Here is a 115,343-nt window from a genome sequence, read left to right on the forward strand (position 1 = left end):
CGGGCAATTTCGATGGCGAACGACGAGCCCGGCTTGCCCACTTCCAGCCGGTAGAGGGGCTGCAATTTCTCCGGGTCGTAGCGCATGGCCCCGTTGATGAGGTGCGGGGTGCGCTCGGCGAAGTTCTTCAGGTTGGTGTAGTGCGTGGTGATGACGCCGAACACGCGGGCGCGGTTCAGCTGGTCGAGCACGGCCTCGGCAATGGCGCCGCCCAGGCTGGGCTCGGTGCCGGTGCCGAATTCATCAATCAGCACCAGGCTTTTCTTGCCGGCCAGGGTCAGGAACTGCTTCATGGCCAGCAGGTGCGAGGAGTAGGTCGAGAGGTCGTTTTCGAGGCTCTGCTCGTCGCCGATGTCCAGGAAAATGTCCTCAAACACGCCGGCTTCGGAATTGTCGGCGCAGGGTATCAGCAGGCCCATTTGCAGCATAAACTGCACCAGGCCCACGGTTTTCAGGCTCACCGACTTGCCGCCCGCGTTCGGGCCGGAAATGACGAGGATGCGCTGCTCGTGGTTCAGCTCCAAATCCAGCGGCACCACTTCGCGGGCATCGCCGGAGTCTTTTTTGTGCTGGGCAAAGGCCAGCTGCAGCAGCGGGTGGCGCACCTTCACCCACTTCAGCAGGGGCTTGTTGTGCAGCAGGGGCAGCTGGCAATCGAGGGTGACGGCCAGCCGCGCCTTGGCCCGGATGAAGTCAATCAGCCCCAGGTACGAGTAGGCCTTGCGCAGGTCCGGAATGTGGGGCCGCAGCCGGGTGGTGAGGTCCGTGAGGATGCGAATCAGCTCGCGGTGGTAGGCATTGTCGAGGTCCTTGATGTCGTTGTTGAGCTCAAACACCTCGGCCGGCTCGATGAATACGGTCTGGCCCGAGGCCGATTCGTCGTGAATCAGGCCCTTCACCTTGCGCTTGAATTCGGCAATGACGGGCAGCACCAGCCGCCCGCCGCGTATCGTGGGCTCGGCATCGCCGGGAATCCAGCCCTCGGTTTTGGCGTGGCGCAGAATGCCGGCAATCTGCCGGCGCAGCTGGCCCTGCCGGGCAATGAGCTCCTGCCGAATCTGGCGCAGCAGCGGGCTGGCGTCGTCGCGCACGCCGCCCTCGTCGTCCACCACCTTGTCGAGGGCGGCCAGCAAATTGCGGTCGACCTGCACCCCGATGCCCAGCAGGCGCAGCGTGGGGTAGAGGCCGGCCTCGGCGTCGGAGAAGAAGCTCAGCGCCTGCCGGATGGTGCGCAGGCTCATCTTCACCTCAAAGAAGGCGGCCACGTCGAGGTAGGCCCCCGGCAGGGCGGCGCGCTTGAGGTGGGCCTGGGCATCGTGGTAGTGCGCGGCCGGAAAATCGGCCCCGGAGCGCAGCAGGTACGTGAATTCGCTGGTCTGCTGCAGCACCTTCAGCAGCGGCTCGTGCTTGGTCTGGAATTCCATGCGGGCCACGTAGTGCCGGCCCAGCGCGCTCAGGCAGTTGGCTTCGAGCTGCTCGCGCAGGGTGCTGAAGCCGATTTTTTGTTCGAAGTGTTGGGGTAAGAGCAAGTAGGTAGTGGTTCGGTATTTACAGTAATCGGATACGAAGGTAAACAGCCGGCGGGCCGGGAAGATTCGCCGGCCCTGCATCTTCTCTTTCGCCCGGCCCGCCGGCGCGCCCCCGGCCCATTTGCCCCAGTACAACGGCATGCCCCACCAGAACAACGGCCAAACACCTCAGACCAACGTTTACAAGCATCTGAACGCCGGCAAGCGCACTTAGCAGGCCGTTTCCACCGCTTAGAAGGCTGCTCCCGTCACCTAGTAGGCCGTTCTCATCCATCTGAACGATGTTCGCACCAATCAGTACACCCTTTGCGCTACCGGAAACCATTTATGAAGAGGCGGGAAAGCCCGTAGGAGTGCCGGGAAAGCTGTTCGAAAGCACGGGAAAGCCGTTCGAAAACACGGGAAAGCCGTTTGAAGAAGCAGGAAGGCTGTTCGAAAGCCCAAAAAGAGGCGTCGTAGTGCCGAAAACGCCTGACGATTTACCGGATAGGCCGGACGGTGCGGTATCTTGCGGCCGAACGCCGCCTTTGCCCTGCCCCGCGCCATGCTCCCGCCCGATTCCTTAGCCGCCCGCTTTGCCCAGCGCATTCACCTGCGCGACAACCCGCCGCCCCCGCCGCCCTTGCGCCACGACCCGCCCGCCGTGCAGGCCCGCGTGGCCCACTGGCTGCGCACCCAGCACCCCCAGCGCGACCGCCGCACCGCCGAAAGCCAGGCCCGCTTCCTCCTCGCCCTCATGGACCATCCCGAGCTGACCGTGCAGCAGCTCCTGCCCCTGCTGAAACTCACGGAGAGCCGCGTGGCCCGCCTCGGCCTGGTGCTGCAGGGCTATGGCCTGGTGTACTACACCAGCCGCATCGGCAAGCGCCACTGGCGCCTCACCAGCACCGGCGAGGATGCGCTGTTGCTGGTGGTGGCGGGGGAGCAGGCGGCGGACCCGGTGGCAGGTTAGCCCTTAGCTGCTGTGCCGCTGCCGCCTAGCGGCCCGCCAGGCGGCAACAAATGCAATGAATAACCCAAATGAGCCGAGCGCATTCGGCATGAATTTGTGCCTGATAACCATCAGGCAGATAGCCGTGACTACCACGACTGCATAAACAACTAACAAAACCGTCGCTATCGGCTTTTCGAAAAATGTTTTCTCTCTCAATACGGGGATGTATTTTCCCTGTAATTGCTGGTACTCACTTACGACTGATTCAAATGCCGCAGCCATCGCAGCAAAGGCAGCTGTATCAGCTGCTGATACTAACTCACCTCCGGTATTCAGCTTTTGCACGTCACCATTCAACAGCCTTATTCGCAATTCGTAGCCGCCATTAAATACCTGATACCGATACGAGCTAATGTCATTATAGCCAATAGAAACTGGCCATTCATTGCATCTTCTGATGGTTATTTTTTTATCAGTAATAAAGATTTGTGCCTCATAAACGCATATTTTTTTACCTAATTGAATTATCCCGTATAAACCACCGAAAAAAATCAATAAGAACAAGGCAATCAAGCCAGCGATGCCGCCCATTTGATACCCTATGGTATAAAGAATTGCTGCAAAAAAAACAGCAAGAATAATTACTAAAAGCCCGCTAAATATGAGCAGTATCGTCTTCCATTGAACGACTAGGCGAAGCTGAAAGGTAGAAGCAGTCATGGGTAGTGGTCAAATCATTCTGAAGATGTGCAATGCGCGGGCTTTCTATCGACAGAGCTCGTTTTCCATTACGCACGCCACCCTTGTTGGCGCGCGTCTGCGACGCGTGCCCACTGGGCTCGAGCCTGTGGCTCGCCGGCGCACGGCTCTGAGTGCGTCGTCCGCAGAGCGAGTCAGAGACTCGAACCCAGTCGGCACGCGTCGCAGACGCGCGCCATCTTCTGGCTACTACTTATCCACGCCCGCCCCGAACAGGGCGAAATCGTACTTCACCGGGTCCGAGGGGTCTAGTTTGCGGAGGTTGGCGGTGAGCTCTTCGGCGGCTTCCCAGTCCACGAGCTTGCGGGTGAGCAGGCCGAGGGGGCGGGCCTGGCGCTCGACGTGCAGGTCGATGGGCATGATGAGGTCGGCGGGCGAGAGGCGCTGCCAGAGGCCGAAGTCCACGCCGTGGTCGTCGCGGCGCACCAGCCAGCGCAGGTACATGTTCACGCGCTTGCAGGCCGATTTGCGGGCCGGCGTGGCCACGTGCTTGCGGGTGCGCTGGGGCGCATCGGGCAGGCTGAAAAAGTGCTGGTGGAAGTTGATGAGCCGCTCGCGCTGCGAGTGCCCCACCAGAAACGCCGTTTCCAGCGACTCGTGCTGGCTGTACCAATGGCGCAGAAAATGTACGAAGTACAGCAAATCAGTATCGCAGAAGGTGCGGTGGCAGAAGCCAAGCAGCTTTTTTAAGTCCTCGTCCTGGTGCTGGGTGATGAACTGGTAGGGCGCGTCGTCCATGCGGCGCAGCAGCTCGTTGCACTTGCTGATGATGGTGGGCCGCTGCCCCCAGGCCAGCAGCGCCGCAAACAAGGCGCTGATTTCAATGTCCTGCTTGCGCGTGAAGCGGTGCGGGATTTGGATGGGGTCGTTTTTAATAAAGTCCGGGCGGTTGTAGCGCTCGTATTGCGCGTCGAGCTGGCGGCGGAGCTGGGCGATGTTCAAGAGAAGGGAAGGAGAAACAACGCCTGTCATCCTGAGCGCAGCGAAGGACCTTATCACGTTCGCAGTGTCTGAATTACTGCAAACCGTTCGACGGTGATGAGGTCCTTCGCTGCGCTCAGGATGACAGGCGGATTGAATGGCTGAATATCTGCCCGCCTTACTGCGGAATGTAGTTCGTTTCGACGCGGAAGCGGGCATCGGCGGTGCCCAGCTTCTGCACCGCGCGGGGCGAAAGGCGCACCAGAATGTCGTTGTTCTCGCCCGTATCGGGCAGCTTGCCAATGACGCGCACGTACACCGAGAGGCCGTTGCCGCTGTTTTTCACCTGCATGATGGTGCCCACGGGGGCCGTTTTGTGCAGGGCCAGGTACTTATCGGTCACGCTTTTCTCGATGGGCGCGCCGAGGCCGCTTTCCACCACGCGGGCCAGCACCTCGCTGGCGCGGCTGGGGGTGCGGTCTTCTCGGGCCTCTTTTTCCTTTTCCTCCGGCTTCTCGGGGGTTACGGTGGCCACCTGGGCGGGCTTGTCGGGGGCCGGGGCCGGGGTTTTGGCCGAAGTCACGGCGGGCACCGACTCTACTTCCACGGGGCGCGCCGGCGGGGCCGCTTTGGGGGCGGCGGCCCCGGGGGCGCTGGCTTCGGCAGCCGTCGAGGTCAGGATAAGCTGCTGGCCCACGCGCACCGTGCCGCCCGCCGGCAGCTTGTTGAGGCGAATGAGCTCATCGGGGGTGAGCTGAAACTTGCGGGCAATGCCAAACAGGGTTTCGCCCTTGGCCACGGTGTAGCGGGCGGGCACCGGGGCCGGAGCCGCGCCGGTGGGCGCCTTGGCCGTGGCGGGCGCGGCAGCGCGGCCGGCCGCCGGCCGGGGCACAAACACAATCTGGCCCACGCCGAGGCCGTTTTTAATCTGGGGGTTGGCCTCCGTGAGCTGGGCCAGGGTGACGTGGTAGCGGCGGGTGAGGGCGGTGAGGGTTTCGCCGGCCGCCACGCGGTGCTTCACGAAGCGCTGGCCGCCACGAATTTCCTGGCCGATGGAATCGGCGGGGGCACTGGTGCGACGGGACGCGTGGCCGGGGCCGGGGCCGCCCAGGGCCAGCAGCGTGAGCAGGGAAAGCAGTACAGTCATAGAAATCAGTCGTATCAAAGTTGGGGCCGCCGCCGCACCAAAAACGCAGCCGGGCGGGCAACGGAGGCAAAATAACGCAAAAACCGCCGGGCAAGAGGTGCGCGCCGGTCACAAACGCCCGCCAACCCCGTTCTTTGGGAGAATATTGCGGGGTTTGCCCGCGTCCCACGTCCGTTCTCCCCCGCCTGTTTATGGTCCTCGGCCTCATTCCCGCCCGTTTTGCCTCCACCCGCCTGCCCGGCAAGCCCCTGCTCGACCTGGGCGAGCAAAGCATGATTCAGCGCGTGGTGCTGCAGGCCCGCCAGGCCAACCTGGCCCGCGTGGTGGTGGCCACCGACGACGACCGCATCATGCGCCACGTGGAGGATTTCGGGGGCGAGGCCGTGCTCACCAGCCCCGCCCACCCCAGCGGCACCGACCGCGTGTGGGAAGCCTTCCAGCAGCTCGGCAGCCCCGCCGACGTGCATTGCATCGTCAACATTCAGGGCGATGAGCCGTTCATCAACCCGCGCCAGATTAATGCCCTGGTCGATTTATTTGCCGATGCGGCCACCGCGCCGGCCATTGCCACGCTGGTGAAGCCCGTGCTCACAGAGGAAGAGTTATTCAGCCCGCACCTGCCCAAAGTGGTGCTCAATCAGCTGGGCTACGCCATGTACTTCAGCCGCCACCCCCTCCCCTACCAGCGCAGCCACGAGCGCGCCGAGTGGCTGGCCCACCACCGCTACCTGCGCCACCTGGGCCTCTACGCCTACCAGCCCGCGGTGCTGGAGCAGCTCACCCAGCTGCCCGTGTCGCCGCTCGAAGCGGCCGAGAGCCTGGAGCAGTTGCGCTGGCTGGAAGCCGGCTTCCAGATTCGCTGCGCCGAAACCGAGCTCGAAGCCTTCGGCATCGACACCCCAGAGGATGTGGTGAAGGCGCGGGCGTGGCTGGGACGCTAGCTGTCGGCCCGCCGCACGACCTCGCTTTCGGGGGTGGTTTCCCGGCGCTCTTCGCGCATTTCGCGCGACAGGAAATAGTTGAGCGCCGTCCGGATAACGGCAATGGCCCCGAGCTTGCCAATCTGCTCCCAGCTTGGGGCAATGGCCGTGCTCAGAATATCGGCCCCGAGCTGAAACTCCAGCGCTAATGCCAGGTAGCGCGCCAGCGCCAGCCGGATGGCGGTGAAATCGGCCGTCTGGCGCTTGGCCAGCGCCTTAAGCAGCAGCCAGCCCGCGCTCAGAATGCCCAGCACAATGATGGTAGCCCCCACGGCTTCGACCCCCAGCTTCAGCCACAGCACGGCATTGATGACGGCATCTTCGGCCTGCCCGTGCAGGGAGGTGACGTCGCGGGCGGTTTCGGGCAGGGTGGAAAGGTCAAGCATAGTTACAGGCCGTGTTGAGCACCGGCAGCATACGTGAGGTGAGCTATCCGCCGGCCTTCTTGGCCTTATAGCCTTCTTTGAGCAGGATTTCCAGCACCTTGTCGCGGAAGTCGCCCTGCACCACTATTTCGCCGTCTTTGGCGCTGCCGCCCACCCCGCACTTGGTTTTGAGCAGCTTGCCGAGGGCCTGCAAGTCGGCCTCAGTGCCCACAAAGCCGGTAATCAGCGTCACCTGCTTGCCGCCGCGCTGCTTCTTATCGAGCTGCACACGGAGCTGCTGCTGTTGCGGCGGCAGCGTGGTGGCCTCGGCTGGCTCGTCGGACTGATAGGAGAAGTCTGGATTGGTGGAATAAACCACCCCGGTGCGGTTTTTCATAGGTAATTCGTTGTAATCAAACGGCCACGGCCAGCGCCAGCGGCATCAGCTCTACCTCAAACGCGGTGGCGTGCCCCAAGTAGTCGCCATCGACATGAAAGCCAATGGGCGCTTCGGCCACCACCCGCCCGCGCGGCACCCGAAAATACTCGGCCGCCGAGGACTTCGGCAGCGTGCCGAGGGCCATGGCCAGGCTCACGCGGAAAGCCCGCACTGCGGGCAGGGCATCAATCAGGCACACGTCGAGCTGGCCGTCGCGCAGGTCGGCCAGGGGCGCAATGTAGGCGTTGTTGCCATACTGCGAGGCATTGGCGAAGGCAAGCACGTAGCAGTCGGTGGCTCTTTCCTGGCCATCGAGGTTCATGCGCACCGGCACCGACCGGTAGCGGCGGTACTCGCGCAGCGTCACCTGCAAATAAGTGCTCAGCCCCCGCGAGCCGGCCTGGGCAAAGTGCTGGCTGACGTGGGCATCGAACCCCAGCCCGGCGGTGCAGAAAAACGGGTGGCCGTTTATCACGCCCACATCCATGCGGCTGAAGGTGGGCGCGGCCAGTCGCTTCAGGGCGGCCGGCAGGCCCAGCGGCACTTTGAGGTGCCGGGCCAGGCCATTTCCCGAGCCTTGGGGGATGATGCCCATCGCCGCGGCGGTGCCCAGCAGGCCCCGGCCCACTTCGTTCACGGTGCCATCGCCGCCCACGGCGGCCACCACGGCAAAGCCCTCGGCGGCGGCAGCGCGGGCCAGCGCCACGGCGTGGCCGGCGTATTCGGTGAGCCGGATTTCGTAGTCGGCTTCCAGCGCGCCGAAGTGCTGCGCAATCAGCGCGGGCATGTTGTGGCGCTGGCTGGGGCCGGCTTTGGGATTAAGAATGAAGCAGGTTTTGGGCATGAGCAACGCCCAGCGCAGGCTTGGCGAATGGAGGAGGAAGGAACAGCCGGCCCGCAATCGGCCGGCCTACTTAAACAAAAACGCCGCCCGCCCCGCCACGAGTGGCAAAGCGGACGGCGTTTATTACGGGTTCGGCAATTAACCGTTCATCTGCTCGCCGAGCTTCTGAATCAGGTCGGCCGTGCGGGTCGAGTAGCCGGTTTCGTTGTCGTACCAGCCAATCACCTTGGCCAGCGTGCCGTTGGCCGACGTCAGCTCCGAGTCGAAGATGCAGCTGTGGGGGTTACCCACGATGTCGATGCTCACAATCGGGTCGGTCACGTACTCGATGATGCCTTTCAGGGGGCCTTCAGCCGCCGCTTTCAGGGCAGCGTTGATTTCCTCCTTGGTCACCTCTTTTTTCAGGATGACGGTCAGGTCGGTCATCGAGCCATCCGGCACGGGCACGCGCATGGCCAGGCCATCGAGCTTGCCCTTCAGCTTGGGCAGCACCAGGCCCACGGCCTTGGCAGCGCCGGTGCTGGTGGGAATGATGCTGTAGGCAGCGGCGCGGGCGCGGCGCAGGTCCTTGTGGGGCGCATCCTGCAGGTTTTGGTCCGAAGTATAAGCGTGCACCGTGGTGATGTAGCCTTTCTCGATGCCGAAGGCATCGTCCAGCACCTTGGCCATCGGAGCCAAGCAGTTGGTGGTGCAGCTGGCATTGCTCAGAATGGTTTCGGAGCCGGTGAGGATGTCCTCGTTCACGCCCAGTACCACGGTAGGAATGTTGCCGGTGGCGGGAGCCGAAATCACGACTTTCTTGGCACCTGCGGTGAGGTGCTGGCCGGCGCCGGCTTCGTCCACGAAGCGGCCGGTCGATTCGAGCACCACGTCAACGCCCATTTTGCCCCAGGGCAGCAGTTTGGGGTCGCGCTCGGCGAGGGCGGCAATCTTCACGCCGTTCACGGTCAGGCTCTCCTCGTCGTAGCTCACGGTGCCATCGAAACGACCGTGCACGGAGTCGTACTTCAGCAGGTGGGCAAGGGTTTTGTTATCGGTCAGGTCGTTGATTGCAACGATTTCCACGTTGTCGCGGCCCAGCAGCGATTTGAAAGTGAGACGGCCAATACGGCCGAAGCCGTTGATGGCGACTTTAATTTTTGCCATGGTGAAACAGGGAGATAGTAAGTGACAGCCGCCAGACGGACGACCGGTTTAAAAGCGGGGCGAAGATAGCAGAATGGCGCGGGTTGGCGCGCATACGGATACCATGGCTCGGCAGAGGTTTGATTTCCCCTACTGAATACAGCAACCTTAAAGCCCCGGCTGGGGTTTCGCTCATCGGGGAATGTGCGGCTCTTTGAATGGGCCACAAATTTTTCAGCCTGAAAAACAGGCCATTTCCATCTATGCCCCATTTTTTTTAGGCCTGATACTTGCAGCAAAGCTCGCGCGCCGTACCTTTGCATCATCAAAACGAACAACGGTCCGTTCGTCTAGGGGTTAGGACAGTAGATTTTCATTCTACCAACAGGGGTTCGATTCCCCTACGGACTACTTAAAGGCTCTCAGAAATGGGAGCCTTTTTCTTTGTCTATCAATCAGTTACGCGGTTTTTGCCCTCTGAATGTTGGATAGAATTGTTGGATAGGTTGGATTGCCCAAAGGTGGGCGGATGAGAAGAATCCTATTCGACTTCAACGGCTTACGACGGTGCCCCTCTCCTACTGGATAGCTTGCCGACGATACCGTGAATGCCTATGAGGCTACAATATGGAGTCACTACAGGCACTCAGAGCGGCACCCGTTGCCGTAGATTCTTCGCTTTGCCCCGTTTCTTGACCTCTGAGCGACGCAAGCGCCGTAGCTATACAATCACCTTGGCGGGTTGGCGTTCGTTCAACGTGGTAGCTGTTTGGAAAACCTCTGTAGTTCCCGCGCTTGTATTGGCGTATCTTCGGGCTTCACCAACCACATACCTTTTACCAATGGCATTTTTCACAATCAAAGGGAAAACCGCAACCTCTCCTTCACTGTCCGTTAACCCCGGTAGCGTCGTTTATGTCCGTTCAAGCGTCAACGGTCAATTCTTCATTCAACTTCGCATACAGGGAGTAGAAAGTGAAGTGACGATTGCCTATGCTGACCCCAAAGAGCGGGATGAAGCTTTTGATGCTCTGACCAAAGAACTCGCCAAAGAGCAAGCTTCATCTGACAAAGCACCGGCTTACGATAATCGTTTTGCTTACGACCAGCAACCCGGCTCTTAATATTCGGGCAATCGAATATTCAACCCCCGTTCAGCAATGGATGGGGGTTTTTTCATGCCCAACCCGCCCGTTTTGGGAATATGGTTCAGCACCCGCCCCGGTTGAATACTCTATCGGTACATCAAAAACGGCTGAATGTGCCTCAATTGGCTGGAAACGGGGTTTCACTCGTCGGCATCGTTGGCGGCTATCTATTCACCAACCTATAAAACCTTAACAGTAAACCCGTTGAAAATTATTTTCTTCAAAACGTAAAAATGTATGCGGTTTTTACGGTCGTCCACATAAAAACGTCTTATCTACTGTTGAAAGAAATATAATATTCAATTACATGAACGATACAATTACAAAACTGCTGGCATCGATGGGTAAGACCGTCAAGCTACACAACGTCAATACACGGCTTTCTGATACCGAATTCTTCGCCCTACGCTCCTACTGTATCAAGAACTACACATCGTACTCCGAAGTGATTCGGGAAGCTCTCACTCAATATTTACAAAATCAAAATAATTAAGATACTACTATGATTACTCAGAAAGAAAACGATTGGATTCAATCAATACACGCCAATTACATCGCCGATGTCGAAGCCTATAAGCAAGCTCTTACCGGTTACGGCTTGCCACTGGTCGCAACGGCTGAAGCTCTTACTACGGCTTACAAAGCCATGCTATTTACTCCCTTGATGGCTGCTGACAAAGGCTTGAAAGCGCGTTGGGATTTGACCAAAACACAAGCCGGTCAGATTGCGCTTATCAATGCGACGATTGACACAGACGGACACGATGAGCATGACCAACTTCAAGCTTCGCTGAATGGCTTACGCACCAAATACGGGTATGTCCTGAATAATACTTACAGTGTGCTGAACAAAGCAACTTTCGAACAATTCGCAGAGGTTTACCAATTGGATTTGCCCCGTGTTATTAATGAAAACACCATTGACCTTTCCGATAAACAAGACATCATTACGCTATTTACTGACCTTGCTGGCACGTTCGGCAAGTTGCGTAACATCTTCATTGCTTCCGGCAATTTGCATACCAATGCGGGGCTTCATGAGGTCGGTGACATTACCGCGCAAATGTTTGAGAATACCGATTGGAGCAACTACAACCCGACGGTAAAGGATATGGCAGTATGGCAGTTGTCGAATGCTTTGAATAAGGCTGGCAAGCGTGACTTGATTCCGAAGATTAAGAAATAATAATCAGCAACAATGAAACTACCTGTATATGAACTGAATGTAGATGAGTTTGACGATAGCACCGGAATGTTTTCGGTGTCTATGGTTGACCGTCCTGCTATGCAAGTTGCTGCTGTAAAACTTACCGATGTTGTCCCATTGGTACAATTGAAAGCGACGAACAAGGACAAGCAATATTTAACGAGTGCCGTTATCATTCCGAACAAACCCATCTACCGAAATGACGATGAGCATGGAGAACATTACATCGTCTTCACTGAGAACGACGTTGAAAGGATTCGGAATAAGTTCTTCCAATCAACTGGCAATCTACGGTTAAGCAACAAGAATCACGTTCAAGATGACGTGGTACAAGCTCAGTTAATTGAATCATGGATTATCGAAGATTCGAAGATTGATAAAGCCACGGCGCTCGGTTTCAACCTACCGAAAGGAACGATGATGGCGACCTATAAAATCTTGGATGAAAAGTTCTGGAATGATGAGGTCTTGACCGGTAATGTAACCGGGTTTTCATTGGAAGGTCGTTTCAAACATTCTCCCGTCAAACTATCGGTACCAATGACAGAATTCGAATTAATGAACGAATTACTTGACATCTTGGAAGGTATTCCGAAGCATCAGAAATAGAAAGTTGGTCAGGTTGTCGTGACCGGTAACGAGCGATAGGTTTTTTATTTCCTTGTTTCAACCCGACCAACTTCTATTCGAAAGACTGACCTACACGGTTGGTCTTTTTTTTTGACTTGGGTTGACTCGTCATCAATTCATCTCATGTAGTTGGGCTATTCGGTCGTCACCTCCCTCACCCGACGCCCTATTGGCTATATATCATGCTCTTATGATAGTCAATTATACTGATTATTAATCTTTTATTCTTTTGGTTGGGTGTGCTTGGGGCACCCCTTTCTATTCGGATTTCGTGCATTCAATCAATCGTTGATGAGCAGGTACAAAAAAGGACACATTATAAGAAATAGAATACCACCAACCATACGGGGGGATAAGGATAGGATAGATGGGTATGTGTCCTTTTTTGTACCTATCAGAGAAAGCCAAGGGATTAACCCATCGTATTGCGGTTAAGACGAGCAACATCAACGAAAATAATTCACTTGAATATCAATAATTTATGAAATAAATCAAAGAATACACCGAAAATATTTAAAACCAATATGAGCAGTGGATATATAACTATAAAGCAAAACATAACAACCCCAACACCTATGGCATACGACCGCAAAAAATATGAAAACAACTGGAAGCAAGTCACCATCCGACCGGATACCAAAGACTTGCTACAAACGCTCTGCAAGCAATTGACCAACGGCTTCGGAGAACTACCGCAAGCAACGGTCATCGACCTCTTAATCAAAGAGAAAATCGAACAACTGAACAACCAAAAATAATAGAGACTATGACGTGCCAAGAAAGCGAATCAACAACCCCGTTACCTTACTATATCCCAACCTTTTATCAGTGCGAGAATTGAAGTTGGAAGTATTGAATTATCATAAAAAAGAAGTGAAAGACCGTGACTTTTTCCTGTTCTTTCATATCCTATTGGAGCCGTACTTATGTCTCGATGAGCGACCGGACAAATACCTACAGATTCATTCCGATATTATTCAAGACATATTCGGCAGCGATTACACGAAGATTATCAAGGCATTGGTGAAATGTGACTACATCTTATGCAACGAGTATTCAAGCGAATACCTTGGCATATGCAAGTCCTACGCTATCCATCCCCGATTAATGGATGAAAGCAAACCCGTGTTGGTATTCAACTCCGAATATGATACCGTTCTACATAACAAGCTTGAACGGATTGGAACGCTGAACCTCACGAAACCAGCGGACAAAGACAACCCAACGCCGTTGGATGAAGGTCGTCAGCACATCATAGCTATGACACATCAACTGCTATTGAAACCGGATGCAGCAGCAACGGCATACGTGCAAGCGCAATACGATGCGACCGGCAACGTCAACTCTCCCGCTGCCTACTTCCATCACTGGAATACCAACCCGATGCGCGGTTGTTGCATGGATAAGTTCGGGCGTCGGATGCATTCGGACATTACCAATATGGTGAAGGTGTTGCGCCGTTGCCTACGATTCAAGTCAGCGCCAGACGTGCCAACTGTGGAACGGGATATTGTCAATGCTCAGCCGTTTTTCCTGTCTGTAATCGATGCAAACTTGATTAACCAGTTCGCCCCCGAATGCGCAAGCGCGGTACCCGTGTACGTCAAATACAGAGCGAAGCCGGACTACATTGAATTTGCCGAGTTGTGTACGGCTGGTCAGATTTACGAAAGCTTTATAGAACGCTACTACAAGCGGTATAACGAACGCTACGGCACGAATGATGAGGATGCACGAGACATCACGAAAGGACTCGTGTACTGGATGTTTTTCGGTGACTACAAGTTGATATTGAAAGGACTTGAAACAGATTCACGAACGGAATTAACGCACATTAAGAAGCAATTCTTTCGCATGTTTACGGTAGAATTTGAATCAGTCTACCGGTTGTTTACTGAATTGAAATCATTGTACTGGTCGATGACCGTCAATAAGCGCGGTATCTACAAGCAATACGCCAATAATTGCTTGCTTGCACAACGAATTGAAAGCGCAATCATGTACGAACGTGTAATACCTGACCTGCTGAGCTACGACATTACCGACGTACTGACCGTCCATGATTGCGTGATTGTAAAAGAAACGGATGCAGCAGCAGTAACGGCGGTCATGATGCAAAGCTTTGAAGAAATGAATCTTAAACCACGAATAGAATAATAATCAAACATGAGAAAGCAAAACGAAAAGATGTACGATAGCATTCAGATGGCTTTACAATTCGACATCGATGTGCAGCACCTACACTTGACGGTCGAAGACGTACTATCACAATACAACTACTTTGGCTATTACAAAGGCTTGCTATTCTTCACCAAAGAATATGCCCCGTCAATACGTGGACACAAATTCACCGATTATATACGACTTGATGACTGCGCTTGCTTTTTCTCCGATTGCATCGAAGACTTCAACCCCGGTTACAAAGACGAATTGCTTTACCCCATCGGCTTGCTCTATGATTACTTGCCGAATCGAAAGAACATCATCGATGAGATATTGAAAGACCTTGAATCATAAACCTTTTGTAGAATCCGACTATAATAAATGTTGATTCCCTACGGCGGTCGCACATCGTCATGAAACAAGAAAGGCAGCCCTATTGTAAGGCTGCCTTTTCTTTTGTCCGGTTGGGTAATCTTACCGTTTGCTTGCCCGTGTCTTTGCGTTGGCTTTGGCTTTGTCATCCAACGCTTTGTCATGGACTTGAATGTACTTCTGTAGCTCCTTCATGTCCGAACTTCCCAACATTGCGAGTACATCCGTATGATTGAACTCCGATGAGTTAATATGACGTGACACAAAGGAACGGCGGTTGCTATGGGTGCCCAATTCCTCGTTCTTGGGGGTTATCGTCTCATGTACGGCACCTTTGGCATCTTCCCGGTTAACGATGACGGTCGGCATTACAACCCCGTGAAACGCGTACAATTCGGCAACGATTTCTTTAATGCTGCGATTGTAATACGCCTCTGTAATCAGTGCCATATTGTTCTTGTTGGCGGTCAAGATTTCTTTAATTCGGCTGTCCAACGATAACGGCACCTTGTACAACCCGCCCGTTTTCTTGCAAGTGCCGGTCAGGTATTCAACGGTTTCTCCATCGTCGTTGGTCTGTTTGGTAACGTGGTGAACTTTCGCCGTGTCACTGATACGCAAGCCGGTGAGTGATTGGAATAGGCAGAGGTCAATTTGCTTCGCGTATTCGGGTTTCACTTGCTTGTACGCCCAAAGCATGTCCAATTCTTTGTCATCCAAGTAAACGACCGTCTTCGCTTCCTCTGTGATAGCAAAACCATCGTTCTTGTGTCCCTTGCCCACCGTGTAGCCGTTTTGCTCTGCCCACTTCATAAACGACTTCAACCGCTTCACATGAGCACCGAACGTGCTCAGCTTGTTGCCTCTGGTTACCATCAGATACGACTTGTACTTGGCGTAAAACTTCATGTCAATATTGAGCAACGTCAATACGATGTTGCTATGCTGAGCGCATTCTTCCAACCGTAGTTTCCAAGATTCCCACATCTGATAGTCTCGTTCCTTCACCGTGTCCTTGCGTTCTTCCATAAAGGCATCAATAGCTTTCACAAAGTCCTTGCGTTCGACAAGGCTGGCAACGGGAACGGGAGCCAAACCGGGGTCTTCCGCTTCCATCTTTTTCATGGCATTGTGAACCAACACCAATTCCTTTTCCAGCCATTCAGCGCGTCGGGTTAACTCACTATACTTGTGCCAATCGGCAAACGTCTCCATTGCTTCAACAACGTCTTCACCCTGTTGGGCTACTCGTTCCCGTTCCCAACTGGCTTTCAACTGTGCGGGGACAAGTGTTGAGCCAACGACTTTACCGGCTCTGCTGAGCAAGCTTTGAAGCATAAGGTTCAAGTCAGAGTCTGCAAGCTGTTTGGTCTTGGCGTTGAATTGGTGCGGCATTACATAGATGTCCGTAGCCAGATACGCCAACACTTGCCGGGCATGAGTTACACGTAGGGTGACGTGGTGCCCGTTTTGCTTTTTTGTGTAGGGACGAGCCAAGTCGGGGGTAACGGTTGCCCCGTTGATGTTCAGGGTTAACGGCGTTGATTCGTTTATCAGTACTTTCATCCTATTTTTCCTTTAAAAGTGCAATACGTTGGATAGGTTTTGCCGATGGGCGCGGCTCAAAGGTAGCCAATATCTATCCAACTCCATCCAACAATACCCGTACCATAGCAAGAAAGCCATTTTTATCCTGTTTGATAATTATCCAACAACGCTCAAAACCTATCCAACACCCCTATTTTACCCTACCAAAAACCGCTTTTAAATGGCATTAAAGGCACATTTTAAAAAGTCCTACTCCCCTACGGACTACACTAAATGCCTCTCACAGCTTGTGAGGGGCATTTTTGTTTTTCTAGTATCGCTCAGGTATCAAAAACGACAACGTTTACGCCGAATCGTTTTTGAGCCGCTTCAAAGCCGAATTGCTCGACGGCGGAAGCTTTCCCGGGGTGGCCGAAGCCCGGCTGGAAATCAGCCACCACATCGTCTATTACAACGCTGAACAGAGGCAATTCGCGCTCGACTACCTTGCCCCCAACCGCTTCGAATCTCAGCTCAAAACTACGTCCCAATTGTGTCCGGCTTAGCTAAATCACCTCACTGCAACAGCTACCGTACCTTATAGGGCCATGAAATAGCACTCGTGCCCTTATCCAACAAGAGACTATCTTGAGCAGGTAACTTAAAAGAAGAAACCCAAGCGGATAAGCGGCAAACGGCCCTCGTTCGAGAAGCCATACATGGCGGCCAGCACCACCTGCGGCGTGGGGGCCAGCCACAGACCAGGGCCATAGCCTTGATGCCACCGGTGCGAATCTTCACCGGGCAGCCACACTCGGCCCACGTCATGGAAAGCCAGCAGCCCTACAGTGGCGGGCAGCAGATAGCTGCGAAAACGGGCGACTTGCAGGCGCACTTCGGTGTTATTGTAAGCACTCTGGCGGCCGGCGAAGCGTGTGCGGCCGAAGCCACGCAGGTTGGAGAGCCCACCCAGGGTGGCGGCCTGAAAGAATTCGTAGTCCTGGCTGAAGTTAACCGTGCCGCCGAAACGGGTGGCCAGGGTCAGGCGCAACGGAAAGCGGAAGCTGCGATACGCCGCCAGCGAAGCGTTGAGCTGCGTGAATGGCCGGGCGCTCGTCGTGAGCGGGCGCTGGGCTAGTAGTTCGGCCTGGCCGGCTACGCCCTGGGGCAGCTCTGCGCGAGTGTGCAGGCTGGCAAGCTCGTAGCCCAGTCGAACACCGGCGTACTGCTTGGCTTCGAATAACTTATCGGGATGCAGGCGTGGGTCGGGGCTCAGGCCGAGGATGCGGCCGGGCTGGTCTTCCACATCCACGCCTTGGTACACGGGTCCGCCAAATACCGTGCTCCGCGCACTTAGCTTTCGGCGCAGCAAGGCAGCCAGCGTCAGGTTGCGAAAGCGCACCCGGTAGTAGGCCGCGCTGGTGGGCTGGTCGGGCGCGAGTTCGGTGTCGTTACCCAAACCGTAGAAATTGCGCACATAATTCGGTGCTTGCACGGCAGCGCGCACCTGCAAGTCGAAGGGTCCGACTACCTGGGCAAAATTGCCCTCGTAGCCGAAGCTAAAGGCCCCGGTGCGCAGAGCCACGTTGGCCGTGAGCTGGTGGGTGGCGGCCCAGGGCTGCTTGCGAAAGCCCGGCCGCTTAAGCAGCAACCCCAGGCCCACAAACAGGCCGTCGTCCACGTTGTAGTTCCAGGGGTATAGCGGCCCGGCAAAGGCGTATTGAAAGGCCTCGCGGTTGTACTGGTTCACCTCGGGCCGGGCACTGAGGCGCATTTTAGTATCCGGCCCCTGCACGGCCACGGCCAGGCCAGCGGGCACATCGTAAGCCGTAACGCGCCGGCGGCCGCTGCGCACGCGGGAATTATCGCGTAGCGTATCAAGTCCTTCGCCCCCCACCACGCGCACTACCGGCCCGTGCTGCACCTTGCCATGCAGCGCAAACACGTCGGCCCCGCCCTGCCCGTAGAGGCGGATTTCCCGCGTTTCTGCGGTTTGAAACGTGCGCTGGTAACGAACGGACCCGCGCTGGCCATTTTTAGACAGCTCATACACCGTTACCTGCGTGTGCGCGTCATCCTGGCGCAGTACCTCAAACAGTTCGGCGCCGTCGCTCCCTGCTACATCTACTTCGCGGGCCAGGAAGCGGTAGTATTGGTCGGCCCACGCGGGCAGGTGTTGCCGGTGGGCTTGCAGCTTGGCCAGCACCGTGGGACCCGAAAGCTGATAAATCGAGTCGGGCCACTGGCGCAGTCCTGCGGCGAATACACTATCGGTCAGGCTGGCCTGCACCGAATCGGCCACCGCCTGCCAGTCGGCGCGGCTGAGCCGGGTCAGAAAAGAGCGGTCGAAGTAGCGGGCATTGAAATTAAAGCTGTTGACATTTTGAAACTCATAGTCAAACCCTTGAATGCGCGGCAGCAGGTATTCCACCCGGGCGCGGCGCGGCAAAAAGCCTTCGTTGACGAACAGCGCCTGGTCGCGGTCGCGGGGCACGGCCCGAAAGAGCTTGCCACCTCCCGGCCGGGGGTAGGCCAGCCAGCGCCACTGGTCCTCGTGGCGGTCCCAGTCGGCGAGCACCATATCGAACAGGCGGGCGCGCAGCACGGCACGCTGGTCTACGCGGGCGTGCGGGTCGGTTTGCAGCTGGGCGAGCACCTCGGCGGTACCGTATTTGCGGCGTTCGGGCTGGCCCGAAAAAATCCTGGGCGGGGCCGGGTCGCGGGCTTCGAGCAAGGCCAGTGAGCCGGCAAACTCGCGGCGGTAAATACCCAGCCGCGGGTCATCGGGCACCAGCACAAGCTGCGGGCTGGTGTGCCCTACCCCGGCGGCATCGGCCAGGGGCGGCACCAGCAGCGCTGCGTAGGGGTGGGCGGCCGAAATCTGGTCCTGCACGATGGCAGCAGCCAGTGTGTGGTGCAAAAAATCGGGCACCGAGCCATTGGTGTTCTTCTCAATCGAGCGCAATACAAACTCCTGCCCATTGGCCGCGCGCAGGCGCAGCGACTGCGTTTGCATCCCGCCCCCGCGCTTGAGCGGGGTCAGCCCGCCGTGGGCCGTGGCCAAATCCAGCACCGGCACGCGCACCGGCTGCTGCCACTCGCGGCGATAGTTGGCCCCCTGCAGCCAGCGCCGAAACCGGCCCGCCTGGTAGTGCGTGCTGGCGGGCACTACTGCGGTAGCTACCTGGAGCGGGTGCGGCCGACCCACGGCAAAGGTGTCGGTGGCTGGCAAAGGGAGTAGGTTGGGGGTGAGCCAATGCCGCTCGGCTACGACCGACTGGCCGTTGGGATGCGCGGCATCGGGCACCCAGTAGGTGGCCCGCACCTGGCCATCGGGGGCATAGTCGAGCCGGGTGAAGCCGTGGTAGGCCGACGCGGCGGGGGTTGCCAGCACATCGGCCTGGGGCACTCGGGGCGAGGCCGGGCCGCTGCTGAGGAAATGGAGCGCGTGCTCTTCGTCGTAGCGGGCGTGGCGGGCGCCCTGGCCGCTCACGTAGGTCAGGCCGGGGTATTTTTTGAGGACGCTGCGCAGGGAAGAACGCAGCAATTCGTAGCGTGGGTTGGGCAGCAAAGGCAATGGCCGCTGGGCCAGCGCCAGCGCCTGCTGCCCGACCAGCAGCACCTGGCGGCCCTGGTTGCGGCGCAGGATGTCGTCGAGCAGCGTGAGGACGGCGGTGGGGTCTTGGGTGGTGCAGGGGCCGGGCTGGTCGGGCGGGGCCGGGGCGCGCAGCCACCAGGTCGTGTTGAGCACCACCAGCGTGTGGCGCTCGTCCAGCCGCAGCTCCACGGGGTCGGGGCAACGGCCATCGGGCAGCAGCACACCGGAGCGGCTGGCGGGCGTAGTCAGCAGCCTGGCTACCTGGGCATTGGCATGGGTAGCCGACCAGCCCGGCACGACAACCAGCCGCCCCGGAAAGGCGTGCAGCTGGGCCAATAGGGACGCCGCCACTTTGCTTTGGCTGCCGCTGGCGAGCAGGTGGTCGCCGAGGCGGTCATCGAGCAGCACCAGGGTGCCGCGCCCCCCAAGCGGGACCGCCTGCGCAGCCACGGCGTGCAGCGTCTGGATTAGTTCTGTCGGCCCCTGGCTACGGCCTCCAACCACGAATACGGTGCTGGCCGCCACTGGCTGCGCCTGCGCTGGCCAGCTAGCTGACAGCCCGGCTATAAACAGCAACGCTGGCCATAAGTAAGCATGTCGCATAGCAATCGGATGCATTGGTGAAATACCTGCCCTTCGGCTCCGAAACTACTTTATAGAGGCAGTGCAGGCATTTTTGCCTTTGAGGGGTATCAGAAAGCCTTGCCACATTACCAGATTGGTGCCAGTGGCTTTGATGTTACCTGATGAATTAATCAAGCAGCAAGTAGCATCTTAAAACTGAAAAAGCAGCGTGGGTTTGAAATAGCTCAGGGTGCGGCCGGGAGTCGTATCGCGAACATGGTCACCAACTGGCAGCCAGGCATAAGTAAATTCGAGCACTACGTGCCGGCTAGCCTGCCAGGCCCAATCGGCCGTGAGCTGCCGGCCGATGTAGCGCCGGGTGGAAAGCGGTGGGCCGGCGGGCCCGGGCACGTCGGCCGCCGGGAGAAGCGGCAGCATGGCGGGGCCGTAAATGGCATCCCGGGTACTTTCGCGCCAGAGCCAGGCTACATCGACCAGCAGCGTCATGCGGGGGCGCAGGTGCAGCTCCACGCCAGGGTGCAGGTCGAGCAAATTGCTCGGGCCGATGGGGCGATGGCATTGCCAAAAAATGGCCGGGCAAACAAGGCATTAAAGGTCTGCAACCCGGCAGCACCCCGCCCCTGGTCACCACTGATGGCATCCGTGGCAACGCGAAAATCAGGAGTGAGGGGCCAGCGGGGCACCTGGCAGGAGACGATACCGGAGGCGTAGTACGCCCGAATCTGCCCTGGCCCGAATCGACCAAACTGCCCAATCAGCTCCGTGTTGTAGCCGAAGGGATGCGCCGGGGTGCTGTTGCGCCAGAAGCGGGCGCCCACGGTCTGGCGTTGCTCTTCGCCCACTCCCTGCAAGAAGCGCCCCCAGGGGCGCATTCACTTCCACAAACGTCTGGTAAACATCCAGCACGTCGTGGTCAATCTGCGGGCGGGGGCCGCCCCGACGGCCTGTTTCGTTGTCGCTCAGCAGCTGCCCAAATACCCGCAGGTGCGGCCCCAACTGCCAGCTAGTATGCACCATGTGCCGCTGCAACAGGTAGGCATTGGTCAGCGGCGCGTCGGTGGGCGCGCCGGCTCCCCAGTTATCGTTTTGATGACTTCGTACTGGTAGCGCACATCCAGGCCCACGGTCAGGAAATGGCCGGGCCGCTTGCGCAGCGGCACATACTTGAGCGGGTCAAAGAAGTCGGGCGCTACCGGGTGGGCCCGCAGCGAGTCGGGCTGCAGAAATCCAAAATCCTCTTGTTCCCGCAGAATGTGATAAGGCAGACGGGGCGAAAGGGCAGGCCACTTTTCGGCCGCGCCAACGGCCGCCGGCTGCTGCGCCTGGCCGGGTAGCCCACTCGCCAGGCTAACGCCTAAAACCCCAGCCAAGAATAGAGAATGGTTGCTTTTCAAAGCAATGACGGCAAACAATGACCAGTGCCGGAAGCCTACCGACCACCGGGCCACGCCGCCTGGCGTGGCCCGGTGGCGGCGGCCTGCTTATTGCTGCTGCAAAGCGGCGGCGAGATTACCCAACACGCCCAACTGCCCGAAAATGATGGTAGCGGCCGTGTAGCAGTGGAAGGATTTCACCTTGCCGTTTTCAATGTGAAAAACGTCGCAGCAGGGAGCGTGCATTTCATTGCCGGTGGCCGCGATGGAGCCCATCGACGTGACCAGGGGCCCGTTGTGGGTCCCGTTCAGCGACAGCTCCACGGTAATTACATCGCCGGCCACGTAGAGGTCGTACAGCTCGCGGTGCATGTCGGGAAAGGCGGTGGCATAAATCTCCACGGGGCGCCCTATCTCGTCCCCATAGTATTTCTGCCCGGCCGATACGTCATAGAAATAGCCGTCTTCGGTAAACAAATCCCTGAACTGCTTGGGGTCTTGCAGTTCGGCTACTGCGTAGAGGTTGCGGATTACTTCTTCGTTGGTCATAGTTGTTTGGGTTTGAAAGGGTTAACAGGATGGATATAAGGTGCGTGAATCGAGAATTGGCGTCTGGCAAGGGTGGGTGGAAACCGGCTGCTCAGGCTTGCATGGGCACATCGAGCAATAGCACCGTAGTCAGGCTGCGGGCTTCCAGGTGCAGGGCATCCAGGTCCCAGCTGCCCAGGCCATCGTGCCGGTTGAGGGGCTGTCCGTTGGCTACTACCTCGCCTTGCAGCACGAAGGCGTACACCCCATTGCCGGCTTGCTTTGGCTGGTAGGCGAGCGTCGTACCGGCCGCGAGCGTGCCCAGGTGCAGCCAGGCCTGTTGGCGCAGGCGCACGCCGGCCTCCCCTTCGTGGGGCGAGGCTAGCTGCACCAATCGGTTCAGCACGGGCCTAATGGCTTGTTGCTCGTAGCGCGGGGCGGCATCGGGCTGGTTGGTGGTCAACCAGATTTGCAGGAACCGCACGGGGTCGTGCAGGCTGTGGTTTTTTTCGCTGTGCGCGATGCCCGACCCGGCGCTCATCACCTGCACTTCGCCGGTTTGAATCACGGCCTGGTGGCCGAGCGAGTCTTCGTGCTCCAGCGCGCCGGCCAGGGGCAGCGTGAGAATTTCCATGTTCTGGTGCGGATGCCGGCCGAAGCCCCGGCCGCCGGCCATCGTATCGTCGTTGAGAATGCGCAGCGCGCCAAAAGCCTGTCGATTGGGGTCGTAGCTGCCGCCCGTGTTGAAGCTGCGGTAGGCATCGAGCCAGCCCAGGTCGGCGTGCAGGCGGGTGGCGGCCGGGTGAAAAATGGTGGAAGCCATGAGGTAAGGAGTTGAATAAAAGCCAAGCGTCAGGAGCGAGCACTCGCCAGGCATTGTAGCGTGACTACCCGAATTGGAGGCGCGGCCAACAGCACAAAGATTCAGCCCGGCCTGGGGCTGAACCGTTGACATTTATCAAGGAATTGGCGGCGGCTTACCGAATGCTGTTACCGACCTAAACCTGGATACAATTCATTATTTTACAGACAGTTAAGGCAATGCAATTATCATTTATCAAGACGTTTTTTTGATAAATGTCAATGGATTGGGGTAGCGCAGGTCGGGACCTTTGTGCCGTCGGAATGACCCGCCTGAGCGAGGCCGCCGACCTACTTAGCCACCCTGCCTCATGGATATTATCGAAGCGCTGAACTGGCGCTATGCCACCAAAAAAATGACGGGCCAGCGCGTGCCGACGCCCGTGGTCAACCAGATTCTGGAAGCCGCTCACCTGGCCCCGTCGGGCATCGGCTTGCAGCCCTACGAGATTCTGGTCATTACCAACCCCGCGCTGAAAGCGCAGCTACTGCCCATCGCGTTCAACCAGGCCCCGGTGGTGCAGTCATCGCACCTGCTGGTATTCGCGGCCTGGGACCAGTACTCCCCCACCCGCATTCACCACGTGTTCGATTACCTGAACGAGCAGCGCCGGCAGGACTCCGCGGTCACGGCCGGCCAGCGGGCGTTTGCCCTCAATTTCTTCGGCAAGCTGACGGCCGATGAGCAGTTTCACCACGCCGCCAAGCAGGCCCACATCGCCCTGGGGCTGGCCGTGGCCGCCGCCGCGCTGGCGCAGGTTGACGCGACCCCGATGGAAGGCTTCGACCCCGCCGCGCTGGATGAGCTACTGGGCCTGCGCGCCAAGGGCCTGCGCAGCTCCATGCTGCTGGCGCTGGGCTACCGCGACGAAGCCGCCGACTGGAACCTCAAGCTGAAAAAAGTCCGCAAGCCGCTCACCGAGCTGGTGACGGAACTAGCCTAAAACTCAATCCCCATTTCACTGAAATCTCCCATGAGCTCCCTTTTCAACCTGCGGCCTGGCAAACCGGCCGCGCTGGTGGCTGCCTTCGCGCTGGTGGCCACGCTCGTCGTGGCACCGGCCCAACATGCCCAGGCCCAGGCGCCCGACATTATCGGGGTAGACCACGTCGGTATCAACGTGCCTGACCTGAACCAGGCGGTAACCTTTTTTAAGGATGTGCTGGGCTTTACGCCCGTGACGCAACTCGGCCCCGTGCCCCTGGATGCCGCCTGGAAGCAGGCCAGCCGCCTGCACGCTGGCACCAGCTCCGTGACCATTCGGATGGTGCGGGCCGGCACCGGGGCCAGCATCGAACTGTTTCAGTATGAAAACAATGGCGGCACGCCGCAGCAGCCCGGCGGCGATGACGCCGGAGCCACGCACATTTCGTTTTACACCACCGATATCAAGGCGACGGTGGCCTACTTGAAAGCCAGGGGCGTGAAATTCCTTGGCGAGCCGTTTCTGATGCCGGTCGGCGATACGGCGGGCGAAACCTGGGTGTATTTCGAAACCCCCTGGGGCTCGAAGATGGAGTTGAACTCCTACCCCAACGGCAAGGGGTATGAGAAAACGAACCCGGCGGTGAAGCTGTGGTCGCCTAAAGACGCGGCGCTCTCGGCCACCGGACAAGCCCTGACCCCGGCCGAAGCCAACTCGTTGGTCACCCGGCACCTGCAAATCTGGAACCAGCAGGACGACGCCAAGCGCAATGCGCTGCTGCCCCAAACCTACGCCCGCGACTTTGAGATGGTTGACCGCCACTTCATCGTGAACAGCTACGGCAAGCTCAATGAGTTTGTGAACGACCTGCACCGCAAGAGCCCCGGCTACGTGTTTGCCCCGGCCAGGCCCATTGTGGCCCACAACAACGTGGTGCGCCTCTACTGGCAGTGCGGCCCGGCCGCCAACCCCAAGACCCTGACCGGCATGGACTTATTCGTGGTGGAAAACGGCAAGGTGCAGAAACTGTATGTGTTCGTCGACGAGCCGCAGCCGGCGAAGAAATAACCCCAGTAGTCCACTTCCTTTCACTCAACCATTCCAACCATGACTGCAGAAGAAATAACGGCCTTGCTGACGCGCCACGTCGGCATTCTCAACAACCTGGACCTGGCCTCCCGCACCCCAGCCATTGCCGAGGTCTACGCCGAAAACCTCGTTTTCGTGGACCCGCACCAGGAATTTACGGGCCGCGAGCACCTCGATGGGTTTGTGCAGGGCCTGCACCAGAAGTTTTCGGGCGCAATCTTCAGCTTGGCCCAACCGATAGACGCTCACCATCATATAGCCCGCATCAACTGGCAGTTTGGCCCACCGGCCAATCCGACTGCGGTGACGGGGCAGGACATTGCCGTAGTAGCCAACGGGCAGATTCAGGCGCTCTATATCTTCCTCGACGGGGCCGGGCAGTAGCGCGGACTTTTAGTCCGCGACGCCAAATGCTACGAGGACGACGCGGACCAAAAGTCCGCGCCACATGGCAAAATCTGCTTCCTTTGCGCGGTATTGCTACCTCCCAACACCGTGCGGCATGTTCGAGCTTTTTGAGAAATACCTGCGGAGCAAAGCAGCCTTCACGGACAGCGAAATGCAGCAGATTGAGGCCGTTAGCGTAGTCAAAAAGCTGCGCAAGCGCCAATACTTGCTCGAAGAGGGTGACGTGTGGACCTATAACGCCTTCGTGGCCAGCGGCTGCATGCGCACCTACACCGTCGATGCCAAAGGCGCGGAGCACATTCTGAACTTCGCCATCGAAAACTGGTGGACCGGCGACCGCCAGAGCCTGACTTCCGGCCAGCCCTCGCGCTTCAACATCGATGCCATCGAGGATTCCACCGTCGTGCTCATCAAGAACGCGGAATTTGAACGCTTGCGCCAATCCATTCCGACGCTCAACGAGCTGGTCAACGAGGTTTTGCACCGCAGCTTTCTGGCATCGCAAACCCGCATTCACGCGGCCATCAGCTACTCGGCCGAGGAGAAATACCGGGAGTTTCTAGCGCAGTTTCCGGACTTTGCGCTGCGCATTCCGCAGCACATGGTGGCCTCCTACCTGGGCATGACCACCGAAACCCTGAGCCGTATTCGGCGCCACATCGTGTAGCTGCTGCCGGGCTAAGGAGCTGGGCAGGCGCCCCCGGGCGGGCCTGCCCATAGCTGGTGGCCCTGCCTGACGTTTGCCCAGAACAGACAGGTCATTGCTTCGACGAGCTTTCCGGCTAAACACCAAATAAACAGCAGGATAAGCACATTTCATTGACAATTATCAACGCGCTTTTTTGACAAATGTCAATGGAGCCGGATGAGGCTGTGCGGGACCTTTGTCATGTTAACGGAGGCCGCCAAATGGCAGCCTCTTCCCCACCAGCCCGGCGAAAATCGCCCCGCTAACCACTCCATTCCATTTTCTTTTTAATCATGAGCACTCCTCAAAAATTAGCTGGTAAAGTAGCCCTCATCACGGGCGGCACCGCAGGCATTGGCCTGGGCGCAGCCCTGCGCTTCGTGGCCGAAGGCGCCTACGTGTACATCACCGGTCGCCGCCAGGCCGAGCTGGACGCCGCCGTGCAGCAGCTCGGAGCCCAGGCCAAAGGCATCCGCAGCGACGTAACCAGCCAGGCCGACCTCGACCAGCTTTTCGCCACCATTAAAGCCGAAAAAGGCCAGCTCGACGTGCTGTTTACCAATGCGGGCGGCGGCGAGTTTGCCGGGCTGGGCGGCATCACGGAAGCCCACTTCGACAACACCTTCGACCTGAACGTGAAAGCCACGCTTTTCACGATGCAGAAGGCGCTGCCCCTGCTGCGCGACGGCGCTTCGATTATCCTGATGTCGTCCACGGCCGGCTCGCAGGGTGGCGCTAACTTCAGCGTGTACAGCGCCTCGAAGGCCGCCGTGCGCTCCTTCGCCCGCACCTGGACGGCCGACCTGAAAGACCGTAAAATCCGCGTCAACGCCATCAGCCCCGGCCCCATCGACACCCCCGGCCTCAGCGGCCTGGCCGCCGATGAGGCGCAAGCCGAGCAAATCAAGGCCTACCTGGCCAGCACCGTGCCGCTGGGCCGCCTGGGCACGCCCGACGAGGTGGGCAAGGCGCTGGTGTTCCTCGCGTCAGATGACAGCAGCTTTGTAACGGGTGCCGAGCTGTTTGTGGACGGCGGTGCGGCGCAGGTGTAAGGCTGCAGGCCCGGCCTGATTTGTGAGCTTTGGAAGCCGGTTCATTCGAGCCGGCTTCTTTTCCTTATGTGAAAGCAGCCGGTGCATAGGTCTTTGCGCTGGTTGTGATGGTGCCAAGCCTTCTTTTACCAGCTATTTTACACGATGAAGTTTTGGCAGCTGCTACTGCTCCTGGTGCTCCCACCCCTCATTAGCAGGGCCGAGCCTTTGCACCCGCTATTGAACAAGGCGCAGGCGGACAGCTTAAAAGCCAGGCTCGCAGCCACGCCAGCCGGCCCGGCCCGCGTAGGCCTGCTGCTCCGATTAGGCAACGACTTGATTGCCAAAACAAGCGCCGCCGGCGCGCTGGCCGACAGCGCGGCTGCCGTTGTGCAGCAGGCCCAGGCGCTAAGCCGCACGCTGCACTTCACGGATGGTGAGCTGGCCAGCCGCTACAGCACTGGTTGGCTGCTTTGCAATACGGGCCAACCGGCGGCTGGCCAGAAAGCCATTCAGGAGGCGCTGGACCACAGCCGTCGGCTGCACAATGCCAGCCAGGAGGCGCTCGGCTGGTACTACTTAGGCCTTACTACGGCTAGTGCGCCTGCAACGATGGCTACCCGCCTGAGCTATTTCGAGCAGGCCGCCCGCTGCTACGGGCAGCTGCACGACCTGATACGACAAGCCTACTGCCTGAAAGAAGTAGCAGAAATACATTATAACCAAGGCAAGTACCTGCCGGCCTGTCAAGAGCTGCTGCAAGTCGAAGCGCTCTACCGCCGCAGCGGCACCCAAAAGCTGCACTATACTTTCGAGCTGCTAGGGGCAGCTTACACTGCCCTGGGCAGTTATAAAAAAGCGCTCCAATACCAGCTGGCAGCCATCCAGAATATTAAGGCAACGCGCGATACTACCGCGCAACAGCTGGCTTATGCCTACGACCAAACGGCCATCACGTACCAGCAGCTGAATCAGCGGGAGAAGGCTATTGTGTATTTCCGGCTGGCTTTGCGGCAAGCGGAGCAGGAACACCAACATGATGTTGTGCGTCAACTAGTGGGGGCCATTGCGCAAAACCTCGTTTACCTGGGGCGTCCGCAGCAGGCCCTCAACCAGCTTTTGCGGGTGCAACGAGACTTCCCGCCGACGACAGTAGCGGACAGCGTAGTGATAGGCCAGGGACTGGCGCGGGGCTACCTGGCCACCCGGCAGTATAAGCTGGCGGCTACCAGCTGCCAGCTGCTCAAACGGCAAGTAGAAAAACTGCCCAACGACGACAGCCACCGGCTGGGCCCGTATCTGGTGCTGGGCAAATTTTACGTAACGACGCACCAATATGCCAGTGCGCGGCACTACGTCAGCAAAGCATTGGCCTTATGTGAGCGTATAAACGCCAGAAACAGCCTGGCAGGCAGCTACCTGCTGCTGTTCAAAGTAGATTCGGCGCAGGGCCGCTTGCGGGAAGCCATCGTGGACTTTCAACGCTACAAAGCTGTGCAGGATGCCATTTTTAATGAGCAGAACAGCAAGGAGGTAGCGGGCTTGCAAATTGAGTACGACACCCGCGCAAAGGAGCAGAATATTGCCCTCCTCACCAAGCGCAACCAGATGCAGCGCATGACCATCCGGCAGCGCGAGTATCAGCGCAATGCCTTTTTCGTCGGGGCGGTGCTGCTCGTGCTCGTGCTGGGCCTGGGCTATAACCGCTACCGGCTTAGGCAGCGCAGCAACCGGCTGCTGGAAGAAAAGCAGCTACTGCTGGAAGCCCAGCAAGCCGAAATCAGTCAAAAAAACCAGTCCTTGGAGCAGGTGGTGAGCGAGAAAGACCAGCTGCTGGACGAGCGGCAGTTGCTGCTGCTGGAGAAAGACTGGATGCTCAAGGAAATTCATCACCGGGTAAAAAACAACCTGCAGGTGGTAAGCAGTTTGCTCGCTACGCAGTCGCGCCACTTGCACGACCCGCAGGCCCAGGCCGCCATCCGCGAAAGCGAAAACCGGGTGCAGGTAATGGCCATTCTGCATCAGAAACTCTACCAGGCCGATAGCATCGCCCGCGTAAACATGGCCGAGTATGGGCGTGAGATAGTCACGTATCTGCTCCAGTCCTTCGACCACTTCCACGCGGTACAAACGAAGCTGGACCTGGCTGCCGTTGAGCTCGACGCCACGCTGGCCACTCCCCTGGGGCTCATCATCAACGAGGCCGTGACCAATGCGCTCAAGTACGCCTTCCCATCGCCCCGTCGGGGCACCATTACCGTCAGCCTGATATGCCGGGCTCCGCAACAGTACCAGCTTACCATTGCCGACGACGGCGTGGGCCTGCCGCCGGGCTTCGACCTGAAGCGCAGCCGGAGCCTGGGCATGGTCATTATGAAAGGCCTGAGCCGCCAGCTTGACGGCGAGCTGGCGGTGAGCACGGCCGCCGGGGTGCACCTCACCTTGCAGTTTGCCACCACCAAAAAGCCGGCTTATTCCGAAGCCGGGTAGGCCCGTATTTTACCCGGCGCGGCTTTCCTTGCGCGAGGCGATGCCCAGCTTTTTCATGCGGGCTTCCAGCGTGGTGGCCTTCACGCCCAGCAGCCCGGCCGCGCCGCGCGGCCCCCGGATGCGGTAGTTGGTCTGGGCCAGCGCGGCCAGAATGGTTTCGCGCATAGTATCCTGCATGGGCTTCACCTCGGGGCGCGCCGGCGCGCCGGCGACCAGTGGCGCGGCCAGCTGCAAGGTGGGCGGCGCCGAGAGAATAGCGGCCCGCTCCAATACATTTTCCAGCTCCCGGATATTGCCCGGCCACGGGTACTGCTGTAGTTGCTGCAAGGCGGCGTTGGCAATGCTGGTAAATGGCTTTGCCAGCTTCTTACTCAGCTTGTGCAGCATGTGGGTGGCCAGCGGCAGAATGTCGTCGGGCCGCGTGCGGAGCGGGGGCAGCGTCAGCGGGAAAACGTTGAGCCGGTAGTACAAGTCAGCACGAAACCGGCCGGCGGCTACCTCCTCCGCCAGCTCGCGGTTGGTGGCGGCCACCACGCGCACATCTACTGCAATTGGCCCTTTACCGCCCAGGCGCTCAATTTCTTTCTCCTGGAGCACGCGCAGCAGCTTGGCTTGCAGCTCCAGCGGCAACTCCCCTATTTCGTCCAGGAAAATGGTGCTGCCGTGCGCCAGCTCGAACTTGCCCACGCGCCGCTCGGTGGCGCCCGTGAAGCTGCCCCGCTCGTGCCCAAACAGCTCCGATTCCATGAGCTGCGGTGGCAGGGCGGCGCAGTTCACCTTCACCATCGTGCGGGCCTGGCGGCCCGAGCGGCTGTGTACGGCCCGGGCAATTAATTCCTTGCCCGTGCCGGTTTCGCCCAGCAGCAGCACGGTGGCATCGGTGGGCGCTACCTGGGCCACCCCCCGCAGCACCGCCAGCAAGGCCGGGCTAGTGCCAATGATTTCCTCGAAGTTATGGTTGACTTTAATCTCCTCGCTCAGGTAGGTTTTTTCCAGCTCCAGCTGCTCGCTCAGGCGGCGAATACGCTCGTAGGCGAGCAGGTTTTCCAGTGCTAACGCGAGTTGGCTGGCCAGCTCCTGTAGTAGCGCCAAGTCCTTGTTGGTAAAGGCGTAAGCGGCCTTGCTGGCCACCACGAGCACGGCCACCGGCTGGTCTTTCAGGGCAATGGGCACGTACATAGAGGATTTGAGGTGGAGCAAGTCGCGGTAGTAGCGCGTCACGGAGTTAAACTCACCAGCCTGGGCCGCGTCTTCGCCCACGTTCAGGGTTGGTTGCAGCAGGTGAGGCTCCAGCAGGGCCACGGCTTGCTCCCGCTCGGCCAGGCTTTCGGGCAGCGGCATTTCGGCCAGGGGCAGCAGCCGAAACCGCCCGTCTTGCCGGCCCACGGTGGCATCCATCACGTTGGTAGTGCCCAGCACGCGCCCCACCCGGTAAAAGCTAAGCAAATCGAGCGGTAGCAGCTCACTTATGGCCTCGGCAACCTGCGGGGCAATAGCAGCCATGTCGCGGCCGTTGCGAAAGGCGCTGGCCACGGCCAGCTCGGCGGCTTTGGAACGCCGACGGGCTTCTATCTCCTCGTAGGCCAGGAGGTTATCCAGGGCTAAGGCTATCTGCGGGATAACCAGGCTAATGGCAGCATAAGCATCCGTTGTGAAGTCAGCCGCCGCCGTGGTGCCTAGTTGCAGACTGATAAACGAGCGCTGCTTTAGTGCTACCGGGAACAGTGCCATCGCCGCCAGGTCAAATGAGCGATGGGCCGCCTGCGCCAGGGGGTAGTTGCGGCATAATTCATCGAACGCGTTTCCCGTAAAAACGCCTTGCTGCTGGCTCAGGCGCGCCGATTGCAGCTGCTGGGGTGAGGAAGGCCCCAGCAACTCGGACAACGGCACCCGCACGAAGGTATCTGGCGCAGTTTTGCGCAGCATTACCCAATACGTAGCATTTTCTTCGGGCAGGCTGATGCTCAGGTTGAGCACCTCGAACGGCACGAACTGATTGAGCTGCGTGGCAATGGCGCGGCAGAGCTGCTCGCGGTCGTGCAGCGTGATAATGGCGGCATTAACTGCCATCTGGGCCTGCTGCTGCTGCCGGAGCTGGGCCTCCTGGCTGTGGGCGTGGCGGTAGCGGGCTATTTCGAGGGCCGCCAGCACGTCGCGCTCGCGGAAGGGCTTGTTCAGAAAGCCAAAGGGCTCGGTCACTTTCGCGGCTTCCAGCACATCATCGGTCAGGTTGGCCGACAAAAACACGAAGGGAATACGCTGCTCCTTCAGCCAGTGCGCCAGGTCGATGCCGGTTTCGGTGCCTTTCAAAAAGATATCCAGCAGCACCACGGTGGGCCGCCTCTCCGCCACCAGGGCCCGGGCCTCGGCTCCCGACTCGGCCAGGCCCAGCACCTCATAGCCGGCCGCTTCCAGAATGTCGCCCAAGTCATTGGCAATCAAAAACTCATCTTCCACCACAAGGACGAGAGCAGCATTTTCGGCGGATGCGAGCATAGTAAGCGCAGTAACGGAATGCAAAGCTGGCAAGAGCCCAAGGTTTATCCAAAAAAAACTCCAATATGTTGGATAATCCAACCTGGTATGGATTTTTAGAGTGTTCTGGATACTGCGCCTAAAGCTAATTAAATTTCTGTCTAACAACATATTACACAAAACAAAAACACGCTTCGAGAGGCGTGGCACCCATTTGGCAACTATTGGAGCAGCCGGGCAGTAGGCGCGCCGTTTTGCCTCATTTCAGAAGCAGGGGCCGCAGCTGCACGCGCTACCATTGCCTTCGCTGCACGGCTATTTCCTACTCCTATGCAAGCCCTCCGCACCTACATCGACCAGCAAACCCGCGCCACTATTTCTGATGCCGATTTTGCACTGGTTGCGGCCGAGCTGCTGCCCTATAAGCTCCACAAAAAGCAGTGCCTGCTGCGCGCTGGCGAGGTTTGTCAGTATTACGCTTTCGTGGTGCAGGGCGCGCTCAGCTTCTATACGGTTGATGCGAAAGGCGCCCGGCACGTCCACGTGCTGGGGGTGGAAAACCGGTGGCTGGGCGACCGGGAAAGCTGGTCGCAGCTCACGCCTTCCCGCTACTACCTGGAGGCCGTGGAAGATTCGCAGCTCCTGCTCATCACCTGCCCGCAGGCGCAGGCACTTGTGCGGCAGGTGCCGCTGGTAGCCGAGCTGGTGCGCATTCAGGACGAGCAAAATGCCGCCGAAACCCAGAAGCGCCTGCACGCGGCCATTTCCTACACGGCCGAGGAGCGGTACCACGCCTTCGCCGCCGAACACCCCGACTATTTACAGCGGTTTTCCCAGCTCATGATTGCCTCTTACCTGGGCATTTCGCCCGAAACCCTGAGCCGCATCCGGGCCAGGCCGGCGCTCAAATCCGCCACCGAAGCGACCAATTCTTAGGTGGATTTCTTCGGCCAGGCTATTGGTCACCCGCCACTTACTTCCCGCGCTCCCCCCCTCACCTTATGCTATGCAAACCCTGCGCACGTACCTCGATGCCTACATCGCCCCGCCCCTCAGTAATGCCGATTTTGCCATCGTTTGCGCCGCTTTCACCCCAAAGCGTTTACGAAAGAAGGAGTTTCTGCTGCGTGCCGGGGAGATTTGCAAATGCATGGCCTTTGTGCTGCGCGGGGCGCTGCGCCTGTACAGCGTAGATGGCAAAGGCACCGAGCACATGCTCAGCATTGGCGTCGAAAACTGGTGGGTGAGCGACCGGGAAAGCTGCGTACTGCTGACGCCCTCGGCCTATTGCATTGATGCGCTGGAAGACAGTGATTTGCTGCTGATAACGCACGCCCAGCTACAAGCGCTTACCCGCGCTGTACCTGCCATTGCCGGCCTGATGCGGGACCTGAACCATCGCCACCACATTGCCACGCAAAAGCGGCTGTACGCGGCCATTTCCTGCACGGCAGCGGAGCGCTACACGGCGTTTGCAGCGCGGCACCCCGACTACCTGCACCGGTTTCCGCACCACCTGATTGCCTCCTACCTGGGCATGCTGCCCGAAACGCTGAGCCGCATCCGGACCAGGCTGCTGAAACATCAGGTTCAGGTAGATAGGGTATTTGTTTAGCAGGCGTCTCTCCTGCGCCGCTGGAGTTAACGATGGCACTTCGCTTTCTTGATAAAAATCAAGAATGGCCGCCTTCTGGGTTTGTCACTTTTGCAACCGCAGCGCCGCCAGCCGCTGCCAGCTCGCACACACGCTATGACCAAGTCAATCACCGCGCAGGTTGGAGGCACCAATGCCAAAGCGGGCAGCTTCCTCGTCAATCGACTGCTGCCCAGCCGGATGGTGGCCGCCGTGGGGCCGTTTGTGTTGCTGGACCACCTGTACCCCACGCGGTTTGAATGCCAGACGCCGAAGACGCCCAGCGGCGAAACGGCACACCCGCACCGGGGCCTCGCCACGTTTACCTACGTGCTGAGCGGCGTGCTGGAGCACTACGACAGCCGCGGCCACCACGGCGTAGCGGCGGCCGGTGGGGCCCATTGGCTGAAAGCGGGCGCGGGCGTGCTGCACGACGAAACTCCCGGCCTGAGCTTTTTGGCCACGGGCGGCGTGTTGCACGCCCTGCAATTCTGGATAAACCTACCGGACCGGCACAAAGCAGATGCCCCCGCCTACCTGGCGCTAAAGCCCACGGCCATTCCCGAAGTGTTGCTGCCGGATGCCGCGGGCAGCCTGCGCGTGCTGCTGGGGGTCCTGGGCGATGCTGCCTCGCCGGTGCCCACCAGCAGCCCGCAGTTTCTCTATCACCTGCAACTTAGTCCGAAAGCAACGTTCACCCTGGCCACCAAAGTTGGCCTGGACTACGCCGCCTTCGTGCCCGCCGAGCCGGTACGGGTCAACGGCCAGCTGCATAGCCAGAGCGAGCTGCTGCTGTTTGGGTCGGAAATAGGGGACATTACCTTCACCAACCCCAGCATCACGCCGACGAGTATCCTGCTCTTTGGAGGCGAGCCAGTGACCGAGCCCACGGTCATGCAGGGGCCTTTTGTGATGAGCAGCCACGCAGAAATAGCCACGGCCTACGAAGATTTTTTCGCCGGTGCCTACGGGCAGATTCACTACGAAGCAGTGGCGCCGCCCCAGGACCTGTCGGCCTGCATCACCATGCTTTGAGATAAGCACCGCTGGGTTGGTTCGGGCAGTCTGCGGCAATTCTTGATGTTTGTCAATGTTCGGCCGGAGAAGTGACGGGCACCTTTGCGCTGGATAAATAAGCGAGCTATTGGGTAAGACAGGTTCCCTACCACTGCGCTGGTGCAGTGAATGTGGCCTCCTGCCCCACCGCTTTTGTGCCACCCTGGCCAGGTGGCTGGCCAATAGGCTGATGCGACTTTCGCTCCCCCACAATTATTTGCAGCAACCTGCTCATGAAAAGCTATTTAAAGACGTTGGTTTTCTGGGTGCTCGTGGTCATTGCGTCGGCAGCCCACGCTCAAACTCATACCTCACATAGTCCGGCCGCGACGAAAAGCCCCACGCCGCCCCACGCCGCACATACCATGACCGCAATGGCCGGGATGGACATGGCTCCGGCCGCCTTAGCGCCTGGCTCCCCGGCCGCGACCTTTCACCAGCAGATGGATTCGGTGATGGTGGTGATGGACCACGGCATGCAGCAGATTGGCGGCGTGTCGCCCGCTGACCTCGACGCCAGCTTTGCGGCCATGATGGTGCCCCACCACCAGGGGGCCGTGGACATGGCGCGCCTGCAGCTGCTCTACGGCAAGGACCCGGAGCTGCGCCGGCTGGCCCAAAGCATCATCGCCGAGCAGCAAATCGAGATTCAGCAGATGAACGCCTGGCTGCGGAAGCATCAGGCGGCAACTGCTACTGCGCCGGCTGCCGAGCAACCCTAGCTTTTACATTCCTCTGCTTTTACTATGAAATACTTGCTTTTAGCGCCGCTGCTAGCGGGGGCGCTGCCGGGCTTCGCGCAGGCCGTGAGCCACCGCGACCGGGTATACACCGCCGACCAGATTTCCAATACCGTCTCGGTTATCGACCCGGTCGACAACAAGCTGCTGGGCCAGATTATCTTAGGCAAGCCGCAGCCCGATATTCTGACGCCGCTTTACCGGGGGCAGGCGCTGGTGCACGGCCTGGGCTTTGCGCCCGACCACCGGACGCTGGCCGTGGTATCCATTGGCTCCAACAACGTAACCTTCATCGACCCGGCCACCAATGCCATCAAAGGCAGTGTGTACGTGGGCCGCGCTCCGCACGAGCCCACCTTTCGGCCCGACGGCAAAGAAGTGTGGGTGACGGTGCGCGGCGAAGATTACGTGTCGGTTATCGACGTGGCCACGATGCGCGAAACCCGCCGCGTGCAGGTGGCCAACGGGCCGGGCATGGTCGCCTTCAGCCCCGATAGCAAGCTGGCTTTCGTGTGTTCCAGCTTCTCGCCCGAGCTGGCGGTGGTGGATACCAAGACGTATCAAATAGTCAAGCGGATTCCGGTTGTCAGTCCGTTTTCGCCCAACATCTTCGCCACCAAAGACGGCCAGCAAGTCTGGTTCACGCACAAGGACGTGGGCAAGGTGTCGGTGCTCGATGTGAAGGAGCAGCGCATCGTGGGTGTGCTCGATACCGGGCCGATTACCAACCACGTCACTACTCTGGAAACCAAGCTGGGCAAAGTGGCCTACGTGAGCGTGGGCGGCGAAGACGTGGTGAAAGTGTATTCCCGCGAGCCGGGCTTTAAGGAGCTGGCCACCATCAAAGTGGGGGCGCTGCCGCACGGCATTTGGGGCGCGGGCGATGCCAGCCGCGTGTACGTGAACCTGGAAAACGGCGACTCGGTGGTAGCCATCAACACGGCCACCAACCGGGTAATCGGTAAAATGAAGGCCGGCCAGGCCCCCATGGCACTGGTTTATATTCCGGAAGCGGTGCCATCGGGCGCTACGGGCCTCAGCAACCTGGGCCGCCAGCTGGTAGACCAGCCCGCTGTGGTGCGCGAGCTGAAGTCCGTCGGGGCCGGGGCGGCGGCCGGCTCGCTGGTGACGCGCTCGGAAGGGCTGGTCGACCTGGTTTCCTTTTCGCTGCTGCACTTGCAGCCAGACACGGAATACGACATCTACCTCAGCCGGGCCACCCAGGCCCCGTACTCCCGCGACTACGCCCTGCTCACGGTGCGCACCGATGCCAAAGGCGGCGCGATGGCCCAAACGCTTGGCCCCGTGCAGGCCGTGCCGAATGCCGACCTCAACAGCAACGCCAGGGCCTACCAACGTGTGGTGGTGGCGCCCAAATTGGCTGGCAGTGCCGCCGTGCTGGTGGGCGAGTAACGACCGGGTGATTGCGTTGATTTTTTGAAAATGACCTTATGCAACAGTTTCTGGATGTTTCGTACCGGAGCCAGGAGCATGTATTGGTAGCGCGCTGGGTGCAGCAAATGCGCACCAGTATCGACTTTGAAGCCGGCTACCGCTACTTGCTGCGGATGGCCCGGCAGCACGACTGCCCATTTTGGCTGCTTGACGTGCGGCGGTGCCCACCCAACTGCGCCCAGCAAGCGCAGTGGCTGCTCCACGAGTTCTGCCCACTGGTTGAACAGGCGTTTAATAATGTGTCTCCCATCTTCGGCGCTCACCTGGTGTTTCCTGCGCATTTAGCTCATTACACGGAAGTGGTATTGCCCATCCTGGCCCATCCAGCGAATAGCAGCTATCAGGTGGCTGCTTTTATCGACGAAGGCCCGACCATTAAATGGCTGCATAGCCAGCAGCCGGCCTAATCCATCCCCTCATTTCACCCTCAACTAATACTCTAAATCATGGCAAAAATCACCGTAAAAGACGGCACCGAAATCTACTACAAAGACTGGGGCTCCGGGCAGCCGCTGGTGTTCCACCACGGCTGGCCGCTGTCGAGCGACGACTGGGATACCCAGCTGATGTTCTTCCTGAACAAGGGCTACCGGGTGATTGCGGCCGACCGCCGCGGGCACGGCCGCTCGGCCCAAACCGCCACCGGCCACGACATGGACACCTACGTGGCCGACATCATCGAGCTGGCCGACCACCTCGACCTGAAGGATGCCATCCACATCGGCCATTCTACGGGCGGGGGCGTGGCCATCCGCGTGGCGGCCCGCTCGGCCAAGGGCCGCGTGGCCAAAGTGGTGCTCATCAGCGCCGTGACGCCGTTGATGCTGCAAACTCCCGCTAACCCCGACGGCGTGCCCATGTCGGTATTCGACGAAATCCGGGAGGGCACGGCTACCAACCGGGCGCAGTATTTCCAGGATTTTACCCTCCCGTTCTATGGCTACAACCGCGAAGGGGCCCAGGTGAAGCAGGGCATCCGCGACAACTGGTGGCGGCAGGGCATGATGGGCGGGGCCAACGCGCACTACCTCGGCATCAAGGCGTTCTCGGAAACCGATTTCACCGAGGACCTCCAAAGCGTGGACCTGCCGGTGCTGGTGCTGCACGGCGAGGACGACCAGATTGTGCCTTTCGCCATCAGCGGGGCCAAGTCCATCAAACTGCTCCAACACGGCCAGCTGATTTCGTATCCGGGCTTTCCGCACGGCATGCCCGCCACGGAAGCCGCGACCATCAATGCCGACCTGTTGGCCTTTATCCAGGCCTAGCGCGTTGTCCAGCCCTTTGACATAAGAACAGCTACCCTGCCGTCAGGGTAGCTGTTCTTATGTTGAGATGCTCTTGCCAGGGCATACGGCCAATTAGCCGCACCAGCGGAGGGTGGCAAAGAAAAAGCAGAATCCAAGAAAACTGGCGGCCGTTTTTTCGTAGCGGGTGGCCAGGCGGCGAAAGGCCCAGCCACACGGTCAGGTACAGTCAGCCGTCGCCCTGGCGGGGCAGGCACGTAATGTCGCTCACCCACACCCGGTTGGGGGCCGGCTGGCCCGGCAAGCGGTTGGGCGCGGCGCGCACGGCCGGGCCCGGTGGTGCGCGGCACGAACGAGCGGGGCTGTTGGGCCTTTTGTCAGCGGTAGAGCAGCTTGGGGCTGATGCCGAGTTGCCGGGCAGCTGCCTGGGTGCTGCGGCTTTCGCCGGCCAGGCGCAGGGCCTCGGTCTTGAACGCCTCGTCCTGTTTACGCCGTTTGTCGGGCGACGTCCCGCTGGTTTTTGCTTGCCACAACAGAAGAAAGATACGTCCCTCTTCTGCCCGTCACTCCCAGACTACCTCAGGTGCGCGCATGGTCGTAAAGGCTGAAAGAAAAAAAGGCCACTACCCTCACGCTAGGGGCCGCCGTCTCGTCGGAGGCACCACCGTCTCCACCCGGCCGGTTTTGACGTCATAGACGAGGCCCGAAATCATGAGGCCTTCCGGCAGCTGTTCGTTTGCCTGAATTGCACCAAGGTCAATAGCCACCGCTTCATGAGGATTCTCAATGGCAAGGTGCTCAAGCTCCGTGGTTTCAACCCCGAGGTACTGGGCAAGCAAGTCCGGAGCATGATGATAGCACCCAATGATGCCGCAGTCAGTGTGGTGAAGCAAGACCAGATTGCGCACGCCGTCAGGGCGGCCAGCGGCCGTCGCCACGACGCGAAGAATGGCGAGCGTCTCCAGCAACGACTTGTTGACCCGGCCACCAACATTTCGAATCACCGCCACTTCGCCTTGTTGCAACCCCAGCACATCGGCTGGGTCAACGCGTGGGTCAACGCAGCTGACGACCACCGTTCCGGTTGATGGTAACATCTTAAGGCCGGGCGCAAATTCCGACTCGGCGAAGGCGGCATTGCGCTCATGCATAATCTCATTGAAATCCATTTTCTTTATTGTATTAGGAGACAGGACCGCCCCGGTTAAACATTTGAAGGAGACATTCAGCAGGTTATGCGCGGATGAGCGCCCACCGCGAATGTTGAATGCAGCGTGTTGTTAAGCGAATAGAGTAAACCTCCGCCTACGGGTACCTCATTGCCAGGAAGTGGAATCAGCTGGCCTCCCCGGCGCCCACGCAGGCTAGAGGCGCGCCGCCAGGTAGGCCGCTACTTCGGCCAGACGGTTCGAGAAGCCCCATTCGTTGTCGTACCAGGCCGCCACCGACAAAAGGTTGCCTTCTTTGGCCGTCAGCGGCAGGTCGATGAGGCAGGAATGCGGGTCGCCCACGATGCGGGAGGAAGCCCACTCGTCTTCCAGCACGTCGATTACCCCGTGCAGGAAGTTTACCACGCCCTCCTGCGCAGCGGCGCGGAAAGCGTCGTTCACCTCCTGCACGGTGCAGTCCTTTTCGGTTACCAGGTTTAGCTCCGCGATGCTGCCGGTGCGGGTGGGAATGCGGTAGGCTTTGCCGGTTATTTGTAGGCCAGGCCAGATGAATTGCAGCGCCCGGGCCGCCCCCGACGAGGAAGGAATGATGTTCTCGGCGGCGGCCCAGGAATCGCGCCGGTCCTTCATCGGCTGGTCGGTCAGCGACTGGGTGTTGGTGTAGGAATGCAGGGTCGAGAACAGGCCGTACTGAATGCCGAAGTTTTCCAGAATGACCTTAATGGCCACGGCCAGCGCGTTGGTGGTGCAGCTGCCCATGCTCACAATGCGGTGCGCGGCCGGGTCAAAGGAATCGAGGTTGATGCCCTTGAGCAGCACGGCGTCGCAGTCGGCCAGGGTCTTGCTGGCCGTGCTCACCAGCACGCACTTGGCGCCCCGGTCGAGGTGCACCTGGGCCCCGGCGCGGGTGGTAGCCCGGCCCGTACAGTCCACCACCACCTCTGCCCCCAAAGCGGCCCAGTCCGGGACTTCTTTGGCCGAGTTGAGATAGGGAATTTTTCGCGCTCCAATCGTCAGTTGGTCAACGCTGCCCGCCACGGGCTCGTGCCAGCGGCCATAGTTGGTATCCACGGCAAAGAGCGCGGCCAGGGTGGCCTCCTCCCCGATGTCGGCGATGGCCACGGGCTCGAATAGGTCCTCGAGCAAGCCAACCCGTAGAAATTGCCGCCCAATGCGGCCGAATCCGTACAATGCAATACTGGCCATGATGCAAAAAGTAAGTTGGGTTACAAAGAATCGGTTGAGTCCCGGGCGGCAGCCAGTGGGCGGCAGCTAATGGGCTGGCAGGCGCCGCCGGCTACTGCGCCAGTGCTTGGTTAGTATTCAGCGGCTTGCCCGTTATGAGTTGCCGAATGGCGGCCAGATGCGCTAGGACGACCAGGGGCACGATGCAGGCCGGCAGCCACACGAAGGGGAAGTACAGCACGGCAATGTTGGGCTGGTCGAAGCCAAAATGCTGCAGGGGTCCGGGCACGGAGAGCAGGGCATTGACCAGAATGTTGAACACCAAGCCCAGGCACAGCAGGTTCCAGGCGAGCAAGGCGCCCCGACCCAGCAGCTGCCGCCGAAACACGAGGAAGTACAGCACCGGCGCGCTCAGCCCGGAAAAAATGTCCCAGTTGCGGCCTTCGAAGGTCATGAGCTTGGGTACGGCGTGGTGCAGGTACAGCACCAGCAGCCCTACTTCGACAAAAATGCGAACCGTGTGCAGCAGGGTGAGCTGGTCCAGCCGCAGGCCGTCGACGTACGCCCCCCCCCGGGCCGAGAGCATCAGACCGACGATGACCAGCACCGGCGGCAGCACGGCCAGCGCCAGGCGCGGCGGCGTGGAGCCGGGCGCAGCCGTGTAGAACCCGCTCAGCCCCAGGGCGGCTTGCAGCCCTAGCCAGGCCAGCAGCACGTAGAGCGTCGTGCGCGATTTGTTGGCGGCCCGGTAGAATTGCCAAACGGTGAACGCCGTGAGGAGCGGAAAAACAACGAACAGGGCGGTGGGTACGGTTTGCATGAGCGTGGTACGGTTGGTGTTCGACAAAGGAAGCGGGGCGCGTCAGCGCGTCTCTTGCCATAAGGCAAGAAATCAGCGGGGCTCCGCTACGCGGCGCGCTGGCCGATAAGCCATGCGTTAGCCGGCCCTTCGTCGATGAAGGCCGCCGCACGGTAGCAGGTTGTCAGCGGGTTGGAAAGCGCGGGCGCTACCGTATGCGCGTAGTGATGGAGGGAAGACGGAGCCACCAGGTAAGCGGCGTACACCAGTTGGTTGTTCGGGAAAACGGCATTGAGCATGGGACAGAACTCGTGGAGCACCCATTGGTCCTGTTCAACTGTGTTGCTGCCCCGCCGGCGCAAATCCAGGAGCCACTGCCAGCAATCGTGCTGCACCGCCACATCCAGCAGCGCAAAGTAGCTGGCCCGGAACAGCTCGTCGCTCGGCACCGGGCACAGCCAGCGGAAGACAATTATCCGCTCCTGGCTGCGGTACGAAATGCTGAGAAAAGACGGAAGCAGCGTGCGGACGGTAGCATTATCCATAGCAGGGAAAAGGGCTGCCTGAACGACAAGCGGCTGCTTGCCCACTCATAAGGTTGAGAAAAAAGCGCGGCGGGCAGCGTGGGCGCTATTTGATAATCGTCAGCAGCGTGCTCGTGACCTGGTCGGGGATGGCCAGGAACGGGCAATGACTGCTGTTGAGCTGGTAGGTATGCGAAACTCCGGCGGCCCGCACCATGCGTTTTTGCAGGTTGTAGCCCACCACGTGGTCTTGCAGCGTGTGGATGTAATACTTGTTCACCTTGCCGAAATTGGCCGCCGTCAGCACGGCAGGGTCCAGGAAGGGCAGCGTGGGCTCGGGACGGTAGTTGGTTACCAGCAGCTGCTGCACTGCGGCCGAACCATCCTGCAGGAAAAGCCCGGCCAGGTTGGGCGTCGGAATGCCCAGGGTGGGCGGGGCAATGGGCGGGATGATGTTGGCGCTCAGCTGCGAAGTGCTGTCGGTGTTGGCCAGGTCCAGCAGCGACTGTCCGTTGGCCGGCAGGAAGGCCCCGATGTAAACCAGTTTGTCAATCCGGTTGGGAATCTGCTCGGCAACCACCGAAATAACCATCCCCGCCAGGCTGTGGCCCACCAACACGACATTGCCGGGCAACGGATTAATGGCGGCCACTACTTTGTCGCGATACTTGCTAAGGGTTAGGGTGTTGGGGTCGGTCTGGTCAGCGCCGTGCCCCGGCAATTCCACCAGCACGACCTTCTGCCCCTGGTCTTCCAGCTGCTTCTTCACAAACTGCCAGGCGAACGGGGCTTGCCACGCCCCGTGCACCACGACAAACGTGGTGGGTGCGGGCGTAGCGGCCTCGTCGTCATCGGAACAGGCCGTAAGCCAGAACGTGCAGGCCAGGGCCAGGAGTAAACGGAGCATCAGGGGCTTTTTCATAGCAGTTCGAAGGGTTAGTGATAAGCGTGGGCCTGAATTCTGCTGGCCTGGGGGCTGAAAAGCCCCTGGTGAAAACGTCCACTCATTTCCCGACTCATAATCAGGAGCAGTCGGGTGTTTTGCCAGCGCATTCCCGGCGGGAAACACAACTGCAGTGCCACGAGCCAGGAATCATAAAAATGACCTTCACCCAGCCAAAATATTTTACACAATATTCTATTAATCAATACTATAAATAAAAATCAGTTACCGTTAGTTTTGATTTTCCGGCGAATAAGCGGGCTGGATATCTCCAGGATTTTCGGATAAATCCCATGGTGATTTTGGATAAGCAGGTCGCGCTGTTTCCACTGCCCAGTCCCGGCACGGCGGCAGCGGATAAGGCTGCGCTACAAGCCTGGCTTGGGCCCTCCAGGCATCATCCAGTTTTTCTGGAGTTCTACCATTATTTCGGGGGTATCAAGCTGGAGCCGGCTCATTACGCACGGCCTACATCTTTCAGGCTGAGCTCGAAAGCCAGAAAATAACCTATTGCTTCGGACTGGCCCCAACTTTGGACGGCACCAAGCCCCCATGCAATCGGGGCTGAAAAGCTTTATAAAGGATTCGGCCCGGTCTTACTTTTAGCAGTATCTTAATTGGTTGGTAGCATCCTGTGCTTGTTGGCCAGTAATGCACGGTTCCGGGTAATGGGTTAAGTGCCCTAAATAGTGACAAATGGAAGCTCTTACTCCCTCAGCGCCAGCCCCTCCCTTCCACTGTCAGGTTCTGATTGTAGAAGATGAGTACGTCATTGCCAACAACCTGCAGCTGATTCTGGAGCAGGCCGGCTATGGGGTTATCGGGATAGCCGATTCCATTGCGGAGGCGCACGCCCTGATGGCCGAAACCCGCCCGGACATGGTGCTGCTCGACATCTACCTAAAACGCAAGGAGCGCGGCCTGGACCTGGCCAAGCACCTGTTCGATGAGCACATTCCCTTCATCTACATTTCGGCCAACGACAACCCGAGCGTGCTCGAAGAAGTGAAGGCCACCTTCCCCAGCGGCTACATTGTCAAGCCCTTTCGGGACCAGGATGTGCTCATGGCCCTCGAAATTGGCCGCTACCGGCACGCCCACGGCGTAGAAATGGCGTTGCGCAAGGAAAAGGTGCTGCAAATAGCCATTACGGAAGCGTTGGCCGGTAGTGATGGGTGGGAAGTGAAGCTGCTGCAGCTCGCCCAACTGCTGCAGGAGCACATTCCATTCGACTTCTTTTCGGTGCGGCACCGCAAAGCCGACGCCGATACCTATTATCGCTACTGCCAGGTCGGATTTCAGGAATATCAGAGCATTTCGCCCGCCGGTTTCCTGCAAATGACGAAGCGGGCCACCGCCCTGCCAGCCGAAGAAACGGCCGCGTCCGACCTCTACAACCACGAAGCGTTCAAAGCGCTGTGCAGGGAGCACGCCCTTGTTCAGCTCACGGCCAAAACGTTTAAACTTAATTCGGCCCTGCTGTTTTCCCTGGCCGCCGGCCAAGGGGAAACCTTTGACATTTCGTTCTTCAGCCGCCAGCCCGACGCGTATCGTTTCGAGCACTCGGTGCTGCTGGACCGCCTGGAACAGCCCATCTTGTTTACGCTCGAACGGGCCTTGGCTTACGACAAGATTGCCCAGCTCAGCGAGCAGCTGCGGCAGGAAAATGCCTACCTGCAGGAAGAGGTCAAGACCTCGGCCAATTTCGAGGAGATTATTGGCACGAGCCCTCCCCTGCTGCAGGTATTCAACCAGGTGACGCAGGTAGCCCCGACGGACACCACCGTGTTGATTTTGGGCGAGAGCGGCACGGGCAAGGAGCTGTTCGCCCGGGCCATCCACAACCTATCGGCCCGCAAAGACAAAATGCTGGTCAAGCTGAACTGCGCCACGCTGCCGGCCACGCTCATCGAGTCCGAGCTGTTCGGCCACGAGCGGGGGGCCTTCACCGGGGCCACCGACAAGCGGGTGGGCAAGTTCGAGTTAGCCAACGGCGGCACCATTTTTCTGGACGAAATCGGGGAGCTGCCGCTGGAGCTGCAAGCCAAGCTGCTGCGCGTGCTGCAGGAAAGGGAAGTGGAGCGCGTGGGGAGCAATACCCCCATCAAAGTAGATGTACGCATTATAGTAGCCACCAATCGCCACATCGAGCAGGAAGTAACCGCCGGGCGCTTCCGGCTGGACCTGTACTTCCGGTTGGCCATCTTCCCCATCCTGCTGCCACCGCTTCGGGACCGGCCCAGCGACATTCCCTCGCTGGCCAGCTTCTTCGCCCAGAAGTCGGCGCGCCGCATGGGCAAGCCTTTCGCGGGCATTCCGGAGGGGATGCTTCAGGAACTCCTGAACTACTCCTGGCCGGGCAATATCCGGGAGCTGGAAAACGTCATCGAGCAGGCCGTGATTATCAACGACGGCAAGTCCCCGCTGTCGTTGGGCCGGCCCTTGTCCAACAATTTGTTTTTGGGGTCTTCGCAAGCTGCCACTGCGGAAGGGCCGACAGTACCGGGCACCGCTCCTAAAGACCTTACGGATGTGCGGCTGATGCAGGAAGAAACCGAGCGCGAATACATCCTCTCCATTCTTCAGCAAACCAACGGCCGCGTGCGCGGCAGTGGCGGCGCGGCCGAACGGCTCAACCTCAAGCCGACCACCCTGGAGTACCGCATGGAAAAATTAGGGATTCGCAAGACCATTGCGGTCAAGCCCACCGCGAGTTCACCAGGAGACAACTAGCAGATTGGCTGCTGGCTTTTGCATTCAGTCATCGGTATGAAATATGCCTTCTCGTTCCTGCTGATGCTTGCCACCTGCTGGACTACGCGCGCGGAACCGCTAACCCCTTTGTTGACGGATGCGCAAGCCAGCAGCTTACGAAAACAGCTTTGGCACAGCCCCGCGAATATTGACAAAGTAGGCGTCCTGCTAGCGTTAGGCAATGATTTGGTTTCCAGGCAAGACGAGTTTGCATCGGGGCTAGATAGCGCTTATGCATACGCCCACCGTGCCAAATCATTGAGCGAAGCTTTAGCCTACAAGAGCGGCATAATAAGAAGCCTCGTTCTGCTTGGACGCATCATGCCCTACCTAAGTCAGGCAGCGCAGGGAAAAACGGTGTTGCACCAAGCGTTGGCACTTAGCCGACAGCAGCACGACAAGCATTCCGAAGCCGAGGCCTGGTATTACCTAGGCTGCTCCTACCGTCCCATTGCCGCTGATATTCCAAAAGGAATCAGTTGCCTACGGAAAGCAATGGAGCTGTACGCATTGACAGCGGAGCGTTCGAAAGAAGCTTACACGCTAAAAACAATTGCTGATATGCACCTCGTGCTCGGCAATTATGCCTTGGCGCGTGAGGAGCTCTTGCAAGCCTTGGCAAAGTATCGCAAGATTCACTATCCTTGGCTGCACTACACCTTTGACTTACTCGTGCCAGTTGATATGAAGCTGGGGCTATACCAGGAGGCGTTGGGATTTCAGCTGGCGGCCATCGAAAGCGCTAAAGCAACTCATGACACGGGCAACTTGGTCTATTTTTACCTAAGAGCAGCGCTCTTATATGCCGAGTTAAATCAAAAAAGGCTCAATCTTGATTTTCAATACAAGGCGCTGGCCTTGGCAGAGAAAAACAAGGTTTTTAAAAACAACCAAAACCCCGTTTATGTAGCCCATACCATCGCGAAAACCCTGGTTGACCAGCACCAGCCGCAGCAAGCCTTGGCGCTTTTTCAAAAAGAATGCCGAGCATTTCCTCCCACGAATGCATACACCCGCTTAATCGCCACGCAAGGATTCGGGCTGTGCTACCTCGCCACGAAACAGTACGCATTGGCCGAGCAATACGCACGACAAGGCGTCCAGCTGGCCGAAGCCAACCGGCAACACAGTACTCAGCTCAGTGCTCAGCAGTACGTATATAAATCCAATCTGCTTCTGAGCAAGGTCTATATGGCCACCCGTCGCTACGATGCTGGCCGCCTGCTGCTCAATAAGGTGCTTTCCTCAAGTAGCCAGTTCGCTAGTGTAAAAGAATTATCAGCCATTCACTTACTGCTTTTCAAAGCCGATTCTGCGCAAGGGCATTTTACGGAAGCCCTCAAAGATTACCAGCACTTCAAAACCCTAAACGATTCCATTTTCAGTGAGCGGAATAGTAAACTGATTGCGGGGCTACAAATTCGCTACGACACTGAAAAGCGCGAGCATCGCCTGGCACTGCTCACCAAAAAAAACGTATTGCAGCAATCACAAATCCGGCAGCGAGAGTTGCAGCGCAACGGCTTTTTGGCAGGAACGCTACTATTGGCTTTGTTGCTGGGCGTGAGCTACAACCGCTACCGGCTCAAGCAGCGCAACAACCAGCTGCTGGAAAAGAAACAGCTCGAAATCAACCAGAAAAACCAGGCCCTGGAACAGGTAGTGAGTGAGAAAGAGCTGCTGCTGGTGGACAAGGACCAACTGTTGGAGGATAAGGAGTGGATGCTGAAGGAGATTCATCACCGGGTGAAAAACAACCTACAGATTATCACCAGCCTGTTGCACTCGCAAACCATTTACCTCACGGACAAAGCAGCGCTTTCGGCCATTCGCGAGAGCCAGAACCGGGTGCAGTCTATGGCCCTTATCCACCAGAAACTCTACCAGGGCACGCAGCTGGCCAGCGTGCCCATGCAGGCCTACGTACTGGAAATTGCGAATTACCTGATTGCCTCCTTTGATAGCCAACGCTTCGTCCGGGCCGAGCTTGCAGTAGCCGACGTGGAGCTGGATGTGTCACTGGCCGTGCCCGTGGGCCTGATTCTCAACGAGGCCATTACCAATTCCCTCAAATACGCCTTTCCAGCCCGGCAGGCCGGCATCATTCGCATAGAGCTCACCCGTTCTGTGAAAACTTACGTGCTTAACATCAGTGACAACGGAGTGGGCTTGCCCGCCGATTTCAACCCCCAGCGCAGCCGAACCCTGGGACTGAGTCTGATTCGGGGCCTGAGCAAGCAGATTGATGGGCGGTTGCGAATTGACGGGCAGCAGGGCGTACGCATCACGTTGGCGTTTGATGACGTAGAGGCCGTGACCCGGGCAAGCCGGCCCGATGCGCGCGTGTTGGCCCAGGACTAGCGAAGTGCATCCGCAAAGCACGCCCTGTTGCCCTGATGTAAGCTAATTTCGGGCATTATTGCATGAGCCAGACAATTGCCGTATCTTAATATAGTCAAGCGCTGCCTTATCCATCCATTGGAGTTGATGGTCAACATGAAACTCCGGCTACTTTTTCTGCTGCTGCTTGGTGCTGGCCCGATAGTGAAAGCTGAGCCATTGGCCCCCCTGTTGGGCCGGGCCTCAGTGGACAGCCTAAAAGCCAGGGTATGGCAATGCCCGCCGGATACAAACCGGGTGAACCTTTTGCTACGGCTAAGCAATGCCCTGGTTACCCGGCGCGAAGAGCTGTTGATGGGTTTGGATAGCGCCTATGCCTACAGCCAGCAGGCCCAGCGCCTGAGCGACGAGTTGCGCTTTGCCAGGGGCAAAATAAACAGCCTGTACATCACCGGCCGTATCCTGCTCTTACTCAACCAGACTACCCAGGGCACTTCCTTGCTGCAGCAAGGCATCGCGCAGAGCGTAGCCCTTCGGGACAAGCACCTGGAAGCAATTGGCTGGTTCTACGCAGGCATTGCCTACCGCGCCAATTCGGGCGACCTGTTCCGCGCCATGGAATGCTTTGCAAAAGCCCGGCGCCTTTACCTGGCGACGCACGACCTGGAAAGGGCGGCGTATCTGCTCAAATGGATTGCCGATATGCACCTCGCCCAGGCGCGCTACGCCCAGGCGCACGACGAGCTGCTGCAGGTGCTGGCCGAGTACCGAAGCATCGGCTACCGCCGCCTGCACTACACCTTTGACCTATTGGTAGCCGTGGACGAGCAAATGGCCAACTACCAGGAGGCTATTCGCTTCGAATTGGCGGCGATTGAAAGCGCGAAGGCAGCGAATGACCTGGTCTATCTGAGCAATTTCTACATGCGGATGGCGGAAATCCACGAAACCCTCCGCCAATATGCCCCCAGCCTGACGTACCGCTACCTGGCATTGGCGCAGATGAAGCGGGAAGAGAAAGCCGCACCGGCCGAAACGTACATGCGTGCCGCCTGCGCCATAGCTAACACGCTCATCAAAATGCATCAGCCGGAGCGGGCAGTGGCTTTGCTGCTGAAAGAGAGCCGGGCCAATCCACCCGTCAACGATGTAACCCGCTACATGCTGGCCGAGGGTTTGGGCAATGGGTACGTAGCGAGCAAGCAGTACGCGCGGGCCGAAAAGGCGGCCCTGCAGGGAGTCGCCCTGGCATCCTCCCTGGCCCGCCAAAACAAAAAATTCGAAATATTCTACCGTCAAATTCAGTACACGTCCTGCGTGTTGCTCGGTCGCATTTACACGGATACCCATCAGTTTGCCAAGGCCCGGTTTTACCTCGATAAAGGCGCGGCCATTGGCAGTCAAACGGCATCGCTGACCGAAAATGCGGGCTTCTACTTATTGCGCTTCAAGGTAGATTCCGCCCAAGGAAATTTATCGGCGGCCATCGCGTACTACCAACGGTACAAAGCGCTGAATGACTCCATCTTCAATACCCGCAGCAGCACGGCGATTGCCAACCTGCGCATGCAGTACAACACCGAAAAGCGGGAGCACAACATGGCCCTGCTCACCAAGCAGAATTTTGTGCAGCGCGCCAGCCTTCGCCAGCGTGAGCTTCAGCGCAATGCCTTGCTGGTCGGCGCGCTGCTGATGACGTTGCTGCTGGGTCTGGGCTACAACCGCTACCGCCTCAAACAGCGCAGCAACCAACAGCTGGAAGCGCAGCAAGATGAAATAAACCAAAAAAACAAATCGCTGGAATTAGCCCTGGAGGACAAGGAATGGATGCTGAAGGAAATTCATCACCGGGTGAAGAACAACCTGCAGATTATCAGCAGCCTGTTGTATTCGCAAAGCAGCTATTTGCAGGATAAGGCGGCGTTATCGGCCATCCGCGAGAGCCAGAACCGGGTGCATTCTATGGCGCTCATTCACCAGAAGCTCTACCAGGGCACGCAGCTGGCCAGTGTGCCCATGCAGGCCTACGTGGCCGAAATTGTCAGCTACCTGATTGCCACTTTTGATTGCCAGGAGTATGTGCAGGCAGAACTGGCAGTGGAAGATGTGGCGCTGGACGTGGCGCTGGCCGTGCCCGTGGGCCTAATTCTGAACGAAGCCATCACCAACTCCCTCAAATACGCCTTCCGAACGCAGGAGCCCGGCATTATCCGCGTAGAGCTCAGCCAGGTTGGGAAGACCTATTACCTGCTAATCAGCGACAACGGCACGGGCTTTCCCGCCGACTTCAACCCCCAGCGCAGCGGAACCCTGGGACTCAACCTGATTCGGGGCCTGAGCAAACAAGTGGATGGCCACTTAAAAATCAGTGGAAACGCGGGGGTGCGAATTGACCTGAATTTCGACGAAATAGAACTGTCGGCCCGGGCTGGGACCGAACAACTGGCAGCGGTTTAAGATGCTTGGAACCGAGGCCCACTTAATTTTGTAGTCAACTGAACACTGTTCACTATATTTGCACTGTATTTATTTCCCTAGCATCACCGTGGGCATCACCGAACGCAAAGAACGCGAAAAAACCGAGCGGCGTCAGGCCATCCTGGCGGCGGCGCAGCACCTGTTCAACGAGCAGGGTTTCGAGAAGGTGAGTATGCGCAACATTGCGGAAGCCATTGAGTACAGCCCCGCCACCATCTACCTGTACTTCAAAGACAAAAACGAGCTGTTGTTTGCCCTGCAAAACCAGGCTTTCGGACAGCTAAAACACGCTTTTGATTCGGTATTCGACATCGAGCCTCCTGCCGAGCGCCTCAAAGCTATTGGTCATCAGTACCTGCAGTTCGCGTTTGAGCACCCTGAGCTGTTCGAGCTGATGTTTATCATGAATGGCCCCATGGAAGCAGTGCAAGCGCGGGGCGAAGCCGAGCCCTGGGCCAGCGGCCGGGCCGCCTTCGACCGGGTAGTGCAGGTGATGCAGCAGGGTATGGAGGCCGGCGTGTTTCACTGCAACGATGCCGAAACGGCCGCCCTGATGGTGTGGAGCCAGGTGCACGGCCTGGCCGCCCTGTTTTTGCGCAAGCGCCTGATGATATTTTCCGAGCAGCGCCGCCTCTCCATAATGGACGAGGCCATGGACTTGTTTAACAAAGTGCTTCAGTACGGGCTTTGACCCTTTTTTTGCTCCTAACATGAACACTGTAAACTTATTTATCGGTGGTAACATTGGCTTGCAACGGGTAGCCTTGGGCGTTGCCTTGGCGGGCATTTGGGCAACTCAACCAGCCGCCGCCCAGCTCACCAACCACACCCTGCAAGGCTACGTGGAAATGGGCCTGACCCAGAACGTGGCCCTCCGCCGTGAGGGCATTGCCGTGGCCACTGCCACCCAGCAGGTGCGCCAGACCAGCGGGCTTTTTCAGCCGCTGGTGCAGTTGGGAGCGACTTACTCGCTGGCTAACGGTGGGCGCACCATCGACCTGCCCGTGGGCGACCTGGTGAACCCGGTGTACAGCACCCTGAACACGCTGACCGGCACCAACCGGTTTCCGCAGATTGCCAACGTATCGACGCAGCTGCTGCCCAATAACTTCCAGGAAACCAAGGTCCGCATCATTCAGCCGCTGTTCAACACGGATATATACTTCAATTACAAGGCCCAGAAGGAGCTCTTGACCGCCCAGCAGGCCCGGCAGGCAGCCTACCGCAACACCCTGCGCCACCAGATTGAAGTGGCCTACTACCAGTACCTGCAGGCGGGCGCGGCCGTGGCCATCTACCGCACCACCACCCACACCCTGGCTGAGTTGCTGCGCGTGAACCAGGCCCGCCTGAACGCCGGCCTTACCACTAACGACGCGGTGTACAATACCAAAGCCCAGCTCGCCGGCAACCAGCGCGACCTGGCCACGGCCATTAACCGCCGTCAGCTGGCCCGTACCAATTTCAACTACCTGCTCAACCGGCCCCTCGACGACAGCATTGCCGTGGAAGAGCCCTCCGGCACTACCCTGACGGCACCGGAGGGCGCCAGCCTGAGCGCCTACCGCACGACTTCCCTGGCGCAGCGGCCGGAGCTGGAGCAAGTAGCACACGCCGAGGCCGCCCGCGCCTTCGGCCTGCGCCAACGCCGGGCCGGGCGGCTTTATCCGCAGCTGAATTGGGTGACGGACCTGGGCTACCAGGGCTACGGCTACCATTTTGACGTGCCGCAGCAGCGGTTTCAGTTTATGCAGTTCGCACTGAGCTGGGACCTGTTTCGGGGCGGCATCAAGCGGGGCGAGGAGCAGCTGGCCCGCCTGGCGCTGGACGATGTGCAGGCCCAGCGCGCCGACCTCGTGCAGCAATTGCAGCTGCAGGTCACCCAAGCCTACGACAACCTCGCCTCGGCCCGCGAGGCCAGCGAAGCCGCCCTAGCGGCCCAGCTCAACGCGGAGAAAAGCTACGCCATCGTGCGCCGCCGCTACGTCGAGGGCCAGGCCATCGTGCTCGAATTACTCGATGCCACCGCCCGCCAAACCAACGCGCAGCTCGCCCGGGTCATTGCGGGCTACGACGTCTTCATCCGCGAAGCCGAGCTGCGGCAGGCCATGGCTGCCGAGTAGGCGGCCGCTTTCTTTTTCGCTGTCATTTCAATTACTGGTTTTGCGTCATGAATAAGCCCGGTTTTTCTTTCCCTTTGCTCGCGGCCGTGGCGCTGGCGGGCACCTTGCTCGGCGGCTGTAAAAAGCCCCGGCCCGCGGCCACCGAAGCGGCGGCCACCGACAACGTCGCCGTGACCCTGGCGCCAGTGCAAACGCAGCAGCTGGCCCAGCCCATTACCGCCTCGGGGCGGCTGAGTAGCGAAACCGAGGCCCGGCTCTCCTTCAAAACCGGGGGCCTCGTGCGCCGCGTGCTGGTGAAAGAAGGCGATTATGTGCGGCAGGGCCAACTATTAGCCGCTCTCGACCTGACCGAAATCAGCGCCCAGGTGGCCCAGGCCGAGCAGAACCAGACCAAGGCCCGCCGCGACCTGGACCGCTTCAGCCGCCTGCTGGCCGACAGCGCCGCCCCGCGCGAGGCCGTGGAAAACCTGCGCACCGCCTACGCCGTGGCCCAGGAGCAAGCCCGCATTGCGCGCTTCAACCAGCAATTTTCCGAAATCCGCGCGCCGGTGGCCGGGCGCATCGTGCGCAAGCTGCTCAACGAAGGCGAACTGGCCGCGCCCGGCACGCCGGTCCTGTTTATGAACGCCACGGCCGGCAACGACACCTGGATGCTGCAGGCAGGCGTGGCCGATAAGGACTGGGCCCGGCTGCACGTGGGCGACCCGGCCACCGTGCGCCTCGATGCCTACCCCGGCCGCGACTTTATGGGTCGGGTGAAACGCCTGGCGGCCGGAGCCGACCCGGCCAGCGGGACCTGGCAGATTGACATCCAGGTCCGGCCCGAGGCCGGCGCCGCCCTGGCCAGCGGGCTGTTTGCCCGCGCTACGCTCCACCCGCAGCAGCAGGCCACCTACCACATTATCCCGGCGGAGGCGCTGGTGGAAGGCGAAGGTGAAAATGCCTTCGTGTTCGCGCCGGCCGGGCGCGGCGGACGGGTGCGCAAGCTGCCCATTCGGGTAGCTTTTGTGGAAGGCGCGCAGGTGTACGTGCGCGCCGGCCTCGACTCGGTGGCCCAGGTCGTGACCAAGGGGGCGGGCTTCCTCACGGAATACTCCACCATTCAGGTGCAGCCGGCCGCTGGCCACGCCGAACCGCTGACTACCCGCAACTAACCTTCAAGTATTGGTCATGCGTCGCTTTATCGAATTTTTCGTTCAGAACCGCTCATTCACGCTCATTCTGTTCGTGGCCCTGCTGGCGGCGGGGTTGCAGTCCCTGCTCACCATGCCCCGCGGCGAAGACCCGGAGGTGAATTTTCCCACCTTCACGGTGGTAGCCGTGTACCCCGGCGCCTCGCCCGCCGACCTGGAAAACGACGTGGTGCAGCCGCTGGAAAAGCGGTTCAATGAGCTCGAAAACGTCAAGAAAGTCAACTCCACGGCTGATGACGGACTGGCCATCGTGAAGGTGGAATATGACTTCTCGGTAGACCCCGAAGACAAGTACCAGGAGATGGTGCGCGAGGTGAATGCCGCCCGCCCGGAGCTGCCCGCCAGCCTGCAGCGCCTGGAAGTGAAGCGGTTTCAGTCGTCGGACGTCAACGTGTACCAGTACATGCTGCTGGGTCCGAATGCCTCGTACCAGGACCTGGAATTCTGGGCCGAAAAGCTCCAGGACCAGCTGGAGCAGCGCGTGGCAGGCTTCAAGAAGGTGGAAATCTGGGGCTACCCCCAGCGCGAAGTCCGCGTAGCCCTGAACCTGGAAAAACTGGCCCAGCAGAACATTCCGCCCGCTGCCGTGCTCGGCGCCCTGCAAAGCGAGAACCTCAACATTCCCGGCGGGAGCGTGGAAGTGGGCAGCCGGCGCTTCAACCTGAAAACCAGCGGCGACCTGCGCACGCTCGCCGAGATTGAAAGCGTGGTGGTCTATGCCAGGGGCGGCAAAATCATCCTGCTCCGCGACGTGGCCGACGTGCGCTTTGGCTACGCCGAGGCCCGCCACATCACCCGCCTCAACGGGGTGCGCGGGGTGATGATAACGGCTTCCCAGAAGCCTGGCCAGAACATCACCAACCTCGAAAAGCAGGCCGGCCCGGTGGTAGCGGCCTTCCAAAAAACGCTGCCGGCCAATATGAAACTGGTGACCACGTTCGACCAGGCCGCCAGCGTCAAGCATCGGCTGGCGCGGCTGGGCAAGGACTTTACCCTGGCCATTCTGCTCGTGAGCCTGACGCTGCTGCCGCTAGGTTGGCGCTCGGCGCTGGTGGTCATGATTTCCATCCCGCTCTCGCTCAGCATTGGCCTGTTTCTGCTTAATGCCCTGGGCTTTACCATCAACCAGCTCAGCATCGTGGGGCTGATTGTCGCCCTGGGCATTCTGGTGGATGACGCCATTGTAGTGGTCGAAAACATCGAGCGGATGCTGCGCACGGGCCTCAGCCGCACGCAGGCCGTGATTGAGGCCACCGCGCAGCTGGCCCTGCCCGTCATCGGCGTCACGGTCACGCTCATCATCGCCTTCGTGCCCCTGCTCCGGCTGCCGGGCTCGCCGGGGGCCTTTATCCGGGGGCTGCCCACGGCCGTGGTAACGGCAGTGGCCGCCTCGCTGGTGGTTTCGCTCACCATCGTGCCGTTTCTGGCGTCGGGCCTGCTGCGGGAATCGGACAACCCGGAAGGCAATTTCCTGCTGCGGGGGCTGCACCGGGGCGTAGATGCCACCTACGGGCGGCTGATGCACTGGGCGCTGGGGCATCCCAAAGCGTCCTTGCTCGTGGCCTTCGGGCTGGTGGGCCTGGGCCTGGGGGTAGCCGTGCCGCGCATGGGGTTCAGCCTGTTTCCCAAGGCCGAAAAGCCGCAGTTCCTGGTGAACGTGGAGATGCCCAACTCGGCGGGCATCCCCGAAACGGACCGCGTGACCCGCGACGTGGAGCGGGTGCTGGCCCGGCATTCGGCCGATATCATTCACTACACCACCAACGTAGGCAAAGGCCAGCCCAGCATTTACTACAACGTGCCCCAGCGCAACGAGCAGCCCAATTTTGCCCAGATTTTCGTGCAGTGCCGGGCCGAAACCTGGGAGGAGAAAAATGCGCTGGTGCAGCGCCTGCGGCGCGAGCTGGCTACGTATCCCAACGCCCGCGTCGAGGTCAAAGACTTTGAGCAGGGCCCCCCACTAGAAGCGCCGGTGGCGGTGCGGATATTTGGCGACAACCTCGATACGCTGCGGCGGCTCTCGATGCAGGTGGAGCAGGAGCTGCGCGCCGTGCCGGGCACTACCTACTTCTACAACCCGGTGGCCAACCGCGCTACCGACTTGAAAGTGGACATCAACAAGGAAAAAGCGGGTCTGCTGGGCGTGGCCACCGCCGACATCGACCGCACCGTGCGCCTGGCCGTGGCGGGCCTGCCCGCCGCCGAGCTCACCCAGGGCAACGGCCAGGACAAGCTGCCCGTGACCGTGACGCTGGCCCGCCCCGGCGGCTTCCAGCAGTTGGCCGTGCTCGACCGCCTGTACGTGCCCGCCGCCACCGGCCGGGTAGTGCCCCTGCGCGAGGTGGCCGACGTGCGTCTGCAAACCGCCGCGCCCGCCATCCGCCACCTCGACCAGGCCCGCTACACCACCGTCAACGCCTTCGCCAAAGACGGCTACCTCTACGCCACGCTGCAAAAAGCGGCCGCCAAGCGCCTGGATAAGCTGAAGTTTCCGGCGGGCTACTACTACAAGATGGCTGGCGAGCAGGAAAACAAGGACGACGCCCTGGAAGGCTTTGGCACCACCATTCTGCTCTCGTCCTTCGCCTTTGTGCTGGTGTTGGTGCTGGAGTTTGGCTCGCTGAAAAGCACGCTGATTGTGCTGTCGGTGGTGCCGCTGGGCGCGGTGGGTGGGGTGCTGGCGCTGCACCTGGCGGGCTACCCGTTTTCCTTCACCGCCATCATCGGCTTCGTGGCCCTCATCGGCATCGAAATCAAGAATTCCATTCTGCTGGTCGACTACACCAATCAGCTGCGCGCGCAAGGCCTGCCGCTGCAGCAGGCCATTGAGGAAGCCGGTGAAACCCGCTTCATTCCCATCCTGATGACGACGCTCACGGCCATCGGCGGACTGGTGCCGCTGATTCTGGAAACGGCCCCCCTCTACACGCCGCTGGCCTGGGTGCTGGTGGGCGGCCTGAGTTCCTCGCTGCTGCTCTCGCGCATCGTCACGCCGGTGCTCTACAAGCTGCTGCCGCCGGACGTGGCGGTACTCCCCGCCCCGGCGCCGACGCTAGCCACTGCCTAAACCTACTTTCACTCCCTTTCATTATGCCCGACCTCCTGCCTGGCTTTCCTTATTCCGAAGCCGAAACTGTTGCCTTCTTGCAGCGCGATGTGCCGACCCTGCTCGCACGCCTCGACCCAACTCAGGCCCCTATCTGGGGCCAGATGACGGCCCAGCACATGGTGGAGCACCTGGCCGGCGCGGTGCGCCTTTCCATGGGCCGCTACGGTTTGCCCGTCCCGCCGCCCAGCCCGCGCCTTGCCCACATGCAAGCCTATTTGCAGGAAAATGCCCCTTTCACTATCAGCCCCAGCAACCCCGCCACGGCGCGCCCGCCGGGGCCTCTGCAACTGCCGTCGTTGCCGGCGGCCGTCACCGCGGCGCTCCTGAATCTGGACGATTTTTTTGCGCAGTACGCCCAGCAGCCAGCCGCTACGGCCGTGCACCCGGCCTTTGGCAACCTGAATTATCGGCAGTGGCTGGTGTTCCATTTCAAGCATTTCCACCACCACTTGCGGCAGTTTGGCCTGTTGCCTGATAGTCTGCTACCTCGTCCCGTTAGCACCCTGCAACGCAATTAAGGTAATGATGCTTTGTGTCGAACCAAGAAATTGGCCAGAAAACCCGCAAACGGGTTTAGTAGCATAGTCAATTACTAATCAGTCAGTTACACAAATTCATGCTGTTGTCACCGTTTTCTGCGTTTCGCTACGGATTAGGCAAGTTGCTGCATCGGTTGCTGACCGTGCTGCTACGAAAGACGGGATTGGGCTATGCCCAAGGCACGTGGCCCCTCCCCCACTGGCCCCAGCCAAGCAGAAAGCCATTGCCCTGATTCTGGCAGAAGGCCTATCCATGAACCAAGTCAGCAGGCCGTTAGGTGTGGCCTATGGCACGGTCTACAATTACGCCCAGAAGCAGAAAAGGGCTTAGCGTATAAATCCGCTCTTTAGAACTTCTTTTTGCATAAGGGCGAAGGTATCCGCTCAGTCCTACTGCCGCACCCCGGCAAGGGGGGCGCTAGCTGCCCTCGCCGAGGTACTTCCGCAGTTCCGCCGCCGCGTGCAAAAACAAGGACTTAACCGCCGGCACGTGGGCCAGGCCATTGAGCAGGCCAAAATCGTGAATCATGCCATTGTAGCGGATGGTGGTGGCGGGCACCCCGGCCGCGCTCAGCTTGCGGCCGTAGGCCTCGCCCTCGTCGCGCAGCACGTCATTTTCGGCCACCTGAATGAGGGCGGGCGGCAGGTCGCGCAACTCCTCCACGGTGGCTTGCAGCGGCGAGGCGTAAATCTGCTTCCGCTGAGCGGGGTCGGCAATATACATATCGTACATCCACTTCATGAGCGGGGTGGTCAGGAACCGGTCCTGGCCATAGCGCTGGTACGATTCCGTGTCAAAATCAGCGTCTACGATGGGCCAGAGCAGGATTTGCAGCTTGATGTGCGGGCCGCCTTTCGCCTTGGCTTGCAAGGTGGTGACGGCCGTCATGTTGCCGCCCACGCTGTTGCCCACCACCGCCAGGTTATGGCCGTCCACGTCGATTTCGCCCCCGTTTTCCGCCACCCATTTGGTGGCGGCATAGATTTCGTGAATGGCCTGCGGAAACGGCGCGTCCGGCGTCGGGGTGTAGTTTACAAACACCGCCGCAAAGCACGAAAGCACCACCAAATCGCGCACCATGCGCTGGTGGGTGGGGAAGTCGCCCAACACCCAGCCGCCGCCGTGGATGAAAATAAACACCGGCAACACGGTACCGGCCGTACCGGCAGGGCGCACGATGTGCAGCGGCACGGTGTAGCCGTCCTGCTCGATGGTTTTCTGGCTTACTTCGATACCCGACAAGTCCACGTCGACCGAAGCCTGTGCACCGACCAACACCTGGCGCGCGTCCAGGGGCGGCAGGGTTTCCAGGCCGGGGCCGCCCGTGTTCAAGGTCTTGAGGAATGAGATGACCTGCGGGTCAAGGTGCGGGTCGGTGGCGAAGGGTTGTGGGCTCCGCGCGGGCTGTTCTTCAACAACCGAGAATTCTGCGTTCTTCATGGGGGCAGGCTGAATAAGTGAGGGGGGTAAAAGTGAGGCGTGGGGTACCCGACGGCTCTTGTTGTCGGCAATAGCTGACTTCGTGGAGGCAACAACACGCTCTTGCGTACTGTGACGCGGCAAGCGGCCTACCAGGAATTTCTGCGCGCGCGCGCGGGCTGTCTTAACTCCCCGCAGGGTTATAATGCCGAGATGCTGCGCCCCTACAAGTCAATGGTTTCTCCGTCTTTCAGCCGGCGGATGGCAACTTGCTGCTGGTTGCCTGCCTCGTCAAGGGCGGACTCGATGGCCGGAAACTGCTGGTACACCGGGGGATTGTCAAACTGCGCGTAGTGCATGGGCACCAACGCCGGGGCGCCCAACAGGCGGGTGGCGGTGACGGCCTGCGCCGGGGTCATGGTGCCGAATATGCCGCTCGCCGGGTTCACGCCTGGCACGGCGCCCACCACCCCGTTAACCGGGAGAAAAGCCACGTCCAGGGGGCCGAACCGTTGGGCGATGTTCCACCAGTAGCCGTGCCAGTTGGTGTCCCCGCCGTGCAGGATGGTGTGCTGTCCGTCGCTGACCACGTACGACACCTGCTCATCGCCAATCCAGTCGACGGCGGGGACCGCCGTAATACGGAAGTCGCCCACGGCGAACGTTTCGTAGAGGTCGGGGCAGTACGCAGTGAGCCCCATGGCCAGGGCCGCGCCGTGGACCGGCCCCGGGCCCCAGAGCTCGCCTCCGTTTTTCAGGAGTTCCCCCAAATAGGGTTGGTCGAAATGGTCCGGGTGAATGTGCGTAACGAGTACGTTCGCTGGTCCGAATTTAGGCGCCGGAATGGGCAGAACAGGAAATTTAGGTGGCCCAAGAAAAGCCGCCAAGTGGGCTACGTTTTGCAGCGGGTCGATGTACAGCGTTGTCGAAGGACTTTCCAGCAGCAGGCCGGCCCAGGATAAGCGGGTAATTTTCATGACTGTTTGTGTAATAACACGAATTCAGGTTGGTCGGCGGCGGAATAATAGCGGGGGTCGGTATGCACCAGGTCCAGTTTTTCCATAACGGGCGGGGCGGCTTCTTTTCGGCCGGGAGCGGCGTCTAGGATTGGGCCTGGTAAACGGCGGCGAATTCCTGCGCAAAGTCCGCTAGCGGAATGCCGCCTTCGATGGCCGGCCGCTGGTCCTCAAAATCCTGGAACAGCATGCCGCTGCCAATGGCCTGACCTAATTCCACGTAGGTGCCGGCAATGGCAGGAGACATCCCGGCCGCCGTCATCCCGGCGTACGTGTCCGCGTCGCTGAACTGGACCCAGGGCAACGTCGGCTGGCCAATGGCGTTGCCCAGCACGTGTGCCGCCTCGGCGGCCCGGCATACTTCGCTCGCCACGTAGCGGTAGCGCGGGCCGGGGCCCACGCGTTGCAGTTCCTGCGCTGCCGCGGCCGCAATGTCGCGCGGGTGCGCTAGCACTAAGTTGGTTTGGCCGCCATAGTTATTGCCCATGAGGCCCTGGCGGCGAATCAGCGGAATGTCAAAGAGGAAGTTGACGTAGAATATGCCGGGCCGCAAATGGGTGACCGTAACCCCGTCGAGCGTGTCGAGCGCCTGCTCGACGTCGTAGAGGCCGGCAATCGGGCCGGTGCCGCCGCTCAGGTGGGCCCCCACGCTGCTTAGGTTGACAACCTGCCGCACGCCGGCCGCCTGAATGGCGGCCCGGTAGCCCTCCCCGGTTCGAGCGATGTAGGCCCGGTAATCAGGCACGCTCCAGTTGGGCGGCACCATGGTGTACACGGCATCGGCGCCCCGAAAAGTTTCCGTTAAGAAAGCGGCATCCGCCACCGAGCCGATGGCGGCCGTGGCGCCCAGTGCTTCAATGGCCGGAGCCTTGCGGGGGTCGCTGCTGATAACGGTCACAGAATGGCCGTGGTGTAACAGCAAATCGGCCAACGGGCGGCCAATGTTACCCAGCGAGCCGGTGAGGGTAATGTTCATGAGGGCGGTTAGTTTAATTGAGCTGCAAAACCATTTTTACACTTACTTTCTAACAAGCACCTACCCCAAAGTAAGCAGCCATGACCAGCATTAAAGAAGCGTCCACGCGCAACCAGAACAACGGCATTTCCGAATCGAACTGCCCCATTACGTATGTCATGAACAAGATTGGTGGGCATTGGAAACCCATCATCCTGTACTACTTAACCGTTAGCCCGAAACGCTACAGCGAAATCAAGCGAGCCATTCCCGCCATTACCGAGAAAATGCTAGTACAGCACCTCAAACAGTTGCAAGCCGACGAGTTGATTCTGCGCACGGTGGAGCAGGTGATGCCACCGGTGACGGTCTACAGCCTGACTCCGGCCGGCAAGGCGCTGGAGCCGGTCTTGCTGGGCATGGCCGCCTGGGCGATGCAGGTCAGCAATCAGTTTGAGAATCTGCGCGAAGCCGATACTCACCACTGAAGGGGACACGCGCTCGACCCAGCGGCCACAGCAAACTGTGTATAGTATGTTAACCTTTAGCCTGTTTATAAAAATCAATTCTTATAAACAGATGCGCCTAATACAAAACTTATTCACTAAGCGCACCAGATTTACTATATCAGTTCTGTTGGTGTATAGCCGAAATGCTTTTTGAAGGCAAAAGAAAAGTGTGAAAGATTTTCAAACCCTACTTCCAGATACACATCGATTGGCTTCTGTTTTTTCTCACCCAACAGGTGGTGGGCCAGCGCTAACCTTTTTTGAATAATCCATTTTTGCGGAGTAGTGTCGAACGCCTTTTTGAAGTCGCGCTTAAATGTGGTCAAACTCCTTCCAGTCAAATAGCCAAACTTTTCCATGGTCATGTTAAACATATAATTATGCTCCATGAAATCGACTAGATTGATTTTGATAGGCTGAGAAAAATCTGCCAGCAGATTATCTATGTTCTTGTCAATGGTGCGAAGGATGGCTATTGCCTCCGCTATTTTTATAGAAATGACTCTTTCCGGCAGTTCACTTTCTAAATCAAAATAAGGAATCAGCGAAGCAAAAAAACTCTCTAACAAGGGATGCTTCTCAAACATTTTGATTTTAGGAGCAGGCGCGTCGGTCAGATTAATCGGATTATTGCTGTAAAATTCTTTCAGTCTTGCTGGCGTAAAAAATATCACCACTGCTTTATAAGGTTGGCCGTTCTTTGGACTTTTAATGAGAGTAGACAGGCGATTGCAAGGAAATAGCAAGGTGTCCCCCGGACCAAAGGTGTATGTTTTATCGGCCTGTACCACTTTCATTTCACCCGATACGACGCGGGCAAATGAATGGTGCTCCAATGCAATTTCCTCTTTGAAGTATTTCTCCTCTATGCAAGACAATAGAATTTCAGCGTATTTACTTTGCTCTTTCCCTGCCATAAGATTATATTTTCACGCTGCGAGTAATGAGATTCCGGTAAATGCACCTTTTTATTCTTATCAAACAATTACTGGTTAAATAGTGAAATTCACACCGGTCAACTGCTCACTCATTACCCAAAGCTTCTTGGCGGCCTCTTCTTCCAAGGCATAAGGCAGGACATCCTTCATCAGTTGTGTGTCGCTCGTGCCCTCTTGCGACTCATTCGCTTGCGAGTTATCCAATTCGGCAATGTCGGCATTTTCGCAATAGACCCCGCCGAGTGCATTCAGTTGCGGACTGGTGGCGCACCAAACCGTTGTGGAAGCTCCTTGCGCGAGTGATTTCAACCCCTTGGAAGGGTCGTTAATAACCTGACCACTTTCATCAAAAACGCCATAGCTCACCAAGTCCTCGTGTGGAACATTTCGGCTCAATTCGCTTTCTGAGATGATGCCCGGGTGCAGCGAATACGCGCGGACACTCACGCTTTTCCCGCGGTTATCTAATTCCAGAGAAAATAAAATGCTGGCGGTTTTGGATTGGCCGTAGGCCGCGAAGGAATCGAATTCTCGGTTAAGAAAATTGGGGTCGTCGAATACAAAAGGCGAAAAGTGGTGTCCCCACGAGGAAACATTTACCACTCGGGCGCCACCGGCTTTTGCCAATGCACCCCACAGCCTGGCGGCCAGGTGAAAATGCCCCAGGTAATTGGTGGAAAGCTGCGATTCGTAGCCGCGCTCGTCCCGCTGCAACGGCACCCACATAATCCCGGCGTTGTTGATGAGCAAATGCAAGGGCCGCCCCGAAGCCAGGAATTTATCCGCGAAAGCGTCAATGGATTGGGGGTTCATCAACTCCATCGCGTCGAGTTCCACGTTAGCAATTCCGGCCAGGCTCTTACTTGCTTTTTCCAGGTTTCTGGCCGGGACAATAACGGTAGCGCCGGCCGCCGCCAATGCCTTTACCGTTTCCAGGCCAATGCCGGCATATCCTCCGGTTACAATGGCCGTTTTGCCCGTCAGGTCAATTCCGCTGATTACCTCAGCAGCGGTAGATGCCGCCCCAAACCCGGAGCCGATTGCGTGCTGCAACGCACCTCCATAATTATTCTGCTCCATCGTTAGTATAGTCCTGTGTGAGAGGGATTTTACGTAGCCTGTCGAACAGCAGAACGGCAAGCAGTTTTAATAGGAAAGAGGATTCAGCTTTTATGAACTAGTTCGATTTCATAGCCATCGGGGTCTATTATCCAGGCTGCGTAATAGCCGGGATAGTATTCCGGGAAAACCCGTGGTGCTTCCTTGCTCTGCGCGCCCTCGGCCACCGCAGCTTCGTGGAACGCGTCAACCGTTGCATGGTCTTTCGCTACGAACCCAACATGCAGGCCATTGGCACTGGCCTGGCCTTCTTTCAACCAAAAGAAGATGGTTTTGCCATCGCCAAAACCCTTCAAATCGGGGTGGCCGCTCTCGCCTTTGAAGTCCATTGTCATGGCGATGCCAAGGGGTTTCAGCACCTGGGTGTAAAAAGGAACGGAGCGTTCAAAATTGTTAACGGGGAGGATGACGTGGTCTATCATGGGGTTGTTTTTGTTAGGGCAAAGGTAGCTTTCCCTAAAAGCGCCTACTTTGTTTTAAAGGCCTATTTTGCTTTGTTGAGAGGGCCAAGGTCTTGGGCAAAAGTCATCCTGCATTTCTGCCAGTTGCTCGCTGCTGCTTCACCTCAGCTTAGCAGGCGATGAGCTTAGCGGGGGTTGGGCAATTGGGGTTAACCCTAATTGCCCAACCCCCGCTAAGTATCCAGAAACCTTGCTGTACCTATCCAGAATTCCTGGATTACTCCAGCGAAGCGTCTTCCCGGAATACGTCAGCAAACACAATGCAGTCACCGCACAAAGCAAGTCAATTACCTTAATTACAACGTGTTATATCCTATTAAATTACTGCGCTACAGCTGCACGAAGGTTTGAAAAGTGGGTGGCACAACCCTTGATTTATCCGGCGTAAGAATCACTCCTTCCTATCCTGCGGTATGTCGACTTCCAAGCAAATCATTGAAGGTATCTACCATCGTATCCAGGAAAATAATTTAAGCAAAGTGTTGCCCCTGCTCGACGAGCACGTGCAAATCCACGTGCCGGAATCCTTGCCGTTTGGGGGCATCTACCACGGCCGGGCCGGCTACATCAAGCTATTCTCGGCCATCACCCAAACCTGGGCCAGCCTGCGCACCGAATCCATTCAGTACTTCACCCGCGACGGGGCCCCGGACGATGTGGTGGTGGCCACCGGGGAGCTCATGGCCCAGCTGCGGCGGAATAATGCCCCCTACGCCATGCCGTTTATGAACCACTGGCACCTGAAGGACGGTAAGGTGACGGAGCTCACCGTTTTCTACTGGGACACGGCCTTGCTGCTGGCCACCTTCCACAAAGACCTGCCCGGCCCGGCTTCTTCCAACGGCCGTTACCCGGTCGGCCCCGAAACGCCTCAAGGCTGACCGCTCGCAGCCCCCTCGCTACGCCTGCGCCACCACGCACAAAACGCTGCCCCCAGGTAGGGGCCAGCTCGGCACCGCCTGCCCGAATTTCTTCCACCATTACCCCTAAAAACCCCATGAAAAACAACAAACTCCTAAAACCCAGAATCCTCTGGGCTGCCCCGCTGCTGGCCCTGGCCCTCGTGCTGGCCTCGTTCACCCTGCTGAAGCCGGAAAAGAAAGCCAGGAAGACCTTTGTGCTGGTGCACGGGGCCTGGGTGGGCAAGTACGCCTGGGACAAAGTGAAGCCGATGCTGGAAAAGGCCGGCAACAAGGTCATCGTGTTCGACCTGCCGGCGCACGGCGACGACCAGACGCCCCTGGGCGAGGCCACGATGGACAACTACGTGAAAACGGTGTCGGCCTACATCAACAAGGAGCCGGGCAAGGTGGTGCTGGTGGGCCACAGCCTGGCGGGCATGGTAATCACCCAGGTAGCCGAAAGCATCCCCAACAAGATTGACAAGCTGGTGTACCTGTCGGCCTTCCTCCCGCAGAATGGGCAGTTCGTGCTGGGCATCCCGGACCCCAACAGCCTGTTTGGGCCCAACCTGGTGATGGCGGCCGACAAGTCGAGCGCCACCATCAAGCCCGAGGCCATTGTGCCCATTTTCGCGTCTGACTGCTCCGACGACATCAAGAAAATGGTGGTGGAGCGGCACCGTACCGAGCCCTTGCAGCCCTTCACGGCCAAGGCGGCCGTGACCGACGCCAACTTCGGCCGGGTGCCCAAATACTACATCGAAACGCTGAAGGACGTGGGCGTGAGCACCAGCCTGCAAAAACAGATGGTGGCGGCCAATGGCCACGTCGTGAAAGTATTCACCATCGACAGCGGCCACACCTCCTTTTTCGCCAAGCCCACGGAGCTGGCAGGCATTCTCAACAGCCTGTAAGCGCGGCACCGCCACCGTATGAATAGCTTGTTGCGAAAAACCATTGAGGCCCACGGCGGCCTCGAACGCTGGCACCGGCTGGAGAGGCTGACCGTGAAAGCGAAGTTCGGCGGCGGCCTGTGGGGCATCAAGGGCCAGGCCGAAATCATGGCGCATGAGTTGGCCGTGACCGTGCAGCTGCACCGCGAATGGACCTCGCACCGGCCCTTCGGCGCGCCCGACCACCGCACCGCCGTGACGCCGGGCCGGGTCCTCATCGAAACCACCGCCGGCGCGGTGGTAGAAGAACTGCTGAACCCACGCGCGTCCTTCGCCGGCCACACGCTCTACACGCCCTGGACGCCGCCGCAGCTGGCGTACTTCATCGGCTACGGCATGTGGAACTACCTCACGTTTCCCTTCACCTTCGCGCTGCCCGGCTGCCGGATTGCGGAGCTGGGGCCCTGGGAGGAAAACGGCGAAACCTGGCAGCGCATGCAGGTCACCTTCCCCGACTCCATCGCCACGCACTGCCCGGTGCAAACCTATTACGTCGCGGAGGATGGCCTCATCCGCCGGCACGACTACGACGTGGACATTAACGGCGGCACGCCGGGGGCGCATTACTTCTCGGAGCACACCACGGTGGCGGGCATCACGCTGCCCACCCAGCACCGGATTTTTATCCGCAACGCGGATTTGACCCACGAGCCCGAGCCGCTGATTGTGTCGATTGACGTGCGCGCCATCGAGTTCAGCTAACCCGGGCAACCGGCGCAGCACCACCTGAGCCGGGCCATCCCAGGCGCTTCCAAACCATTCCAACCACCCCCTTACAACTTTCATCATGCGCTACATCAAAACGGGCACCGATGCCGCCGGCAACGACCTCCACGTCCACTACACCGACCTGGGCCAGGGCCCTGCCATCGTGCTCATGCACGGCTGGCCGGCCACCCACGCCATGTGGGAATACCAATTGGCCGAGTTGCCCAAGCACGGCTACCGCGTGGTGGCCCACACCCGCCGCGGCTTCGGCCTTTCCGACCATCCCTGGGACGGCTACGACTACGACACCATGGCCGATGATTTGAAGGCCGTGCTCGACCACCTCGACTTGCAGGACGTGACACTGGTGGGCTTCTCCATGGGCGGCGGCGAGGTGGCCCGCTACATGAGCCGCCACCACGGCGCCCGGGTGGCCAAAGTGGCCTTCATCTCGGCGGTGACGCCCTTTTTACTCCAGTCCGAAGCCAGCCCGGACGGGGTGCCCCAGCAAATTTTCGACATGTTCGAAAGCGCCATTAACGCCAACCGCTTCGGCTTCCTGACCGATTTTGCCAGGCTCTTTTTCGGCGTCGGCCCCTTCAATCCCGCCGTGGACCAGCCCACCTTGGATTGGATGCAGAGCATCTGCCAAACGGCCTCGCCCCGCGCTACCACTGAATGTATCCATGCCTACAGCGCCACCGACTTTCGCGCGGACCTGGCCACCATCCAAGTGCCTACGCTCGTGATTCACGGCCGCGAAGACAAGATTGTGCCCATTGCCGCCGGCGGGGCCCGCGTCCCCGATTTCGTGCCGCAAGCGCAGTTCATTCCCTACGAAGGCGCGCCCCACGGCCTGTTTCTCACCGAGAAAAAGCGCCTGAACCGGGACTTGCTGGCTTTTGCCGGCGGCCAGCTGGTCGATAATCACGCCTAGCAAGGCCGTGGTCCGGCTGTCCGCAAGGAGGCGGAGCGCCTTTCCTATTGCAGGAGGAAGGGGCTGGCCTGGTGGCGGCACCTTCGCGCGGATGGCCGGACTAAGCGCTTTCAGCAGCTGAATTTACCCGCATACCCAGCACCCTACTTCATCTTCATCCAGTTTAGCATGGAAACTCCCCCATTCATTGAGCACCACATCCCGCGGGACAAGGGTAGCATTTACGTGCGTGATTACGCCGGCGCCGGACCAGCCTTTGTGCTCATGCACGGCTTTCCGGACAATCTGCTGATTTATTCGGAGCTGATTCCCTACCTCGTTGCGGGCGGGCGCCGGGTCGTGGCCTTCGATTTTCTGGGTTTCGGCGCTTCCGAGAAGCCGGCCGACGCCACCTACAGCTTCCGGCAGCAGTTCGGCGACCTGCTCGCCGTGGTGGAGACGCTGGACCTGGGCAAAATCGTGCCGGTGGGCCACGACTCTTCGGGCATGGCCGCGATGGATTTTGCTCTGGACTACCCGCAGCACGTCCATTCGCTCTGCATTCTCAATTGCATCTATTCGCAAACGCCTACCCTGCGCTACCCGGCGTTTATTGAGCTGTTTGCCAACGCTAGCCTCAGGGACTTTGGCCGGGCCCTGCTCCAAAGCCCGGAGCAGTTTGGCTGGGTGCTCTATTATCAGCGCGACCATTTTTTGCACGGCCTTACCGACAAGCAAAAAGTTCACAACAAAGAAGTTATCGGCACCATCATCGATAACAATTTCCGGCAGCAGCCCAGCGCCGGCCCGGCCTTCGCTCAGCTGACGGCCCAGTTCAACGACGCCGTGGCGCGCAATACCCGCCGGCTCTACGAGGTGGAGGCCCTCGACATCCCCGTCAAGATAATCTGGGGCGAAAACGACCCCGACCTGCACACGCAGCTGGCGGAAAACTTACAGGCGCACCTCAAGTATCCGGAGCTGCACTTCGTTGCCGCCGGCCACTGGCTGATGATTGATGTGCCCGAGCAGCTTGCCCATCTGATGCTCACCGAAGGCTCCGCGCGGCGGGAAAAGCAGGGCTTGTAATTTCTTTTCTATTCGAATCTCACAACCCCATTACCATGGAAACAATCACGCCGGTACGCCACCAGGTGGTGCACGTAAAGCTGCCTTTCGACCAATTCACGCACAACATTGAAGCCGCCCTGCCCCCGTTGGACCGGGCCCTGATGGATAAAGTCGGGACCGAGCCGGCCATGGTCGAAGCAGAGCTAGCCAAGCGGCATGGCCACGGTTTCCTGTTCATGCAAGTCGACCACGGCCTGCTGCTCACGATAATAGGAGCCCCGCGCAAGGCCAAGCTCTACGCCCTGGGCAATCCCCTGACGCTCTCCAAAATGACCCGGCTGGATATGCGGGCCGGGCTGTACGGGCCGCTGCACCTGCTGGTGTATGAAGACGACAGCCAGCAGGTAGTGGTGGAGTATGATTTGCCTTCCTCGGTTTTTGGGCAATTCGGCAATCCGGAAGTGAAGAAAGTAGCCGAATTTATCGATGAGCGGGTGGCCGAGCTGATTGCGGAATCCGACCAGGCAGCACACTAGACCATTTTCCCGGCGCCGGGTAATCCATCCTTCTCCCCTTTTCCTACTTGCAATTCCTCATGAACGACAGCATCGCCGCCAGCCATCAGGTCGTGAAGGTGGCCTCTTCCTTTGACCGCTTTACCCAGCACCTGGAAGCTGCGCTGGGACATCTTGACCGGACGATATTCGACCAGGTAGCAACGGCGCCGGCCCTGGTGGAGGCATACCTGAAGCAGCTCGGAGGCGAGCAGGAGTTAATCCTGTTTGGAATCGAGGACCACGGGGCCCTCTTGGCCATCATCGGAGCGTCGCGAAAGGCCAGGCAATACGCCATTGGCAACCCCCTCATTGCGCTGACCATGACGCAGCACGACATGCGGGCGGCCCTGTATGCGCCGCTGCACGTGCTCGTGTACGAGGCGCCCAATCAGCAAGTCTGCGTTGAGTACGACCTGCCCTCCTCGCTTTTCGGGCAGTTTGGCAACGCCGAAATAACGAAAGTGGCGGAGTCGCTGGATGGAAAACTCGCGACGCTGCTTGCGCGCGTGGATGCCCAGGGGGTGCGTTAGCCCCCGCGCTGTTCGCACACTGCCATGCGCCAGCTAGTTGATTCCCCTGCTTCCAGCGAGTCCGGAGCGGCGCCGCCGTCCGGCTTGCTGCTGCTGCTCGTTATCCTGACGGCCCCGCTGCTCTCGGTGCTCGACGTGTTCATCGTCAACATGGCCCTGCCCGCCATCCGAACCGACCTGCACGCCAGCGGGGCCGACCTGGAGCTGGTCATTGCCGGCTACCTACTGGGCTTTTCCGCCTTTCTCATCACCGGCGGCCGGGCCGGCGACCAGTATGGCCGGCGGCGCATCTTTGTCGCGGGCCTGGCGCTGTTCACCCTGGCGTCCTGCCTGTGTGGCGTGGCCCCCAGCATCGGCCAGCTGGTGCTGTACCGCTTCCTGCAGGGGGTTACCGCCGCTTTCATGGTGCCCCAAACCATTGCCCTGATTCAGGTAAACTTTCCCGAGGCGCAGGCCCGCAACCGGGCCTTTGGCTACTACGGCATCACGCTGGGCCTGGCTTCTATGCTGGGGCTGTTTTTAGGCGGCTACCTGGTGGGCACGGCGTGGGGCGTGGCCGGCTGGCGGCTCACGTTTCTGGTCAATCTGCCCATTGGCATAGCCGCCACCCTGGCCGCCTGGCACCTGCTGCCCGAGACGCTGCCAAACCGCACCCAACGTTTCGACTTCCGGGGAGTGGCCCTGCTCACGGCCGGGCTGGTCGGCGTGATTTACCCGCTCGGCGTGGGGCACGAGCTGGGGTGGCCCCGCTGGAGCCTGGCCTTGCTGCTAGGCGGTGTGTGCGTATTGGCCGGGTTTGTAGGGCAGCAAGCCCGGCTGGGCCGGCGGGGCGGCAATCCCCTGTTGGACGTGGGCCTGTTTGCCTACCCCTCCTTCAATCTGGGGATGGGCGTGCTGGTTTTCTTCTTCAGCGTGCACAACTCGTTCTTGCTGATGAGCACGGTGTATCTGCAGAGCGGTTTGCACGTCGATTCCTACGCGGCGGGCGCTACGTTCCTCTTTCTGGGAGCGGGCTTTCTGGTGTCGTCCTACGTGTCTATCCGCTACATCGCCCGCTTCGGGCGGCGCCTGCTGCAGTTCGGCCTGCTGCTGATGCTGACGGCGCTGGCGCTCCAGCTGCGGTGGGCGCCGGCGTTTGCGGCTTCCACGGCGGGGCTCAAAGCCCTGCTGCTGCTCTACGGCCTGGGCAACGGCCTGGTCATGCCTTCGCTGCTGAACGTGGCCCTGCGCGGCCTGCCCGCTCGCTTTGCCGGGGGGGCGGCCGGGGTGTACTCCACGTTTCAACAGGTGTCCTCCGCGCTGGGGGTTACCGTGATTGGCGGGCTGTTTTTCTCGCTGTGGCAGCCTGGCCAGGCTGCCAGCTACGTGCACGCGTTTCGGTTTGGGCTGGGAGTAGATATCGCCTGCCTGGTTGTGGCCGGCGTCCTGCTGGAGCAACTCAAGGAACCGAAGGAAACCTTTTGATTACAAGCGCGATAAACAGGAGTCGCGCGGGCTGCCCTATTCTGAACGTGGCGGTGGAAGCCGACGACGCGCCGCCCAGCGCTTCCCGCCTGACCTGTTTTCAGGTCTGCGTTAAAACGAATGGTTGAGACCGGCACCGGCGCCCTCACGCCCAGCGTGGGAGCCAGAAGGGCTCGCCCCGCGCACCTTCCAATACTCGGCTTAGCCAAATGACGACTCGCTAGCTGCAGGACCGGCGGCTAATGCGGGGCTTCTTTGGTGCCCCCGCGGATGCGGCTGAGCGAGGTATCGGTGACGCCCAGGTACGAGGCAATGTACTTGAGGGGCGCGTGCAGCAGCACTTCGGGGCTGGCTTTCATGAGCTTCTCGTACCGGGCGGTCGCCGTTTCCCGGATTTGGTCCAGCATTCGTTCCTGCATGGCGGCCAGCGTCCGCACGAGAACCGAACGGCCGAACTCCCGGAACTCTGGCCGCGCATGAAACAGCGCATTGAACTGCTGATGGGTCACCAGCCACCCTTCGCACTCGGTCAGGGCCTGCATGTACTGCTGCGAGGGTGTGCGGTTAAAGAAAGACGAGGCCTCGAAGGCCACCTGCCCGCCCGAATAGAAGCCGGTGGTGACTTCATTGCCTTCAGCGTCATACACAAAGGCCCGCAACAACCCGCGGTCCAGAAATAAATAGGCGTCGCTAACGCTGTCAGCGTGCAGCAGAAACTCGTTTTTGTGCAGACTTCGGTAGGTGAAGCTGCCCGCAATTTCACCGGCCTGCGCTGCATTGATAAAGCCGCCACGCTGTAGAAAAGCAATTAATTTCTCCTGAGCCATAAATGCTGGTAATGGGCGAGAAAGATACTTCAGGGAGCCTTTCTTCCATCTCCCCCCTCATCCCGGAATTCGAGGTGAATTCCAGGATGAGGTGGGCCTCAGCGCCACGAAGGGCTAGCGCTCCAGCAGGATTTCCGGACCTAGAATCACCAGGTCGACCCGGCCTTTCAGCGTCTGGTCGATGAAGGGCGTGTTCTGGGATTTGGATTTCATGAAATCCCGCGTGAAAGTCGTTTCCGCCTCGGTATCGAACAGGACGCAGTTGGCCTCCTGACCGATTTCGATGGCGGCAACCGGCAGGTCCATCAGGCGGCGGGGCTCGGCCGAGTAGCGCTTCACCACCAGGTCCCACCCGAATTTGCCGGGCTCGACGAAGAAGTGGTGGAGCGAGACCAGGGCCGTATCGAGGCCGGTGATGCCGTTGGGCGCGCTGATGAAATCCTGGGCTTTTTCGAACGGCGTGTGCGGCGCGTGGTCGGTGGCAATGAGGTCGAAGACGCCTTCCTTGAGCCCTTCGAGCAGCGCGTCGCAATCGGCCTGCGTGCGCAGCGGCGGGTTCATCTTATAGTTCGTGTCGTAGTCGCCGATGTGCTCGTCGGTGAACAGCAGGTGGTGCGGGGTCACTTCGGCCGTCACCTTCACGTCGCCGCGCGATTTCCACCAGCGGATGGTTTCCATGCCGACCTTGCTCGACACGTGCTGGATGTGCACGTGCGCACCCGCCGCGTGCGCCAGGCGGATATCGCGGTCGATGATGATTTCCTCGGCGCACGCCGGCGAGCCCTTGATGCCCAGCCGGTAGCTCATCACGCCTTCGTTGAGGGCGCGCGGGCCGGCCAGCTCCGGCACCTCGCAGTGGCTGGCGAAAAACATCCCAAACTCGGTGGCGTACTGCATCGCCCGCAGCAGCACCGCCGGGTCGTTGGTGGTGTCGCCGTCGTCGGTGAGCATTTTCACGCCGAGCTGACGCATGCCCTCAATGCCCGCCAGCTCCTTGCCTTCGCGGTTTTTGGTGACGCAGCCGGAGGTGTACACCGGAATGCGGGACCGGTGCTTGGCGTTTTCCAGCACGTTGTCCACGGCCGTAGCCGAGTCGAGGGCCGGGCTGGTGTTGGGCATCATCACCACGCCGGTTACGCCGCCGTTGATGGCTGCCTCGCTGCCCGTGGTGATGGTTTCCTTGTTCTCGAAGCCGGGGGCGCGGAAATGGACGTGGGCATCGAACATGCCCGGCATCAGCACCCGGCCGCGCGCGTCGATGACGCGGGCACCCGCCGGGATGGCCAGGCTGCTGCCGATGTCCTGAATTTTTCCTTCGACAATCAGGACATCGCCCTCGACAAGCACGGGTGAATTTTCGGAGGCAATGCGGGCGTTTTGAAGGAGAAGCATGGGGTAATAATTGCTGTAAACCGCAAGGGTTATGGGAGTGGGAGGTTTAAAAAGGAGTCAGCCGGCGCGGGCGGTACGTCAGGGCAAAATCACCGGCGCGCCGGCCCGCTGCCGCGTGGCGTAAGTCGATTCCTGCTTCGGAAACTCCCCGCCCGGCGTGAGCCAGTCGAGCACGGCCATGCGAATGGAGATGCCGTTTTCGACCTGGTTGGTGATGAGGCTGCGCTCGTAGTCCATCACGGCATCGCACAGCTCCACGCCCCGGTTTACGGGGCCGGGGTGCATGATGTAGAGGCCCTTGTCGCGGATTTCCGCCAGCCGGGCGGTGGTGATGCCGTACACCCGGTGGTATTCGCGCACGCTGGGGAAAAACTGCACGTCCTGCCGCTCCAGCTGCACCCGGAGCAGGTACACCACATCGGGTGCCCAGGCCATGGCCGCCTCGTAGTCGGTGAAGCGCGGGATGCTGGCCGGCACGTACTTGGGCACCAGCGAGCCCGGGCCGAGGTACGCCACCTCGACGCCCAGCTTCTGGAGCAGCGTGCTGGTGGAGCGCGCGACGCGCGAGTGGAGAATATCCCCGATGATGAGGACCTTTTTGCCCCGGGGGTCGGGAAATTTCTCCCGGATGGTGAAGGCATCGAGCAGGGCCTGGGTGGGGTGCTCGTGCGCCCCGTCGCCGGCGTTGATGACCGAGGCCGTGGTCTGCCGCGCAATCATGCCGGGCAGGCCGGGATGGCTGTGGCGCACCACAATGTAGTCGGTGCGCATGGCCTGGAGCGTCTCAATCGTCTCGCGCACCGACTCGCCCTTGGTGATGGAGGAGTGGGCGACGTCGAAGTTCGTGACCTCCGCCGAGAGGCGCCTGGCCGCAACTTCGAAGGAAGAGTGCGTGCGGGTGCTGGCCTCGTAGAACAGCATGAGCACGGACTTGCCCTCGAGGGCAGGAATTTTCTTCACCGAGTGGGTGAACAGCTTTTTGAAAGACGTGGATTGGTCGAGCAGGAACTCGATTTCCTCACGGTGAAGGGTTGCGATGTCGAGCAGGTCTTTACGTGCCATACCGAAGTTGAGGAAAAGTGAGGTGGTCTAGTTAAAACGCAACGGACATAAAAAAACCGTTTCGGAATCCGAAACGGTGGCGGGGCAACAATCAGAAAAACCAACGGAAATGCCAAAGGCAAAATCGGGAAAACCGATAGCGACGAAGACCTTCCGGTCTGCTCGCGGGCTTCTGCCAAGCAGCGCTCCGCGCTTTGCCAACAAGTTTTTTGGTTGAAGCACGATGCAAAATTACGGCATTGTTACGCCCGGCAATTCATTGGCAATGTTAATTTTTTTCGCGCTGCCTTTCTTGAATTTTATTTTCAACCTAACGGGCTAAACCATGCGCTTTTGCTCATGGCTTGCACCAGCAAAAAAATTATGGCTCGCGTAACCGATTGCCTGGCAAGCACAATCCCTCTTAATTTTGGCTCTTTATTCCGCTGCCCTGGCTGCCGGGCCGCCGTTATCCGGCAATTGGCCCCGGCGCGTTAGCCCCGCACCAAGCGCCGGTGTCTGCGGCTCACCAGCCAGCTATTTCCAGAATATCATCGGGTTGCGAATCGGCGAGGGCGGGTACAACTCTGAGCAACAGCCGGCACGGCGGGCCGGGCCTGGGCATGGGCGCCGGCCACCGCTTTCTTCTTTAACGAATCCAGCGCCGGCCCGCTTCAGACGGGCGCGTAGCGCGCACCTTTGGGGTGCGGGCACTGCCTCAGGGCTCACTTCGCCCACGAGCTGAATCTGCTCCTGGCCTTAATGGCATCATCGTACCGGGGCCGCTTGCCGGGCCGGAAAGCCGAAAAGCGCAACCTTTTGAAAACGGGACAGTAATTATAGAGAAATTCAATTATTCTCTGCAACTACCCTGCTCATGTATCCTTCCTCCTTTGCCCTCTTTGCCCGCGCGGGCAGTGCCCACTGGATGCGCTGGCTGCGGCGCAGCGTCAGGCTCTACCTGGCTTTGGATGAACCCCTGGTTGACAAACAACTGGTGCAGGACCAGCTGGTGCTGGTGGAGTGGCAGCTGGTGCGGCACCTGGTAGATGGCGATATGCCGACGATGGCCGTCACTACACAGGCCCGGGACATTGTGGACATGGCACAGGCCAACCTGCTGGGCTCGGAAACCGAGGTGAGCACCCTGCGGCGGGAAATGTCGGCGACGCAGGCAATGAGCCCCTGGCACCGCGCCTGTGCAGGCATCGCGGCCTGACGGCCGGCGGCACCGCCGGCCCGCTAGCGGCCAAGCAGTGCCAGGGCTCCGGCCGTGAGCGCCCCCACCAGCGTGTTGAGCAGGTTAACGGCATTATTCGAAACGTACTGCCGCCGCTCCAGCGTAGCTCCCAGCACTGAATCGGTCAGGTTGCCGACGGTGCCGGCCACCAGCAGCCACCCAAAGGCCGGGCCCCAGCCGTAGCTCAGGCCGTGCACTGCGGCCAGCAGGGCGCTGCCCGCCGCGCCCAGCAGCGTGCCTTCCAGGCTGACCACCCCGTTCAGGCCCCGGGTGTCGGGGCGCAGGGTAAGGATGTTGTAGTACCGGCGGCCGTAAACGTTGCCCAGCTCCGAGGCCAGGGTATCGGCAGCGGCGGCGGCGAAGCTACCGGCCAGCATGAGCCGCAACAGCGGGGCGTGGGCCGGCATCAGCCAGCCCAGCAGCCCCAGCAGGCCGGCCACGCCGGCATTGGCCAGCACCTGGCCGGCCGTGCGACGGCCCTGGTTTTCTTCGGCCAGGCCCAGGCGGTGTTTGTCGGCCACCTTCCAGGCCGAGGCAGCCGTGCCCAGGGCAAAAAAGAGCGCCAGCAGCGCCAGCCCCGTGAAGCCGGACCCGAGAAAGATAAGCAGCCCCAGCAAGCCGCCGGTTGCGGCAGCGGCGGGGGTGAGCTTACCCGCCCGAATGCTGTAGCCCATGCCCAGGCCCAGCAGCAGCAACACCAGGCCAAACTGAAGCGGAAAGGTCATCGGGATAAAAGTAGCGCCGAGCCGATGAAAACCACCCACAGTAAAAGTGCGCGCAGGGCACGAAAAATACTGCTGTCAGGTGCGGGTGCAGGTCCAATCGCAGGTACGCGAGCTAGCCGCTCCCGCTGCCGAGCGGCCCGTGGCTTCGGCCGGCGAGTAAAATCAGCCGTTTTGCGGCCCGGCAGGTCACCGGTACTACGGTTCGTTCCGTTTCGCGAAGTAGCCTTTCTGAGTGAGCCTGCTTTTTTATTCAATAACAGCTCAAACCCGAGGCGTGGCCAAGCCGAAGCAGCTGCCGCCAACTAAAGCCGCTTTCTGGCAGAAACAGAACGGGGATTTAAATCCGGTGGCACTCGCAGCAAAGCCGCCGAATTACCTGGCCCTTTTCAGAATCATAAATTCGGTGCGGCAGTTGCGCTGAAAGTCGGCTTCAGTTGTTGGGTGGCGCACGATGGGACGGGTGGCGCCGTAGCTTTTGGTTGTGAGGCGTGATGGGTCAATGCCCTTGCTCACCAGATAGCTCACTACGGCCTGGGAGCGTTGCTGCGAAAGCGTAAGGCTGCCAGCAGCCGTGCCACGTTCGCGCTGGTCAGCGTGTGCATCCAGCTCAAGGCGGACGTTGGGATAATTGGCGAGTATGCGTACCAGCGTATCGAGGAACGCAGCGGCATCCGGACGAACGTTGAACTTGCCATAGGCGTAGTGCACATCCGGCAATGTGAAATCCACAATCCGATGTATCACGCTCATTGTTATATCCATAGGAATCACGACGGCATCAGGCCCGGGATTGTGCGCCTCCTTGGTGCTTACAGTGGCCTTCGCTATAAAATAACCGGGACGCTCAGCCCGGACGGTATAGTCCGTTGCCGAGTCTAACTCAAGAGTGAATTTTCCATCGGGGCCGCTGGTAGTGGTCGAGGTCCTGCCAGCGGGGCCAGTAGCGGTGATGGTGGCCCCGGCGACAGGTTGTGTGGCACCGCCCGCGGCTTCGCGTACCCGCGCATTGCCATCGAGATGGAAACGGCGGATGACAGCGCCGATATGCAGAGGCACTACCGCCTGGCCGGGCTGCCAGTCGAGCACGTACACGTGCTGCGGGGGCAGGTTTTCGAGGGTTTCGCCATCGCCCTGGCCGGTGCGCTGCACGAACAGGCTCAGGATGCCCTCGTTTTTCCAGCGCTCGGTGTCGTAGCTGGGCTCCCAGTTGCCCACGGAGGTGGCGGTGAGGTCGGCGGGCGTCCACTGGTTCTGGGCGAGGTCGCGGCACTGTAGCACGGAGGCGCGGGCCTGGCGCTCGGCATCGCGGTAGAGCAGGTAGGCGGCGGTGCGGCCCTTGGTGGTCGAAACCAGCAGCTGCGGGCGGGCAATCGGAATCTTCTTGGTGCCCACGCCGCTCAGGCTGAAGGGCGTGGTGCGCTGGCTGATTTGGGCGGTTTTCCAGGTGTGGCCGGCGCGGAAAATGAGCTGGTACTGGGGCACCTGGGTGCCGGCCGGGCGCCAGTAAGTGGCGATGTAGGGCTGCCCCTGCGCATCGGTGGTGATGCTGGTCTGGTTAATCAGCTCGCTGTTTTGGGGGATGCGGGCGGCGTACTCGGCGGTTTTCTCGGTGATGGGAAGGGCGTACTGCTCGCCGGTGCTGCGCTGCCAGGTGCGGCCGCCATCCTTCGAGCAGGCGTAGGCCATGTCGTGGTTGGAGGCCACGTTGGGGCTTTCGCGCCACACCCAAGACACGTGGATGGTGCCCCGCGCATCGATGCAGGCCTGCCAGTAGGCGTTGCGCTGGCCCTCGCCGTCGATGAGGACGCTGTGCAGGCGGGTCCACTGCTGGGTTTTCGGGCTGTAGCGGTTCAGCACGAGGTTGCCGTTGCCGGAGCCGCCGTCGCGGTACATAAACAGCAGGTCGCCGCCGGGGAAGCGGTGGAATTCGGGGTAGCTCACCTTCTGCTCCTGCTGGCCGGTCATGGGCTGGAGCGGGCCCATTTCCAGCGAGCCGGGGGCCTTGCCGCGGCAGTAGCGCAGGGGGTTGTTGTGGTGGTCGAAGGACAGGTGTACGTAGCCCGCGCCGTCCACCAGCAGGCTGATGATGTTGTGGGCGTCCTGCACATGGCCCTGGTAGGGCGTGCGTTGCACCTGCCAGGGCCCGGCCGGCAGCCGCCGTTTGGCCAGCACCACGTAGGCGGCCGAGTCGTAGTAGGCTACGTACTGGTCGCGGCCCTGGGTCACCACGGAGTTTTTGCGAAACACTGCGCCGTTCACGTTATTCTTCGCCCAGCCCAGGCCCACCGGCGTTTGAGCGCGGGTGCTGAGGAGCGGCAGGAAGCTGCTGAGGAGCAGGAGCAGCAGGGCGCGGAGGTTGAGCATCAGGGGAATCAGGGTTATTTAGTTAGGCGCCTGCAGGCGTACCGTCCGGGCCGTTCGCAAATCGTTGAAGCGGCGCGGGGCGCGGACTACAAAGTCCGCGCTACTCCTACGGTTGGGGCGTTTTTTCATCCACCAGGCGCAGGGTGTAGGTGTAGCTATACTGCTTGGCGAGCAGGCGGTAGGGGTCGTGGGGCAGGGCGCCCCAGCTGTTGTCGCCGCCGACGCCGCGCTGCTTCAGGTCCACGCTCAGGTACACGCGGTCGGGGTGGCGGCGCACGTCGCTGGTGTGCTGCTGCTTCTTGCTGAGGCCGGGGTCTAACTCTTCGGTGCGGACATCGAGGGCGCTGAAGCTGAGGGCCTGGGCACCTTCGACGCGCAAGCCCTGGCCGGCGGCGTTGGTGAGAGTGAGCCAGCGGGTATCGGTGTGGTAGCCGCCCTCCTGGGGGCGGATGTAGTTGTTGAGAAACTGGTTGCGCACCGAGTCGCGGAACAGGCCCAGGAAGCTGGCAGTGTTGCGGTCCTGGTAGTTTTCCCACGGGCCGCGGCCGTAGTAGGCCAGCTGCTGGTAGCGGCCGGGCAGCTCCAGCCGCATGCCGAAGCGCGGCAGCTCGGGCAGCTCGCGGCCGGCCAGGTCGATGGCGGCCGTCACTTGCAGCGCGCCGTCGGGCTGGACGAGGTAGGCCACGGTGTAGGGCACGTTGATATCCGTGAGCAGGTATTCGAACTTGATGGGCAGGCCGGCGGCCGACTCCTCCCCCACCGTGACGCGCTGCACCTGCCGGGCCGCGTGGGCCGTGCGCCACACGCCCAGCCGCTGCGGCATGCCGTTGCCGAAGTCGTTATCCGTCGGCGCGCGCCAGAAATAGGGCTCCGGGTACTGGTTGATAACCTGCTCGGTGCCGCGCCGGTAGCTGCTCAGCCGGCCCTGCGCGGTGTTGAACTCGCCGCTGATGTCGCCCGCCGTAAACGTCAGCCGGTCGCCGTCGCGCTTGATTTGCAGGCCGCTGGCCGCCACGGCGGGCCGGGCGAAATACGCGTCCTCGGGCGTGAGGCGGAACTGCTCGCGGGCTACCTCGTGGCCGGCGGGCACCAGCGGCTGGGCGGTGCGGGTGGTGGCGAATACGTTGAGCACGTACTCGGCGCCGGCTTCCGAAGCCAGCCTGGGCAGGGGCAGCTGCACGTTCTGCTGCTGGCCGGCGGCGGCTTTGGCAGTGAAAGAGCCGTCCTTCACCACCGCGCCGTTTTTCAGCACTTCCCAGCGGAAGGCGTAGTTGCGCAGGTCGCGGAACGAGAAGCCGTTCGTGACCGTGATGCGGCCCGAAGCCGGCTGCGCGGCGCTGAAGCGGATGTCCTGGTACACCTTTTTCACCTCCCACAGGCCGGGGTGCGGGGTGCGGTCGGCGGCCACGAGGCCGTTGGCGCAGAAGTTTTCGTCGTTCTGGCGGTTGAAGGCGCCGAAGTCGCCGCCGTAGCCGAAGTAGGGCAGGCCGTAGTTGCTGGCCAGCAGGCCCTGGTCGACCCAATCCCAGATGAAGCCGCCCTGCATGCGCGGCGTGGCCCGAATCAAGTCCCAGTATTCCTGAAAGTTGCCGTTGCTGTTGCCCATGGCGTGCGAGTATTCGCACATGATGTAGGGCCGGGTTTTGTCGGTGGCTTCGGCGTAGCGCTTCATCGAGCCCATGCCGGGGTACATCGGACACACGATGTCGGTGTCCACGTCCTCGCCGGCCTGCTCGAACTGCACGGGGCGGCTCGGGTCGCGCTGCTTGAGCCAGGTATAGGCCTCGTGGAACACGGGGCCGTTGCCGCACTCGTTGCCCATGCTCCAGATGATGACCGAGGCATGGTTCTTGTCGCGCTCCACCAGCCGCTCAATGCGGTCGCGGTGCGCAGGGGCCCACTGCGGCAGGTAGGCCGGGTGCTTGCTCTTGTCGAAGCCGCCCTGCAGTTCGGCGCCCATGCCGTGGGTTTCGATGTTGGCCTCATCCACGAGGTAGAAGCCCAGCTCGTCGCAGAGGCGCAGCCACCGCTCGTCGTCGGGGTAGTGGCAGCTGCGGATGGCGTTGATGTTGAACAACTTCATCAGCTCCAAATCTTTCCGCATGCCGGCTTCGGTCACCACGCGGCCGGTGGTGGGCTCCAGCTCGTGGCGGTTCACGCCGTGCACCTCCACGGGCCGGCCGTTCACCAGCAGCTGGGCGTTTTTGATTTCGACGGTGCGGAAGCCCACGGCGCAGCCCGTCACGGCAAGCGCCTGGCCCTGGGCGTCTGCCAGCGTGAGGCGGCACTGGTAGAGCGTGGGGATTTCGGCGCTCCAGGGCCGCACGTTGCGGATGGTCCCGCTGAGTTTCACCAGCTGGGTGCCGCTGGCGGGCGGGTTGACGTTGCCTGCCACCGAAGGAATCGACTGCTGCTGGCGCAGCACGGTTTTGCCGCTGGGGTCCAAAACTTCTACCGTGAGGCGCGATGGGCCCGCAGGAGTTGTGGCGAAATTGCGCAGCGTGACATCGGCCGAAAACTGGCCGTTTTTGTAGCTGGGGTCGAGGCCGGCGTGGGTGAAGAAGTCCCAGATGGTTTGCTTGGGCAGGCTGTAGAGATACACGTCGCGGTCGAGGCCGGAGAGGCGCCAGAAGTCCTGGTCTTCGAGGTAGCTGCCGTCGTGCCAGCGGAATACCTGCACGGCCAGCGTGTTCTCGCCGGGCCGGAGGTACTGCGTGATGTCGAACTCGGCCGGCGACTTGGCCACCTTGCTCATGCCCACGCGCTGCCCGTTCACGAACACCACCGCGTAGCCCGAAATCGAGCCGAAGCTGAGCAGGACTTCCCGCCCGGCCCACCCGGCCGGCACCGTGAAGCTGCGCCGGTAGCTGCCCACCGGGTTGTCGCGCCCGTCGATGAACGGCGGGTTTTTCGGAAACGGATACGTGATGTTGGTGTAAATCGGGGTGCCGAAGCCCTGCAGCTCCCAGTTGGCCGGCACCTGAATGGTTTTCCAGCCCGCGTCATCGAAGCCGGGCTGCTGGAAGGTGGTGGGCCGCTGGTCGGGCCGGGCCACGTAGCTGAATTTCCAGGTGCCGTTCAGACTCTGATACCAGGGCGAGCGGGCGTAGTCGTTGGCCGCCACGTCGGCCGCCTTGTCGTACACCATGAAGCTGGCGTGGGGCTTCTCCTTGCCCTGGTCCACGGCCAGCGGGTTTTCCCACTCGTTGGGCGGGGCGGTTTGGGCCAGGGCCGCGCGGCCGGCCAGCAGGCCGGCCAGGGTCAGAAATCGAAAGACACGTTTCATGCGGGTGGGATTGGGAAGAACATGGGCCCGCGTGGCCCGCTGGATATTGTGTCTGCAATACTACTTCGCCACCCGTCGGGGCAGCGGGGGCATTTTGGGAGATTGGGGGGGACGAATTCGTCGGGACACTTCCCGCTTATCTTTCGCCCTGAAACCCAACCTCTCCCCTGCCGCCCGTGAAACTGCTGGCCTATTTTAAAGACCTGAGTTGGCAACAAGCCCTGCCGCTGTTTCTGGCCGAAAACCTGCTCGTGCTGCTGCTGGCGCTGGCCTTTGGCTATGGGCTGCAGGCGCTTTTTGGCCGGCGGCGGGCGCTGGGGCCGGTGCATCACCCCATCAGCGGCCGGGAAATCCGGCTGGCGACCTACACGCTGCTCATCAACACGGCCGTGACGTTTGCGGGCTTCGTGCTCTGGCGGCAGGGTTTCATCACCATTCGGGAAGCTGTTTCCTGGCGGCTTCTGCTCGATTTTGCGGTGCTGTTTCTGGGCATGGACCTGCTGATGTACGTGTTCCACTACGTCATTCACCAGACGGTACTCTACCGCTGGATACACGGCCTGCACCACGAATACCCCGAGCCGCAGCCCATCGACCTGTTCGTGCTGCACCCGCTGGAAACCGTCGGCTTCGGCGGCCTGTGGCTGCTGCTCATGGCGGTGTATCCGGCCAGCTTCCCGGCCATCGTGGCCTACCTCACGGTGAATGTGCTGTTTGGCGTGCTGGGCCACTCGGCCGTCGAGCCCTTCCCAGCGGCCTGGGAGCGCGCCCCGCTGTTGCAGCTCATCGGCTCGTCGGGCTTCCACTTCCAGCACCACCAGAACGACCAGTCCAACTTCGGCTTCTACACCTCCATCTGGGACCGGCTGTTTGGCACGTTCGCCAGCAGCCCGGCCATTAAAAACCCGCCCCGGTAAGCTGCGGGGCGGGTTTTTATTTTAAGCCCGGGCTGATGCCAGCGGGCTACTTCCCGGCCGGAGCCGCCGCTTTCAGGCTGAGGGTTCCGGCTTTCAGGCCCTTGCCGGTCACGGTCAGCCTGATGTCGCCGGGCTTGTCGCCGGCCTGCACAATGGCCACCAGCTGGCCATGAAACGCGTGCATCTGCGGTTGTTGGAAAGGCTCCAGGCAGGTAGGGTCGCCGTTGCCGATGGCCCGGAAGCGGCCCGCGCCGCTCACCGCCACCTGCAGCTGGCTGGTGGCCTCGGGGCAAAGCGTGCCGCTGGCGTCTTCCACGCGGGCCGTCACGTAGGCCAGGTCCTGGCCATCGGCGGCGAGGGCGGTGTGGTCGGCCACGAGGCGAATGTGGTGGGGCTTGCCGGCAGTACGCACGGTTTCCTCGCCCACGGCTTTGCCCTGGGCATCGTAGGCCACTACTCTGATGCTGCCGGGCGCGTATTTCACGTCGTTCCACATCAGGCGGTAGCGGGTCTGGGGCTGGTCGGAAGGGCCTTTGGTCTGGCGGCCCTGGCTTTTGCCATTCACGAAAAGCTCGGCCGACGGGGCGTTGGTGTAGCAGTACACGGGCGTGGGCTGGCCCTCGCGGCCGGGCCACGTCCAGTGCGGCAGCAGGTGCACGGTGGGCGCGGTGGTGTTCCAGCGGGCGCGGTAGAGGTAGTACCGGTCTTTGGGCAGGCCCACAAGGTCCAGAATGCCGAAGTAGGAGCTGTGCGAGGGCCATTTCTCGTCGTAGGGCGTGGGCTCGCCCAGGTAGTCGAACCCGGTCCACACAAACTCGCCGATGACGAAGCCCAGGTCGTCCTGCTTCACAAATTCCTCGTCGGGTATCTGCGACCAGCTGCAATACTCCAGGTCGTAGCTCGACGACTGGTTGTCGGGGTACTGCTTCTGCTTGGCCTTCTCCACCGGAAACTTGTACACGCCCCGCGAGCTCACCGTGGAGGCCGTTTCGGTGCCCAGAATAAAGCCCTGGGGCAGCTTGTCGTTGGCCTTTTCGTACTGCGCGGGCTTGTAGTTGAAGCCGGCAATGTCGAGCACCGAGGCAAAGTTGTTGTTGATGGCCGCGTCGATGCGGTCCATGCCCGCCGTGACGGGGCGCGTGGGGTCTTCGCGGTGCACGATGTCCTGCAGGCGCCGGGCTATTTTGCCGCCGCCGGGCGCGCTCTGGTCGGGCACCTCGTTGCCGATGCTCCACATTATCACCGAGGGGTTGTTGCGGTAGTGATGCACCATGTTCACCAGGTCCTTCTCGGCCCACTGGTCGAAATACTGGCTGTAGCCGTTTTTCACCTTCGGCGTTTTCCACTCGTCGAAGGACTCCACCATCAGCATGAAGCCCATCTCGTCGCACAGCTCCACCAGCTCCGGGGCGGGCATGTTGTGCGAAGTCCGGATGGCGTCGCAGCCCATGTCCTTCAGCAGCGTGAGCTGGCGGCGCAGGGCGGCTTTGTTGATGGCCGCGCCCAGCGGGCCGAGGTCGTGGTGGTTGCACACGCCCTTGAACTTGCGGGTTTTGCCATTCAGCGAAAAGCCTTTGCCCGCCTCAAATTTGAAGGAGCGAATGCCGAAACGGGTCCGGTATTCATCCCTTAGCTCGGAGCCCATGAAGAGGCTGGACGTGGCCGTGTAGAGCGTGGGCGTTTCGGGCGACCACAGCTGCGGCGTGGGCACCACCAGGTTCTGCTCGAACTCCTGGCCGTCGGTGGGCAGCAGCGTGGTGCTGGTGGTGGCCATCACCTTGCCGCTGGCGTCGCGGATTTCGGTTTCCAGGCGCAGCGGCTGGAAGGCATTGCCGGGCGTGGCCACCTTCGTGCGCAGCTTCACCTTGGCAAATTCCGGCGTGATTTCGGGCGTGGTCACGTAGCTGCCCCACACGGGCACGGCCACGTCGTCGGTCACTATCAGGTGCACGTTGCGGTAGAGGCCCGCGCCGGGGTACCAGCGCGAGGCTTCGGGCTGGTTGCGCAGGCGCACGGCCAGCAGGTTGTCGCCGCCGGGCTGCAGCAGGCGGGTGATGTCGACGCTAAACGAGTTGTAGCCGTAGGGCCACGCGCCCGCCTCCTGCCCGTTGAGGTAGATTTGGGCGTCGCTCATGGCCCCGTCGAACAGCAGCACCACGCGCTTGCCAGGCCCGAACTCCGGCACCACCAGCTTGCGCCGGTACCAGCCCGTGCCGATGAACGGCAGCCCGCCCGTGCGGCCGGATTTCTGAGTGGCCTGCGCTTCGTTGTTCTGCTCGATTTTAACCTTTTGCAGGTCGTTGTTGCCATCGAACGGGCCCGAAATGGCCCAGTCGTGCGGCACGCTCACGGTGGGCCATTTGGCATCGTCGAAGCCGGGGCGGGCGGCTTCGGGCATCTCGCCTTTGCTGAATTTCCAGCCGTCGGTGAGTAGAATGTCCTGCCGGGACTGGGCAATGCCGGGCAATGCGCCCAGGCCAAACAAAGCAGCGGCTGACGTTCGGAGAAGCTGCCGGCGAAGGGATAAAGTCATGAAAACAGGAGTTGAAGGCCGTGTTGAAAACGCAAAGAACAGGCTTTTGCCCCATAGCAGCCGGTCCTATAACCATCTACCTGGGCTGCACCACAAAGCCGCCGTGCGCCGGGAGCACGATGCTGATTTTGTCGGGCGACTGCGCCAGCGGATAGGTCCTGAACTCGCGGTTGGTGGCACCATCGGCAATAACGGCCCCGGCGCCCAGGCCCAGCTTGCTGGGGTCGAGCACGATTTCCCGGGACGCGTCGGTGCCGTTGATGCCGGCCACGTACCAGCGGCCGTCGGGCGCCTGGCGGGCCAGCACGGCGTACTGGCCGGGGTAGCCGTCGATGAACTTCACATCAACCCAGCGCGGCGGCAGTGTTTTGATGAATTCCTGCACGTAGGCCGGCTGCGCGGCCATGCCCTCGGGCACCTCGGCGTAGTGCTGCACGCCCGACTGAAACAGCACCGACAGCGCCAGCTCGAACGCGTTGGAGGTGCGGCGCTGCTTGCCCTTTATTTCCGAGAAAGCCATCGGCGTGAAGTCCATCGGCCCCACGGCGTTGCGGGTGAAGGGCAGCACGGCGCAGTGCGTAGGCTCCTGGTCGGTGTTGGCCTGGTCGAAGGTCAGGAACTCGAAGCCCCGCACGGCCTCCATGCTCATCAGGTTGGGGTAGGTGCGCTGCCAGCCGCGCGGAATGGTGGTGCCGTGGAAATTGACGACCAAACCGGCCTGGGCGGCATCGGTGAGCAGGTCCTGGTAGTAGTTCATGAACGACTGCCCATCGCCCCCGAAAAAGTCGATTTTCACCCCGGCAATGCCCATTTGCCGGATGCGGGCAAACTCTGCGCGCCGCTGCGCCGGGTCGAACATGATGCTGTTTTTGGGCGACTGCGGCGCTTCATTCCAGCTGCCATTCGAGTTGTACCACACCAGCAGGCCCACGTTTTTGGTGCGGGCGTAGGCGGCCAGTTCGGCCATCTTCTCGTAGCCGATTTGCTTGTCCCACAAGGCATCTACCAGGCAGTAGCGCCAGCCCATGTCGGCCGCGTAGTCGATGAAGCGGTGCTGCACATCATACACCACGCTGTTGTCGCCCAGCAGCACCCACGACCACGCCGCCTTGCCCGGCGCGTCGGTCAGCAAAGCCGTTTTGGCCGGCGCGCTCAGGTCCGTGGTCAGCGTCGACTCGACGATGGGCGCCAGCGAATTGCCCACCACCAGCACGCGCCACGGCGTGCGCCAGGGCAGGCGGCTTTCGGGCAGCAGCGGGGCCTGGGCTGTGGTGCGCTCCGGCGCCTGCGCAAAGGCGATGCCGTACTCGGCATCGGGCGCGGCGTGGGCCAGGTGGCTGCCGCAATACGTGCGGTCCATGCCCGCCTCGGTGAGCAGCACCCAGTGCCCGCCCGCCTCAAACAGCGCCGGAAACGACCACCCCTGCCCCAGCGTGGACGGCGTGCCGGCCGCCACGCCCAGCTGGTAGTATTCCTCGTACGAGGGCTGGGTTTTGGCCCAGCCGGTGTGGGCCACGGCGTGCGGGTGCAGCCAGCCTTTGGCCGCGCCGGGCAGGTGAAAGGTGGTGCGCTCGGCCGTGATGCGCTGCAGGTCTTGGGCCTTGCCTTCCAGCAGGTATTGAAAGGCCACGCCGTCGTTCGACACCCGGAACACGACGCTCAGCGACAGCCCCCTGGCGCCCGCGAACCGGAACACGCGCTGGTTTGCCTGGTAGCGGCAGCTGGCGCGCTTGTCGGTGCGCAATTCGTAGCTGTCGCTCACCTTGGTGAGCTCGCCGGCCTTTTCCAGGCGCAGGCCGGTGCTCACATCGGCCCCGGCCAGCTCCAGGCCCAGGCGGGAGGGCCGAAGCAGCTCGGCCTCGCGGTAGCGCACGCGGTAGGTGGGGCGGCCCCCGGCGGCCAGCGCCACGGTCACGCGCACCGCCCCATCGGGGCTGGCCACCTCAAGCGGAGCAGCAGTCTGGGCCGAAGCAGCCATGGTCATCAGGACGGTAACGAGCAGCAGGCAGTAAGTACGCATAGCGGGTCTATTATTTCAATTCCAATACCACCACCGACTTGGCCGGCAGCGTCACGGCCAGGTTGCCGCCTTTCTTTTTGGCGCCTTTGAAATCGGCTAGGGCCACGGTGTTGGGCTTGTCGAAAGTATTGTAGTCGTTGATTTTGGCCGAGGTCAGCACGCGGCCGGTCACGGTTTTCCAGCTCACGCCGGGCAGGGCGGTTTCGATGGTCAGGGCCTTGTTGGGGTCGAGGTTGACGAGGGAAATGTGGACCGCGCCGCTCTTGTCTTTGGAGGCCGAAGCGTTCAGGGCCGGGATTTTTTCGTTGCCGAAGGTATACTCGGGGCTGGTGAACTGCAGGGGCAGGTACTCAGCATCCTGGTGCACCTGGTAGAGGTCGAACACGTGGTAGGTGGGCGTGAGCAGCATCTTTTCCTTATCGGTGAGGATGACGGCCTGCAGCACGTTCACGGCCTGGGCCAGGTTGGCGCCCTTCACCCGGTCGCAGTGGTTGTTGAAGATGTTGAGGGTGGTGCCGGCCACTAGCGCGTCGCGCAGCGAGTTCTGCTGGTACAGGAAGCCGGGGTTGGTGCCGGGCTCCACGTCGGTCCACACGCCCCACTCGTCCACCAGCAGGGCCACCTTCTTGTCCTTGTCGTACTTGTCCATGATGGCCGCGTGCTTGGTAACGATGGCGTCCATCTTCAAGCAGTTGCGCAGGGTGCTGAAGTACTGGTCTTCGCCGAAGCCGGTGGCCTTGCCCTTGCTGCCGCTCCAGCTGCCGGTGGGCAGGGTGTACTGGTGCAGGGTGAGGCCCCACATCTGGTTGAGGGGAATGTTTTTCATGCACGTTTCGGTCCAGTTGGCGTCGTCGCCGTTGGCCCCGCTCACGATGCGCTTGAGCGGCGTGCCGGGGTAGTTGTGGGCGAAGGTGGCGTAGCGCTTGTACACGTCGGTGTAGTAGCTGGCCGTCATGTTGCCGCCGCAGCCCCAGCTCTCGTTGCCGATGCCCCACCAGCTCACATGGTAGGGCTCGGGGTGGCCGTTTTTGCGGCGCTCCTGCACCATGGGCGTGTCCTCGTTCGAGTTGAGGTACTCCATCCAGTTGCTCATCTCCTGCACGGTGCCGCTGCCCACGTTGGCGGCCAGGTAGGGCTCACAGCCGATGAGGCCGCACAGCTCCATGAATTCGTGCGTACCGAAGCTGTTATCCTCCAGGGTGTTGCCCCACCACAGGTTCAGCATCTTGGGGCGCTGGGCGGTGGGGCCCACGCCGTCGTGCCAGTGGTAGGTATCGGCGAAGCAGCCGCCGGGCCAGCGCAGGTTCGGCACGTGGATTTTCTTCAGCGCCTCCACCACATCGAGCCGGATACGGCCCTGCTTGGGCACGTTCAGGCCGGGGTCCACCCAAAAGCCGTCGTAGATGCAGTGCCCCAGGTGCTCGGCAAACTGCCCCTGGATGTGCTTGCTGATAACCAGTTTAGGGTCGCCGGGCTGCACGGTCATCTGCACGGTTTGGCTTGCGCCTTCCTTCGGTTGGGCCGGGGCCAGCAGCGGCGCCATACAGAAACCGGCCAGCAGCGCGGAGCCGCTGGCGGCGCGGCGCAGGGAGAGAAATGGGGTCATGGGGAAAATCTGAGTGAGTATGTGTTTCCTGGGTCGGCCATGCTTCGACTGGGCTCAGCATGATGTTTTTTTACCTGGTTGGCTTCTTATAATCAATTTCTTACGGCTTGTCATTCGGCAGCACGGCCCAGCTGAAACAGGCACCGTCGCGGTGGTCGGGGCGGGTGCCGGGGGCATCGGCCGAGCAGAGGCTGCCCACGCCGGGGTCGGCAAAGAGGTAGCGGTGCGTGCGGAGCGACTGCAGCATGAGGTCGCCGCGCTGCATGTCCTGCCACTGGAAAAGGGAGGCGTCGCCCTGCTCCGCGGTTTCCAGGCGCACGTCGGCCATGCCGCCCAGGCCGCGCACCGTGACCCAGCCGCCAGTGGCCACCGACTGCAGAGCCACGCGGCCCCGGCCTCGGTCGACTACCCGGAAGCGGCTGGCCGGGCCTTCGGCCCCGAGCCGGTCGTGGGCCGGCAGCGGGCGCACGAAGTTCTTCCAGCTGGTCAGCACCGTGCTGTCGGCCCGGCTGGTGAGCCGGATTTCCTGGCCGTAAGGGATGGGGCGCGTGAGGCCGCGCGGGCGGGGCTCGGCCACCTCGAAGGTGTTAAAATCGGCGTAGCCCCCCGCCTGGCCCTGGGTGTTATAATTGAACAGCCCGTAGCGCACGCCCTGGAAGGTGCGCAGCTGAAACACCATCGTGCATTCCGGCCCCAGCTCGGTAAAGGTGCGTCCATCCAGACTGTAGCTGAAGCGGGCCTTTTCGGTATCGAAGTTGCAGCTGGCGCGCAGCCACAGGTGGGCGCTGCGGAGCGGTTGGCGGGCCGTCTGGCCGGTCGTGTGGTCGTACTGGCGCAGCTCCAGGCCGCTGGCGGCGCGGGCCGCGCCCAGCCAGGCGTAGGGCCAGTTGAGCAGGGCCAGGCCGGCCACGTCGCCGGGCTGTAGCTTGCCGAGGTCGACCTCCGTGGTCACCACCGACTCGGGGCCGATGGCGCGCTGGGTCAGGGTGTTGCGGGCCTGCCAAAAGTCGGGCGCGGGCAGGGCGTGCAGGCGCAGGTAGCCCTTGCGCTCGGCCAGCGACCAGTGGCCGGCCGCGGGCGTGTGGTTCCACTGCCACACGGGCTGCAGGGCGGGGGCGGCAAAGTCGTCGCTTCGCCGGTAGGGCGCGTGCGGGGTGTCGGTGGCGCCGGTGTTGGGCTTCACCCAGGTGCCGGGCGAGCGGGTGAGGTTGCCGGGCAGGCCGAAGTAGGGCCAGCCGTCCTGCCAGGTCATGGGCGAGAGGCAGGTGAGGCGGCCAACGGAATTGTGGTCCATCATCGACCAGCCCCACCACTCGCCGCTCGGCGTCTGGACCAGCCCGCCCTGGTGCAGCGTAATGCTGCGCACGAGGTTGGGCACCGGCGCCACCAGCCTGAACGGAGGCTGGCTGCCGCCCGCCAGCGTGTAGCCCGTGCCGAAGCCCAGGTTTTCCTTGGCGCTCATCACCTGCACCTGGTAGGGGCCGCGGGGCTGGTCGGCCCGCAGGCACACCTGGTAGCACAGCGGGTCGTAGATGGTGTTGGTGATGTAGTACTTGCCATCAATCTTGTAGAAGTGGGCGCCCTCGCCCGAGCCGCTGCCTTTGGTGACAATAACCTGCTCGGAACCGGGCCGGATGTCGGTCAGGTCGTCGGTTAGCTCGGCCAGGTGCACGTCCTCGTAGCCCCACACCACGTACACTTTGCCATCGTCATCAAACAGCACCGACAGGTCGTGGAACGACTTTTTCAGCTCCGTGTGCGTCCAAGGGCCTTTGGGGTTGGTGGCGGTGTAGAGCTGGGTTTTGCGCCCGTTCACGTTGGTGAAAATGTAGAACGTGCCGTTGTGGTAGCGGAAGCTCGGCGCCCAGATGCCCTGGCCGTAGATGCTCTTGCCGTCTTCGAGCCGGTAGGCCGGGCCAAAATCGAGCGGGCCGGCCGCGTAGGTCAGAAACTCCCAGTTTACCAGGTCTTTGGAGTGCAGCACGGGCAGGCCGGGCATGGCGTGCATGGTGGTGCCGGTGAGGTAGTAGTCGGTGCCCACCCGAATCAGGTCGGGGTCCGAAAACTCATCGTAGAACAGCGGGTTGGTGAAGGTGCCGTTGCCATTATCGGCCACCCAGGTGGGGTTTTGGAGGAAAGCCGGGCCCTGCGGCCGCTGGCCCACGGCCGGCAGCGCCGCCAGGGCGAAGGTGAGCAGCAGCAGACGGGTAAGGATTTTCATGCGGGTGGGTTCGGGTGATAGCAGGACACTCTTCAGTAGCCTGCAGGGCTTTCTCAGGACTTTCTACCGTTTCCCCGCACCCGAATCACGGCCAGCGAATACGGCGCGACGGTGTAGGCGAAGGACTTGCCGGCTTTGAATGGCGACACCTTGGGCAGCACGGCCTGCGGGATGGCGAAGGTGTTCTTGGCATCGCGGGCGCCGGTCAGCACGCTTAGCGTGGCGCTGGAAGTCAGCCCCTTGAAGCGGGCGAGGCTCACGCCTACCACCTGGCCTTTGCCGCTGGGGTTCACCAGCTTCAGGATGACGTCGCCGGTTTGGGCGTCGCGCACGCAGGAGCTGACCACGGCCGAATCGGTGGGCGGCACGGTGGACGCGGGGGTGGCGATGCCGGCAAAGTATTCGTCGCCCTGGTTCTGGCCGAACAGGGCCTGCACGTAGTAGTTGGCGGTGGGCACCACGGTCGAGTTGTTGAAATAAATCAGGTCGGGGTTCCACTGGGTATGGTTTTCGCGGGCCAGCAGCGGGGCGTAGGAGGCCAGGCGCACCACGTCGCCGTTGCGCTCCAGGCTGGTCATGTAGGCGGCTTCGGCCAGGGCGTTGAACAGGGCATTGCCGCGCGAGGCGTACTCGCCGAGGTACACCTGGGACTTGCGGCGGTCGTAGCTGTCGTAGCGCCGGTTGTTGGCCAGAAACCACTGCGGGCTTTCGTAGTAATGCTCGTCCACGAGCGGCACGCGCAACTGGTTGGCGAAGGCCCAGCCCTGGTCGTAGTCCTCCCCTTTCGGCGACGGCCCCACGGTGCCAATGACCTCCACGTTCGGATATTTGGCCCGCACCGCGTCGTAAATCAGCTTGAACCGCTCGCGGAACTCGGGCGTCTGCTTGTCCTCGTTGCCGATGCCGATGTAGTGCAGGTCGAACGGGGCGGGGTGGCCGGCGGCGGCGCGTTTGGCGCCCCAGGTAGAGGTGGCCGGGCCGGTGGCGTACTCAATCAAATCGAGCACGTCCTGGGTGTAGGCGGCCATGTCGGGCAGCGGGACGCACTGCTGGCCGGTGCCGCCAATCTTCCACGAGCCGCCCGAGTTCTGGCAGCTCACGCCGGCCGCCAGCACCGGCAGCGGCCAGGCCCCAATGTCTTCGCAAAACTGGAAGTACTCGAAATAGCCCAGGCCGGCCGTCTGGTGGTAGTTCCAGATGTTGCGCTGGGCCACGCGCTGCTCCACCGGACCGATGGTTTTTTTCCAGTCGTAGAGGTTGTCGAGGCCGTCGCCGTGGGCCAGGCAGCCGCCGGGGAAGCGCATGAAGCGCGGCTTGAGGTCGGCCACGGTCTGGGCCAGGTCGGCGCGCAGGCCATTGGGGTGGTTATGAAAGGTTTGCTGCGGAAACAGCGAAATCTGGTCGAGGTCGATGATGCCCTTGGCGGTGGCCAGCACCACCAGGCTGGCATCGGGCGCGGCGGCGGTGGGCGTGAGGGTGGCGCGGTACTGCTGCCACGGCCCGGCCTGCGCCGACAGCGTGGTTTCGGCCAGCACGGTGCCTTTGGCGTCGCGCAGCTGCACCAGCAGCGGCAGGGCCGTAGCCGATTCCAGGCGGGCCCACAGCGAAAAATCGTATTTCTCCCCCGCTTTCAGCGGGATGCCATCGAAGCCGTTGTTCTTCAGCCCCAGCCCTTTCTGAAACGGGCTTTCCACCCGCAGCTGCACGTAGTGCGGGTTGTTGGGGTGCAGCGGCGCGGCGCTTTCTACCGAGAGGCTGCCCATGGCGTAGCCCTCGTGCAGGTAGTCCCAGCTGGTGAGCGGGTGCCAGCCGCCGTGGTCGCTGGGGCTGTATTCGAACGAGCGGTTCTGCACCAGCTCGGCGTAGAGGCCGCCATCGGCCGCGTAATTGATGTCCTCGAAGAAGATGCCGAACAAATCGGGGCTGATGGGTTTGCCGGCGCTGGCTTTTTGCGCGGCGGCCGGCAGCGTAGCCAGCGCGAGGGCCGCCAGGAGCAGCTGGGTGGGAAATTTCATAGGGGAAATTCAGGGCTTGGCGGGCCGTAGCGCGGAGGTTGTCGTCCGCGCTACGGCCCGCGCCGTTCATCAATCGTTGCAGCGGCGCAGGGACGCGGACTAAAAGTCCGCGCTACAGCTCATTTCTTCTCTTCCTTCTGCGCCACTTCGTGCGTCACCACGTCCACATCCACGACTTTGGCGGGAAACCAGACGGTCATTTCGCCCTTGCCCCGGTTGGCCCAGGCGTAGTACGGGATGGCCGTGAGCGTCTGCGGCACGGTCTGGATGGTGCCGGCGGCCTCATCGACCTGCACGGCGGGCACGGTGGCGGTGAGGGTGGTGACGCCGTTGAGCAGCGTGGGCTGGTAGGTGGCCGTGAACCGGGCGCTGGCGGGCACCAGCAGGTTGGCGGCGCGGCCCTGGTTGTCGGGCCACTCGGCGCAGTACATGAGGGGGCCGCGCTGCAGGGCCACTTTGCCGAGGTCGGCCTTCACGTGGGGGTTGGCCACCACGCGGCGCACTTCCATGGGCAGGGTCACGTCCACCACGTCGCCCTTGCGCCACTTGCGGGCCAGCACGGCGTAGCCGTTGCGCAGGGTGTAAGGCGTTGATTTCCCGTTGATTTTCACGTCCACTTTTTCGCTGGAAGGCGTGGCGAAGGTGTAGAGGTTCGAGGGCATGGCCGCGCCGCGGGCCCAGCCGGGAATGCGCACCAGCAGGTTGAAATCGGTGGCGGCGGCGGGGTTCACGGTGAATTTCAGGCCACCGTCCCAGGGGTAGTTGTTCTGCTGCACCAGCTGCACGCGCTTCTTGTTCACCTGCAAGTCAGCCGTGCCGCTCACAAACAGGTTCACGTACACGTCCTTATCGTGCTGGCCATACACGTAGCCGGGCAGGCTCGGGAACAGCCGGGCCAGGTTGGTGGGGCAGCACGAGCAGTCGAACCAGCCCGCCCGGGCCGGCTCGGTTTGCGGGAAGCTGGTCGAGTTCTTTATCTGCATGGCGTTGCTGTAGAAAAAGGACTTGCCATCGAGGCCCACGCCCGAAATCAGGCCGTTGTAGAGCACCTTCTCCAGAATGTCGGCGTACTTGGCGTCGCCGTGCAGCTGGAACATGCGCTGGTTCCAGTACACGTCGGCCACCGAGGCGCAGGTTTCGTTGTAGGCCGTGGTGTTGGGCAGCTCGTAGTTGTCGCCGAACCGCTCGCCGCCGGGCACCGCGCCGGTGCCGCCGGTCACGTAAAACTTCTTGCTCACCATGTTCTGCCAGATGGTGTCCACGGCCGCCAGCAGGGGCTTGTCGCCGGTGAGGGCGGCCACGTCGGCCATGGCCGAGTACAGGTATTCGGCGCGCACGGCGTGGCCCTCGGCCTCGGTTTGGGCCGTCACGGGCTTGTCGTCCTGCCAATACTGGCCGTTGCTCCACTCGTCCTTGCTCTTGGTATCGTAGCCCTGGTACCGGCCGCGCTGGTCGAGGAAGAACTTAGCGGTTTGCAGGTACCTGGGCTGGCCGGTGATGCGGTAGAGCTTCACCAGGCCCATTTCCACGATTTCGTGGCCCGGCGCCACGGCCCGCTTGCCGGGGCCGAAGGTGGCGCACACCAGGTCGGCATTCTTAAGGGCAATATTCAAGAAATTCTTCTGGCCGGTGGCCTGGTAGTGGGCCACGGCGGCCTCGTAGAGGTGGCCGGAATTATACAGCTCGTGGCTCAGTTCGCGCTCCTTTTCCCAGCGCTCCTTACCGGCCCAGGCGTGCGGGTGGGCGGGGTCGATGGTGCGGGCGGTGTAGAGGTAGCCGTCGGGCTCCTGGGCGGCGGACACCTTGGCAATGAGCAGGTCCACATACTCCTTCAGGTGCTCGTCCGGGTACAGGCTCATCGAGTACGACGCGCCCTCGATGGTCTTGTAGATGTCGGTGTCATCGAAGGGAAACGTGGTGGCAAACTTGCCCGACTTCGCCGCCGCCATCTCGAAGTTCTTCACCCGGTTGGTGGCCTCGCAGCGCTGAAACGAGGCCGGAATGGTCACGTCGGTGTTGGTTTTGAGGCGCGGCAGCCAGAAGTTGTCGGCCAGCTTCACCTGCGTGAACGGCACGGGCCGGATGGGATAGTCGGCCACGACCTGGGCGCGGGCCGCGCCGGTCAGGGCCAGCAGCCCGGCCAGCAGCAAAGAGGAACGAAAAGGACGCATAAGAATCGAAGAAATGAGTAGTGGCCTGCCGCCGGGCCGGGCTAGCTCACCAGCTTCCAGCCCCGACAAAGTTGCAAATAATTTACACAATCGTTTGTGTAATGATTAAAAAAAGCCCTTGAGCCCGTTTATATTGCCCGGCCCGGTGGCCAAAACCCCGGCTATCAGCGCCGCCCAGCCTTGATTTTCGTCGGCTTCACCGGCTCGAAAACGTTCACCGGCAGAATGTTGCCCTGCGCGTCGAAGCGCATGGGCGCCAGGCAGGTTTCGCGGTTGTAGCCGTTGCCGTCGGGGATGTGGAAGCGGTGGAAGGCCATTACCCACTGGTCGGTGCCAGGAATCTGGAGCACCGAGTGGTGGCCGGCGCCCTTCACCACGCCGTGGCCTTTCAGCACGGGATTTTTCTCCGCTTTGGTGAAGGGGCCGAGCGGCGAGCTGGCCGTGGCGTAGGCCACGGAATAGCGCGGGTCGCGGGTATCGAACTCGCTCCACATGAGGTAGTATTTGCCCTGGCGCTTGAAGGCGAAGGAGCCCTCGTTGTAGCCCGGCGGCTTGAACTCGATGACGGCGGCCGGGTCGTAGCTCACCATGTCGGCGTTCAGCTTCACCACGTGGCACTGGCCCTGGCCCCAGTAGAGGTAGGCGCTGCCGTCGTCATCAACAAACACCATGGGGTCAATCACCTGGCCGTGCAGGAAACCTTTGGGCACCAGCGGCTTGCCCAGCGGGTCTTTGAACGGGCCCGTAGGGGTGGAGGCCACGGCCACGCCGATGCTCTGGGCGGCGGTGTAGTAGAAGTAGTACTGGCCGTTTTTGGTGGCGATGGCCGGGGCCCAGGCGTTGCGGTTGGCCCAGGTCAGGTCGCGGGGCAGGTCCAGAATCACGCCCTCGGACTGCCACTTCACCAGGTCTTTCGACGACCAGCAGGTGAAGCTTTTGGCGCCCCAGCCCTCGATGCCGTCGGTGGTGGGGTACAGGTAGTAGGTGCTGCCGAAGGCGGCAATGTGCGGGTCGGCGTACAGGCCGGGCAGGGCGGGCGGCGGCGCGTGCAGCGTGTCGGCGGGCAGATGCTGGGCCTGGGTGCTGAGAGATAGGAAGAGAAGGGCGAGGATGGGGAATCGCATGGATTTGTTTGTCAGTTTTTTAGAACGTCATGCTGAGCGCAGTCGAAGCATCTCGCTCGCATTGCCTGACGGGTCACCTCACCCCCGGCCCCTCTCCCGCAGAGAGGGGAGCCTGACGAAGCGGTAAAGCAGCTGCGCTCAGCATGACGTTCCTATTGCTTTATCAGCAACGTTAAAAAAATACGAACGCTCGGTACTGGCCAGCGGCCGGGAGGAGTCCCACCTCTCCCCGGGCCAACCGCCTTTGCAGAGGCGGCGCGGACTCACTCACGCAGCGGGCGGGGGGCTTCGCTGCAGCCTGGTCAGGGCCGGGCGTTCGTTAAGTTGGGGGCGCTTGGGGTTCACTCAAACGCGATGGTTTTGCTGGTGCCGTCGGCGAAGGCCACGGTGTAGCAGCCGGTTTTCGGGTCGGGCTTGATGGTTTTCACGGGCAGGAGCTCGGCGTCGGTCCAGGTTGAGCCGGATTTTTTCCAGAGCAAGAGGGTGGCGTAGGGCTGGCCGGGCGTGAGTTGGGCCGAGACGTTGAGCAGGGCGCTTTCGGGTCGCACCGGGTTGAGGCCGGTGGTGGTTAGGGTTTCGGTTTTGGTCCAGCCGCTGAGTGAGATGAGGGCCAGCTGCCAGGTGCCGTTGTCGAGGAGCTGGGCTTCGTGGCCGTTCACTTTGCGGGTGCTGCGCCGGATGGTGCCGGTGAGGTTGGGCAGGGCGTAGTGGCCGAGACGGGCGGCCACGGGCGCGGGGCCGGCGGCCAGGTCGAAACGCATGATGCCGTTGGGCAGGGTCATTTCGGCCAGGTGCAGTTTGGCATCGGGGTTGGTTTCGAGGGCGGCGTCGCGGTAGTAGATGCCGTTTTCGTACTTGCGGAAGGTGTAGAAGCGCAGGGCTTCCCACTGGTCTTTCTGGTTTTTGAGGACGTAGCTCATGGCCACTTCGCCGTTGGGGCCATCGGCCTGCCAGGGAAAGGCGCTGTTGTAGCTCAGGCGGTTGTAGTTCTCGTTGCCGCGGTTGGCGTCGCTGGCGGGCTGGTGGGGCGCGTCGCGGATTTCGGCCGCGCCGCTGTTGGGGTAGTCCGTCACGAGGAAGTTGGGGCCGGGCTCGAACTTGTTGAACACCGTGCCCGGCTTCAGCTCCTTGGTCCAGGGGCCTTCGTTCTCGGTGGCCGTCCAGAAGGGCGAGTCGGCCGGCACGAGCAGGCCCAGGAAGGCTTTGCTCATCCAGAACACGCTGCCCCGGCAGCTGTAGGCCTGCACGGCGGGCTCGAACGGCCCGTAGAAGCCCAGCGTCGGAATGTTGTCCTGCAAAAAATCAGGGTTTTGCAGAAACTGCAGCAGCGCCCCCGAGGCAATGCGCCGCATCCAGCCGAAATTGGTGCCGGGCGCCACCGGCTCCAAGCCCATGAGCGGAAAGGGCACCACCGCGGCGAAGCGGTAGGTGATGCTGCGGCCCCACATTATCATACTACCGTCGCGGCCGAACTGGTGGGGGTAGTTGTCCTTCAGCGGAGCAAAATTGGCCGCCAGCTGGGTGGCCACGGCCGGGTAGTGCTGCCGGCCGAAGTAGTGCGACCACAGCCGGCCGTACATCTGGAAAGCCCACATGCTGTAGTAATCGAAGGTCGGCGCGTCGTCATACCAGCCCTCGCCCTTATAGTGAGTGAGCTGCTTCTGCAGGTATTCTTCCAGCAGCTTGGTGTTGACGGTATAGCCCCGGCTCTGGTAGAAGCTCAGGATGAATATGTTGAAGTAGCGCCAGTTCTGCGGCACGGTGGGGCCGTCGCCGTAGCTGAGCATGGTGGCGGCCAGGGCATCTTTGGTGGCCTGGGGTAGCGGGTCCCAAAGGATTTCGGGCGCGGCAAACAGGGCCACGCTCAGCCCGCCAAACTCCACCAGGTTCTGGCTGGGGCCGCCGTCTTTGGCGCGGGGCTGAATGAACGACGGGCTGGCCGGGTTCACCAGTTGGGCCAGTTGGTGGCGGTAGTAGTCGCCCACCTTCACGCCGTTCAGCGTCAGGCCGGGGTCTTCCTTGAGCAGCGGCGCGGCCATGAACAGCGTGCGGCACAGGCCCTCCAGCTTCTCGGTGGGCACCTGGCCGGCGCTGCGCGGGTAGCTCTTGCCGGGCTGCTTCGGAAACTGCATCGGGTCGTCGAGCTGATGCACGTAGCTGAACGCGCCCGTGAGCAGGTAGCGGGCGGCGTCCTGCCAGTGCCGGCGCGTCATGCCGGTGAAGGGGCTCAGCTTCTTATCGGGACTTTTCACCTCGAACAGCGGCAGTCTGGTGGCAGCAGGCGCCACGTGGGTGTCGAAGTACGGCGCGGGCGGCGCGGCCTGGCCGTGGGCCAGGCCGGCCGTCAGGCCCGCTAAGAGAAGAAGAACAGTGCTTTTCATCAGCTTGAGGTAACGCAGAAGCGGTGTTCCGCATCAGGCAGCCGGCTTACCTCACCCCGGCCCCGGTTCGCTTGATGCGCGAAGCCCGCGGAGAGGGGCCGGGGGTGAGGTGATACTAGTACCCCGGGTTCTGGCCCAGCGTAGCGCCCACGTTCAGGTCGATGGTGGACTGCGGGATGGGCAGCAGCAGGTTCCTGGTGGTGAGGCCGATAACCGGGGCGGGGTTCAGGCGCGTGACGCGGTCGATGAGCGTGCCGGTGCGGATGAGCGTGAGACGGCGCTGCTCCTCCCCTATCAGCTCGCGGGCGCGCTCGTCGAGGATGAGGTTCAGGTCGACGCTGGCAGCCGACACCTGCGCGGCCTGGGCGCGGGTGCGCAGCACGTTGATGCTGGCGGCGGCCCCGGTGGTGTTGCCCTGCTTGAACTGCGCCTCGGCCAGCAGCAGGTAGGTTTCGCCCAGGCGCATCATGGTCAGGTCTTTGATGGTGCCGAAACCGAAGGTGTCGGTGGGGTCAAACTGGTTCCACTTGGTGGTGTAGGGCGTGATGTAGAAGATGGTATCGGAGCCGGTGAGGCCGGTTACGCGCTGGCCGAATTTGGCGGGCACGGCGGGGTTGTTGTAGTAGAAGCGGCGCTTGAGGTTGTACTTCGAGTTGCGCATGTCCTGGCTCGAATACAGGCGGTAGTCCACCCAGTTGCTCAGGCGCAGGCGGCCGATGCCACGCCCGCCCAGCGAGTCGACCAGCAGCATGCCGTTCACGTTGTAGTAGGCCGGCACCCACATGCGGCGCTGCTGGGCGCTGGTGGTGCCGCCGGGCACGAGCAGCTGCTGCTCAATGCCCCAAATCAGCTCGGTGTTGCCCTGGCTGCGGCGCTGGTTGCCCACGATGAACATGTCGGCAAAGTAGTCGCCGGGCTGGGTCGATTTCACCCCGTAGCGGGCCTGAATGAGCCGGTACTGCCCGCCGCTGATGACGGCCTGCAGCTGGGCTTCGGCCAGCGCGGGCTGGTTGGTGCGCAGGTACACTTCGCCGAGCAGCTGCTGGGCCGCGCCCTTCGTGATGCGGCCTGAGGCGGCGCGGCTGGCCACGTACAGGCTCGGAATGGCCGTGGTGAGGTCACTGATGATGAGCGAGTTGACCTGCGCAATGGGCGTGCGGGTGAAATCGGTGCGCGGCGTGGTCACGGGCTCCGTAATCAGCGGCACGTCGCCCCAGAGCGTGGCCAGGAAGTTGTAGGCGTAGGCACGGTAAAAGCGGGCCTCCCCGCTGATGCGGTCCTTGTAGCCCTGGCGCAGCGTGCCTGGGGCCGAGGCCGCGCCCTGAATAATCTGGTTGCAGTTGTTGATGGTGCGGTAGGCCCAGTTCCACATCACGCTGGCCGCCACGTCCTGCGAGTTCATCAGGGCGTAGTTGTAGTACGGGATTTCGGCACCCTGCACCTGGCCGGGAATGGCCACGTCGGTGCCGAGCTGCATCATGCCCAGCAGGCCCTGCTCGTCGGAGCGGGTGTACTGCTCGCGCACCACCGATTGCAAACCAGCCATCGCCGCCTCAAAGCCCAGCGAATCGGTGAGCACGGTCTGGGGCGTGTAGAGTGACTTGGGGGCTTCGTCGAGGAAGTCTTTTTTACAGGAGCTCAGCAGCTGCGCGGCTGCCAGCAGGGCCAGGCCCATTAATCCAATGCGTTTCATATAATCGGGAGTGGGAAGTCGGGTGGGAATGGGAATTCAGTTTTTTTGAACGTCATGCCCCGGCTGTGCCCGGCATGAGGTTCTGTTTCCGGACTGCCAACTACAGCGTCACGTTCAGGCCAAACACGAAGGTGCGGACCTGCGGAAAGTTGGGGTTGGTGCCGCTGCCGGGGTTGCCGAGCGTGGTCAGGTTGTCCACGTTGCCGGAGCCGTTGCCCAGGGTGTAGTTCTGCTCGGGGTCCCAGCCCACCCACTTCGTCCAGGTGTAGAGGTTGCGGCCGCTCACGTACACCGATACGCCGCCCATTTTCAGGCGCTCGGTGAGCGGGGCCGGCAGCGAGTAGCTCAGCGTCACGTCCTTGAGGCGGGTGTAGCTGGCGTCCACGGGGTAGCCGTACTGCCGGTTGTTGGTGTAGCTCAGGCTGGGGCGGTCGTTGCTGCCGTTCTGGGGCGTCCAGTAGCCCACTTCCTGCGGGGTGTTGAGGCGGCCGCCCAGGTCCACGAAGTTCAGGGTCGGGTTGTTTTTCAGAATGCCCTGCGCCGTCTGCAGGAACACGCGCAGGCTCAGCCCCTTGTAGGTAAAGGTGTTGGTGAGGCCGGCCGTGTAGTTGGGCAGCGACGAGCCCAGGTATTCCCGGTCGTTGCTGTCAATTTTGCCGTCGCCGTTCAGGTCCGCAAATTTCAGGTCGCCGGGCTTGGCGCCGGGGTCCTGCTTCGAGGCGTCTTCGCCGGTTTGCCACACGCCCACCAGGCGGTAGTCGTAAACGGCGCTCAGCGGCCGGCCCAGGAAGCGGCGGTTGCCGATGTCGTCGGTGTTGGTGTAGCCCAGCTCCAGCAGGCGGTTGCGGTTGGCCGAGATGTTGAAGGCCGACGACCAGCTGAAATCCGCTTTCTGAATGTTCACCGTGTTCAGGCTCAGCTCAATGCCGCGGTTCTGCACGCTGCCGATGTTGTCGAGAATGGACGAGTAGCCCGAGATAATCGGAATCTGGCGGGCCAGCAGCAGGTCCTTGGTTTTGGCATCGTAGTATTCCACGGTGCCGGTGATGCGGTTTTTCAGCAGGCCAAAATCGATGGCGTAGTTGGCGCTGGTGGTTTGCTCCCACTTCAGGTTGGCGTTGCCGATGTTGTTGGCCCGCACGCCCACCGCCGACACGCCGCCGTAGGCGTATTGCAGCAGCGCCCCGCCCGTGATGGTCTGGTAAGGGTTGATGCCCTCGTTGCCGGTCGTGCCGTACGAGAAGCGCAGCTTCAGCACGTTCAGCAAGGAATTATCCTTCAAAAACGCCTCGTTGGCCACGTTCCAGCCCACGGCCACCGAGGGGAAAACGGCGTATTTGTCGGCGTTGGCCCCGAACACGGACGAGCCGTCGCGCCGGGCCGTGGCCGTGAACAGGTAGCGGCTGTCGTAGGAGTAGTTCACGCGGGCCATCTGCGATTCCAGGCGGCGCATCTCGCTGTAGGAGCTGATGGTGGGCGTGTTCGAGCCCGAGCCGATGCTGTTGAAGCCAATCTGGTCGTTGATGAAGCCGCTGGCGTTTTCGCTCGTCGTGAAGTACTTGTTCTGCTGGGCGCTCTGCACCAGCGTCACGTCCACGTGGTGCTTGTCGAAGTCCCGGTTATAGGACAGCACGTTTTCCACCGTGTAGTTGGGCCGCTCCTCGTTCACGAGGGCGGCCGAGCCGCGCAGGTCGCCGCCGGCCCGGCCCACGTAGTTGGCAAAGCGGTAGGTACGGTAGCCGTAGGTCACGTTGAGGCGGTATTTCAGGCCGCTCAGGAAAGTGGGCGCCACCTCCAGGTAGCCCGTGCCGGTGAGCTGGTTCACCCGGCTTTCGCGGGTGGTGGTGGTGCCAATGAGCGGGTTGGTGAACAGCTGCTCGGGCTGCTGCGCGTAAATGGTGTAGGTGCCGTCGGGGTTGTACACGTTGGCGTAGGGGCTCGAAATCATGGCCGAGCTCAGGTTGGCGCGGCCGCCGCCGTCGTCGTTGTTGGCGTAGAACGCCGAGGTGCCCACGCGCAGCCAGTTGGTCAGGTTGGCGTCGATGTTGGTACGGAAGCTGATGCGCTGGTACTGATACCCTTTGATGATGCCCTGCTGCTTGAAATAGTCGCCCGACACGAAGTACTTCACGTCGTCGTTGCCGCCCGAAATCGACACGTTGTGGTCCTGAATAAAGCCCTGCTGCTTGATGAGCTCCATCCAGTCCACGGTGCGGCCGGCGTTGTAGTTGTCCACCTCGCTCAGGTTGGGCACGTAGCCGAAGCTGATGCCCCGCTGTCGGGTAAACTCCTGGTACTTCGCCGAAAAATCGGGCCCGTTCAGCGGGTGCAGCTTGGCCACGATGTACTCCGGCCCGGCGTAGCCCGCGTAGCGAATCTGGGGCTTGCCGGTTTTGCCGCGCTTGGTGGTCACCAGAATCACGCCGTTGGAGCCCTTCGTGCCGTAAATGGCCGTCGAGGACGCATCCTTCAGAATCTCAATCGAGGCAATGTCGTTGGTGTTGATGTCGTTGAGGTTGCCGGCAAACGGCAGCCCGTCCACAATCAGGTACGGGTCGGTATTGGCCGTAATCGAGCGCACCCCGCGAATCTGGATGCTGGACTGCGAGCCCGGCACGCCCGAGCCGCTGGTGACCTGCACGCCGGCCACCGCGCCCTGCAGCGCCTGGGCCACGTTGGCCACCGGCAGCTTCTCCAGCCGGTCCTGCGGCACCGACACGACGGAGCCCGTCACGTCGGAGCGCTTCTGGGTGCCGTAGCCCACCACCACCACCTCGTTGAGGTCCTGGGTGCTGGGCGCCAGCTTCACCGAAATCGTGCTGCGGTCGCCCACCGCAATTTCCTGCTTCACGTAGCCGATGGACGAGATGACGAGCGTGGCGCCGGTCGTGCCCGCCGGCACCTCCAGCGAGAAGCGCCCGCCGGCGTCGGTGGTGGTGCCCATGGTGGTGCCTTTCAGCAGCACCGTCACGCCGGGCAGGCCCTCCCCTTTTTCGTCGAGCACGGTGCCCGTGATGGGGCCCGCCACGGCCGGCGCTCCCAGCCCCATCGGGGCCTTTGGCACGCCAGCTCCGCTGGCGGCGGCCTGGGTTGCTACTGCCAACGGCAGCGCTCCGCATAAGAGTAAAAGTTTTGTCTGCATACCTTTTTTAGAAAAATTTGCAGCGGGCTGACGCCTGCTTCGGGTGGGAAAAAGCAACTTGCAAGTGATAAAAATCCAGTTGAATTGATTGGGTAAAAGTAGCTGGCGGCGCAGGTGGCAAGCAGGGCTTTTTTAAGCAAATGCGGGGGTTAAATTCAGCCCTCACGCATTATTTCAGCTTCCGCCCGTCTTGCATCAAACTCATTAGCTGCGTCTTAATTAAAAACGGTGTTGACTCACTCACCGGAGCGCCAGCCCGCCAGGTGTGCACGCTACGGGGTAGCAGCCGCGCCCCTGGGCCGGCCGGCATCGAAGGCGCTCAGGTCCCAGCGGTCGGCCCAGCGCAGGCGGGGCTGGTCGCCCTCGAAGAACAGCGGCAACCAGATGTAGCCGCCGTCGATGGGGTTCTTCGGCGTCCAGCGGTCGGCCATGAAAATGAAGGCATTCTTCTTGCCGGCCACCGGCAGGATGTAGGTGCTCTGCGAGTGGTAGGTGGAATCAGCATCGGGGCCGGTGGCGGGGTTGTCGAGCTGCCGCCACGGCCCCCAGATGGATGCGGCTACAAACGAGCGGGCGGCATTGGGCGCCCAGCCGGTGCAGCCGGAGGCGATGAGGTAATACCGGCCGCCGCGCTTGCACAGGGCCGGCGCTTCGTTGTGGCCCGCCGGCGCAATGACGTTCCAGCGCCCCGTAAAGCCCTGGTAGTCATCAGTCAGCTCGGCAAGGTGCAGCGTCAGGTTTTCTTCCGAGGCGTGAATGCTGTAGGCTTTGCCGTCGTCGTCGACGAAAATGGTCATGTCGCGGGCCATCTGGCCGGGCTCGAAATCACGGCGCACAAACAGGCCCTCGGCCACGGCCGTGCGCCATTCGGGCGTCCACCATTTCAGGTCCTTTTCGCCCGGCACGGGCTGCTTCCATTCCTCCTTAAAGCCGAGCGGCCACTGCCCCGCGCCCGGCCGGTACGAGCGCACGTAGGCATACGGCCCGGCGGCTTTATGGCTGACGGCCACGGCGGTGCGGGCGGCGGCGTAGCCCTTGCCCTTCAGCTCCAGGTGGAACCACATCACGTACTGGCCGGTCTTCTTGTTGAACACCACCTTGGGCCGCTCCAGAATGCAGCCCTTCTCAATTTCCGAGCCCGAGCCTTCGGGGGCCACGGCCAGGGCAATGCCCTCGTCGGTCCAGTTGTAGAGGTCCTTCGAGGAGTAGCAATGCACGCCAACCTGGGCGCTGTTGCCCTTCGGCCCGGCAATCTTGTGCTCGCCAAACAGGTAGTAGCGGCCTTTGTCGTAGAGCAGGCCCGCGCCGTGGGCGTTTAAGTGGATTCCCTTGTTATCGGGCCACGCTTTGCCGGGCTCGAAGGCGGTGCGCGTCTGCGCCTGGGCCTGGGCCTCCGTTGCCAGCACCAGCAGCGTCAAAATGAAAAGGGCCGTTTTCATGGTTGGGCGGCAGCGGCAGCGGGCGACAAGTCGCTGAGGATGGCGTGGTTGAGGAAAGAGAGCGTAGCCTGCTGCGGCTTGAGCAGCTCCAGAATGGTGACTTCGTTCGCGCCTTTTTTCAGCCACTCGACGGGCACGTAGACGGTTTGCTGCGGGCCAATCGCCCAGTAGCGGCCCAGGTTGTGGCCGTTCACCCACACCACGCCCTTGCCCCAGGTGCGCAGGTCGAGGTAGGTATCCTGGGGGGTGGCCACGGTGAAAGTGGCGGTGCGCAGCACCGGCGCAGCGGTGGCGGCCGGGGCTTTGGCGGCAGCTTTCGTCACCGTCGGAGCTTTGTCGAAGGGCAGGCCGAACATCTGCCAGCCTTTCACTTCCCTGCCGCCGAGCATTACCTGTTTCGTAATGCCTTTGTTGTTCTCCAGCAGGTATTTACCAAAGTTGATGCGGCCCAGGTTTTCCACCAGAATGTCGAGCTGCACCTGGCCGGCGGGCAGGGCCACGCGCAGGCTGTCCTGGCGCAGGCGGCGGTCGAGGGTGCCCACGCGCTGGCCGTTCACGAGCACCACGGCGTAGTCGCGCAAGTCGTTGATTTTCAGCAGCTGCGTGCTGCCGCCAGGCACCGTGGCGCGGTACAGCACGAAGCCGTAGGCTTGTTTCAGGTTTTCGAAGGTGAGCGGCGTGGCATTGGCTACCGGCGCGGGCAGCTGGTCGAGCAGGCTGGTGGCGCGGGTGAGCTGCACGGCGGGCAGGGCCGTGCTGGGCTTGGCCGCCGGCACGGGCGGCAGCGGCTGGTTGGCAGGCCGGTAGCGGGCAATGACGTCGCGGAAGGCCCGGAACTTGGCCGTTGGGTTGCCGGCTTCGTCGAGGGGCGCGTCGTAGTCGTAGCTGCTCACCTGGGGCTCGTACTGCGTGCCCTCGCCCTTGTAGTTGGCCCCGTTCAGGAAGCCCCGCGTGGTGCCGCCGTGAAACATGTACATGTTGATGGACATGCCCGCTTTCAGCACCGAATCGAGGCCGGGCGTGTACTTGGCGGCGGGCACGGTGTGGTGCTCGGTGCCCCACCAGTCGAACCACGCCGGGTACCACTCGGCCACGTAATAGGGGCCTGTGCCGCCGTGGTTGGCCTGCACCAGCTGCCTGATTTGGCTGGGCTTATCGGTGCCGTTCACAGCGGGCAGCAGGCCGTCGAGGTGGCCGGCCGCCACGTCCTTCACCGGGTCGCAGGTGTAGAGCAGGCCATCGAACCCGGCTTCCTCGAACAGCTTTTTGTTGAGGGCCAGGTAAGCTTTGTCGGCGCCGTAGGAGCCGTATTCGTTCTCGACCTGCACCATCAGGATGGGGCCGCCGTGGCTCACCTGCAGCGGGGCCAGCTGCTTGCCCACGGCTTGCAGGTAGCGCCGGTAGGCGGCCACGTACTGGGGCTCCTGGCTGCGCACCTTCAGGCCGGCAATGTTCTGGAGCCAGTACGGATAGCCGCCGAATTCCCACTCGGCGCACACGTAGGGACTGGGGCGCAAAATCACCCACAGGCCTTCTTCCTGGGCCATCTTCACAAAAGCGGCCACGTCGTTGTTGCCGGTGAAATCGTACTGGCCGGGCTGGGGTTCCTGCGCGTTCCAGAACACGTAGGTGCCCACCGTATTCAGGCCCATGGCTTTGGCCATTTTGAGGCGCGCGCGCCAGGCCTCGCGCGGAATACGCGGGTAGTGCAGCTCGCCCGAAATCATCTGGAAGGGCTTGCCGTCGAGCAGGAACTGGTCGGGGCCGAGCGCGAAGGTGTGCGTGGGCGGGGCGGCAGCGGCCCGGCTCAGGCTATTGAAGCTCAGCGCCAGCAGCAGGCTGCACAGAGGCAAACGGTGGAGGGAGGAAAGCAGGCCCACGTTCTTGATTTACTAAAGGTTTCGGGGCAAAAGTATCGGGCCTGGCGTCGGGTGGCCGGGGGCTTTTTCGTTAGAAAGCGGGGGTGAAATTGACCCTTGCCCCCAAAATCCCCGCGCACTTGTTGCTGATGCCGAAGCCCGCGAAAAGAAGAAGTTCACCCGTTCGGGCGCTGCGGCAAAACCGCTACCTTGCATGCTGATACCATGCTGCCAGCGCATGAAACCGCTGCCCAGCCCGTTTCCTTCTGCCACTGCATTCACGCTCAATCCCACCCTCCGTGCAGGCATTTCCGCTCCATAAGTGGGCACTCACCTTTCTCTGCTTTCTGCTTCTGGGCGGCCCCGTGGCGCAGGCCCAGGACGTGGCACCCGGTGATTTCCGCTTCGAACACCTGACCGTGGACCAGGGCCTGTCGCACTCCGACGGCATGGCCGTGGCCCAGGACCGCGCGGGGTTCATCTGGGTGGGCACCAACCGGGGCATCGACCGCTACGACGGCTACCGCCTGAAACAGTACGAGCTGCCCATCAACCCGCGCAACGGCATTTCCGGCAACCGCATCCGGGTGCTGCTGGTGGCGCCCGACGGCCGCCTGTGGGCCGGCACCGAGCGCGCCGGCCTGGGCCTCTACGATGCCACCGCCGACCAGCTCCTGAACTTCGACGAGGACCAGGCCCCGCCCGCCTGCCGCCCGCTGATGCAGCGCCTGGCCCAGAGCAGCGTGACGGCGCTGGCCACCGACCGCCGTGCCCGCCTTTGGGTAGGCACCGCCGCCGATGGCGTGTTCATCCTGACCTTCGACCAACAGGGCCGGCTGACTGCCCTGCGCCAGGTGCCCACGCCACCAGGCGCTGACAGCTACCAGGTAAGCAGCCTGGCGGCCGATGCGGAAGGCAAAATCTGGATTGGCACTTTCAATGCCGGCCTGCGCGTGGTTCGGCCCGAAAGCCCGGACTTCCGGGCCGAGCCAACGGCCGTGAGCGCGCTGGTGCGGGTGTTGCACATCGACCGGCGCGGCGACCTCTGGATTGGGATGGACCAGCAGGTGCTGTGGGTGAGCGCGGCCAACCGCCGCACCGTGCGCGAGCTGCTGGCACACCCGCAGCCCCAGACCTATCCGCAGCTGCAAGCCCTGCACCTCGACTCGTTTGGCCGGCTGTGGGTGGGCACTATCTACGGCCTGTATGTGTGGGAAGCGGGAACCGTTTCGGGCAGCACCCCGCCCCTGCGCCCCGGCCCGCCCGCGCTGCTGCTGCCCAAGGATAACGAGCCGTTTGGCATCAACTCGGAGCGGATTCATCAGATATTTGAGGACCGCAACCAGGTTGTGTGGCTGTGTGCCTCGGCCGGTGGCCTCAATAAGGTAGACCTGCGGCAGAAGCCGTTTGGGCGGCTGCGCCAGCAGCTTTCGGGCAGTTCCACGCTGTCGAACAACTACGTCAACAGTGTTTACAAAGAAGAAGGCCGAAACCTGCTCTGGGCGGGCACGCGCAACGGGGTAGCGAGCTACGACCTGACGCACAATACTTACCGCAACTACCTCAACCAGACCTGGGCCGGCAACACGCGCGGCGTGGACGTGGCCACCATCTTCCAGACCAGCAGCGGTACGCTGTGGTTTGGCACCCGTGGCAGCGGCCTGAGCAGCCTCACCCGCCAGGCGGGCACCGAAAAGCTGCGCACCTACGAGCGCCTACCCAACGGCCTCAGCCTGAGCAGCACCAGCATTGAGGGCATGGCCGAGGACCGGTACGGCACGCTGTGGGTGGCCACCTTCACGGCCGGCCTGGTCCGGCTCAGCCCGGAGGGCAAATTTCTCGGGGCCTACACGCAGGCCAACAGCGCCCTGCCCACCAACCGCTTCACCTACCTGCTCTACGACCGGCGGCAGGACGTGCTCTGGGCCAGCACCACCGACGCGGGCCTGCTCAAGCTGCGCGTCACCCCCGATTCGCTGGTCCTGCTCAAGCAGTTTCGCCAGGCGGCGGGCGCGGCCGAGGGGCTGCGCGTGAACTACGTGTGGCCGCTGCTGCTCGACCCGCAGGGCACGCTCTGGATTGGCACCATCGGCGGCGGGCTGCACCAGCTCACCACCGATAAGCAGGGCCGCGAAGTCATTCGCAGCTACGCCAGCTACCTGCCCGAGAGCGACGTGGAAAGCCTGCTGCCCGACGACGAAGGCCACCTCTGGATTGGCGGCACCGGCCTCTACCGCTTCACGCCGGTCACCCGCCGGTACCTGCGCTACGACGTGACCGATGGCCTGCAAAGCAACGCTTTCAAGATTGGGGCGGCGGCGCGGGCACAGGATGGCACGCTGTATTTCGGCGGCATCAACGGCATCAGCTATTTCCAGCCGCACGCCATTCAGCCCAACCCCTACCCGCCGGTGGTCCAGATTACGGGCCTGCGCATTGCCAACCAGCCCGTGACGGTGGGCCAGCCGCTGAACGGCCGCGTGGTGCTGCCCCGGCCGCTGTCGCAGCCCCAACTGGTGACCATCAAGGCGTCGGAGAATGACTTTTCGGTGGAATTTGTGGGCCTGAACTACGCCAACCCGCAGAAAAACCGCTACGCCTACCGCCTGGTGGGCTACAACGAGGGCTGGGTGTACCCCGCCCCCGGCCAGCGCACGGCCAGCTTCGCCAACCTGCCGCCAGGCCCCTACACGTTCGAGGTGAAAGCCAGCAACGGCGAGGGCGTATGGTCGAAAAAGGCGGCCACCATGCAGTTTGACGTGCGCGCGCCCTGGTACAAAACCGGCTGGGCCTACCTGCTCTACGCCGTGCTGGCCGTGGGCGCGGTGGCGCTCTACCGCCGCATCGAGATGGCCCAGCAGAAGCTAAAAAACCGCTTGGTGCTGGAGCAGTTCCAGACCGAAAAGGAGAAGGAGCTGACCGGCCTGAAGCTGGGTTTCTTCACCAACGTGAGCCACGAGCTGCGCACGCCGCTCACGCTGATACTGGGGCCGATGGAGGAAATCATGAGCAGCCCCGGCCCGGTGGCCGACCTGCGCGGCAAGGTGCAGCTCATGCACAAGCAAGCCCGCAAGCTGCTGGAGCTGGTGAACCAGCTGCTGGACTTCCGCAAGGTGGAAACCGGCAACGTGCCCCTGCGCGCCACCCACGCCGACGCCGTGCAGTTCCTCGCCGACATCTATTCCGTGTTCAGGCTCAAGGCCGAGGAGCGCGGCGTTGAGTACCAGCTGGATGTGCCCCAGGAGCCGGTGCGGCTGTATTTCGACCACAGCAAGCTGGAAATTATTCTGACCAACCTGCTGGCCAACGCCTTCAAATACACCCGCGACAAGGGCCGGGTCGTGCTGTCGGCCACCACCGTGGGCAACTCTGGCGGGGAGGCCGTCTACAGCGACGGGCAGCTTACCGGCAATTACCTCAACATCACCGTCTCAGATACCGGCGTGGGCATTAAGGCACACGAGCTGGACCGCATTTTCGACCCCTATTATCAGGCCTCGCACACCAACACGCTGCGCATGACGGGCACGGGCATCGGCCTGTCGCTGGCCCGGCAGTTTACCGAGCGGCACGGTGGCCGGCTCACGGTGGCCAGCATCGAGGGCCAGGGCACTACGTTTGAGCTGCGGCTCCCATTTGGCCAGCAGCATTTGCAGCCCGAAGACATTCAGGCTGCAGCGCCCGTGCCCGAACCAACGGCCGAAGCCGCTCCGCTCCTGCTCGAAACCGACCTGGCACTTCCGCCCGCCGACGCCGCCACCCGCCCGCCCCGCCTGCTGGTGGTGGAAGACAACGACGAAGTGCGCCAGTACCTGCGCCAGCTGTTTGAGGCCGACTACGAAGTGACCACCGCCGAAGACGGCCTGGAAGGCTGGAGCGCCGCGCTCAGCCAGCTGCCCGACCTCATCATCTCGGATGTTATGATGCCGCGCTCCGACGGCCTGGAGCTGTGCCAGAAAGTCAAGCAGCACCCCAAAACGGCCCATATTCCGGTGCTGCTGCTCACGGCCCGCACGGCCGAAATCCACGAGCTGGAAGGCCTCGGCATGGGGGCCGACGAGTACGTGAGCAAGCCCTTCAACCCGACGCTGCTGCACGCCAAGGCCGCCGCGCTGCTGCGCAACCGCCGCAAGCTGCACGAGTTCTACCAGCGCCACATCCTGCTGCAGCCCACCGAAATAGTGGTGGCCGATGCCGACCGCGAATTCCTGGAAACCGCCATGGCCGTGGTGGAGCGCAACCTCGACAATTCGGAATTCAGCGTGCAGGTGCTGGTGAAGGAAATGGCCATGAGCCAGTCGGTTTTCTACCGCCGCATCAAGAGCATCACCGGCCAGACGGCCGTGGAGTTTATCCGCGACGTGCGCATGAAGCGCGCCGCCCAGCTGCTGGCCCAAACCACGATGCGGGTGTCGGAAGTGGCGTTTGAAGTAGGCATTGAGGACGCCAAGTATTTCCGCAAGGCCTTTCAGAAAATCTACAACCTCGCGCCTTCGGAGTACGCCAGGCAGCACCGGCAGGGCCGCGAAGCCGCCTCGGCCGAGCCGGTGGGGTAAAACGACGTGCCGAGCGCGGTCGAAGCAGCTCCCCCACTTCGTCCGGCTGCACGCTCCTCTGTAGGAAACGGGACGGCGGTGAGCGTGCCTCGTCGGGCCGGGCACGCGCGCGGCTTCGCTTTGCGCGGCCTGAACGCCTTTACGCGAGCCAGGCCATTGCCGGCCCGACGAAAAATTACCCCCTATTCTCCCAAAACGCCCCCGCCGCATTCCGGCGTGAAGGCCTAGTATTGCGGATAGTTTCTTCAGCCACCGCCGTCCGGATTCGTTGGCTTCATTTCTTAACCCACCCACATGTCCCTTTCTGTTCGTCCGCTGGCCTGCGGGCTGCTGCTGCTGCTTTCAGGTTTCAGCCACGCCACCCAGGCCCAGGAAATAGCCGCCGCCGACAAGGCCGTTTTCAAGCCGAAATTCATCCGACAGCAGCTGCTGAAAGCCACCCGGTGGCAGCTGGCGCACCCCCGGCACAAGGCCACGGACTGGACCAACGGCGCGTTTTACTCCGGCGTATTTGCCGCCTACCAGGCCACCAAATCCGGGCTGATTCTGGATTCGCTCATGGCCATGGGTGAGCGCACCCACTGGCAGCCCGACAGCCGCTACGACCACGCCGACGACATTGCCATCTGCCAGACCTACCTCAACCTCTACCGCCTCAAAAAAGACCGGCGCATGATAGCGCCCACCCTGGCCGTGGCAGAGAAATTTCGCACCGAGCCCGGCCCCGAAGTGGCCAAAAACGGCATTGCCTGGTGGTGGTGCGACGCCCTGTTTATGGGCCCGCCGGTGCTCGTAAAGCTGGGCATGATTGAGAATCAGCCGAAATACCTGACCCTGAGCGACACCTTGTACCAACAGACCTACAAGCGCCTGTTCAACCACCAGGAGCACCTGTTCTCGCGCGATGCCGGCTACCTGTGGAACGCCGCCGGCGAGGGCAAGAAGGAAAGCAACGGCCAGCGCATTTTCTGGAGCCGGGGCAATGGCTGGGTGATGGGCGGCCTGGTGCAGATTCTGCAGGAATTGCCTCAGAACCACCCCACACGGCCGTTCTACGTGGGCATTTTCAAGGAAATGAGCGCCCGGCTGGTGCAGCTGCAGCAGCCCGACGGCCTGTGGCGCTCCAGCCTGCTCGACCCCGCCGCCTACCCCGGCGGCGAAACCTCCGGCTCGGGCTTCGATACCTACGCCATGGCCTGGGGCATCAACAACGGCATCCTCGACAAAGCCACCTACCTGCCCGCCGTGCAGAAAGCCTGGGTTGCGCTCAACAAAGTGGTGTCGCCCGAAGGCCGCGTGGGCTGGGTGCAGCCCATCGGGGCCGACCCGCGCCGCGACTTTTCGGCCGACAGCTGGGAGGTGTACGGCACCGGCGCTTTCCTGCTGGCCGGCTCGGAAGTCATCAAGCTGAAATAGCGCAACCCATTACCAGCCAACATGAAGCGACGTTCGTTTATCACCGGCGCGGGGGCGGGGCTGTCGGTGCTGGCGCTGCCGGGCGCGGCGTTGGCGGGCACGGCCAGCCGCCTGCCAGCCGCCAAAACCCCCACTGACCGCGAATACTGGCTGAGCACGCTGCTGCGCATCGTGGAGCCGGTGCTGACGGCCGGCGCGCAGGGCAAACTGAAGGCGACCATGCCCGTGGAGGCTGCCCCCGGCCAGCAGGAAGGCCGCCGCCAGGTGACGCACCTCGAAGCCCTGGGCCGCACGCTCAGCGGCCTGGCCCCCTGGCTGGAGCTGGCCGACGCGCCCGCTGCCGAGCGCGCCCAACAGCAGCGCTGCGCCGAGCAGGCCCGCCAGGCCATTGCCCACGCCGTGAACCCGCAGTCGGCCGACTTTCTGAACTTCAGCCAGGGCGGCCAGCCGGTGGTCGATGCCGCTTTTCTGGCCCATGCCCTGCTGCGGGCCCCTGCCCAGCTGTGGGCCAGGCTGCCCGCCGCCACGCAGCAGCAGCTGGTGCAGGCGCTGCAAAGCAGCCGCGTCATCAAGCCGGTGTACAGCAACTGGCTGCTGTTCAGCGGCATCATTGAGGCGGCGCTGCTCAAGTTCACGGGCAGCGGCGACCTGATGCGGATGGACTACGCCATCAAGGAGCACCAGACCTGGTACAAGGGCGACGGCACCTACGGCGACGGCCCTGATTTTCATTGGGACTACTACAACAGTTACGTCATTCAGCCCATGCTGCTTGATGTGGTGGGCACGCTGGTGGCCGCCGGCAAGGAAAGCAAAGACCTGCTCGACAGGCTGCGCGCCCGCGCCCGGCGCTACGCGGCGGTGCAGGAGCGCCTGATTGCGCCCGATGGCTCGTTTGCGGCGTTCGGTCGCTCGCTGGCCTACCGCTGCGGGGCGTTTCAGCACCTGGCCCAGGTTTCGCTGCAGCAGTTGTTGCCCGCCGAGCTGCCCGCCGGGCAGGTGCGCAGCGCCCTCACGGCCGTTATCCGGCGCACGCTGGAGCCCAAAGGCACGTTTGATGCGCAGGGCTGGCTGCAGATTGGGCTGTGCGGGCACCAGCCGGGCATCGGCGAGGGCTATATTTCGACCGGTAGCTTGTACCTATGCACCACGGCTTTCCTGCCGCTGGGCCTGCCGGCCGCCGATGCTTTCTGGGCCAGCCCGGCCCAGGACTGGACGGCCCGGCGCATCTGGTCGGGCCAGGATGTTAAAACCGACCATGCCCTGTAGGGCCCTGGTCCCTATTCTTATCGATGAAGTATTCTGTTGTGCTGCGCGTTGCGCTTGCTTTGCTGGTTGCCGGAACGGCCCGGGCCCAAAAACCATCGAAACCCAAACCGCCTGCCCGGCAGAGCGAGGCACTGGTGTTTGCCTATTTCAAGGGCAATGGCGAGGACGGCCTGCACCTGGCCAGCAGCACCGACGGCTACACCTGGACGGCGCTGAACAACGACCAATCGTTTCTGAAACCCGCCGTTTCGAACGACAAGCTGATGCGCGACCCCTGCATCATTCGGGGCGCGGATGGGCTCTTTCACATGGTCTGGACCACGAGCTGGCACGAGCGCGGCATCGGCTACGCCACCTCGCCCGACCTCATTCACTGGAGCGAGCAGCAGGACATTCCGGTGATGGCCGCGGAGCCCGAGGCCAAAAACTGCTGGGCCCCGGAAATCACCTACGAAGCGCAGTACGACCGGTACCTCATCTACTGGGCCACCACCATTCCGGGCCGGTTTTCGCAGGGCGAAACCACGCTGGAGGGCGGGCTCAACCACCGCATCTACTACGTCACGACCCGCGACTTCAAGACCTTTACGCCGGCGCGCGTGCTGTACGACCAGGGCTTCAACGTCATCGACGCCAGCATTCAGCCGGACGGGCAGCGCTACGTGATGTTTCTGAAAGACGAAACGAAGGAACCCGTCCAGAAGAATCTGCGCGTGGCTTTTGCCGACCACGCCATTGGGCCGTGGAGCGCGCCGTCGGCCCCCATCACGGGCAAGTACTGGGCCGAGGGGCCTACGGCCATCCGGCTGGGCAAGCAGTGGCTGGTGTACTTCGACAAATACACCGAGCACAAGTACGGGGCCGTGACTTCCAGCGACTTGGAGCACTGGACCGACGTATCGGACAAGGTACAGTTTCCCAAAGGCACCCGCCACGGCACGGTGCTGCGCGTGACGCCGCAGGAGCTGGCCAAGCTGAAAAAAGGCGCGGCCCGGTAGCGGCACTCCTGATTTTATCCGACACTACATGACGGCAACCCGCGGCGCGGGCCGTACTTTCCGGCCCGTAAACCCGCCATTCCGCATCTATGAGCAACCTCTCTTCATTTGACCTGACCGGCAAAATCGCGCTGGTCACCGGCTGCAACAAGGGCATTGG

General features: G+C 61.3%; 92 protein-coding genes and 1 tRNA gene (2 of these 93 running past the window's edge). 47 read left to right on the forward strand and 46 right to left on the reverse strand.

The window, feature by feature from the left end; all coding sequences use genetic code 11:
• Window positions 1–1,529, reverse strand: the 5' portion of a protein-coding gene (locus ACYVHT_RS02435) for an endonuclease MutS2 (protein WP_460547577.1). The gene continues 913 nt to the left of window position 1, outside the view; 1,529 of the gene's 2,442 nt are visible here — the first part of the coding sequence; the start codon lies at window positions 1,527–1,529; the stop codon falls past the left edge of the window.
• Between the two features lie 544 nt (window positions 1,530–2,073).
• Between ACYVHT_RS02435 and ACYVHT_RS02440 the strand changes: the two genes are divergently transcribed.
• Window positions 2,074–2,481 carry a hypothetical protein gene (locus ACYVHT_RS02440; RefSeq protein WP_460547578.1) on the forward strand — a complete coding sequence of 136 codons (408 nt, stop codon included), beginning with the start codon at window positions 2,074–2,076 and terminating at the stop codon, window positions 2,479–2,481.
• Window positions 2,482–2,484: 3 nt separating this feature from the next.
• Here the strand turns inward: ACYVHT_RS02440 and ACYVHT_RS02445 are convergent, their stop codons facing one another.
• The 3 genes from ACYVHT_RS02445 to ACYVHT_RS02455 form a co-directional block, all read right to left on the reverse strand.
• Entirely contained in the window at window positions 2,485–3,183 is a 699-nt protein-coding gene (locus ACYVHT_RS02445; RefSeq protein ID WP_460547580.1) for a hypothetical protein, read from the reverse strand.
• Window positions 3,184–3,411: 228 nt separating this feature from the next.
• A complete protein-coding gene (locus ACYVHT_RS02450; protein ID WP_460547581.1) occupies window positions 3,412–4,194 on the reverse strand; it encodes a TIGR02757 family protein in 783 nt (260 codons plus the stop codon).
• Window positions 4,195–4,321: 127 nt separating this feature from the next.
• Window positions 4,322–5,290, reverse strand: coding sequence for a DPBB and LysM peptidoglycan-binding domain-containing protein (locus ACYVHT_RS02455; RefSeq protein WP_460547583.1), 969 nt, complete (start codon window positions 5,288–5,290; stop codon window positions 4,322–4,324).
• 191 nt (window positions 5,291–5,481) lie between these two features.
• Between ACYVHT_RS02455 and kdsB the strand changes: the two genes are divergently transcribed.
• Window positions 5,482–6,231 (forward strand): 3-deoxy-manno-octulosonate cytidylyltransferase, encoded by a 750-nt coding sequence (gene kdsB, locus ACYVHT_RS02460; protein ID WP_460547585.1) that lies wholly within the window; start codon window positions 5,482–5,484, stop codon window positions 6,229–6,231.
• Here kdsB and ACYVHT_RS02465 read toward each other — a convergent pair.
• From ACYVHT_RS02465 to gap, 4 genes are all read right to left on the reverse strand, one after another.
• Window positions 6,228–6,656 (reverse strand): DUF1622 domain-containing protein, encoded by a 429-nt coding sequence (locus tag ACYVHT_RS02465; RefSeq protein WP_460547587.1) that lies wholly within the window; start codon window positions 6,654–6,656, stop codon window positions 6,228–6,230. The genes kdsB and ACYVHT_RS02465 overlap by 4 nt on opposite strands.
• A 43-nt stretch (window positions 6,657–6,699) precedes the next feature.
• The gene (locus tag ACYVHT_RS02470; RefSeq protein WP_460547589.1) at window positions 6,700–7,032 is read right to left on the reverse strand and encodes a translation initiation factor; all 333 of its coding nucleotides are present in this window, start codon (window positions 7,030–7,032) and stop codon (window positions 6,700–6,702) included.
• A 16-nt stretch (window positions 7,033–7,048) separates the two neighbouring features.
• Window positions 7,049–7,918 (reverse strand): diacylglycerol/lipid kinase family protein, encoded by an 870-nt coding sequence (locus ACYVHT_RS02475; RefSeq protein WP_460547591.1) that lies wholly within the window; start codon window positions 7,916–7,918, stop codon window positions 7,049–7,051.
• A 138-nt stretch (window positions 7,919–8,056) separates the two neighbouring features.
• The gene (gap, locus tag ACYVHT_RS02480) at window positions 8,057–9,064 is read right to left on the reverse strand and encodes a type I glyceraldehyde-3-phosphate dehydrogenase (protein WP_305030602.1); all 1,008 of its coding nucleotides are present in this window, start codon (window positions 9,062–9,064) and stop codon (window positions 8,057–8,059) included.
• 318 nt (window positions 9,065–9,382) lie between these two features.
• On the opposite strand from gap, the gene ACYVHT_RS02485 reads away from it, so the two are divergent.
• The 7 genes from ACYVHT_RS02485 (at window position 9,383) to ACYVHT_RS02515 (ending at window position 14,545) form a co-directional block, all read left to right on the forward strand.
• Window positions 9,383–9,454 (forward strand) — tRNA-Glu (locus ACYVHT_RS02485).
• Between the two features lie 431 nt (window positions 9,455–9,885).
• Window positions 9,886–10,167, forward strand: a complete 282-nt coding sequence (locus tag ACYVHT_RS02490) for a hypothetical protein (RefSeq protein WP_460547593.1) — start codon at window positions 9,886–9,888, stop codon at window positions 10,165–10,167.
• 526 nt (window positions 10,168–10,693) lie between these two features.
• On the forward strand, window positions 10,694–11,377 hold the full coding sequence (locus tag ACYVHT_RS02495) for a hypothetical protein (protein ID WP_460547595.1): 684 nt from the start codon (window positions 10,694–10,696) through the stop codon (window positions 11,375–11,377).
• Between the two features lie 12 nt (window positions 11,378–11,389).
• A complete protein-coding gene (locus ACYVHT_RS02500; protein ID WP_460547597.1) occupies window positions 11,390–12,007 on the forward strand; it encodes an XkdF-like putative serine protease domain-containing protein in 618 nt (205 codons plus the stop codon).
• A gap of 596 nt (window positions 12,008–12,603) precedes the next feature.
• Entirely contained in the window at window positions 12,604–12,786 is a 183-nt protein-coding gene (locus tag ACYVHT_RS02505; RefSeq protein ID WP_460547599.1) for a hypothetical protein, read from the forward strand.
• A 115-nt stretch (window positions 12,787–12,901) separates the two neighbouring features.
• A complete protein-coding gene (locus ACYVHT_RS02510) occupies window positions 12,902–14,185 on the forward strand; it encodes a hypothetical protein (protein ID WP_460547601.1) in 1,284 nt (427 codons plus the stop codon).
• 9 nt (window positions 14,186–14,194) lie between these two features.
• Complete coding sequence (locus ACYVHT_RS02515) at window positions 14,195–14,545, forward strand: hypothetical protein (protein ID WP_460547603.1); 351 nt, start codon at window positions 14,195–14,197, stop codon at window positions 14,543–14,545.
• Window positions 14,546–14,665: 120 nt separating this feature from the next.
• Here ACYVHT_RS02515 and ACYVHT_RS02520 read toward each other — a convergent pair whose 3' ends face one another.
• Entirely contained in the window at window positions 14,666–16,129 is a 1,464-nt protein-coding gene (locus ACYVHT_RS02520) for a phage integrase SAM-like domain-containing protein (protein WP_460547605.1), read from the reverse strand.
• A gap of 362 nt (window positions 16,130–16,491) precedes the next feature.
• On the opposite strand from ACYVHT_RS02520, the gene ACYVHT_RS02525 reads away from it, so the two are divergent.
• The gene (locus ACYVHT_RS02525; RefSeq protein WP_460548060.1) at window positions 16,492–16,656 is read left to right on the forward strand and encodes an IS3 family transposase; all 165 of its coding nucleotides are present in this window, start codon (window positions 16,492–16,494) and stop codon (window positions 16,654–16,656) included.
• A gap of 95 nt (window positions 16,657–16,751) precedes the next feature.
• On the opposite strand, the gene ACYVHT_RS02530 is transcribed toward ACYVHT_RS02525, so the two are convergent.
• The 6 genes from ACYVHT_RS02530 to ACYVHT_RS02555 form a co-directional block, all read right to left on the reverse strand.
• Window positions 16,752–20,138, reverse strand: coding sequence for a hypothetical protein (locus tag ACYVHT_RS02530; RefSeq protein WP_460547606.1), 3,387 nt, complete (start codon window positions 20,136–20,138; stop codon window positions 16,752–16,754).
• Between the two features lie 324 nt (window positions 20,139–20,462).
• Complete coding sequence (locus tag ACYVHT_RS02535; protein ID WP_460548062.1) at window positions 20,463–20,843, reverse strand: alginate export family protein; 381 nt, start codon at window positions 20,841–20,843, stop codon at window positions 20,463–20,465.
• On the reverse strand, window positions 20,756–21,145 hold the full coding sequence (locus ACYVHT_RS02540) for an alginate export family protein (RefSeq protein WP_460547608.1): 390 nt from the start codon (window positions 21,143–21,145) through the stop codon (window positions 20,756–20,758). The genes ACYVHT_RS02535 and ACYVHT_RS02540 overlap by 88 nt, the downstream gene beginning before the upstream one ends.
• Window positions 21,146–21,316: 171 nt before the next feature.
• Window positions 21,317–21,643: a hypothetical protein gene (locus ACYVHT_RS02545; RefSeq protein ID WP_460547610.1), complete on the reverse strand. Its 327-nt coding sequence runs from the start codon at window positions 21,641–21,643 to the stop codon at window positions 21,317–21,319.
• Between the two features lie 111 nt (window positions 21,644–21,754).
• Window positions 21,755–22,195, reverse strand: coding sequence for a nuclear transport factor 2 family protein (locus ACYVHT_RS02550; RefSeq protein WP_460547612.1), 441 nt, complete (start codon window positions 22,193–22,195; stop codon window positions 21,755–21,757).
• Between the two features lie 91 nt (window positions 22,196–22,286).
• Window positions 22,287–22,997, reverse strand: coding sequence for a pirin family protein (locus ACYVHT_RS02555; RefSeq protein ID WP_460547614.1), 711 nt, complete (start codon window positions 22,995–22,997; stop codon window positions 22,287–22,289).
• A 349-nt stretch (window positions 22,998–23,346) separates the two neighbouring features.
• Between ACYVHT_RS02555 and ACYVHT_RS02560 the strand changes: the two genes are divergently transcribed.
• The 6 genes from ACYVHT_RS02560 (at window position 23,347) to ACYVHT_RS02585 (ending at window position 29,667) form a co-directional block, all read left to right on the forward strand.
• Window positions 23,347–23,979 carry a nitroreductase family protein gene (locus ACYVHT_RS02560; protein ID WP_460547616.1) on the forward strand — a complete coding sequence of 211 codons (633 nt, stop codon included), beginning with the start codon at window positions 23,347–23,349 and terminating at the stop codon, window positions 23,977–23,979.
• 30 nt (window positions 23,980–24,009) lie between these two features.
• Window positions 24,010–25,029 (forward strand): VOC family protein, encoded by a 1,020-nt coding sequence (locus ACYVHT_RS02565; protein ID WP_460547618.1) that lies wholly within the window; start codon window positions 24,010–24,012, stop codon window positions 25,027–25,029.
• Window positions 25,030–25,068: 39 nt separating this feature from the next.
• On the forward strand, window positions 25,069–25,434 hold the full coding sequence (locus ACYVHT_RS02570; protein WP_460547620.1) for a nuclear transport factor 2 family protein: 366 nt from the start codon (window positions 25,069–25,071) through the stop codon (window positions 25,432–25,434).
• A 118-nt stretch (window positions 25,435–25,552) separates the two neighbouring features.
• Window positions 25,553–26,125 (forward strand): Crp/Fnr family transcriptional regulator, encoded by a 573-nt coding sequence (locus ACYVHT_RS02575; RefSeq protein WP_460547622.1) that lies wholly within the window; start codon window positions 25,553–25,555, stop codon window positions 26,123–26,125.
• A gap of 314 nt (window positions 26,126–26,439) precedes the next feature.
• Window positions 26,440–27,198 (forward strand): SDR family NAD(P)-dependent oxidoreductase, encoded by a 759-nt coding sequence (locus ACYVHT_RS02580; RefSeq protein WP_460547624.1) that lies wholly within the window; start codon window positions 26,440–26,442, stop codon window positions 27,196–27,198.
• Window positions 27,199–27,513: 315 nt separating this feature from the next.
• A complete protein-coding gene (locus ACYVHT_RS02585) occupies window positions 27,514–29,667 on the forward strand; it encodes a histidine kinase dimerization/phosphoacceptor domain -containing protein (protein WP_460547626.1) in 2,154 nt (717 codons plus the stop codon).
• A 9-nt stretch (window positions 29,668–29,676) separates the two neighbouring features.
• Here ACYVHT_RS02585 and ACYVHT_RS02590 read toward each other — a convergent pair whose 3' ends face one another.
• The gene (locus ACYVHT_RS02590) at window positions 29,677–32,163 is read right to left on the reverse strand and encodes a sigma 54-interacting transcriptional regulator (RefSeq protein ID WP_460547628.1); all 2,487 of its coding nucleotides are present in this window, start codon (window positions 32,161–32,163) and stop codon (window positions 29,677–29,679) included.
• A gap of 309 nt (window positions 32,164–32,472) precedes the next feature.
• Here ACYVHT_RS02590 and ACYVHT_RS02595 point away from each other — a divergent pair, with 309 nt between their 5' ends.
• The 7 genes from ACYVHT_RS02595 to ACYVHT_RS02625 all read left to right on the forward strand — a co-directional run bounded on the left by ACYVHT_RS02595 (window position 32,473) and on the right by ACYVHT_RS02625 (window position 38,294).
• Complete coding sequence (locus ACYVHT_RS02595) at window positions 32,473–33,078, forward strand: Crp/Fnr family transcriptional regulator (protein WP_460547630.1); 606 nt, start codon at window positions 32,473–32,475, stop codon at window positions 33,076–33,078.
• Between the two features lie 70 nt (window positions 33,079–33,148).
• The gene (locus ACYVHT_RS02600) at window positions 33,149–33,757 is read left to right on the forward strand and encodes a Crp/Fnr family transcriptional regulator (RefSeq protein WP_460547632.1); all 609 of its coding nucleotides are present in this window, start codon (window positions 33,149–33,151) and stop codon (window positions 33,755–33,757) included.
• 135 nt (window positions 33,758–33,892) lie between these two features.
• The gene (locus tag ACYVHT_RS02605) at window positions 33,893–34,810 is read left to right on the forward strand and encodes a pirin family protein (protein WP_460547634.1); all 918 of its coding nucleotides are present in this window, start codon (window positions 33,893–33,895) and stop codon (window positions 34,808–34,810) included.
• 386 nt (window positions 34,811–35,196) lie between these two features.
• On the forward strand, window positions 35,197–35,553 hold the full coding sequence (locus ACYVHT_RS02610; RefSeq protein WP_460547636.1) for a DUF305 domain-containing protein: 357 nt from the start codon (window positions 35,197–35,199) through the stop codon (window positions 35,551–35,553).
• A 24-nt stretch (window positions 35,554–35,577) separates the two neighbouring features.
• Complete coding sequence (locus ACYVHT_RS02615) at window positions 35,578–36,984, forward strand: YncE family protein (RefSeq protein WP_460547638.1); 1,407 nt, start codon at window positions 35,578–35,580, stop codon at window positions 36,982–36,984.
• Between the two features lie 107 nt (window positions 36,985–37,091).
• A complete protein-coding gene (locus ACYVHT_RS02620; protein WP_460547640.1) occupies window positions 37,092–37,433 on the forward strand; it encodes a hypothetical protein in 342 nt (113 codons plus the stop codon).
• 39 nt (window positions 37,434–37,472) lie between these two features.
• Window positions 37,473–38,294 (forward strand): alpha/beta fold hydrolase, encoded by an 822-nt coding sequence (locus ACYVHT_RS02625; RefSeq protein WP_460547642.1) that lies wholly within the window; start codon window positions 37,473–37,475, stop codon window positions 38,292–38,294.
• Between the two features lie 356 nt (window positions 38,295–38,650).
• On the opposite strand, the gene ACYVHT_RS02630 is transcribed toward ACYVHT_RS02625, so the two are convergent.
• From ACYVHT_RS02630 to ACYVHT_RS02655, 6 genes are all read right to left on the reverse strand, one after another.
• A complete protein-coding gene (locus ACYVHT_RS02630) occupies window positions 38,651–38,806 on the reverse strand; it encodes a transposase (RefSeq protein WP_460547644.1) in 156 nt (51 codons plus the stop codon).
• A 96-nt stretch (window positions 38,807–38,902) separates the two neighbouring features.
• Window positions 38,903–39,442, reverse strand: a complete 540-nt coding sequence (locus tag ACYVHT_RS02635; protein ID WP_460547646.1) for a carbonic anhydrase — start codon at window positions 39,440–39,442, stop codon at window positions 38,903–38,905.
• Between the two features lie 195 nt (window positions 39,443–39,637).
• Entirely contained in the window at window positions 39,638–40,648 is a 1,011-nt protein-coding gene (locus tag ACYVHT_RS02640; RefSeq protein ID WP_460547648.1) for a type I glyceraldehyde-3-phosphate dehydrogenase, read from the reverse strand.
• Window positions 40,649–40,739: 91 nt separating this feature from the next.
• Window positions 40,740–41,447: a hypothetical protein gene (locus tag ACYVHT_RS02645; RefSeq protein ID WP_460547650.1), complete on the reverse strand. Its 708-nt coding sequence runs from the start codon at window positions 41,445–41,447 to the stop codon at window positions 40,740–40,742.
• Between the two features lie 86 nt (window positions 41,448–41,533).
• Window positions 41,534–41,971 carry a hypothetical protein gene (locus ACYVHT_RS02650; protein WP_460547652.1) on the reverse strand — a complete coding sequence of 146 codons (438 nt, stop codon included), beginning with the start codon at window positions 41,969–41,971 and terminating at the stop codon, window positions 41,534–41,536.
• An 85-nt stretch (window positions 41,972–42,056) separates the two neighbouring features.
• Window positions 42,057–42,872: an alpha/beta fold hydrolase gene (locus ACYVHT_RS02655; protein ID WP_460547655.1), complete on the reverse strand. Its 816-nt coding sequence runs from the start codon at window positions 42,870–42,872 to the stop codon at window positions 42,057–42,059.
• A gap of 717 nt (window positions 42,873–43,589) precedes the next feature.
• Between ACYVHT_RS02655 and ACYVHT_RS02660 the strand changes: the two genes are divergently transcribed.
• The 8 genes from ACYVHT_RS02660 (at window position 43,590) to ACYVHT_RS02695 (ending at window position 57,408) form a co-directional block, all read left to right on the forward strand.
• On the forward strand, window positions 43,590–45,626 hold the full coding sequence (locus tag ACYVHT_RS02660) for a sigma 54-interacting transcriptional regulator (protein ID WP_460547657.1): 2,037 nt from the start codon (window positions 43,590–43,592) through the stop codon (window positions 45,624–45,626).
• Between the two features lie 36 nt (window positions 45,627–45,662).
• Window positions 45,663–48,008, forward strand: coding sequence for a sensor histidine kinase (locus ACYVHT_RS02665; RefSeq protein ID WP_460547659.1), 2,346 nt, complete (start codon window positions 45,663–45,665; stop codon window positions 48,006–48,008).
• A gap of 276 nt (window positions 48,009–48,284) precedes the next feature.
• Window positions 48,285–50,444 (forward strand): sensor histidine kinase, encoded by a 2,160-nt coding sequence (locus tag ACYVHT_RS02670; RefSeq protein ID WP_460547661.1) that lies wholly within the window; start codon window positions 48,285–48,287, stop codon window positions 50,442–50,444.
• 88 nt (window positions 50,445–50,532) lie between these two features.
• Window positions 50,533–51,156: a TetR/AcrR family transcriptional regulator gene (locus tag ACYVHT_RS02675; protein ID WP_460547663.1), complete on the forward strand. Its 624-nt coding sequence runs from the start codon at window positions 50,533–50,535 to the stop codon at window positions 51,154–51,156.
• A gap of 19 nt (window positions 51,157–51,175) precedes the next feature.
• Entirely contained in the window at window positions 51,176–52,588 is a 1,413-nt protein-coding gene (locus ACYVHT_RS02680; protein ID WP_460547665.1) for a TolC family protein, read from the forward strand.
• A gap of 47 nt (window positions 52,589–52,635) precedes the next feature.
• The gene (locus ACYVHT_RS02685) at window positions 52,636–53,742 is read left to right on the forward strand and encodes an efflux RND transporter periplasmic adaptor subunit (RefSeq protein WP_460547667.1); all 1,107 of its coding nucleotides are present in this window, start codon (window positions 52,636–52,638) and stop codon (window positions 53,740–53,742) included.
• 16 nt (window positions 53,743–53,758) lie between these two features.
• A complete protein-coding gene (locus ACYVHT_RS02690) occupies window positions 53,759–56,848 on the forward strand; it encodes an efflux RND transporter permease subunit (protein WP_460547669.1) in 3,090 nt (1,029 codons plus the stop codon).
• A 23-nt stretch (window positions 56,849–56,871) separates the two neighbouring features.
• Entirely contained in the window at window positions 56,872–57,408 is a 537-nt protein-coding gene (locus ACYVHT_RS02695; protein ID WP_460547672.1) for a DUF1569 domain-containing protein, read from the forward strand.
• Between the two features lie 439 nt (window positions 57,409–57,847).
• On the opposite strand, the gene ACYVHT_RS02700 is transcribed toward ACYVHT_RS02695, so the two are convergent.
• The 3 genes from ACYVHT_RS02700 to ACYVHT_RS02710 form a co-directional block, all read right to left on the reverse strand.
• On the reverse strand, window positions 57,848–58,870 hold the full coding sequence (locus ACYVHT_RS02700) for an alpha/beta hydrolase (RefSeq protein ID WP_460547674.1): 1,023 nt from the start codon (window positions 58,868–58,870) through the stop codon (window positions 57,848–57,850).
• A 203-nt stretch (window positions 58,871–59,073) separates the two neighbouring features.
• Window positions 59,074–59,826 (reverse strand): MBL fold metallo-hydrolase, encoded by a 753-nt coding sequence (locus ACYVHT_RS02705; protein WP_460547676.1) that lies wholly within the window; start codon window positions 59,824–59,826, stop codon window positions 59,074–59,076.
• Between the two features lie 124 nt (window positions 59,827–59,950).
• The gene (locus ACYVHT_RS02710; RefSeq protein WP_460547678.1) at window positions 59,951–60,841 is read right to left on the reverse strand and encodes a Rossmann-fold NAD(P)-binding domain-containing protein; all 891 of its coding nucleotides are present in this window, start codon (window positions 60,839–60,841) and stop codon (window positions 59,951–59,953) included.
• A gap of 80 nt (window positions 60,842–60,921) precedes the next feature.
• Between ACYVHT_RS02710 and ACYVHT_RS02715 the strand changes: the two genes are divergently transcribed.
• The gene (locus tag ACYVHT_RS02715; protein ID WP_460547680.1) at window positions 60,922–61,308 is read left to right on the forward strand and encodes a winged helix-turn-helix transcriptional regulator; all 387 of its coding nucleotides are present in this window, start codon (window positions 60,922–60,924) and stop codon (window positions 61,306–61,308) included.
• Between the two features lie 134 nt (window positions 61,309–61,442).
• Here the strand turns inward: ACYVHT_RS02715 and ACYVHT_RS02720 are convergent, their stop codons facing one another.
• From ACYVHT_RS02720 to ACYVHT_RS02730, 3 genes are all read right to left on the reverse strand, one after another.
• The gene (locus ACYVHT_RS02720; protein ID WP_460547682.1) at window positions 61,443–62,246 is read right to left on the reverse strand and encodes a helix-turn-helix domain-containing protein; all 804 of its coding nucleotides are present in this window, start codon (window positions 62,244–62,246) and stop codon (window positions 61,443–61,445) included.
• Between the two features lie 75 nt (window positions 62,247–62,321).
• Window positions 62,322–63,347 carry an SDR family NAD(P)-dependent oxidoreductase gene (locus ACYVHT_RS02725; RefSeq protein WP_460547684.1) on the reverse strand — a complete coding sequence of 342 codons (1,026 nt, stop codon included), beginning with the start codon at window positions 63,345–63,347 and terminating at the stop codon, window positions 62,322–62,324.
• Window positions 63,348–63,430: 83 nt separating this feature from the next.
• Entirely contained in the window at window positions 63,431–63,808 is a 378-nt protein-coding gene (locus ACYVHT_RS02730; RefSeq protein WP_460547685.1) for a VOC family protein, read from the reverse strand.
• 452 nt (window positions 63,809–64,260) lie between these two features.
• On the opposite strand from ACYVHT_RS02730, the gene ACYVHT_RS02735 reads away from it, so the two are divergent.
• From ACYVHT_RS02735 to ACYVHT_RS02770, 8 genes are all read left to right on the forward strand, one after another.
• Window positions 64,261–64,728: a nuclear transport factor 2 family protein gene (locus ACYVHT_RS02735; protein WP_460547687.1), complete on the forward strand. Its 468-nt coding sequence runs from the start codon at window positions 64,261–64,263 to the stop codon at window positions 64,726–64,728.
• Window positions 64,729–64,844: 116 nt separating this feature from the next.
• Window positions 64,845–65,663, forward strand: a complete 819-nt coding sequence (locus tag ACYVHT_RS02740) for an alpha/beta fold hydrolase (RefSeq protein ID WP_460547689.1) — start codon at window positions 64,845–64,847, stop codon at window positions 65,661–65,663.
• Window positions 65,664–65,681: 18 nt separating this feature from the next.
• Window positions 65,682–66,404 carry a hypothetical protein gene (locus tag ACYVHT_RS02745; RefSeq protein ID WP_460547691.1) on the forward strand — a complete coding sequence of 241 codons (723 nt, stop codon included), beginning with the start codon at window positions 65,682–65,684 and terminating at the stop codon, window positions 66,402–66,404.
• Window positions 66,405–66,489: 85 nt separating this feature from the next.
• Entirely contained in the window at window positions 66,490–67,347 is an 858-nt protein-coding gene (locus tag ACYVHT_RS02750; RefSeq protein WP_460547693.1) for an alpha/beta fold hydrolase, read from the forward strand.
• Window positions 67,348–67,515: 168 nt separating this feature from the next.
• Window positions 67,516–68,415, forward strand: coding sequence for an alpha/beta fold hydrolase (locus ACYVHT_RS02755; RefSeq protein ID WP_460547695.1), 900 nt, complete (start codon window positions 67,516–67,518; stop codon window positions 68,413–68,415).
• Window positions 68,416–68,450: 35 nt separating this feature from the next.
• A complete protein-coding gene (locus ACYVHT_RS02760; protein ID WP_460547697.1) occupies window positions 68,451–68,933 on the forward strand; it encodes a DUF302 domain-containing protein in 483 nt (160 codons plus the stop codon).
• Between the two features lie 59 nt (window positions 68,934–68,992).
• A complete protein-coding gene (locus ACYVHT_RS02765) occupies window positions 68,993–69,484 on the forward strand; it encodes a DUF302 domain-containing protein (RefSeq protein ID WP_460547699.1) in 492 nt (163 codons plus the stop codon).
• A 24-nt stretch (window positions 69,485–69,508) separates the two neighbouring features.
• Window positions 69,509–70,948 carry an MFS transporter gene (locus tag ACYVHT_RS02770; RefSeq protein ID WP_460547701.1) on the forward strand — a complete coding sequence of 480 codons (1,440 nt, stop codon included), beginning with the start codon at window positions 69,509–69,511 and terminating at the stop codon, window positions 70,946–70,948.
• Window positions 70,949–71,187: 239 nt separating this feature from the next.
• Here ACYVHT_RS02770 and ACYVHT_RS02775 read toward each other — a convergent pair whose 3' ends face one another.
• The 3 genes from ACYVHT_RS02775 to ACYVHT_RS02785 form a co-directional block, all read right to left on the reverse strand.
• Window positions 71,188–71,775, reverse strand: a complete 588-nt coding sequence (locus tag ACYVHT_RS02775; RefSeq protein WP_460547703.1) for a Crp/Fnr family transcriptional regulator — start codon at window positions 71,773–71,775, stop codon at window positions 71,188–71,190.
• 114 nt (window positions 71,776–71,889) lie between these two features.
• Window positions 71,890–73,167: a dihydroorotase gene (locus ACYVHT_RS02780; protein ID WP_460547705.1), complete on the reverse strand. Its 1,278-nt coding sequence runs from the start codon at window positions 73,165–73,167 to the stop codon at window positions 71,890–71,892.
• A gap of 78 nt (window positions 73,168–73,245) precedes the next feature.
• Complete coding sequence (locus ACYVHT_RS02785; protein ID WP_460547707.1) at window positions 73,246–74,229, reverse strand: aspartate/ornithine carbamoyltransferase family protein; 984 nt, start codon at window positions 74,227–74,229, stop codon at window positions 73,246–73,248.
• 856 nt (window positions 74,230–75,085) lie between these two features.
• Between ACYVHT_RS02785 and ACYVHT_RS02790 the strand changes: the two genes are divergently transcribed.
• The gene (locus tag ACYVHT_RS02790) at window positions 75,086–75,427 is read left to right on the forward strand and encodes a hypothetical protein (protein ID WP_460547709.1); all 342 of its coding nucleotides are present in this window, start codon (window positions 75,086–75,088) and stop codon (window positions 75,425–75,427) included.
• Between the two features lie 23 nt (window positions 75,428–75,450).
• Here ACYVHT_RS02790 and ACYVHT_RS02795 read toward each other — a convergent pair whose 3' ends face one another.
• The 3 genes from ACYVHT_RS02795 to lacZ form a co-directional block, all read right to left on the reverse strand.
• Window positions 75,451–76,173, reverse strand: coding sequence for a DUF92 domain-containing protein (locus tag ACYVHT_RS02795; protein ID WP_460547711.1), 723 nt, complete (start codon window positions 76,171–76,173; stop codon window positions 75,451–75,453).
• 372 nt (window positions 76,174–76,545) lie between these two features.
• Window positions 76,546–78,537: a BNR-4 repeat-containing protein gene (locus tag ACYVHT_RS02800; RefSeq protein ID WP_460547713.1), complete on the reverse strand. Its 1,992-nt coding sequence runs from the start codon at window positions 78,535–78,537 to the stop codon at window positions 76,546–76,548.
• 106 nt (window positions 78,538–78,643) lie between these two features.
• Complete coding sequence (gene lacZ, locus ACYVHT_RS02805; RefSeq protein ID WP_460547716.1) at window positions 78,644–81,823, reverse strand: beta-galactosidase, LacZ type; 3,180 nt, start codon at window positions 81,821–81,823, stop codon at window positions 78,644–78,646.
• Between the two features lie 176 nt (window positions 81,824–81,999).
• On the opposite strand from lacZ, the gene ACYVHT_RS02810 reads away from it, so the two are divergent.
• Window positions 82,000–82,740, forward strand: a complete 741-nt coding sequence (locus ACYVHT_RS02810) for a sterol desaturase family protein (protein ID WP_460547718.1) — start codon at window positions 82,000–82,002, stop codon at window positions 82,738–82,740.
• A 46-nt stretch (window positions 82,741–82,786) separates the two neighbouring features.
• Here ACYVHT_RS02810 and galB read toward each other — a convergent pair whose 3' ends face one another.
• The 12 genes from galB to ACYVHT_RS02870 form a co-directional block, all read right to left on the reverse strand.
• On the reverse strand, window positions 82,787–85,273 hold the full coding sequence (gene galB / locus ACYVHT_RS02815) for a beta-galactosidase GalB (RefSeq protein ID WP_460547720.1): 2,487 nt from the start codon (window positions 85,271–85,273) through the stop codon (window positions 82,787–82,789).
• A gap of 76 nt (window positions 85,274–85,349) precedes the next feature.
• Window positions 85,350–87,293 (reverse strand): glycoside hydrolase family 97 protein, encoded by a 1,944-nt coding sequence (locus ACYVHT_RS02820; RefSeq protein WP_460547722.1) that lies wholly within the window; start codon window positions 87,291–87,293, stop codon window positions 85,350–85,352.
• 10 nt (window positions 87,294–87,303) lie between these two features.
• Window positions 87,304–88,899, reverse strand: coding sequence for an alpha-N-arabinofuranosidase (locus tag ACYVHT_RS02825; RefSeq protein WP_460547724.1), 1,596 nt, complete (start codon window positions 88,897–88,899; stop codon window positions 87,304–87,306).
• 100 nt (window positions 88,900–88,999) lie between these two features.
• Window positions 89,000–91,120: a family 43 glycosylhydrolase gene (locus ACYVHT_RS02830; protein WP_460547727.1), complete on the reverse strand. Its 2,121-nt coding sequence runs from the start codon at window positions 91,118–91,120 to the stop codon at window positions 89,000–89,002.
• 53 nt (window positions 91,121–91,173) lie between these two features.
• A complete protein-coding gene (locus tag ACYVHT_RS02835; protein WP_460547729.1) occupies window positions 91,174–93,135 on the reverse strand; it encodes an alpha-L-arabinofuranosidase C-terminal domain-containing protein in 1,962 nt (653 codons plus the stop codon).
• A gap of 119 nt (window positions 93,136–93,254) precedes the next feature.
• Window positions 93,255–95,306: a glycoside hydrolase family 127 protein gene (locus tag ACYVHT_RS02840; RefSeq protein WP_460547731.1), complete on the reverse strand. Its 2,052-nt coding sequence runs from the start codon at window positions 95,304–95,306 to the stop codon at window positions 93,255–93,257.
• A 164-nt stretch (window positions 95,307–95,470) separates the two neighbouring features.
• The gene (locus ACYVHT_RS02845; protein WP_460547733.1) at window positions 95,471–96,430 is read right to left on the reverse strand and encodes a glycoside hydrolase family protein; all 960 of its coding nucleotides are present in this window, start codon (window positions 96,428–96,430) and stop codon (window positions 95,471–95,473) included.
• A gap of 341 nt (window positions 96,431–96,771) precedes the next feature.
• Window positions 96,772–98,811: a DUF2264 domain-containing protein gene (locus tag ACYVHT_RS02850; protein ID WP_460547735.1), complete on the reverse strand. Its 2,040-nt coding sequence runs from the start codon at window positions 98,809–98,811 to the stop codon at window positions 96,772–96,774.
• A gap of 115 nt (window positions 98,812–98,926) precedes the next feature.
• Window positions 98,927–100,504 (reverse strand): RagB/SusD family nutrient uptake outer membrane protein, encoded by a 1,578-nt coding sequence (locus tag ACYVHT_RS02855; protein ID WP_460547737.1) that lies wholly within the window; start codon window positions 100,502–100,504, stop codon window positions 98,927–98,929.
• A gap of 100 nt (window positions 100,505–100,604) precedes the next feature.
• Window positions 100,605–103,607, reverse strand: coding sequence for a SusC/RagA family TonB-linked outer membrane protein (locus ACYVHT_RS02860; protein WP_460547739.1), 3,003 nt, complete (start codon window positions 103,605–103,607; stop codon window positions 100,605–100,607).
• Between the two features lie 311 nt (window positions 103,608–103,918).
• The gene (locus ACYVHT_RS02865) at window positions 103,919–105,085 is read right to left on the reverse strand and encodes a glycoside hydrolase family 43 protein (RefSeq protein ID WP_460547741.1); all 1,167 of its coding nucleotides are present in this window, start codon (window positions 105,083–105,085) and stop codon (window positions 103,919–103,921) included.
• Window positions 105,082–106,938 carry a glycoside hydrolase family 35 protein gene (locus ACYVHT_RS02870; RefSeq protein ID WP_460547743.1) on the reverse strand — a complete coding sequence of 619 codons (1,857 nt, stop codon included), beginning with the start codon at window positions 106,936–106,938 and terminating at the stop codon, window positions 105,082–105,084. The genes ACYVHT_RS02865 and ACYVHT_RS02870 overlap by 4 nt, the downstream gene beginning before the upstream one ends.
• 305 nt (window positions 106,939–107,243) lie before the next feature.
• On the opposite strand from ACYVHT_RS02870, the gene ACYVHT_RS02875 reads away from it, so the two are divergent.
• The 5 genes from ACYVHT_RS02875 to ACYVHT_RS02895 all read left to right on the forward strand — a co-directional run.
• Window positions 107,244–111,500 carry a two-component regulator propeller domain-containing protein gene (locus ACYVHT_RS02875; RefSeq protein ID WP_460547745.1) on the forward strand — a complete coding sequence of 1,419 codons (4,257 nt, stop codon included), beginning with the start codon at window positions 107,244–107,246 and terminating at the stop codon, window positions 111,498–111,500.
• A 294-nt stretch (window positions 111,501–111,794) separates the two neighbouring features.
• Window positions 111,795–112,916: a glycoside hydrolase family 88/105 protein gene (locus tag ACYVHT_RS02880; protein ID WP_460547746.1), complete on the forward strand. Its 1,122-nt coding sequence runs from the start codon at window positions 111,795–111,797 to the stop codon at window positions 112,914–112,916.
• A 21-nt stretch (window positions 112,917–112,937) separates the two neighbouring features.
• Window positions 112,938–114,185 carry a DUF2264 domain-containing protein gene (locus ACYVHT_RS02885; protein WP_460547748.1) on the forward strand — a complete coding sequence of 416 codons (1,248 nt, stop codon included), beginning with the start codon at window positions 112,938–112,940 and terminating at the stop codon, window positions 114,183–114,185.
• A gap of 23 nt (window positions 114,186–114,208) precedes the next feature.
• Window positions 114,209–115,183, forward strand: coding sequence for a glycoside hydrolase family 43 protein (locus tag ACYVHT_RS02890; RefSeq protein WP_460547751.1), 975 nt, complete (start codon window positions 114,209–114,211; stop codon window positions 115,181–115,183).
• Window positions 115,184–115,272: 89 nt separating this feature from the next.
• Window positions 115,273–115,343, forward strand: partial view of an SDR family NAD(P)-dependent oxidoreductase gene (locus ACYVHT_RS02895; protein ID WP_460547753.1) — the 5' end (the start) only. Its footprint extends 700 nt past the window's final position; only the first 71 of its 771 coding nucleotides appear in the window; the start codon lies at window positions 115,273–115,275; its stop codon lies off the right edge, out of view.

The sequence above is a fragment of the Hymenobacter daeguensis genome, assembly GCF_054780555.1.

Excerpts from the sequence above, each read along its gene's own strand:
- ACYVHT_RS02615 (WP_460547638.1), top strand. The coding sequence starts at position 35,578 with ATGAAATACTTGCTTTTAGCGCCGCTGCTAGCGGGGGCGCTGCCGGGC.
- ACYVHT_RS02690 (WP_460547669.1), top strand. The coding sequence starts at position 53,759 with ATGCGTCGCTTTATCGAATTTTTCGTTCAGAACCGCTCATTCACGCTC.
- ACYVHT_RS02450 (WP_460547581.1), bottom strand. The coding sequence starts at position 4,194 with ATGACAGGCGTTGTTTCTCCTTCCCTTCTCTTGAACATCGCCCAGCTC.
- ACYVHT_RS02540 (WP_460547608.1), bottom strand. The coding sequence starts at position 21,145 with ATGCGCCCCTGGGGGCGCTTCTTGCAGGGAGTGGGCGAAGAGCAACGC.
- ACYVHT_RS02775 (WP_460547703.1), bottom strand. The coding sequence starts at position 71,775 with ATGGCTCAGGAGAAATTAATTGCTTTTCTACAGCGTGGCGGCTTTATC.
- ACYVHT_RS02475 (WP_460547591.1), bottom strand. The coding sequence starts at position 7,918 with ATGCCCAAAACCTGCTTCATTCTTAATCCCAAAGCCGGCCCCAGCCAG.
- ACYVHT_RS02580 (WP_460547624.1), top strand. The coding sequence starts at position 26,440 with ATGAGCACTCCTCAAAAATTAGCTGGTAAAGTAGCCCTCATCACGGGC.
- ACYVHT_RS02745 (WP_460547691.1), top strand. The coding sequence starts at position 65,682 with ATGAATAGCTTGTTGCGAAAAACCATTGAGGCCCACGGCGGCCTCGAA.
- ACYVHT_RS02830 (WP_460547727.1), bottom strand. The coding sequence starts at position 91,120 with ATGAAAATCCTTACCCGTCTGCTGCTGCTCACCTTCGCCCTGGCGGCG.
- ACYVHT_RS02550 (WP_460547612.1), bottom strand. The coding sequence starts at position 22,195 with ATGACCAACGAAGAAGTAATCCGCAACCTCTACGCAGTAGCCGAACTG.
- ACYVHT_RS02835 (WP_460547729.1), bottom strand. The coding sequence starts at position 93,135 with ATGAAATTTCCCACCCAGCTGCTCCTGGCGGCCCTCGCGCTGGCTACG.
- ACYVHT_RS02505 (WP_460547599.1), top strand. The coding sequence starts at position 12,604 with ATGGCATACGACCGCAAAAAATATGAAAACAACTGGAAGCAAGTCACC.
- ACYVHT_RS02695 (WP_460547672.1), top strand. The coding sequence starts at position 56,872 with ATGCCCGACCTCCTGCCTGGCTTTCCTTATTCCGAAGCCGAAACTGTT.
- ACYVHT_RS02565 (WP_460547618.1), top strand. The coding sequence starts at position 24,010 with ATGAGCTCCCTTTTCAACCTGCGGCCTGGCAAACCGGCCGCGCTGGTG.
- ACYVHT_RS02570 (WP_460547620.1), top strand. The coding sequence starts at position 25,069 with ATGACTGCAGAAGAAATAACGGCCTTGCTGACGCGCCACGTCGGCATT.
- ACYVHT_RS02790 (WP_460547709.1), top strand. The coding sequence starts at position 75,086 with ATGTATCCTTCCTCCTTTGCCCTCTTTGCCCGCGCGGGCAGTGCCCAC.
- ACYVHT_RS02660 (WP_460547657.1), top strand. The coding sequence starts at position 43,590 with ATGGAAGCTCTTACTCCCTCAGCGCCAGCCCCTCCCTTCCACTGTCAG.
- ACYVHT_RS02595 (WP_460547630.1), top strand. The coding sequence starts at position 32,473 with ATGCAAGCCCTCCGCACCTACATCGACCAGCAAACCCGCGCCACTATT.
- ACYVHT_RS02635 (WP_460547646.1), bottom strand. The coding sequence starts at position 39,442 with ATGGATTTCAATGAGATTATGCATGAGCGCAATGCCGCCTTCGCCGAG.
- ACYVHT_RS02620 (WP_460547640.1), top strand. The coding sequence starts at position 37,092 with ATGCGCACCAGTATCGACTTTGAAGCCGGCTACCGCTACTTGCTGCGG.
- ACYVHT_RS02520 (WP_460547605.1), bottom strand. The coding sequence starts at position 16,129 with ATGAAAGTACTGATAAACGAATCAACGCCGTTAACCCTGAACATCAAC.
- ACYVHT_RS02825 (WP_460547724.1), bottom strand. The coding sequence starts at position 88,899 with ATGACCCCATTTCTCTCCCTGCGCCGCGCCGCCAGCGGCTCCGCGCTG.
- ACYVHT_RS02885 (WP_460547748.1), top strand. The coding sequence starts at position 112,938 with ATGAAGCGACGTTCGTTTATCACCGGCGCGGGGGCGGGGCTGTCGGTG.
- ACYVHT_RS02680 (WP_460547665.1), top strand. The coding sequence starts at position 51,176 with ATGAACACTGTAAACTTATTTATCGGTGGTAACATTGGCTTGCAACGG.
- ACYVHT_RS02645 (WP_460547650.1), bottom strand. The coding sequence starts at position 41,447 with ATGCAAACCGTACCCACCGCCCTGTTCGTTGTTTTTCCGCTCCTCACG.
- ACYVHT_RS02600 (WP_460547632.1), top strand. The coding sequence starts at position 33,149 with ATGCAAACCCTGCGCACGTACCTCGATGCCTACATCGCCCCGCCCCTC.
- ACYVHT_RS02785 (WP_460547707.1), bottom strand. The coding sequence starts at position 74,229 with ATGGCACGTAAAGACCTGCTCGACATCGCAACCCTTCACCGTGAGGAA.
- ACYVHT_RS02780 (WP_460547705.1), bottom strand. The coding sequence starts at position 73,167 with ATGCTTCTCCTTCAAAACGCCCGCATTGCCTCCGAAAATTCACCCGTG.
- ACYVHT_RS02665 (WP_460547659.1), top strand. The coding sequence starts at position 45,663 with ATGAAATATGCCTTCTCGTTCCTGCTGATGCTTGCCACCTGCTGGACT.
- ACYVHT_RS02560 (WP_460547616.1), top strand. The coding sequence starts at position 23,347 with ATGGATATTATCGAAGCGCTGAACTGGCGCTATGCCACCAAAAAAATG.
- ACYVHT_RS02515 (WP_460547603.1), top strand. The coding sequence starts at position 14,195 with ATGAGAAAGCAAAACGAAAAGATGTACGATAGCATTCAGATGGCTTTA.
- ACYVHT_RS02700 (WP_460547674.1), bottom strand. The coding sequence starts at position 58,870 with ATGAAGAACGCAGAATTCTCGGTTGTTGAAGAACAGCCCGCGCGGAGC.
- lacZ (WP_460547716.1), bottom strand. The coding sequence starts at position 81,823 with ATGAAACGTGTCTTTCGATTTCTGACCCTGGCCGGCCTGCTGGCCGGC.
- ACYVHT_RS02850 (WP_460547735.1), bottom strand. The coding sequence starts at position 98,811 with ATGAAAAGCACTGTTCTTCTTCTCTTAGCGGGCCTGACGGCCGGCCTG.
- ACYVHT_RS02820 (WP_460547722.1), bottom strand. The coding sequence starts at position 87,293 with ATGCGTACTTACTGCCTGCTGCTCGTTACCGTCCTGATGACCATGGCT.
- ACYVHT_RS02750 (WP_460547693.1), top strand. The coding sequence starts at position 66,490 with ATGCGCTACATCAAAACGGGCACCGATGCCGCCGGCAACGACCTCCAC.
- ACYVHT_RS02865 (WP_460547741.1), bottom strand. The coding sequence starts at position 105,085 with ATGAAAACGGCCCTTTTCATTTTGACGCTGCTGGTGCTGGCAACGGAG.
- ACYVHT_RS02720 (WP_460547682.1), bottom strand. The coding sequence starts at position 62,246 with ATGGCAGGGAAAGAGCAAAGTAAATACGCTGAAATTCTATTGTCTTGC.
- ACYVHT_RS02715 (WP_460547680.1), top strand. The coding sequence starts at position 60,922 with ATGACCAGCATTAAAGAAGCGTCCACGCGCAACCAGAACAACGGCATT.
- ACYVHT_RS02640 (WP_460547648.1), bottom strand. The coding sequence starts at position 40,648 with ATGGCCAGTATTGCATTGTACGGATTCGGCCGCATTGGGCGGCAATTT.
- ACYVHT_RS02740 (WP_460547689.1), top strand. The coding sequence starts at position 64,845 with ATGAAAAACAACAAACTCCTAAAACCCAGAATCCTCTGGGCTGCCCCG.
- ACYVHT_RS02725 (WP_460547684.1), bottom strand. The coding sequence starts at position 63,347 with ATGGAGCAGAATAATTATGGAGGTGCGTTGCAGCACGCAATCGGCTCC.
- ACYVHT_RS02840 (WP_460547731.1), bottom strand. The coding sequence starts at position 95,306 with ATGCGTCCTTTTCGTTCCTCTTTGCTGCTGGCCGGGCTGCTGGCCCTG.
- ACYVHT_RS02650 (WP_460547652.1), bottom strand. The coding sequence starts at position 41,971 with ATGGATAATGCTACCGTCCGCACGCTGCTTCCGTCTTTTCTCAGCATT.
- ACYVHT_RS02590 (WP_460547628.1), bottom strand. The coding sequence starts at position 32,163 with ATGCTCGCATCCGCCGAAAATGCTGCTCTCGTCCTTGTGGTGGAAGAT.
- ACYVHT_RS02605 (WP_460547634.1), top strand. The coding sequence starts at position 33,893 with ATGACCAAGTCAATCACCGCGCAGGTTGGAGGCACCAATGCCAAAGCG.
- ACYVHT_RS02735 (WP_460547687.1), top strand. The coding sequence starts at position 64,261 with ATGTCGACTTCCAAGCAAATCATTGAAGGTATCTACCATCGTATCCAG.
- ACYVHT_RS02730 (WP_460547685.1), bottom strand. The coding sequence starts at position 63,808 with ATGATAGACCACGTCATCCTCCCCGTTAACAATTTTGAACGCTCCGTT.
- ACYVHT_RS02440 (WP_460547578.1), top strand. The coding sequence starts at position 2,074 with ATGCTCCCGCCCGATTCCTTAGCCGCCCGCTTTGCCCAGCGCATTCAC.
- ACYVHT_RS02490 (WP_460547593.1), top strand. The coding sequence starts at position 9,886 with ATGGCATTTTTCACAATCAAAGGGAAAACCGCAACCTCTCCTTCACTG.
- galB (WP_460547720.1), bottom strand. The coding sequence starts at position 85,273 with ATGACTTTATCCCTTCGCCGGCAGCTTCTCCGAACGTCAGCCGCTGCT.
- ACYVHT_RS02470 (WP_460547589.1), bottom strand. The coding sequence starts at position 7,032 with ATGAAAAACCGCACCGGGGTGGTTTATTCCACCAATCCAGACTTCTCC.
- kdsB (WP_460547585.1), top strand. The coding sequence starts at position 5,482 with ATGGTCCTCGGCCTCATTCCCGCCCGTTTTGCCTCCACCCGCCTGCCC.
- ACYVHT_RS02555 (WP_460547614.1), bottom strand. The coding sequence starts at position 22,997 with ATGGCTTCCACCATTTTTCACCCGGCCGCCACCCGCCTGCACGCCGAC.
- ACYVHT_RS02500 (WP_460547597.1), top strand. The coding sequence starts at position 11,390 with ATGAAACTACCTGTATATGAACTGAATGTAGATGAGTTTGACGATAGC.
- ACYVHT_RS02685 (WP_460547667.1), top strand. The coding sequence starts at position 52,636 with ATGAATAAGCCCGGTTTTTCTTTCCCTTTGCTCGCGGCCGTGGCGCTG.
- ACYVHT_RS02890 (WP_460547751.1), top strand. The coding sequence starts at position 114,209 with ATGAAGTATTCTGTTGTGCTGCGCGTTGCGCTTGCTTTGCTGGTTGCC.
- ACYVHT_RS02495 (WP_460547595.1), top strand. The coding sequence starts at position 10,694 with ATGATTACTCAGAAAGAAAACGATTGGATTCAATCAATACACGCCAAT.
- ACYVHT_RS02610 (WP_460547636.1), top strand. The coding sequence starts at position 35,197 with ATGACCGCAATGGCCGGGATGGACATGGCTCCGGCCGCCTTAGCGCCT.
- ACYVHT_RS02705 (WP_460547676.1), bottom strand. The coding sequence starts at position 59,826 with ATGAAAATTACCCGCTTATCCTGGGCCGGCCTGCTGCTGGAAAGTCCT.
- ACYVHT_RS02795 (WP_460547711.1), bottom strand. The coding sequence starts at position 76,173 with ATGACCTTTCCGCTTCAGTTTGGCCTGGTGTTGCTGCTGCTGGGCCTG.
- ACYVHT_RS02880 (WP_460547746.1), top strand. The coding sequence starts at position 111,795 with ATGTCCCTTTCTGTTCGTCCGCTGGCCTGCGGGCTGCTGCTGCTGCTT.
- ACYVHT_RS02755 (WP_460547695.1), top strand. The coding sequence starts at position 67,516 with ATGGAAACTCCCCCATTCATTGAGCACCACATCCCGCGGGACAAGGGT.
- ACYVHT_RS02710 (WP_460547678.1), bottom strand. The coding sequence starts at position 60,841 with ATGAACATTACCCTCACCGGCTCGCTGGGTAACATTGGCCGCCCGTTG.
- ACYVHT_RS02625 (WP_460547642.1), top strand. The coding sequence starts at position 37,473 with ATGGCAAAAATCACCGTAAAAGACGGCACCGAAATCTACTACAAAGAC.
- ACYVHT_RS02575 (WP_460547622.1), top strand. The coding sequence starts at position 25,553 with ATGTTCGAGCTTTTTGAGAAATACCTGCGGAGCAAAGCAGCCTTCACG.
- ACYVHT_RS02845 (WP_460547733.1), bottom strand. The coding sequence starts at position 96,430 with ATGCGATTCCCCATCCTCGCCCTTCTCTTCCTATCTCTCAGCACCCAG.
- ACYVHT_RS02445 (WP_460547580.1), bottom strand. The coding sequence starts at position 3,183 with ATGACTGCTTCTACCTTTCAGCTTCGCCTAGTCGTTCAATGGAAGACG.
- ACYVHT_RS02800 (WP_460547713.1), bottom strand. The coding sequence starts at position 78,537 with ATGCTCAACCTCCGCGCCCTGCTGCTCCTGCTCCTCAGCAGCTTCCTG.
- ACYVHT_RS02760 (WP_460547697.1), top strand. The coding sequence starts at position 68,451 with ATGGAAACAATCACGCCGGTACGCCACCAGGTGGTGCACGTAAAGCTG.
- ACYVHT_RS02655 (WP_460547655.1), bottom strand. The coding sequence starts at position 42,872 with ATGAAAAAGCCCCTGATGCTCCGTTTACTCCTGGCCCTGGCCTGCACG.
- ACYVHT_RS02855 (WP_460547737.1), bottom strand. The coding sequence starts at position 100,504 with ATGAAACGCATTGGATTAATGGGCCTGGCCCTGCTGGCAGCCGCGCAG.
- ACYVHT_RS02465 (WP_460547587.1), bottom strand. The coding sequence starts at position 6,656 with ATGCTTGACCTTTCCACCCTGCCCGAAACCGCCCGCGACGTCACCTCC.
- ACYVHT_RS02455 (WP_460547583.1), bottom strand. The coding sequence starts at position 5,290 with ATGACTGTACTGCTTTCCCTGCTCACGCTGCTGGCCCTGGGCGGCCCC.
- ACYVHT_RS02770 (WP_460547701.1), top strand. The coding sequence starts at position 69,509 with ATGCGCCAGCTAGTTGATTCCCCTGCTTCCAGCGAGTCCGGAGCGGCG.
- gap (WP_305030602.1), bottom strand. The coding sequence starts at position 9,064 with ATGGCAAAAATTAAAGTCGCCATCAACGGCTTCGGCCGTATTGGCCGT.
- ACYVHT_RS02765 (WP_460547699.1), top strand. The coding sequence starts at position 68,993 with ATGAACGACAGCATCGCCGCCAGCCATCAGGTCGTGAAGGTGGCCTCT.